The sequence below is a fragment of the Aquabacterium sp. A3 genome (genome assembly GCF_038069945.1).
GTDB lineage: Bacteria > Pseudomonadota > Gammaproteobacteria > Burkholderiales > Burkholderiaceae_C > Aquabacterium.
This window is the reverse complement of record NZ_JBBPEV010000001.1, coordinates 1,535,849-1,649,120: the sequence shown is the minus strand read 5'-3', so window position 1 is coordinate 1,649,120 and position 113,272 is coordinate 1,535,849. Positions and strand designations below refer to the sequence as shown.

Genomic DNA, 113,272 nt, shown 5'->3' with positions numbered 1-113,272 from the left:
GGATGCGTGGGGCCAGGGCGTCGTAGTCCAGCAGCAGGTCCAGCAGCGGGCCTTCGGCGATGTCTTCGCCTTTGCGCGTGATGAAGCCGTGGTGTTCCAGGCGTTTGAGGTTGGTGTCCAGACGGGTTTTTTTGCCCAGTTGCACCCCGAAGTCGGCCAGCAGGGCCCGGTAGGGCACCAAGGGGCTGACGCTGGCGGCCGAGGGCACGGGCTTGTCCTTGCCGAACATGTCGTTTTGCAGTTCGCCCTCGGCCTGCGCGGCACGGGCTTGCTGGCGTTCGCGCTTGGGCAGGATGATCAGCGCCCACAGCACCACCAGCAGGGACACGGCATCGCGCGGCAGGTCGATGTTGTTGTGGCTGTTGAGGCCGGCCTCGCCAAACACGGCGGCTTCGGCCGGACGCAGCAGCGCCACGGCGATGTGGTCGGCGTAGAGGTTGTCGATCAGGCGCAGGCCCACCTGGGCCAGGCGCTCTTGCGTGGCGGCCCACAGGTCGGCATCGATCAGGGCGCGCTTCACGCGAGGGTGTTGCCGGGGCAACCAGCGTCGGGCCAGCAGTTCGGCGGCCAGCAGGGCCGCATCGTCAAGGTGTGCGCTCATGGGGCAGGGGTGTCGTCAACAGGCCGGGGGCTGATCACGCCTTCGCTGATCAGGGCCACGGCCTCGTCGGTGGTGGTCTGGTGGCGGGCTTCAAACGCCCATCGCCAGGGCGCGCGGGCCAGATCGCCGGTCAGGCCTTTGAGGGTCTGGGCCTGGGCGTCGCCCACCAGCGGCATCAATTGCATGCGGTAGGCGGCCTGGGCAAAGCGGCCGCCCAGGATGGCATCGGCCAGGGGGCGCTCTTGCTGGGGCGCCTGGGTGTGCCAGCGGGCCAGCTGGTCGATCAGGCCACCCAGCTCGGCGGGCAGGCTCAGGGTGTCCAAGGCGCCCTCGGCGGCTTGCGTGGCAGGCGGCAGGCCGGTGGCCTGGTTCGGGTTGGGGCGGTCGCGCTCGAACTCGCCCTCGGCCACGTCCACCAGGTCATGCTGGCTGACCAGCACCGGTCGCACCGGCAGGTTCAGGGCCTCGCCCATCAGCTCGTGCAGCGCGGGGTGGCTTTGCAGCCAGGCGCGCACATCTGACGTGGTCAGGCCGGTGGAGCCCAGGGTCAGGCGCTGGCGGTCGGCCTGCTGCAGGGCACGGGTGAACTGGCTGGCCATGGCCAGCAGCCGGGCCTGGGCCTGGCCGATGGCCCGGGCCTCTCGTTCCAGCCGGGTGTCTTCGTGTTCGGCGCGGATGAGGGCCGTCAGCGCCTGCCCGGCGCGGTCCACCAGTTGCAAGGCGCGGTCAAAGCGGGGCTGGGCGGCGCGCAGGCGCGCTTCCGAGCCGCTGGCAATGGCTTCGCCGAATTCGTCGTGCAGTCGCGCCAGCTGCGCGTGCAGGTGCTTGAGCTGGTTGGCATTGACCAGCCCCAGTTGCTGGGCGCCGGCCACCTGGGCCAGCAGGTCGGCCATTTCGTCGGTGGCATCCCCTTGGGGCGGGGTGCTCAGGCTGGCCAGCAGGCCGTGCACCTGCTGCGCCAGGGCAGAGAGGTGGTAGTCCTGTGCCGTGGCGTCCCACACGAGCAAGTCCAGGTCGCGCAGGCGCTTGAGTGCGCTGTCCAGCGAATCCGGCAAGAGCATGTGAAAGAGCCGGTTCACGTCATCGCGTGACAGGCGGCCTTGTGGCTGGCTGGCCAGCTCCAGAAAGCACCACAGGCGCAGCTGCACCCCGGCCTGCGGGCCGCTGAACAGCCCCCGCAGGGCCTCAATCAAGGGCGCACGCTGGCCCAGTGCCCAGGCCAGTGGGTGGGCAGGGGCTTCGCCAGGGTCGCGGAAGTGGCTGTCGAAACTCGCGCTGTCGTTCGAGTCGGGGGTGAGCGCGTCGGTCATGGGGGTGGATTGTGCCGGAGTCATGGAAGGGCCCGGTCTGGGGTGATCCTGTGTGTGCGTGGCGCGGGGCGTCAAACGCCGCTACCATCGCGACTTGTCCTTTTGGCTGTGGTCTGGCCGCAGCTGGTGCCCCTTGTCCATGTCCGATGCCCTCATGCCTGTCTCTTCCCCCCACGTCATCATTGTGGGAGGCGGGCCTGCAGGCCTGATGGCGGCCGAAACCCTTTTGCAAGGTGGCGCCCAGGTCGAGCTGTTCGACGCCATGCCCTCGGTGGGGCGCAAGTTCCTGCTGGCGGGGCGCGGGGGGCTCAACCTCACCCACGCTGAACCCTACGATCGTTTCGTGACGCGCTATGCCGAGCGCGCCGAGCGCGTGCGTCCCTGGCTGGATGGGTTTGGTCCGGAGGCCTTGCGCGAGTGGGTGCACGGCCTGGGCATCAGCACCTTCGTGGGCACCTCGGGCCGGGTGTTTCCCACCGACATGAAGGCCGCCCCCTTGCTGCGGGCGTGGTTGTCGCGCCTGCGTGCCGCGGGCCTGCGGGTGCACACCCGTCATCGCTGGCTGGGCTGGCAAGACGATGGTGGTCTGGTGTTCGATTCATCTGCGGGGCGCAGCACCCGTCGGGCCGACATCGTGGTGCTGGCCCTGGGCGGGGCCAGCTGGGCCCGGCTGGGCTCGGACGGCGCCTGGTGGCCGGTGCTGGCGCAGCGGGGGGTGGGGCTGGCGCCGCTCAAGCCCTCCAACTGTGGTTTCGAGGTGGCCGGTGGCTGGAGCCCCTTCCTGCGTGAGCGTTTTGCGGGGCAGCCGGTGAAGCCCGTGGTGGCCTCCATCAGCCTGCCCCATGGCGCCGCGCTGCGCCAGCAGGGCGAGTTCGTGCTGACCGACACGGGCGTGGAAGGCAGTCTGATCTACGCCCTGTCGGCCCGCCTGCGCGACGCCATCGAACGCGAGGGCCGCGTCACCCTGACGCTGGATCTTTTGCCCAACCACCGCCCCGAGCAGGTGCTGGAGCTGGTGCGTCGCCCCCGCGGCCCGCGCAGCTGGACCACGCACCTCAAGAGCGTGCTGGGTTTGCCGCCCTTGAAGCTGGCGTTGCTGCACGAAGTGCTGGGCCCACACGGGGTGGACGACGCCCTGAGGCTGGCGCTGGCCCTCAAGGCCTTGCCGTTGACGCTGGTGGCCACCCGGCCCGTGGACGAGGCCATCAGCACCGCCGGCGGCGTGCTGCTGGAGGCCATGACCCCTGAGGGCATGCTGCAGGCCCTGCCCGGGGTGTTTTGCTCTGGCGAGATGCTGGATTGGGAAGCCCCCACGGGCGGCTACCTGCTCACGGCCGCCTTGGCCCATGGGCGCTGGGTGGGGCAGGGCGCCCTGCGCTGGTGGGCTCAGGCCCGTGCCACCTCCACGGCACAGTCGTAAAACGTGGGCGCCTGGCCCAGGTCGGTCAGGTGCTGGCTGGTGAGCTCGTTCACATTGGTGCCCTTGGGGCCGTCCTTGCGCCACCAGATGCCCAGGCCATTGACCACGCCAGGGCGTGCGCGCGGGCCCACCACCGCCGTGCAGTGGTACTCGCCCCGGTCGTTGAACACCCGCACCGGGTCGCCATCGTGGATGCCGCGTGGCGCCGCATCGTCGGGGTGGATCTCCAGCACGGGCGTGCGTTCGATGTCGCGCAGGCTTTTCAGGTTGGCAAAGCTCGAATTCAAGAAGTTGCGCGCCGGCGGCGAGATCATGGCCAGGGGATGGCGGCCGCCGGCCTGAGGCGTTTCGTGGTTGGGCAGGAAGTCGGGCAGGCCATCCAGGCCTTGCACGGCCAGCCGCTCGCTGAACAACTCGAAGCGCCCCGACGGCGTCGGAAAGCCGCCTTGCGCAAACGGTGCATCCGGCACGGGCAGGGTCACATGGCCGTGGGCCAGTAACTGCTCGAAGTCGATCGCCCCGCCATAGGCCTGTCGGCACAGGGCCTCGTCGTCATCGGCAAAGCAGGGTTGGTCAAAACCCCAGGCGGGCCCCATGCGCTGCGCCAGGGCCCTGAAGATGGCGGTGTTGGGCCGGGCTTCGCCCACGGGCGCGATGGCTGGGCGGTTCAGCAGCACATCGGTGTGGCCATACGAGGCGTGCACATCCCAATGCTCCAGTTGGGTGGTGGCGGGCAGCACGTAGTCGGCCAGATCGGCCGTGTCGGTCATGAAGTGCTCCAGCACCACGGTGAACAGGTCGTCACGCATCAGGCCGCGCGCCACCTTGGCCGATTCAGGCGCCACCGCCAGCGGGTTGCTGTTGTAGACCACCAGGGCCTCGATGGGGCGCTGGGCGGTGTCGGGCTGCAGGCCCAGCAGCGCATCGCCGATGGTGGACATGTTGATGCTGCGCGGCAGCCGTTCGCCCAACAGATCGGGGCGCCCCAGCGCATCGCGCTGCACCGGGAAGTGGCCTGAAGCGCTCATCAGCAAGCCACCGGCGGCCTCGCGCCAGGCGCCGGTGAGGGCGGGCAGGCAGGCCACGGCCCGCACGGCGTTGCCACCCCCACGCGTGCGCTGCATGCCGTAGTTCAGGCGGATGGCTGCGGGCCGCGTGGTGCCCCAGGCCTGGGCCAGCTCGCGGATCACATCGGCTTCGATGCCGCACACCTGGGCGGCGCGCTCGGGCGTCCACTGCAGGGCGCGTTCGCGCAGCGCGGGCCAGCCCGTGGTGTGCTGGGCGATGTAGTCGTGGTCCAGCCAGTCGTGGGTGATCAGCTCGTGCATCATGGCCAGCGCCAGGGCCGCATCGGTGCCGGGCCGCAGGGCGATGTGCTGGTGGCACTTCTCGGCGGTTTCGGTGCGGCGTGGGTCGATGCACACCAGGCGCGCGCCACGGCGCTTGGCCTCTTGCGCATAGCGCCAGAAGTGCAGGCTGCTGCCCACGGGGTTGCCGCCCCAGATCAGGATGAGGTGGCTGTGCACGAACTGCTCCACCTTCATGCCCACCTTGGCGCCGATGCTGTGCACCAGCCCCATGCCGCCGGCCGAGGCGCAGATGGTGCGCTCCAGCAGCGAGGCGCCCAGTTGATGAAAGAAGCGGCGGTCCATGCTTTCGCCCTGCACCAGGCCCATGGTGCCGGCGTAGCTGTAGGGCAGGATGGCCTCGGGGTCGCGTGCGGCGATGGCGGCCAGCCGCTGGGCGATGTCGTCCAGGGCCTCATCCCAACTGACTTGAACGAACTGCCCCGAGCCCTTGGGGCCCACGCGCTTGAGCGGGTGCAGCACGCGATCAGGGTGGTAGGTGCGCTCGGTGTAGCGCGACACCTTGGTGCACAGCACACCGCCGGTTTGCGCATGGGCGGGGTCGCCCTGCACCTTGATGGCCACGCCGTCTTGCACGGTGGTCAGCAGGGCGCAGGTGTCGGGGCAGTCGTGCGGGCAGGCGCCACGGACGGTGACCGTGTGGGGTGGGGTGGTGGGCGTGCTCATCAGGGTGGCCGGTGGTGATGATCGTGCAGTGACTGTGGCACAGATTGCCGGTGAACGCTGCCATTCGCCGCTACCATGCCGCTGCATGAATGACCTTGACGCCCCCTGTGTGCACGTGACGCTGGACGGCCAGCCCTGCAGTCTGCGCTGGCTCAGCGAAACCGGTGCCCCGCCCCCCAAGACGGTGGTGCTGGCCGACGACACGATCTCGGCCGACCGGGCCTACCGGCTGGCGTGCGAAGGCACGGGCTTGCTGTGGCAGGGCGACTATCAGAATGCCAGGCAGTTGCTGCAGGCCCTGGGGCGCCGGATGGACAAACGCATGGACAAGCGTCCGCAGCGCAAGCCCGCGCCCGCAGTCGGGGCTGCCGATGGCCACGCCGACATCACCCAGGTCTTTCACCTGCACCGCAAGGCGCAGGCCGAGCGTGCGCGCATCTTGTCGCGGGTGTTGATCCCGCTGGAGGCGGACCACGGCATCCTGCTGCGCCGCGCGCCCGATGTGCGCCTGGCTTGCACCGAGGCTTATGGGCCCGCACAGGGCCCGGCGGTGGTGCCCTTGCGCGAGTTGCAAGGGGTGGTGGGAGCGCACGAGTGGCGCAAGAAAGGCGTGCCTGTGGCCGCGTTGGGCGGCGCACACATCCACCCCCACCATGGCGTGTTTTCGCCGGTGCGGGGTGAGTACCTTGACCTGGTGGCCCAGGCCCCTGTGCCTGCGGCCCTCGACCTGGCGGGCCCCGAGGCGGCCGCCTGGGACATTGGCACCGGCACGGGCGTGCTGGCCGCCGTGCTGCTGCGCCGGGGCGTGCCGCAGGTGGTGGCCACCGAGCTGGCGCCTCGCGCCCTGGCCTGCGCCGACGACAACCTGCGCCGCCTGGGCCTGCGTGAGCGCGTGCGCCTGACAGCATGCGACCTGTTTCCTCCGGCCGACGAGGGGTGCTCGGCCCTGATCGTGTGCAACCCGCCGTGGCTGCCTGGCAAGCCCAGCAGCGCGGTCGAGCAGGCAATCTACGACCCCGATCACCGCATGCTGCGTGGCTTTCTGAATGGCGTGGCGGCGCGCCTGCTGCCCGGCGGCGAGGCCTGGCTCATCTTGTCGGACCTGGCCGAGCACCTGGGCCTGCGGCCGCCGGGGCAGTTGCAGCAGTGGATCGAGCAGGCCGGCCTGCAGGTGCTGGGACGGCTGGACACCCGACCACGCCATGGCAAGGCGCAAGACCGCGACGACCCGCTGCACGCGGCGCGCTCGCGGGAGCTGACCTCGCTGTGGCGCCTGGGGGCGCGGCTCAACCCAACTTGAACACCTTGACGGTGTTGGCCAGTTCGCTGGCCTGGCTCTGAAGGTGCCCCGAGGCACTGGCGCTTTGCTGCACCAGGTCGGCGTTTTGCTGGGTGGTCTGGTTCAGCACCTGCAGCGCCTGCCCCACCTGCGAGATGCCCGACTGTTGCTCCACCGAGGCGTTGGTGATGCGGGTGATGAGCGTCGTCACCTGCTGCACCTGGGTGACGATCTCGTCCATCGCCTGGCCGGCGTTCTCCACCAGGGTGGAGCCGTTTTCCACCTTGCTCAGGCTGTTGTGGATGAGGTCCTTGATCTCGCGCGCGGCGTTGGCCGAGCGTTGCGCCAGCCCTCGCACCTCTGAAGCCACCACCGCAAAGCCGCGGCCCTGCTCACCGGCACGGGCGGCTTCCACGGCGGCGTTCAAGGCCAGGATGTTGGTCTGAAACGCGATGCCATCGATCACGCCAATGATGTCGGCGATCTTGCGCGACGATTCATGAATGTCGCGCATGGTTTGCACCACATCGCTGACCACCATCCCGCCCTTGGTGGCCGCTTGCGAGGCCTTGCCGGCCACCAGATTGGCCTGGGTGGCGGTTTCTGCGTTGGTCTCCACCGCCTGGGCCAATTGCTGTGTGGCACTGGCGGTTTGCTGCAGGCTGCTGGCCTGGGCCTCGGTGCGGCGGCTCAGGTCCGTGTTGCCCGAGGCGATCTGCGTGGTGCCCTCGGCCACGTTGCCGGCGGCCGCGCGCACTTGCCCCACCAGTCGGGACAGGTCTTGCTGCATGGCCCCCAGCGAGGCCAGCACACTGCCCTGGCGGGCGTGCCGCGCTTCGGCGATGGGCTGCAAATCGCCTTGCGCCATGCGCATCGTCACGGCCTCCAGTTGGGCAGGTTCGGCGCCCAGCTGGTTGAGCACACTGCGGCTGATGCGCCAGGCGGTGGGGCCGCTGACCAGCAGCGCCAGGGCCACGGTGCCCAGCATCACCATCAGGAAGCTGGAGGCCTGTTGCAGCGCCAGCTGGCCCTGCGCCTGGATTTGCGCCTCCTGGTGGTCGATGAGTCGGTTGATGGCCGCCAGCCACGCCTCGTACTGTGGTTTGGCGTCTTGCCACAGGCGTGCCTGCGCTTCATCGGCACGACCTTCTTCCAGCAGGCGCTGAATGGCCTGGGTGGTGCTCACCGTGCGTTGCTCAATGTCCTGAATGTCGGCGTAGAGCGCCTTGAGGGCCGGGTCGGCATCCGGGGCCTCGATCAAGGCCTCCAGCGGCGTGGCCGACTTGGCGTAGAAGCTGGCCAACTCGTTGATGCGCTCGGCCTCGCGCTGGCGATCGGCCGCATTCTGGGCCAGCACCTCGTCGCGGATGGCGATGGAGCGGTCGTGGGCCGAGCCCCGAAAGTTGATCGCGTAGCGCTGGATTGGCACATTGATCTGGCTGTTTTCTGTCAGGGCATGCCGGATGGAGGACACCTGCCGGGTGGCCACGGTGGTCACGGCCACCATCAGCACGATCAGCAGGCCAAAGCCCAGGTACAGCCGGTTGGCAATCGACATTCTTGCGAGCATGAAAAACTCCTCAGGTGAAGTGACAGCGCGCACGACCTGCTCGCATGGCCTGGCCGGCCCGGGTTCGTGACGCCTGACGCAGTATCGACACGGGTTTGTTCACCTTGATGCCCCATAAACACGGCTTAGACGCACCATTTCGATGCAGGCCTTCAGGCGAGGCTGCTTGTCCAATCCCTGTCAATGACCAGGGTCTGACACCGGCATGACATGGCACCGACACAGCGTTGACACATGGGGCCATCACGCTGTCGCCTGAGCCACCGACCAGGCTTTGGGCGTGGCGATCGTTTTTTGGAGCTCCTGTCATGACCCGCACGTCCACCCTCCGTCACTGGCGCCCCTTGCTGGGGGCCGCCGTCCTGGCCTGCCTGGCCTGGCCCGCATCGGCGCAAACCATCCAGGCCTCAGGCCGCAGCTTCACTGTTCAGGGGCTCGTGGGTGTGGGCACCTTGCCGGCCAACCTGCGCGACGAGCACGGTGAAACCTTTGGTTCGGTCTCGGGCCTCTTTGCCGACGCCAGCACCTGGCAGCGCGTGGGCAACAGCTACAGCGGCACCTTCCTCGTGTCGCCCGATCGCGGCTACAACATCGCCGGCACCATCGACTACGCACCGCGCCTGAACGAGCTGGCCGTGCAGTTCACCCCGGTGTCGACCGGCAGCGCAGGCCATGGGATTGGCCAGATCCAGCTGACCCTGACCCAGGCCACCCGCTTGTATGAAAGCCTGCCGGATGGGGGGCAACGCCTGTTCAGCGGGCTGGACCCGGTGCCCGGTGGCGTGGCTGCGGGCGGTGCACGCCCGGCCACCAGTGCCTGGCCCGAGTTGCCCCAGGCCAGCAACGGCAAGCTGTCGCTGGACGCCGAAGGCGTGGTCATCCTGCGCGATGGCTCGCGCCTGGTCAGCGATGAATACGGGCCGTCCATTTACCGATTCTCGGCGGCAGGCCAGTTCATGGGCGCCTTGCCTGTGGCCAGCTCGGTGCGTCCCATCCGCAATGGGGTGAGCGACTACAGCTCCAACAACCCCGGGCCTGGTCAGTTGGCACCCACACCGGGCAACCCGAGCTTTGGCCGCCAGAACAACCAGGGCTTTGAGGGGCTGTCTCTGTCGCCCGATGGCCAGACTTTGTTCGTCGCGCTGCAAAGCGCCGCCCGCCAGGACGGCGGCACGGGCGGCTCCAGCGCCACGCGCGACCACACGCGGCTCTTCACCTACGACATCAGCAACCTGGACGACGTGCAGATCACCGGTGAGTACGTGGTGCAGTTGCCGTCCTTCCAGCAAGGCAGCGGCACCCGCGTGGCCGCGCAAAGCGAGATCCTGGCGGTGTCCGACACCGAGCTGCTCATCCTGCCCCGTGACAGCAATGGCTTTGCCGTGGGCACCGAGCAGTCGCTGCTGCGCCGGGTGGACGTGATCGACCTCGATGGCGCCACCAACATCCTGGGCTCGGCCGACGAGGCCATCATCGCCCCGGGTGGCGTGCTCAAGGACGGGATCACGCCAGTGCAATACCAGGCCTGGCTGGACATCAACGACGCGGCCGAACTGGCGCGCTTCGGTCTGAGCAATGGCAACCTGCCGGGCCTGCGCAACCTGTCAGAAAAGTGGGAGGGCCTGGCGCTGCTGTCTGCGCAGGACCCGGACCACCCGGACGACTACTTCCTGTTCGTGGCCAACGACAACGACTTCGCCACCACCGATGGCTTTCACGCGGGCGAAGCTTATGCCGATGCCGTGGACATCGACACCATGTTCCTGGCTTACCGCGTGACCATCACCACCCCGGTGCCCGAGCCTCAGGCCTGGGCCCTGCTGCTGGCCGGCTTGGGGGTGGTGGCTGTGGCACGGCGCCGTGCGCGCCAGATCAGCCCCGTCAGTCCCGTGAGGGCCAGCGCCCAGGTGCTGGGTTCGGGCACGGGTGTCAGCACGAAGTTGTCCACGCCGATGCGCTGAGTGTTGCCCAGCTCGAACCGCACGCTGGTCTGATAAACGTCTTGCAGGGTCTGCGCCCATGACACGCTGCCTGCGCCATCGGCCAGGTCGGTCACCCAGCCGTTGGCCAGGGCTTCGGTGTCTGTCCAGTCGGCATCGAAGGTGACGGTGTAGGTGGTCCAGTCGGTGTCCAGCTTGTCGCTCAGCTGGTAACGCCAACCATTGAAGCCCGGGCTGCTGTAGCGCAGACGCAGCCAGGCATCCTGGGTCTTGGCGCCAAAGATGGCCTCCAGCAAGCGTTCTTCGGGCGTCAGCAGGCGACTCAGGTCCACCGACACCGTCCAGGCGCTGCCACTGAAGTCGCCCGTGGCGGCCGGCAGGGTGGTCAGCGCCGAGGTGCCAAACTGCGTGTCCAGGCGACTCACTTCGAGGTAGTCGCCCGGGTTGCTCACGGCGCTGGAGGTGGTGCCCGCGCTCCAGCCGGCCAGGCTGCCGTCGTTCCAGGTTTCGCTGTAGGCTTGCGCGGCCTGAGCGCTGGGCCCCCACGGGCTGGCCACGCCGGCCAGCGCCACGGCGACCGTCAAGGTGAGGGAAGGCAGGGACGTGGGCAGCATGGCGAACTCCTTTGCATGAACATGTGGCGTGCAGTATTCACGCCCGCGCCCGCGCTGCCCATGCCAAAGCTTAGGGATGGACCACCCCCTCATTCAAGGTTTTGTGGCGTCATGGCCGCATTGTTTGGCAGACGCCAAGGGGCCGCTTGTGCGATAGTGAATCCACGGTTTTGATCCATTCGGATCAGACACTGGCGAGAGGAGGTTGCCATGAAGCTGCTCGACGAGATGCTTGTGCTCCAGTTGCTCACGCCCGACCAGCACGCCGAAATCGGCGCGTGGGTGCGTGATGCCCGAACGCCAGAACGCATCCTCCAGATGCCGCCCCACCTGTGGAAGCTGGTGGAAGGCGCCAGTGCCTTGATGGACTGGGAGCCCCGGCAGGCGGCCTTGCACTGAGGGGCCGCACTGAGGCGGTGCCCGCCCGTGCGGGCCGGCTCAGCGCACCGTCTTCACCACCTGCCCCACGGCAGGCTGCCGGTTGGCGCCATACAGGCTGTTGATGAGCCGCAGATGGGCCTCGGCCTGGGGGCTCAGGGGTGATTGCCGTGCCAGTTCGGCAAACCCGCCCTTGGGAAATGCCACCGTGCGCACGCTCCAGGGTTGGGCTGCGCGGCGGTCGGCCGCCGTCATGGCCCTGAAGCTGCCCTCTGCGGCCTGCACCTGGGCCAGCGCGCCTTGCAAGGCCTGCGCGTTGCGCGCCACGTAGCGCAACAGGTAGGTGCGACCACCGGGGCCGCTGACCACGGTCGCGCGGGCCGCCGACTGGGCCCCTTGCGCCGTGCGCACCACACCGTTGAAGTGCGTGGCCTTCAGGCCATTGAGCGTGCGGGTGCTGGTCTGTCCGCTGACCGGCTGCAGCATCTGGCGAATCACGGCGCTGTGGTCGCTGCCGGCCTGCGCGGGCGCCAGCTGCATCACCAGCCCTGCATCGCCGGCGGCGTTCACCAGGGTGACGGCGTCGCTGCCATTGATCACCTTCCACCCCGCCGGGGCGGTCAGTGCCACGTCCAGCTCGGGGTGTAAAAACGCCTGTCCGCGCACCAGCCCTTGCGCCGGGCTGTCGCCAAAGCGCATGCCATTGATCGCATTGAGGTAACGGGTGCGGCCGTCGTCGGTGTACTGTCCCTTGTAAACATCGGCCACCGACAGGATGTGGGCCAGCCGCTGATCGTTGCTGGGGTGCGAGGCCAGCCAGCTTGGGCCACTGGGCGGCTGGCGCCCTTCGGCCCGCGCCAGTTCGGCGGCAAAGCGTTCCTGGTTTTTCAGCAAGGCGATCACGTCCACCATGTTGCGGGGGTCATACTGGGTGCGTGCCAGGTACTCGGCACCCAGTTGATCGGCCTGCAACTCCTGGTCGCGGCTGTACGAGGCGATGAAGCCCGCCGCCGCGGTTTGCGACACCTGGCTGGCCAGGTCGGTGGCGCCCCGCACGCCCTGGCCCTCCAGCACCGCGCCCAGCACGGTGGCCGCCAGCACGCCCAGACCCGCCGTCTGCTGGCGCGTGGCGCGCTGCGCCCCGTGGCGGGCCGTCACGTGGCCGATCTCGTGGCCCAGCACCCCGGCCAGCTCGGCCTCGCTGTCCATGTAGGCCATGATGCCCCGCGTCACGTACACATAGCCCCCTGGCAGGGCAAAGGCATTGATCTCGGGGCTGTCCAGCACCGTGAACGTCCAGCGCAGGTGCGCGCGGTGCGATTGCGCCGCCAGCTTCTGGCCGATGCCGTTCACATAGTTCTGCAGCGCGGCGTTGTCGTAGCGCCCGTACTCTTGCAGCACCTGCTGGTGGGCCTCTTGGCCGGCCTTCACCTCGGCCGCTTCGTCCATCACGGTGCGCTCGGTTTCGCCGGTCACCGGGTTGACCATGGGGGTGCCGCACCCCGCAATCAGGGTGGCACACAACAGGGTGATCAGGCGCAAGCGAGGGGCGAACATGGTCGACTCCGGGATTTTCAGATGAGAGAATCAGAGCCCGAAGGTTAGCGCACCCGCCCCCGTGCGCGGCCACCGGTGTTCACAACACATGCCTCAAGACAAGCGCTCACTCACATTGCGGGGGTGGTTTCGACTCATCGCCATCTGCCTGGTGCTGGCCATCCTGGTGGTGGTGTCGCGCCTCATGCTGCTTGAATGGCGGCAGTTCGATCGCGCAGAACAGGCCCAGCAGGCCGTGTCCCGCCTGCGGCTGGCCTTGCTGGCCTCTGAGATGGTGTCGCGAGAGCGTGGGCCCGCCAACGCCATGCTGGGGGCCGATGAGGCCCGCGGCACGGCCGCCCAGCGCGAGAGCCTGCACATCGCGCGCCTGCGCACCGACGTGGCCTATTCGCAGCTCAACGCCGTGCTGCGAGACACCGCCGTGACGGGCTCGTCGTACCGGGCGCGTCAGCAGGTGGCGGCCTTTCGGCTGGCCTTGACCCAGGCCCGCACCCGGGTCGATGCCCTGGCCGCCAAGCCCCGCGCGCTGCGCGAGCCAGGCGAGATCCGCGCCGCCGTGCAAGGCATGGTGCAACTGGTGCCCATGCTCACGCCCTCGGTCATGCTGTTTGCCGACATGGCCCAGCAGGCTGATCCCATGCTGGCGCCCAGCGTGCTGGGGGCGCGGCTGGCGGCCGAGCTGCGTGAATACGCCGGCCTGCTGGGCTCGCTGTTCACCCCGGCGCTCACCCGTCAAAGCCCCTTTCTGCCCGATGAACTGACGGGCATCCAGCAGGTCAAGGGCCGCATCGCCCAGCTGCACGACCTCTTGCACGTGCGCATGAGTCTGGGCGAGCATTCGCCCGGCGTTCTTCAAGCCCATGCCCGCATGGACCAGGACTACTTCGGGCAGGCCGGCGCCTTGTTGCGCGAGGTGCTGGACGCCGGCCACAGCCATGGCCTGTATCCGGTGGATGCCGGCCAGTTTGCCGCGCGTTATGTTCCGCCCATGGACGCCATCGTCGCCCTGCGCGATGTGCAGCTCACAGAAGCCGATGCCCGCAGCGCTGCGGCCCAGGCCCAGTCGCTGCGCACGATGGTGATGGTGGGCGCCATGACCGCCGTGGGCCTGGTGTTGCTGCTGTGGATGCTGCACATGGCCTACCGCCGTTTCGTCAACCCGCTGTCCCAGGCGGCCCAGGCCTTGCACGCCCTCGGTCGGGGTGACCTGAGCCACCCTCTGCCGGCGGGGCCCTCGTCGGAAGAGTTGGGGCAGATCGTGGTCGGCATCCAGACACTGCGGGTGGCCACCCAGTCGCGCGACGCGCTGGAAAAAGAACGCGATCAGCTGATCGACAGCCTGCGCGCCCAGTCGTCCACCGACTTCCTCACGGGCTTGCCCAACCGCCGCTCGTTTTTCGAGGTGGCCGAGGCCGAACTGGCACGCGCCCGTCGCCACGAGTTCAACGTGGTGGTCATGCTCATCGATGTGGACCACTTCAAGCGCGTCAACGACAGCGTGGGCCATGCCGGTGGCGACCATGCCCTGGTGGCCATTGGCCAGACGCTGCGCAACAGCATGCGCCAGGGTGATGTGGTGGCCCGCCTGGGCGGTGAAGAGTTCGTGGCCCTGCTGAGCTACTGCGAGCCCGAAGACGCCGAGCGGTTTGCCGATCGGCTGCGTGAAGCCGTGGGCAGCCAGTGGGTGGAGGTGGGTGACAACATCCCGCCGGTGCAACTGACGGTGAGCATCGGCCTGGCCGATGCCCGCACCCACGGCCTGGACCTGAACCGCCTGCTGGCCCGCGCCGATGACGCGCTGTACGCGGCCAAGGCCGCTGGCCGCAACGCCACCCGGGTGGCGCGTGTGCGGGCCTGAGGGCGACCATGCCCCTCACCTTGAGCGCGGCGGTTCACAGCGAACTGGTCATCAAGAAAAGCCGCTTCATTGGCTGTGTGCAGGCCGTGCCCGACCGCGCGGCGGCCCAGGCCATCGTGGCGGCGCTGTGGGCCGAACACCCCACCGCCACGCATGTGTGCTGGGCCTTGCTGGCGGGTGGGCAATCGGCGGCCGTGGACGATGGCGAACCCAGCGGCACCGCCGGGCGCCCCATGCTGGAAGTGCTGCGCCGGCAAGACCTGGAAGGCGTGCTGGCCACGGTGGTGCGTTACTACGGGGGCACGCCCTTGGGCGCGGGCGGTCTGGTGCGCGCCTACACCGACACCGTGGCCCAGGCCCTGCTGCAGGCCGAGAAGGTGCCCATCGTGCGCCGACGGGCGCTGGTGTGCGAGGCCCCGTATGCGCTGGAGGGCCTGGTGCGGCGAGAGCTGCAACTGGCCGGGGCCACCTTGACCGAGGTGCGCCATGGCGAGGCCGTGAGCTTTGACTTCGAGGTGGATGAGCCCCTTGCCTCAGGCTTGCAGCAGCGCCTCAATGAGGCGGCGCATGGGCGATTGAGTTGGCTGGATTGAGTGGTCGATAGGTTAAGGGGTTGAGAGCATCAACTGATCAAAGACCAGCCTCAAGCCGTCGCTCGATAGTCGCATTTCGCCCGGTTTGACGTAAGGTCCCGCCATGACGGTGGCGACGTCGGTCCATGCAGGCGCCGTGGCGCGTCTGTCCAGACGCTTGATCTTCGCCATTCCGGAGTTGCCCCAATATATGGCACCGTATATGACATCAGCATCACTGGCTTCGACGTCATAGACAAGGGCGTCGGGCTCGATGGAGAAGTGCGGGATAGTGTATTTGAGGCTTAGGCCGTCAACGCACGTGATGATTGTGCTGCCGGTGGAAGCGCCGCACAGTTCATCGCCCGACAGCACAACGGCCAGATCAGACAGTCCTTGAGTTGACGGCCACTGGATGTAGTCAGAGGCTGTGAGCACATAGACCTCGCCGCTGGCGGTTTTTCTGAAAGCCAGTCTGTGCCCGATCCGAATGCCTGACCACCTGCTCAACAGATGGTAGCCGACGTCTCCGGCGCGGCTGACGGCGTATCGATCGATACCCATCAGGCCATTCATCATGCCTGCCAGACGACCCGTATCCGGTTCCAGGAACATGGTGCCATGGCAGTTGGACTGCACCAAGTAAGCGGTGTTTTCAACACGAACCTGGAGCATGAGCGGGAAACCGTCATATTCGCCAGTGCTGTTGCTGGCATCGAGTCGATTGCATTTGTAGCGGTTGATCAACTCCAAGCGCTCGCCATCGAACACGTGGGTAGTGTATTGCGAGTCATAGACGTAAAGCCGCTGCCCATCGTCCGACGGCAGTACCTGCCAGACTGGGTTGTCAAAGGTCAGTGTGCGTTCTGTCTGGCCTGAGTACACGTTCACTGCCAGCACCTGTTTGTCCTTCGGGACGTACAACCATGGCCTGAGCGGATCGGCCACTCGTTGCATGTAATAAGGTGACGTCTTGCTGGCACCTGTGCCGGAGGCCAGTTCGCTGGCAGGGGTTGCTGTCGAGACGAAGAGCCCGACCTTGACGGGCACAGAAACATTGTCCGGATGCCCCGGCGAGCTCAGCGTGACCGTTGCGTAGTGCATGCCGGTTGACAGCCCCGCGGGCGAGGCGTTCAGTGACAGCACGCCATTCGCTGTGTCCGTGAAGACGTTCAACCAATGGGCGTCCGTTTCTGCGATCCAATCGCCATCAGAGCCTGACGGCGGGGTCACGCTTATGTTGTGCGAAAGACGACTGTGTCCGGGGGCTTGAGTGAAGGCCACCGCGCGCTGAGAGACCGAAAGCGGTGTTGGTGGCGTTTCGCGACGAATGGTGTACTCGACCTGAATTTGCTTGGGACTGCCAGGTACCTGACTCTTGCAAGAGGTGTCGTAGCACGCATAGACCTTGATGGTGTCTTTGTACGTGCCAGGGCTCGGGGAGCGGTTGTAGTTTGCGGCTTTAAGGCCGAACCAAATAAAACCGCTGGTGGTTGTGCGGGCTTGGCGGGCGCCAGCCCACGCGACGGCAGCGTCGTTGTGCTCGACGTAGAACGTGACCGGTGCATTGGCACCCACCACACTTCCCCATACGATTTGAGGGGCTGGTTCCTCTCCCTCTTCCACGGTCACGGCGATGCTGGTGGTTTCCAGGTTGAATCCTGCCGCGGTACTCACCCGGTGGCAAACCACCTGTAATGTGGTCTCCGGAAGGTCTCCAACATGGCCGAGCACTTCACAGGCTTGCCCGACAGGTTGTTGACCAACAACCACGTAGCCGTTGACGCTGCCACCAGCAGAGACGGTGGGCGCGCGTTCAAACGCGAATGACTTGGCCGTAGACGGTACGATGCTGGTTTCCAGCACTTCCCCATCGTTAGATAACAATTGAAGGTGCAGGCCTGAAGCGCTCAATCCAGAGATTGATCCTAAAACGACTGGCAGCGTTGGCAATGCCAGTGGATCGATCTTGAGGTCTTCGCAAACCACCTTGGCTGTGGGCGGCGCGGCGCTGCTGACGACGCCTTCACCCCCCTCTGTGACTCCGCACGTTTGATATCGCGGGTTGCGGCGCACCTCAATGGAATAGCGTTCCCCCTTCTTAACTGATGTGGGGAAGCGGGCGATGCGATCCGCGTTGACCACAATGTCCTGCGAGCCATTGAGGGTCAGGATGAGTGAGGGTTGAGTGAGACCTTCGACGTGGGCGCCCGCAGAGACCCAAATACCTTGTGCGGTCTCTGTTGTCTCCGCAGACGGCCGGGTTGAGTCTCCGCTGTCTGGAGTATCGCCCCCACCACCGCCGCATGCCGTCAATAGGCACGCCAGTGCTGCCAAGCACGCGCGGTGCCACCATCCCCTAAACTTTTTATGCATGATCAGTACTACCCGATTGATGTCAGACGTATTCTGAAACGTTAGGCGTGCGAGTGAGCGCTCGGCTCACCCCGTGTCCGGGGGGGCTGGTGTCGGAGCGCCTCAGGTCGTTTTGTCGACGCGGGCCCCATACGGGCAATACCCCGGCCGAGGCCCCACCTGCGGGTGCTTGCGGCAGGTGTCGGGGCGGCGCTCGTACACCGTGCAGCGCCGTGAGCGGGCGTCCAGGTACTGGCAGTCACCGCTGGCGCGGCGCGCCATCGTGAAGATGCCGTGCTTGATGTTGAAACGGTCGATGGCCCCAATCTTCAGAAGGCGCTTGGCAATCTGCTTGGGCTCTTCATGGTCGGCCTCGAAGGGGTCGACCAGGCCCAGGCGCACCAGGTCGGGCAGCTTCACTTCCAGTGGCATGGTGCAGCAGTTGGCGGCGCAGCGGTCGCACAGGCCAGGGCGGTAGCGCGACCAGGTCTCGACGCGGTCCACGTCGACGATGTGGATGGATGAGCGCATGGTCTGGTTCAGCCAAATCGGTACGAGCCCATGTCCACCGCCAGCGCATGCTCCAGCAGCACGCGCTGCCCGGGGTCGTCACCGGCGGCGCCCGCCACCACCATCAGGGGCAGCAGGTGGTCTTCACGCGGATGGGCCTGGCGGGCGCCGGGCGCTTGTGTCCAGTTCATCAAGGCCTGGTGGCGCGTGGCGGCCGAAGGCATGGTGACGACCTCGTGCAGAAAGTGCTCGAAGGCCTGGGCGACGGGTGTGGACGATGGTTGGCCGAAGCCGCGCATGTTGTGGAAGGTCAGCCCGCTGCCCACGATCAGCACGCCCTCGTCGCGCAGGGGCGCGATGGCCTCGCCGGCCTTCAGGTGGGACGCCACGTCGTAGCCGTGCTTCAAGGACAGCAGCACCACCGGCACATCGGCCTGGGGGAACATGAAGTGCAAGGGCACGAAGGTGCCATGGTCGTAACCCCGGGTGGGGTCGCCCACGCACGACAGGCCATGCGCCTGCATCAGGCTCATCACGCGCGCCGCCAAGGCGGGGTGGCCCGGCGCCGGGTATTGCAGCGCGTAGGTGTGCGGCGGAAAACCGCTGTAGTCGTAGTCCATGGGCGGGTGCTCGCCCGTGGACACGGCAAAGCCGGGGGCTTCCCAGTGACCGGTGATCATCAGCACGGCCTTGGGGCGCTGCGGCAAGGTGCCGGGGATGGCCGAAAACGCCTGCGCCGATCGCGCAAACAGATCACGCATGCCGTCCACCCAGGGCCAGGGGCCACCGCCGTGGGACAAGAAGTAGGTGGGAAGTCGGCTCATGGTGTGCAGCGCATGTTCAGGCGATATTGTCGGCCCAAGCGGCCACTAGAATGACCTGATGCCCCTCATGCCCATTCAACGCATCAAAGCCATGCTGCCCGCCTGGGCCGACCCCTGGTTCGACCTCATCGTGCTGGGCGCGCAGGTGGTGCTGATCGTTCTGGTGGCCCTGTTGGTGCGCCGCTTGCTGCACCGTTTCGTGCTGCGCCTGGCTGACAAATACCGACTGCCGCTGGAGCTGGCGGTGGGCGCTCGCCGGGTCGGGGGCTTCGTCATTTTCGCCAGTGTGGTGCTGCTCATCCTGGACCGCTTTGGCGTCTCTGGCACGGTGCTGTGGACGGCGTTCACGGGCTTTGCCACCGTGGCGGCCGTGGCGTTTTTTGCGGCCTGGAGCGTGCTGTCCAACATCTTTTGTTCGATGCTGCTGTTCACCACCCGGCCATTCCGCCTGCAAGACCACATCGAGTTGCTGGAAGGTGGAGAAAAGCCCGGCGTGGGCGGCGAGGTCATGGACATCAACCTGATCTACACCACCCTGCGTGAGCCCGCCACAGAGGGCGAGGCCCCTGCGGTGCTGCGCGTGCCCAACAGCCTGTTTTTCCAACGCATGGTGCGGGTGCGGGCGGTGCCGCACGACAGCGATCTGTTCTCAGCCGATTGATGGGGCTGCGCGCCAGGTTCATGGTCCAGCAGACCATCGCGGCAGCGTATAGCCCGTCCACAGCGCCGCGATGCGCAACAAGGCGCTGACCAGGCCCCCGGCCAGCATGGCCTGCCAGGGCTCGGCGCCCAACCAGGGCAGGGCCACCACCACCCAGGCCCCCACGAAGGCGCAGACGGCATAAGGCCGATGGTCGCGCAGCAGGGCCGGGATCTCGTTGCACACGATGTCGCGCAGCACACCGCCAAAGGTGGCGGTGATCACGCCCATCAGCACCGCCACCAGGGCGGGCGACCCCGCCTGCAGTGCGATCTGCGTGCCACTGGCCGTGAACAGGCCCAGGCCCAGCGCGTCGGGCCATTGCATGGCGCGCTCGGTGGGGGCCACGTGCTGTGTGCGCATGAAGAGCATCACGGTGGCGCACAGCGCCAGCAAGCCCCACAGCCACACCGCGTTCTCTACCCAGAAAAAGGGGCGCCGGTCCAGCAGCACGTCCCGCAGGGTGCCGCCGCCAAACGCCGCCAGTCCGGCCACCACGCACACGCCCACCGCATCCAGGCGTTTGCGTGCGGCCTCGAACACGCCTGACAGGGCGAAGGCGATCATGGCAGCCACTTCGATGGCCGTGAGCAGGTGGTTCATGGGGCGGTGGTCCTGAGGGGCGCGCGTTCGCCGAGCGCGTTGGCGATCTGAGCCAGATTCTGCACGGTGGGGGTGTTGCAGTGGTGCGGCCAGGCCAGTGCCAGACTGGCCTTGGGGGCCGTGCCGTGGATGCCCAGGTAGCGCACGCCAGGCAGCTGGATCTGTGTCAGCGAATCAGGCACCACCGAGACCCCCATGCCGGCGGCCACCAGGTTGATCACCGACGACAGCTGCAGGGTTTCGGGACCGCGCAGCGGCTCGAAGCCAGCGTCTCGACAGGCCTGCACCACGGCATCGTGCAGGCCCGGGCCCACCGAACGCGGGAACAGCACAAATGGCTCTTTGGCCAGGCGGTGCAGGGCGATGCGGCGTTGCCCGGCCAGGGGGTGGCTGGCGGGCAGCACCACTTTCATGGGCTCGTCCTTGAAGGGTTGCAGCCGCAGTGCGCCGGGCGCCTGGCCGCCGGGGCGCACAAAGGCGGCATCCAGGGTGCCGGACAAGAGCGCCTCACTCAGCCGCGTGGTGTTGCTTTCTTCCAGCAGCACCTGCACCTCGGGCCAGGCCGACCGAAAGGCCTGCAAGGAGCCCGTCACGACGGGGTGGAAGGCGGCCGAGGTGGTGAAGCCCACCCGCAGCGTGCCGGTGTGCCCCTGGGCGGCGCGCAGGGCGGCCTGTCGGGCGTCCTGCGCCGCCTGCAGGCTGCGTTGTGCCTCGGTGCGAAAGGCCATCCCTGCGGCGGTCAGCGTCATGCCCTGCGAGGTGCGTTCGAACAAGGTCACGCCCACCATGCGCTCCAGCTCTTTGATCTGCTGGCTCAAGGGGGGCTGACTGATGTGCAGGCGCTCGGCGGCCCGTGTGACGCTGCCCTCGTCGGCCACCGTCAGAAAGTAGCGCAGGTGTCGAAGCTCCATGGATATACGCAGTACATATGAAAGTATCTCTGACAATATATTGGACGTATTCACGAGGCAAGGCAAGAATGCCGGCACATGAGCCAGTCTTCCATCGGCCAGACCCAGGGCGCCATGTTCCTGGTGGGCTTCGTCACCTTCGCCTTGCTGTACGCCACGCAGCCGCTGCTGCCCACGTTCGCGCAGCAGTTCAGCATCAGTGCGGCCGACAGCGCCCTGGCCTTGTCCCTGTCCACCAGTGCCTTGGCGCTCACCATCTTCTGGGGTGCGGTGCGCACGCCGGCGCTGGACCGGCGGCGCCTGATGTTGGCCGCCCTGAGTCTGGCGGCCGTGTTCAATGTTCTGGCGGCGTTCAGCCAGACGTGGATGCAGGTGCTGGTCTGTCGCACCCTGCTGGGCCTGTGCCTGGGGGCTGTGCCGGCCACGGCCATGGCCTATGTGGCCGATGCCGTGCCGGGGCACAAGATGTCGTCGGCCATGGGCTTGTACGTGGCCGGCACGGCCATGGGCGGCATGTGCGGGCGGGTGGGCGTTGGCGTCAGCGCCGACCTGGTGAGCTGGCCAGTGGCGCTGGTGGTGGTGTCCGCGCTCAGCCTGATCGCCATCGTCCTGGTGGCGCGGGTGTTGCCGGCCCAGTCGGTCTCGCCTGCTGCCTCAGCCTCCGCTGGGGCTTCGGCCTGGGTGGGCTGGCGCACCTGGCACGCCTTGCTGAGCCATCCGCGCCTGCCGCGCTTGTTCGTGTGTGGTGGTCTGGCCTCTGGCCTGTTCGTGGCGGCGTACAACTACGCCAGTTTTCACCTTCAGTCCCCGCCTTTTGATCTGCCGGCCACCCAGGTGGGGCTCATCTTTGCGTGTTACCTGGCCGGCGTGGTGTCGTCGGGCATCAGTGGTCGCCTCACCGCGCGTTGGGGCCTGTACCGTGCCGCCATGCGCATGGCCGCCGTGACGGCCGTGGGGCTGGGTTTGGCGCTGGTGCCGTCCTTGCCCGTGTTCGTGCCAGGCTTGGCGGTGATGACGTTTGGCTTTTTTGCGCTGCACGCGGTGTGCTCGGGCTGGGTGGGCCGCGAGGCGGGCGCCCTGAAAAGCCAGGCCACCGCCTTGTACCTGCTGAGCTATTACGTGGGTGGCAGCCTGCTGGGCTACCTGGGGGGCTGGTTGTGGCAGCACGGGGGCTGGCCGGTGCTCACGATGGGGCTGCTCGCGGCCCTGGGCACCATCGCCTGGCAGTTGTGGCGCCTGCAAGCGGCCCATGCTGCGCGCGAAGCCACGCCAGAAACCGCGTAGCATGCGCGGCATCGATCACCGCCACAGGACACCCCCATGAAAGCCATCTGGAATGGCGTCGTCATCGCCGAGAGCGACGACATCGTCACCCTCGAAGGGAACCACTACTTCCCGCGCCACGCGCTGAAGGATGAATACACCACCTTCAGCAACCACCGCAGCAGCTGCGTGTGGAAGGGGCAGGCGCAGTGGCTGAGCCTGTTCGTCAATGGCGAGATGAAGCCTGACGCCGTGTGGTTCTACCCCGAGCCCACCGAGGCCGCGCAAGAGATCAAGGGGCGCGTCGCCTTCATGCCGGGGGTGGTGATCTCCGACTGATGGCCAGGAGATTGCTGCGCGCCGCGCGGCAATCGGCGACAATGGCGGTGAAAGAGTTGGTCGCGTTCGTGTGTGGCCCTGGAGATTCCCTTGGTCCGCATTGAACTGTCCATCGACCTGCATTACGAGGTCGCGCCCCCGGGTGCCGATTTCGTCTTCAACATCCACGGTGCGCACACGCGTTGTCAGGTGATCCACAGCGAGTGCCTGAACATCAACCAGGCCGTGCTGCCTCAGCTGTTTGCCGACCCGGTCAGCCTGAACCGCTACCTGCGCCTCAGTGCCTGGGCCGGTCCCCTGCGGGTGAACTACCACGCCACGGTGGATCTGCACCACCACCTGTGTGCGCCTGAGTTGATCGCCGAGACCCCGGTGGCCCGCCTGCCCACCGAGGTGCTGAGCTACATCTATCCCAGCCGCTATTGCCAGTCGGACCTGCTGGGCCCTTTGGTGATGGCCGAGTTTGGCGGGCTGCCCCAGGGCTACAGTCGCGTGGTGGCCATCCAGGATTGGGTGCGGCGTCGCGTCAAGTTCGAGGGCAACACCACCACCAGCGCCACCTCGGCCATGGACACGCTCAACGAGGGCCGGGGCGTGTGCCGCGACTTTGCGCACCTGATGATCGCGCTGTGTCGTGCGCTCAACATCCCGGCGCGCTTTGCCACCGGCATCGACTTTGGCGCCGATCCGGCCTTGGGCCCCACCGACTTTCATGCCTATGTGGAGGTCTTTCTGGGTGGGCGGTGGTACATCTTTGACCCCTCGGGCACCGCCATTCCCATGGGCTTTGTGCGTTTTGGCACCGGGCGTGATGCGGCCGATGTGTCGTTTGCCACGATCTTTGGCTCGGTGCAATCGCAGGCGCCACGCATCAGCGTGCGGGCCGTGCAGGATGCGCAAGGCCTGTGCGAAGTGCCCCGGCACCGCAGCGAAGCCATCTCGACCGACGCGCCGGCCCATTGGGGATGATGGGGCTGAATCACATGAACGACGACGTTACTCAAGCCGCACGCAGCGGCCCCTCTTTCGGGCAACTGCCCTTGTCCGAGGTCATGCAGGCCAATCTGCAAACCCTCGGCTACGTGGCGATGACGCCCATCCAGGCGGCCAGCCTGCCGCTGGCCTTGGCCGGCAAAGACCTCATTGCCCAGGCCAAGACCGGCAGCGGCAAGACCGTGGCCTTCGGCCTGCCCTTGCTGGCTCGGCTCAACCCGCGCTTCTTTGGTGTGCAGGCCCTGGTGCTGTGTCCCACGCGCGAGCTGGCTGATCAGGTCACCACCGAAATCCGCCGCCTGGCCCGGGCCGAAGACAACATCAAGGTCGTCACCCTGTGTGGCGGCAGCCCGATCCGGCCGCAACTGGCCAGCCTGGAGCATGGCGCGCACATCATCGTGGGCACGCCGGGCCGGGTGCTCGACCACCTTGCGCGCGAGTCGCTCACGCTCGATGGTTTGCAGACCCTGGTGCTGGACGAAGCCGATCGCATGCTGGACATGGGCTTTGCCGATGACATCGCGCAGGTGGTGGCGCAGGCGCCCAAGCAGCGCCAGACCTTGCTGTTCTCGGCCACCTACCCCGAAGGTGTCGACAAGCTGGCGCGCCGCTTCATGCGCGATCCGCAAGAGGTCAAGCTGGCCGAGAAGCACGACACCTCGCGCATCCGCCAGCGCTTTTATGAGGTGAAAGAGTCCGAGCGCCTGCACGCCGTGGGCCTGCTGCTCGATCACTTCCGCCCCGCCAGCACCATCGCCTTTTGCAACACCAAGCAGCAGTGCCGCGACCTGGTTGATGTGCTGCAGGCCCAGGGCATCGTGGCGCTCGAATTGCACGGCGATCTGGACCAGCGCGACCGCGACCAGGTGCTGGTGCGCTTCGCCAATGGCAGTTGCAGCGTGCTGGTGGCCACCGACGTGGCCGCACGCGGGCTGGACATCGCCAACCTCGAAGCCGTCATCAACGTGGACATCACCCCTGACGTCGAGGTGCACACCCACCGCGTGGGCCGCACCGGCCGTGCGGGCGAATCGGGTTGGGCCTTCAGCCTGGCCAGCATGGACGAGATGGGCCGCGTGGGTCGCATTGATCAGATGCAGGGCCGTGCCAGCGAATGGCACCCCTTGAGCGAGCTCACCCCATCACCTGAGCGCGAGCCGCTGCGCCCACCGCGCGTGACGCTGCAGATCCTGGGCGGCCGCAAAGAGAAGATCCGCCCCGGTGATGTGCTGGGCGCGCTCACCAAAGACTTGGGGCTGGATGGCGCCAAGATCGGCAAGATCAACGTCAACGAGTTTTCGACCTACGTGGCGGTGGACCGTGACATCGCTGCCAAGGCCCTCAAGGGCCTGCAAGGCGGCAAGGTCAAGGGCAAGTCGGTGAAGGTGAGGGCGCTGTGAGCGAGGTACCTTTGAACGCGCTGGGCCTGTTGCCCTCGCTGCAGCAGGCACTGGCCGATGCCGACCTGGTCGACGCGACGCCCGTGCAGGCGGCGGCCATTCCGGCGGCGCTGGCCGGGCGCGATGTTCTGGCCCTGGCGCCCACCGGCTCAGGCAAGACCCTGGCCTATGTGCTGCCCCTGCTGCAGCAGATCGAAATCCGCTTCGAGGCCTCGGGCCGGCGCCTGACGCCTGGCCGCCGACCCACGCAGGCTCTGGTGCTCGTGCCCACGCGCGAGCTGGCCTTGCAGGTGGGCGAAACGCTGCGCGACCTGTCGGCCCACATTCAGGCGCCGCTGCGCTGGGGCTGCGTGTTCGGTGGGGTGTCCATCAACACGCAGATGCTGGGCTTGCGCGGTGGGGCCGACATCGTGGTGGCCACGCCCGGTCGCCTGCTGGACCTGATCGAGCACAACGCCCTGAGCCTGGACGGCGTGCAGACCCTGGTGCTGGACGAGGCCGACCGCCTGCTGGACAAGGGCTTTGAAGATGAGCTGAACCGCGTGCTGGCCTTGTTGCCCGCACGCCGGCAGCACCTGCTGTGTTCGGCCACCTTCGAGCCGGCCATCGAGGCCCTGGCCGCGCGGCTGTTGACCGATCCCGTGCGCATCGACCTGAGTGCGTCCACCGTGTCGGTGCCCGACATCCACCAGCGAGCCATCCAGGTGGACGCGGCCCAGCGCTCGCCGCTGCTGCGCCATCTGATCAAGCACGAAGGCTGGCGCCAGGTGCTGGTGTTCGTGGCCACGCGTCATGCGTGCGACATGGTGGCCGCCAAGCTGGTCAAGCACGGCTTCAGGGCGGCGGCCTTCCATGCCGACGCCAGCCAGGGCGCCCGCCGCGAGGTGCTGCGCGCCTTCAAGGCCGGCGAGTTGCAGGTGGTGGTGGCCACCGACCTGGCCGCCCGCGGCCTGCATGTCGAGGCCTTGCCGGCCGTGGTCAACTTCGACCTGCCGCGCTCACCCGACGACCACATCCACCGCATTGGCCGCACCGCGCGCGCCGGTCACAGCGGCGTGGCGATCAGTTTCGTCAACGCCGATACCGAGGCGCACTTCCGCCTCATCGAAAAACGCCAGGGCCTGCGCGTGCCGCGTGAACAATTGCCGGGCTTCGAGATGACGCAGACCGAGCCCACCCAGCCACCGCCCTTGCGCAACCCGCTGACCGACCCAGACGGCACGGGCGGCATCAAGGGCAAGCGCAAGAGCAAAAAAGACAAACTGAGAGAAGCGGCCTTAAAACCGTGAACATTCCGTGGCCAGTGCTGCGCCCGACTCAGGTCTGACCTGTGGCTGTCGATATGCCGTCAGATAGGCATCCTTGGGACATCGGCCATGCGGTTTTTCCATCACATGAAGATCGGCGCTCGTTTGGCTTGGGGCTTCGGCGCTGTGTTGTCGCTGGTGCTGTTGGTGTCGGCGCTCTCGTGGTTGGGCTTGCGGGTCACGAACACCGAGGTAGACATGGTGCTGCAAGACCGCTACCCCAAGGTCAAACAGGTGCACCAGATCCGGGCTGAGTTGAACCTGCAAGCCCGCATCGTGGGGGATCTGGCGTTTTTGGAAGACCTGCAGATTCGACGCGATGAGTTGGCCGCGCTCGACACCTCCCGGGCCAAGGCGTCTGATCTCTACCAGGCCTTGCACACCACCATCCACAGTGAGCGGGGCAAAACACTGCTCACCCAGGCCGAAGTCGCCAGGCAGGCGTACGCACACGCTCTGGAGGCCTTCATCGCGGTGGCGACCGCGCACGACCAAGATGCCGCCTCCGATCTGTTGATCAGCCAATTGCGCCCCCGCCTGCAGGATTACGAACGCCACCTGGCAGAGCTGACCACCTACCAGGAAGACCTCATGAACCAGAGCGGCGTTGCCGTCGATCACACCCTGGGGCAACTGCAAAGTGGTTTGCTGCTGGTGTGCGTCTGCAGTCTGTTGACGGCCGGTGGTTTGGCCTGGCTGGTGACCCGCTCGGTGACAGCGCCCCTGCTGAACGTGATCGGGGCGGTGGACCGCGTGTCACGCGGGGACTTGACGGTGGCGGTACGCACCGACCGGGCCGATGAACTCGGCGACCTGCAGCAGGCGCTGCTGCGCTTGAAAGACGCGCTGTCCAGCGCCGTGGGCGTGGTGCGCCATCAAGCTGAAGGGGTGGCGGGCGCCAGCTCTGAAATTGCCCAGGGCAACCTGGACCTGAGCCAGCGCACCGAAGAGCAGGCCAGCGCCTTGCAGCAAACCGCAGCCACCATGATCCAATTGAGCGAAACCCTGCGCCTGAACGCAGAAAACGCCTCGCAGGCCGACCAGTTGGCCAAGAGCGCCACCGACGCGGCCACCCAGGGCGGTCAGGTGTTCTCGCAGGTGGTGAACACCATGCGGGGCATCAACGACTCGAGCCGCAAGATCGGCGACATCATCGGCGTCATCGATGGCATTGCCTTTCAGACCAACATCCTGGCGCTCAATGCGGCCGTGGAGGCGGCCCGCGCAGGCGAACAAGGGCGCGGGTTTGCCGTGGTGGCAGGCGAGGTGCGCAGTCTGGCCCAGCGCAGCGCCGAAGCGGCCCGCGAGATCAAGAGCCTGATCACGGGCAGCGTCCAGCAAGTCGAGCAGGGCGGCACCCTGGTGGATGAGGCCGGTCAGCGCATGCAGGACATCCTGGCCGCCATTCGCCGTGTCAATGACATCGTGGGCGAGATCAGTTCAGCCAGCGGCGAACAAAGCCGCGGGGTGTCGCAGGTGACGGACGCCGTCAATCAGATGGACCAGGTCACGCAGCAGAACGCTGCACTGGTGGAACAAAGTGCCGCTGCGGCAGAAAGCCTCAAGCAGCAGGCCGACCGCATGGTGCAGGCCGTGTCGTTCTTCAAGATGGTTTGAGGCTCTGGCGAGCCTGCCAGGCCTTCATGGCCTGACGGTATTCCGCCATGGCCATGTCGTGCAGATCAAAAATGCACGGATCGCAGCCGTTACCGCAACAGGCGTTGAGGTCTGGCGGTTCGGGCTGCTGGGGCATCGGGTCGACCGCAAGGTCAGGATCGGGAGCTGGCGACTGGTCCATGGGTCATGATTGTCGCGCAGCCCCCGAAAACCCGTGTGCCGGGTTGGGCTTGATCAGTAGCCGCGACGGCCACCGCCGTAGCCACCACCGCCATTGCCGCCGCCGTAGCCGCCGCCATTGCCACCACCGAAGCCGCCACGGGGACGGTCTTCACGGGGACGGGCTTCGTTCACCACCAGGGCGCGGCCGTCAAACGACTGACCGTTCATGCCGCGGATGGCGGCTTGAGCTTCCTGGCCCGAACCCATTTCCACGAAGCCGAAGCCCTTGGAGCGGCCGGTGTCGCGATCGGTCATGACCTTGGCAGAGGCCACTTCACCGAACTGGGCGAAGTGCTGTTGCAGGTCGTCGTCGCGCATCGAGTAGGGCAGGTTGCCGACGTAGAGCTTGTTGTCCATGGTTGGACCCTTTCAGAGATTTCAAGAGAGAGATTTGCCGCTGGAATGAGAGGGCCTGCCGCGGCCAGCAGGCCCCAGGTTGAGGTATCACCTTGCGGGGTGAACCCTCGCAACTGGTTCAGAACCGACGACGCGGTGCCTGGGGTGCGCCACCCGAGCGGGGCTCGAGGTGACGGAAAGTGATGCGACCCTTGTTGAGGTCGTAGGGCGACAGTTCGAGCGAGACCTTGTCGCCGGCCAGGATGCGGATGCGGTGTTTGCGCATCTTGCCGCCGGTGTAGGCGATCAGGCTGTGACCGTTTTCAAGGGTGACGCGGAAGCGCGAGTCGGGCAGCACTTCGTCCACCTGTCCGCGCATTTCAATGAGTTCTTCTTTGGCCATGATGAATGGATGTGGGCATGCCGGGCCTGGAATCAGGCGGGCAATGCGGGTTGACGGGTGTAGTGCATGCCCTGGGCCAGCGCGTACTGAACGGCGGCGAGGGATGTGGGGAACAGCGGGATGAACCGGAACACCCGGTCATGACTGGCGGAACCCCGACCACTGCGGATGGACAGCGAGGCGGTGTACTGTCCGTCATCGGTCTGACGTGAGACCGGCGACAGCACATAGCGCCCCACCTGTTGACGGTGAGGAAGGAGATCGTTCAAAGGAAAAGAATGCAAGCGGGCAGCGCCACCCGAAGGTCAGGCCAATGCCCAGGAAAACAGAGAGATCAGGAGCCTGCTTGAACAAGACGCCCGTACCAGACGGGTGAGCAGGACAACGGGATCAGACGACGCTTGCCTGAAGAGAGCAGGAGCCGGAAACAACAAGCCGGTGCTGCGAAGAATGCGGGTGCTGGGCGTCAAAGGACGCGGCCCCACAGGGCGACAGGTGCTGCGGAGGAAAGCGAAACAGCATGCACCTAAACCCACTATAACAGGGAAGCGCGTTGTGTGGGAAATTCATTTCAGCTGGCGGCAGCAGCTCGCCACGACAGGACTCCTGGTGCGCTCCCCCCAGCATGACGTGGTTCAAACAGGTCGCGGTGTGGTCTCGAACAAGGTGGCGGCCCATTCAACAAAAGCCTGCACCCGCGTTGAGAGATGCCGGTTCGATGGGAAAACCACGTGCACGGGCATCACGCCGGCACACCAGTCGGTCAGCACGGGTTTGAGCGCGTTCTCACGGCCTGGTGTACGAAGCACCAACTCAGGTATCTGGCCGATGCCCAGCCCTGCCATGCAGGCATCATGGTAGGCGTTGGAGTCGTTCACGGCGAGGGTCCCTGGTGGGGTGAGCGACAGTGTCTCGCTGCCCCGCTGAAACTCAAAGCTTGCATGCTTGCCTCCTGGCAAGAAGTAATGCACGCACCGGTGCGCGGATTGCATCAGGTCGCTCGGGTGGGTGGGTTCCCCGTGTTGTGCCAGGTACTTGGGTGAGGCCACCGTCACGAAGCGCATGTCGCCCACGCGGCGCGCTACCAGGGTCGGGTCGCGCAACTCGCCCACGCGCAGAACGCAGTCCACGCCCTCATTGACCACGTTGATGAGCCGGTCGGAGCAGCCCAACTCCAGTTCCAGGCCGGGGTAGCGGGCCATGAATCGCGGTATGGCCTCTGGCATCAGGAGGCTGGCCAAGCTGGTGGGCATGTCCACCTTCAGTCGCCCCTCGGGCTGTCCATGTCGCGAAGACACCGCCTCATCGGCCTCGCGCAGGTCGTCCAACACGCGGGCACAGCGCTCGTAGTAGGCCGCGCCTTCGGCCGTCAGGCCCACCCGGCGCGTGGTGCGTTGCAGCAGGCGCACGCCCAACTGGGCCTCCAGATCCTGCACCAGGGTCGACACCGTGGCTTTGGGCATGCCCAGGGCATCGGCTGCCCGGGTGAAGCTCCCCAGGTCCACCACGCGCACAAACACCTCGATGGCTTTGAACTTGTCCATGCTTGATTGTTCACCAATGTGAACAGTCATTTCGTAAAAATGGTATTTATCCAGTCAGGGCGCATCTTTACAGTCTGCAGAACGCCGGTCATGGGGCCGGTGCTGGGTGTACTGCACATGCCTGACGCGTCTGTCCTGTCTCTCGATCCTTCTGCGCCGATCAGCGAACTGGAGTGGCCTGGCCACAGCGGGCCGCTGCGCCTGCGCCTGTACCGCAGCGTGGCCAGCAAGCCGGCGCTGATGGTGTTTTTTGCGCCGGGGGGCTTCGTGGTGCCCGACCTGGACGAAGCCAACAACTGTCTGCGCGTGATGGCTGACGTCTGTGGTGCCAACATCCTGGCGCCCACCTATGCAGTACAGCCTGAGCGCGCGTTTCCCGCACCGGTGGAGGATGCCCACGTGGTGTTGTGCATGGCCTGGCAACACCGCAACCGCCTGGCCAGCCGTGGCGCGCCCCTGTTCGTGGGGGGCTGCGAGGCCGGTGGCAACCTGGCGGCGGTGTCGGCGCTGGTGTGTCGTGATCGCCTGGGGCCCAAGCTGTCCGGACAGGTGCTGGTGATGCCCATGCTGGACGCCAGCATGGGGTGTGGCTCCATGCGCTGCGCGGCCAATGACCCTGATCAACGCGAGCTGGCCCAGGCGGCCGAAGCCGCCTACCGCCTTTACCTGCCCAACCCGGCCGACCGGCTGCACCCCTATGCCAGCCCGCTCAACGCCCGGCGCCTGGGTGGCTTGCCGCCAGCGCTGATCTTTCACACCGAGGGTGATCCGCTGGCCGATGAGGCCAAGGCTTACGCCGCCCAGTTGCGCGAGGCGGGCAACGTGGCCCACGACGTGGCCCTGCCACCGGCCGACCACCTGCGCGATGCCGCAGACCGTTGCGAGCTGACCGCCGACGACCCTTGTGTGCTGGCCATGCGCGATTTCATCGCGCATCCAGACAGCGCGCCTCTCACTTCACCAGAACACCGCAACCTTTGACTCCACTTCAGGGAGTGTCCACATGACCGAACTGTCCACACGAATCGCTTTGACCATGACCTTGGCGCTGGCCGGCCTGCTCGCTGGCTGCGGCCCCGAGCAATCGGCGCAAGCCGCCCCCTCCGAGGGCGGTGCCCCACCCGCCATGCCGGTGAGCGTCGCCGCCGTCATCGCGCGGCCCGTGGCCGATGAGCGCGAGTTCTCGGGCCGCGTTGAAGCCATCGAGCGCGCCGACATCCGTCCCCGCGTGGCCGGCACCATCGAGCGCGTGCACTTCCAGGCGGGCTCGCTGGTGCGCAAGGGCCAGGTGCTGTTCACCATCGACCCACGCGCCTACCGCGCCGAAGTGGCCCGTCTGGAGGCCGCCGCCGCGGGCTCTCGGGCCAAGGCCGACCAAAGCCAGACCGAACTGAACCGCGCGCGCCAACTGCTGGCCGACAACGCGATCGCGCAACGCGATTACGACGAGCGCGCGTCCACCGCCCGGCAGGCCGAGGCTGCGTCGGGTGCCGACCAGGCTTCGCTGGCGGCGGCCCGCCTCAATCTGGAGTGGACCAGCGTGCGCGCGCCGTTTGATGGACGCGTGGGCAAGGCCGAAATCACCGAAGGCAACCTGGTGGATGGCAGCCAGGTGCTGACCACGCTGGTGTCCGCCAACCCGGTGTATGTCAGCTTCAACGGTGATGAGTCCACCTTCCTGCAGCTGGGCAAGCTGGCCCGCAGCAACCCGGGCGCCCTGAAAGTGAGCGTGGGCCTGGCCCATGAAGAGGGCTTCCCGCACGCGGGCAAGCTGGACTTTGTGGACAACCAGATCGACCCGCAAACGGGCAGCCTGCGCTTGCGCGCCGTGGTCAACAACCCGGATGGTGTGCTCACCCCGGGTTTGTTCGCCAAGGTCAAGCTGGGCACTGAGGCCGGCGGTGTGGCCTCGGCCCTGGTGGCCGAGAAGGCCGTGGGCACCGACCAGAACCGCAAGTTCGTTTACGTGGTGGCCGCCAACAACCAGACCGAGTACCGGCCAGTGCAGCTTGGCGCCACCGTGGGCTCGTTGCGGGTCGTCACCGCCGGGTTGAAGCCGGGTGAGCGGGTCATCGTTGATGGCCTGCAGCGTGTGCGCCCCGGTGCACCGGTGGCCCCGCAAGAGGTGCCCATGGAGGGCGCCCCCACAGGTGCTGCCAGTGCTGCCCAGTAAAGAAAGGCCCACCCCATGAACATCTCCACACGCTTTGTGGACAGGCCGATTTTTGCTGCGGTCTTGTCCATCCTCGTCTTCATCGCGGGGGTCATCGCCATCTTCAAGCTGCCCATCTCGGAGTACCCCGAGGTGGTGCCGCCTTCGGTGGTGGTGCGCGCGCAATTCCCGGGCGCCAACCCCAAGGTCATCGCTGAAACCGTCGCTGCGCCCTTGGAGGAGCAGATCAACGGCGTCGAGAACATGCTTTACATGTCCTCGCAGGCCACCACCGATGGCGTGATGACGTTGACGATCACCTTCAAGATCGGCACCAACGTCGAGCAGGCTGAAACCCAGGTGCAAAACCGCGTGCAGCGCGCCTTGCCGCGCCTGCCCGAAGAGGTGCGCCAGATCGGCGTGACCACGGTCAAGAGCTCGCCCAACATCACGATGGTGGTGCACCTGCTCTCGCCCAATGGCACGTACGACGACGTCTACCTGCGCAACTACGCCACGCTGAACGTGAAGGACCGTCTCTCGCGTCTGCCAGGCATGGGTCAGGTCGAGGTGTTCGGCTCGGGCGATTACGCCATGCGCATCTGGCTGGACCCGCAGAAGGTGGCCCAGCGTGGCCTGACCGCTGCCGACGTGGTGGCTGCGATTCGCGAGCAGAACGTGCAGGTGGCCGCGGGCACCGTGGGGGCTCCGCCCGACACCACCGCACCCTTTCAGTTGTCGGTCAACACCCAAGGTCGCCTGGCCACCGAAGAAGAGTTTGGCAACATCATCGTCAACACCAACGCGGCCGGTGGCGTGACCTACCTGCGCGACGTGGCCCGCATCGAGCTGGGCTCGAACCAGTACGCGCTGCGCTCGCTGCTCAACAACAAGCCGGCCATCGGCATGGGCATCTTCGAGGCGCCTAACGCCAATGCGCTGCAGTTGTCTGCAGACGTGCGCGCCGTGATGGACGAGGCCAAGAAGGACTTCCCGCCCGACGTGGACTACGCCATCGTCTACGACCCCACGCAGTTCGTGCGCGATTCGATCAAGGCCGTGATCCACACCCTGATCGAAGCCGTGGCGCTGGTGGTGATCGTGGTCATCGTCTTCCTGCAGACCTGGCGCGCATCGATCATCCCGCTGCTGGCCGTGCCAGTGTCCATCGTGGGCACGTTCGCGGTGCTGCTGGCCTTTGGTTTTTCGATCAACACGCTGTCGCTGTTCGGCCTGGTGCTGGCCATCGGCATCGTGGTGGACGACGCCATCGTGGTGGTCGAGAACGTCGAGCGCAACATCGCACTCGGTCTGTCGCCGCGTGACGCCACCATCCAGGCCATGAAGGAGGTCTCGGGGCCGATCATCGCCATCGCGCTGGTGCTGTGTGCGGTGTTCGTGCCCATTGCCTATGTGTCGGGCCTGACGGGTCAGTTCTACAAGCAGTTCGCGCTGACGATCGCCATCTCGACCGTGATCTCGGCCTTCAACTCGCTGACGCTGTCGCCCGCGCTGGCCGCCGTGCTGCTCAAGCCGCACGACGCGCCCAAGGACAAGCTGGCGCGTGGCATGGACTGGTTGCTCGGTGGTTTCTTCAAGCGCTTCAACCGCGTGTTCGACCGCGCCTCGCACGGCTACCAAGGTGGCGTGCAGGGCACCCTCAAGCACAAGAGCCTGACCATGGGCGCCTACCTGTTGCTGTGCGTGGCCGCGTTCTTCGTGTTCAAGCAGGTGCCGGCCGGTTTCGTGCCCGCGCAGGACAAGCAGTACCTGGTGGGCTTCGCGCAATTGCCCGATGCCGCCTCGCTGGAGCGCACCGACGCGGTCATCCGCCGCATGACGGACATCGCGCAGTCGGTGCCCGGTGTGAAGGAATCGGTGGCCTTCCCCGGCCTGTCGATCAATGGTTTCACCAACGCGCCCAACGCTGGCATCGTGTTCTACACGCTCGATGATTTCGACAAGCGCAACAGTCCTGAGCTCTCGGGTGATGCGATTGCGGCCGAGGTCAACAAGCGCCTGGGTGCGATCCAGGACGCCTTCATCATGGTGTTCCCGCCGCCCGCGGTGAACGGCATGGGTGCCATCGGCGGCTTCAAACTGTTCGTGGAAGACCGCGGTAACGTGGGCCACGACCAGCTGTATCAGGCCGTCATGGCCCTGCAGATGAAGGCCTGGCAGAACCCCGCGCTCGCTGGCGTGTTCAGCAGCTACCAGATCAACGTGCCCCAACTGTTTGCCGACGTGGACCGCACCAAGGCCAAGCAACTGGGCGTGCCGCTGGCATCGATCTACGACACGCTGCAGATCAACCTGGGCTCGCTCTACGTGAACGATTTCAACCGCTTCGGTCGCACCTTCCAGGTCGTGGCCCAGGCCGATGCACCGTTCCGCAACAACGTCGAGGCCATCTCGCAGCTCAAGGTGCGCAGCAACAGTGGCGACATGGTGCCGCTCTCAAGCCTGGTCAAAGTGAGCGACAGCTACGGCCCCGACCGCGTGCAGCGCTACAACGCCTATGTGTCTGCCGACATCAACGGCGGCGCAGCGCCGGGTGTGTCATCGGGTCAGGCCCAGGCCATCATGGAGCAGATCGCCGCCGAGACGCTGCCCAAGGGCGTGAGCTACGAGTGGACCGATCTGACCTACCAGGAGATCCTGGCCGGCAACACCATGGTCTACGTGTTCCCGCTGTGCGTGCTGCTGGTCTTCCTGGTGCTGGCCGCGCAGTACGAGAGCTGGACACTGCCGCTGGCCGTGATCCTGATCGTGCCGATGTCGATGCTGTGCGCCCTGGCAGGCGTGTGGTGGACCGGCGGTGACAACAACATCTTCACGCAGATCGCGCTGTTCGTGCTGGTGGGGCTGTCGGCCAAGAACGCCATCCTGATCGTCGAGTTCGCCCGCGAGCTGGAGCACCATGGCAAGGGCATCGTCGAAGCGGCGCTGGAGGCTTGCAAGCTGCGCTTGCGTCCCATCTTGATGACATCTTTCGCTTTCATCATGGGCGTGGTGCCCCTGGTGTTCTCGACCGGCGCGGGTGCCGAAATGCGCCATGCCATGGGTGTGGCCGTGTTCGCGGGCATGCTGGGCGTGACCCTGTTCGGCCTCTTCCTCACGCCTGTCTTCTATGTGCTGGTGCGCAAGCTGGCCGAACGCATCAGCCCCACCCAGCCCGCCACCACCACAACGACCCCTGTGCTGAGCAGCGAGGTGCAAGCATGATCCGATCCATTCGTTGGTCCATGACCACCCTGGCCACGGCAGCCCTGCTGGCGGCCTGCAACACGGCGCCGGTGGCGCAACAGGCCGCGGTGGACGTGCCGGTGGCCTACAAGGAAGCGGCGGCCGCTCAGAGCCGCTGGAAGAGGGCTGAGCCCGCAGAGGCCCAGCCGCGCGGTGAGTGGTGGCGCGCTTTTGGCGATGAGCAGCTCAATGCCCTGCAAGCACAAGCCGATGCTGGCAACCCGGGACTGGCGGCCGCCGCCGCCCGGGTCAAAGCCGCGCGAGCGCTGTTGGGCAGCGCCGAGGCCGACCGCTCGCTGCAGTTGGGGGCGCAGGCGGGCGCGACCCGCCAGAAGCTCTCGGCCGTGGAGGCCGGCGAGTCCGCTGGAACCCGCGTGCCGGCTGCCACCGCATGGCAGTTGGGCGTGGGCGCCAGCTACGAGGTGGACCTCTTCCAGCGCGTGGCCAATGGCGTGCGCGCCGCTGACGCCGACGCGCAGGCCACCGAGGCCGCCTTGCGCTCGGTGCGTCTGGCCCTGCAAGCCGACGTGGCCCAGGCCTACTACCAAGTGCGTACGCTCGACGCCGTGGCCGATCTCTTGAGCCGCACGCTGTCGCTGCGCGAGCAGACGCTGGATTTGATTTCCAAGCGCTACAAGGCGGGCGATGTATCCGAGTTGGACCTGGCCCGCGCCCAGGCCGATCGCGCCAGCACGCGCGCCGAGCTGCAGGCCGCGCAAGGCGACCGCCGCCGTGCCGAACAGGCCCTGGCGCTGCTGCTGGGCAAGACCCCGTCGGCCTTCAGCCTGGCGGCCCAGCCTTTGCCAGCGGATGTGGCCGTGCCCCAGGTGCCGGCCGGCCTGCCGTCGGCTTTGCTGGAGCGCCGCCCCGACGTGGCCGTGGCCCAGGCCTGCATGGTGGCGGCCAACGCCCGCGTGGGTCAGGCCCGCTCGGCATTGTTCCCAGCCTTGGTGCTGACGGCCCAAGGCGGACAGGCGTCCAGCGAACTGTCGGATCTGTTCACCATGAGCGCGCGCAGCTGGCTGGTCAGCGCCGTGTTCAACCTGCCCATCATTGATGGCGGGCGCAACCGCGCAGCCATCACGCGCTCTGAAGCCGCGCTGGAAGAGTCGGTGGCCGACTATCGCCAGTCGGTGTTGCAGGCCTTTGGCGACGTCGAAGGCCAACTCAGCGGCCTGACCGCCACGCGTGAGCAGGCCGGATCGGTCGATGAGGCCTTGGGCGCCGCCCGCCGCTCGGCCGACCTCGCCGACAAACGCTACCGCGCGGGAGAGGACAGCTACCTCACGTTGATCGACGCTCAGCGCAGCCTGCTGAGCGCCGAGCGCCAGGCGGTGCTGCTGCGTGGTGCCTGGGCGGGGCAGACCGTGGGCTTGGTGCGGGCCTTGGGTGGTGGGTGGTGACGACGCCCGACGGTCAACCGCGTTTGCGCTTGGCCGCCACCAGCAGGCCCAGCGCTCCCATCACGCCCAGGAGGGCCGTGCTGGGTTCTGGCACGGCAGGGATTTGATAGTTCGGGAGTACCGAGGTGTCGCCGGCGACCCAGAGAGAGCCAAAGTCCTGGTAGGCCTGATTGTCCTGGTAAGCGAACAGGAATCCGTAGACAAATGGGTCGTAGGGCAGGTCGTTACCGTCGATGAACGGGCTATTGGGTGCAAACTCCAACGCAAAGAACCAGATGCCCTTTGAGGACAGATTGCGGAAGCCTTCGTTGTAGTAGTAACCAGGAATGGTCACGTAAGGGCTGTCAGGGTCCAGGCCACTGTTGAGCGACACTGTTTTACCCTGATGAGTCATGGTCATGCTGATCCCACCGTCAAGCCACGTCGAGGTGGCGTTGAGGGTAGAGGGCGAGAACGATGAAATTTTGTCGGAGTCGATGGTGATGGTGTGCAGCACATCCAGCGACTTGTCTTGTGAACTTTTAAGCGCGTCGGGATTGGCAAGGAACTGAAACTGGTACAGGTTGGCGGATGCCGCAGTGGTGAACACTGCAATGCCGGCGCTCAGCACAGATTTGACAAAAATGGCAGATGTTTTCATGTGGGGCTCCCTTTGGATTAATTGAGCTGAAAGCTTACTGCAAGCTGAGCAACACTTTGATGACCTCAACCCATCATGACCTCATCCGTTTGGCTGAACGCTGACTTCTCGCTTCGAGTGGTCATCAACTCCGAGACCAAGCCCTGGGTGCCATCGCCCCAGCCCGGCGTGGAGCGCCGCATGCTCGACCGCATCGGCGACGAAAAGGCGCGTGCCACCAGCATCGTGCGCTATGCGCCTGCGGCCAGCTTCCCGGCGCACGAGCACCCGGGTGGCGAAGAAATCCTGGTGTTGTCAGGCACCTTCGCTGAAGGGTCAACGCTGCACTCCGCGGGCACCTACCTGCGCAACCCGCCCGGTTCGGCCCACCAGCCTGGCAGCCCCGCGGGGTGCATCATCTTCGTCAAGCTGTGGCAGATGAACCCGGCCGACCGGGCCACGGTGTGCGTCAACACGCGCGATGCCACCCGTTGGCACCACCTGATCGACCGGGCGGTGTGCCCCTTGTATGAGGGTTTTGGCGAGCGGGTGCAGGTGTTGCGGCTGCAACCTGGTGCCTTGCTGCTGCCCGAGGGCAACGACGCGGGGGCTGAACTGCTGGTGCTGCAGGGCAGCCTGCTGGAGGCAGGCCACACCTTGCCCCAGGGCGCCTGGCTGCGGCTTCCGCCGGGCGACGGGCTGGGGGTGGAGGCGGGCCCGGAAGGGGCCGAGCTGTACCTGAAGGCCGGGCACCTGCGCGAGCTGATCGATTTGCCACCTGCACGATGAGCACTGACCTGTCGGCCCGCGTGGCCATCATCGGCGGCGGGCTCAGCGGCTTGCTGGCGGCCTGGCGCTTGCAGTCACAAGGGGTGCGCGAGGTGCTGGTGCTGGAAGCGCGATCACGCCTGGGTGGGCGTGTGCACACGCTGCAGGGCATGGACCTGGGCGCCACCTGGTGCTGGCCCGAGATGCAAGCCGATCTGCAGGCCCTGCTGGTCGAGTTGGGCGTGCGCACCTTCGTGCAGCCCGATGAGGGCGACATGGTGTGGGAGCGATCGACCGCCCAGCCCCCCATGCGCGTGCCTGGCATGCGCAGCGCGCCGCCATCGATGCGTCTGCATGGTGGCATGGGGCGTCTGGTGGACGCCTTGCACGAGCGTCTGGAGCCCGGTACCGTGCGCCTGGGGTGCACGGTTCAGCAGGTTGCCCGAAGCGAGCACGGCCTGCGGCTGGACATCAAGGTGGATGAGGGGCCTGGCCAGGTGCAATCGCAGGCCTGTGTGGCGCAGCACGTGCTGCTGGCCCTGCCGCCCCGCCTGGCCGCACAGTGCATCGAATGGCAGCCAGCCCTGCCGCCCGAGCTGCATCGGGCCTGGCAGGCCTGCGACACCTGGATGGCGCCGCACGCCAAGTACCTGGCGACGTATGACCAGCCCTTCTGGCGCGATCAGGGCCTGAGCGGCAGCGCACGCAGCGCCGTGGGGCCCATGGTGGAGCTGCATGACGCCTCCATGCCGGGCGGGGCGGCCGCGCTGTTTGGCTTCATCGGCGTACCGGCCGCAACGCGGCAGCGTGTATCGGCCCAGGCCTTGCAAGACCTGGCCCGGGCGCAATTGGTGAGGCTCTTCGGCCCCCAGGCGGCCACGCCGCGCCATGAACACCTGATGGACTGGGCGCAAGAGCCCCTGACCGCCACGGCGGATGATGTGCGCGCAGGTGGTGCCCATCCGGAGCCGGGCCTGCCCACGATGGCCGTCACCGGCCCTTGGGCCGGGTGCGTGGCGGGGGTGGGCAGCGAGTGGTCGGTGAGCTTTCCGGGCTACCTGGCTGGGGCGGTGGAGGCGGCGGAGATGGGGGTGGTGCACTACTTCAAGTGCGCCACCTTGGCTTAAACCGCCGACAACACCTCAAACTGCTGCCGGTGCGGGCCAACCTGTATCGACACCTCATCGCCTTCGCACTTGCCCAGCATGGCCTGGCCCAAGGGTGATTCGTTGCTGATGACTTGAATGCGCTCATCGCCGCTGAGCAAGGTCATGCTGCCGCCGGGCGGGCCCAGAAACAGTTGTTGGCGCTGCTCATCGGCATCCACCAGGCAGACCAGCGCCCCCAGCTGGATGCCCTGGCGGTCGTTGTAAGGGCGGGGACAGAACTGGCGCCAATTCGCCATCGCTTGACGAATGGCCTCCGCACGACGCGCCTGACCCGTGGCCAGGTAAGAGGCCTCCAGCCCCAAGGTGTCGTATTTGTTTTCGGCGATGTTTTCTTCGTGCGTCGCCGTTTCGTGGGCTGCCCGCGCGGCCTGCTCGGTGTGCAGCAGGTCGTCGGCCAGCCGTTGCAACACCTGCTGCTGCAGCGAGGATTTGTCCATGATCAGGGCATTTTGCCTCACTCGATCACGATCTGGCCACCTCCCGGCAGTTGGCTCACCAGGCCGGTGCCCATCAGGCGCGATGGGGTGGTGAACCCCGCCGGCGCATCGTGGGTCAGCAGGTGATTCGTCACGGCCAGCGCCCCAGGCACGGTCAGGCTGTAGCCATTGACCGTTTGCACACGCGCTGTGCGCCGCTCGCCGCGCGCGTTGAGGGCCTCACCCCACACATAGGCGGGCATGCGGGCCCGGGCGGCTTCATCGGGGCCCTTGACGGTCTTGGTCACCAAGGCGGCCAAGAAGCGCTGAACCACTGGCAGCTTCAACAACGGCCCCAAGACGTTGCCCAAGCGCATGCCGACCACGCCCAGGCGAGTGGTGGGCACGAACACCGTCACGTTGGGGATGCCGGTGGAGTGGAACGCGGTGGACACATCGCCCCAGGGCACGGACGCCGCCAGGCGCTCGCCCCGACCAAAGTCGATGCGGCGGACTTCATGTGCCAGCGGCACCCGCTTCAGTTGTCCATCGCGGCGAACCCGGCCACCCTGTGGCGTGCTTTCCAGCGTGGTCTTGAGGGTGCCTGGCGACAGGCTGACGGTGGTGTCGAAGCCCAGGCGCAGCTCCACCGCGTCCGGCAGGGCTTGCTTCAGCGCCGCTGCCACGCAATCGGTCGGGATCACATCGAAGCCCACGCCCGGGCAGAGCACCACGCCGGCCTGGCGCGCCTGGGCATCACAGCAAAACACCTGCTCGAACACATCGATCTCGCCGGTGATGTCCAGGTAATGCGCGCCGGCCTGGATGCAGGCCTGAACCATGGGCTGGCTGGTGGCCGAGAACGGCCCTGCGGCCAACAAGACCACCTTGATGCCCGCCAGTTGGGCTGCGATGCGGCTGGGGGTGTCCAGATCGAAGGCGCGGTGTTCCAGCTTCAGTTCTTGGGCCAGACGCTGAACCTTGTCCTGGTTGCGCCCCGCCAGGATGGGGCTCATGCCCCGTGCTGCGGCCTCACGGGCGATGAGTTCGCCGGTGTAGCCATTGGCGCCGTAGATCATCCATGCCATGGGGTCAGCCGTGTGTCATTTGAAGGGGTTGAAGGTCTTGCCCATCAGGTAGCCCATCCACAAGGGCATGGGCCGCATGATGGCGGCCAGGAACTTGTTGACTGTACCGGGTACGCACACGGGCTTGCCCTTCATCACGGCACGGATCGATTCAGCGACCACATCGTCAGGCTGTTGCCATAAGATGGCTGGCAAGCGGTTGGCCGTGTCTCGCGTGCCCATCACATCATGGAACTCGCTGTGGGTGAAGCCCGGGCACAGCGCCGTCACGTGCACCCCGTGCGGCTTGAACTCCATGTCCAGCGACTGCGACAACACCAGCACGTAGGTCTTGATGGCCGAGTACAGCAGGCTTTCGCCGGGTGGCGAGAGCGCGGCCAGCGACGACACGTTGATGATGCGCCCCCAGCGCCGCTCGATCATGCCGGGCGCGATGCTGTGCGTCAGCTCGGTCAGGGTGGTCATCATCAGCTGGATCTCGCCGCCCAGCGGGGCCCAGGGCGATGCCGCGAACTTGGAGTGCCCCGACAGCCCCGCGTTGTTCACCAGAAAGTCGATGTGCCAGTTCAGGTGCGCCAGGTGGGCCATGACCGTGGCCGTGGCGCCCGGGCTGGCCAGGTCCACCGACAGGACTTCGCACTGCACCTGATGCCGTTGGGACAACTCTTGGGCCAGGTCTTTCAGGCGGTTGCCACGGCGGGCGGCCAGCAGCAGGTCGTAGCCCTGGGCGGCCAACTGCCGGGCGAAGGTGGCGCCAATGCCGGCGGATGCGCCCGTGATGAGGGCTTTGCGACGAGGAGTGTTCACGGTGATCAGCCTTTCTGCCTTGCGGTGTGCCTTAAAGCGGGAATCTCTTGGTGGATGTTGAAGCCTTGCTTGCGACGGCCGATGTGCCCCGCATAAGGGGCGATGGGGCCGCGCAGCACAAAGGGCAGCGGCACCTGGCGTTGTCCGTCGGTGAAGCCCCAAGTGCCAATGCCGAGGTAAAGCCCGGGCGCCACCTGCCGCACCTCATCCACCATGTGGATGGCGCCGCACATGGACGAAAACGCCGCGTAGACCAGGGTGTAGGCCGGACGCCCGTCATAGCGAGAGGGTGCGATCAGCGTCTGCATGGGGTAGCGCCGCACCGTGCGGCCCAGGTGCGCGAAGCTGTTGTAGCCCTGACCGCGATCAGCCGACACCGGCGTGAAGGCCTTGCACAGCCAGCGCCCCGGCATGAGCGGGTTGTTGACCGTCAGGTGGCCGATGACCTGGGCCACGGCATTGGGCTGCGCCAGCAGGCGCGCGGCGAACTCGCCATCCATGTCCTGCAGGGACGGCGCCGGCAGCCGGCCAAACAAGGCCATGAGGTCCTTGAAGCGCATGGCCCGGAGGTCTGATTCGGTCAGGTCAGTGACGGGTTGGCGGACGGCGTGCATGATCTTGAATGGCGTTCAACACGCCGCGACTATAGCACTTGTTGAATGGCATTCAAGATGTCGTTTAAGATGCCGCCCATGGCCCGAAACAAGCGCGATGTCGATGCTGAAGTGAAGCGTGAGCAGATCGAGGAAGCCGCCTGCGCGCTGTTTTTGGCCGACGGCTACGAGGCCACGTCGATGGCGGCGGTGGCGAAGGCTGCTGGCGTGGCGCCCAACACGCTGTACTGGTACTTTGCCAGCAAGGACGACCTGCTGGTGGCCACGCTGGACCGTCTGGTCAACAAGGCCTTGCTGCAAGTGGCAGGCATGCAAGAACAGTCTTTGGGCGTTCAGCTGCGTTGGCTGCTGGGCGAGTTTCAGCAGGCCAGCAAGCTGATCTCGACGGTGCATTCGCGCCTGGATCGCTCAGAGACGGTGCGCGAGTGGCACGACCGCTTTCACGAGATGCTGGACGCGATGCTGGTGCAGCAAATGGTGTCCAAGGGCATGTCGCGCACGAAGGCGTCTGTGATGGCGACGGTGGGCACCTATGTGGTCGAGGGCTTGTTGTCTCACCCGCATACCTCGCAGCAGTTTGACAAGGTGGTGCAGTGGCTGGCGGGCAATGGCAAGTTGTGACGGGCTACACAGCTTCGGTCTGAGCGCCACAGCCCCACCGGGCACCCCACGCCGCTCATGTCCCCCGCGCCCGGCGGGGCTGTGTGGTGACGTATTTTTTCCCAGCGATGTTTTGTGTGTGTTACCCACTCGGGGTGTAGCTGGTCGCGGGCAAGCCGTTCCCAGCAATTGTTACTAAAGCAAGAACTGATTTCGGACGGAAAGGTGGCCTGTCGAAAAGTGGGGGCTTGTATATGAAGCGCACTGTATGCCGAAGATGATTGCGTTGGCGGCAGCCATTGCATTCTCCGTTTTTGACTTATAAGATGCGCTGCATCGCACATACGCCAATTCGAAATTTTAAATTCGCTAATCAAATGCTCAATTTTGGAAGGTGGGTGAGTGATTGGCTAGTTTGCTGTCAATGAGTGCGTCAGGTCAACCTTGCTGATCAGTGTTGATATATTAAAATCGAAGCGATGGAACGCGTGAGGTGGGGTATGTTCCAGCATGCTGAGTAAATCACGTGCGTGAGTTCCGGTGTGGCTTGTGGTGTTGGTTGCGTTTTTTAGTCCTTCAATCGTTCGTGTTCTTCGCTCTTGGTCGCTGTCTCCCTTTATTAAGTAGGCTTCTATTATTAGGCCTAGCCTGCTTTCTCTAAATGACTTCCCCCCTCTTTGATTTTGAACGTACTCCATGGCGCCTCTAGGCTCGATGTGTCCGCTTGCAAGGTCGTTGAACACGTCGATGTTATGGGTTCGCAATATCACTAAGAAGGCGGCGAGGATTGGGTCTAGAAATTGTGTATTGGGGGTTTGGTGGCAGACCAGTGCTATTCTGCTAATTACTCGCTCAAGTGTGCGTAGGGAGATGTTGAATGTGGTCGCGAGTTCCGCTAGGGCGGAGACTAATTGGTCGTCATCATCTCGAGTTTGTTGGGAGTTCTTTCGGCCTTCCAGGTATGTATTTATTTCAAGGGAATTCATCTGCGCCCTAATAAATTGCTTTTGGGGCGCTGGGGGGAGACTGAACTCCATATCGAAGAATCTCCTGAGGTATTCTTGGGAGTCAATTCCTTCTCCATATATTGAGGCAACAGATGATTGCAGTTGTCTTTTGTCGATTGATAGAATGAAGACAAGGTTTCTTGTGTCGAATAGGTGCTTTATTCGCTCCAGGGTTTCTATGGCAAATGATGGGCGGCACCTGTCTAATTCGTCTATAAAAAAGTAAATTGGTTTTCCTTGCTTCTCTGTGCTGCATTCTGATATGGCTTCTGAAAGCTCCTGCCGTAATTTTTCAAGAGATTCATTCTCCTTTTGGAAGGAGTCGACGATATTTTTTGTTACGTCGCCAGTGAAATCCGAAGCGATGCTTTCTAATGGATCTTCTAGATCTAGCATTCCCAAGGTGGCAGCTTTTGCGGCCGCTATGACGCCGTGTTTGGCTACCGAAGTGGTGAGTTTTTTCACCGTGTTCATGTGCCCCCTGAACTTGTCCATGGTATTCGCATCTTTCGGAGCGACTTTGTCAATTGCTGCCACGAGTGCGACAAGTGGATCTGTCACGTAGTCCACCTTCCATGCGTTGAAGTAGATGTTCGTGGCGCCCTCGTTTTTGAGTTTTGCTTGCAGCATCCGAATCAAGGTGGTCTTGCCTGTGCCCCATGGCGCGTCGATAGCAAGTACGAACGGACCATCTAGATCAAGCAAAAAGCTGGAAATGAATTCAACGACCGGCCTTCTTTGCAGCGCATCGTTTTTATAAATGTCGTCATCCGGCACTTCAATTTCGCTACCTCTGTACTTCATCATGACTCCTCGTGGCTTCGTTGATGGTTCTCAGGATATCTTGCCTTACGTCGCAAATAATCTGACGCAAGCTACGAACCTGTAGGCCCACCCCCCGGCCCGCCCGGCGCCGTCGATGGCGCCGAGAAGCGCAGCAGGTCGGTGGGCGCGCGCAGCGCGCTTCGTCCATCAAACTTGCCGAGGATGTTTGAGCGCAGCGGCTGGAGGCCGCGTAGCGAGTTCCTCGGCACCACCGGCCTGAGAGCATCGCCGGGCAGTCCCGCTCACGGAGCGGGACCGGCATCGTCAAGCCGGGCGGGCCGGGGGGTGGGCCTGGGCGCGCGGCACCCAAAAGCGTTCAGAAGAACGCCTGAATCCCCGTCTGCGCCCGCCCCAGGATCAAGGCATGCACGTCATGCGTGCCTTCGTAGGTATTCACCACCTCCAGGTTCACCAGGTGGCGGGCCACGCCAAACTCGTCGCTGATGCCGTTGCCGCCCATCATGTCGCGCGCCAGGCGGGCAATGTCCAGCGCCTTGCCGCAGTTGTTGCGCTTCATGATCGACGTGATCTCCACCGCCGCCTTGCCCTCGTCCTTCAAGCGCCCCAGCCGCAAGCTGCCCTGCAGGCCCAGCGCGATCTCGGTCTGCATGTCGGCCAGCTTCTTCTGCACCAGCTGATTGGCCGCCAGCGGCCGCCCAAACTGATGACGGTCCAGCACATACTGCCGCGCCCTGAACCAGCAATCCTCGGCCGCGCCCATCGCGCCCCAAGAAATCCCATAGCGCGCGCTGTTCAGGCACGTGAACGGCCCCTTCAGCCCCCGCACCGTGGGAAACGCGTTCTCTTCCGGCACAAACACATCGTCCATCACGATCTCGCCCGTGATGCTGGCGCGCAGCCCCACCTTGCCGTGGATGGCCGGTGCGCTCAGGCCCTTCCAGCCCTTCTCCAGCACAAAGCCCCGGATCTGGTCCTTGCCATCTTCCTCGCACTGCGCCCACACCACGAACACATCCGCAATCGGTGAGTTGCTGATCCACATCTTGCTGCCGCGCAGCGTGTAGCCGCCGTCCACCTTGGTGGCGCGCGTCAGCATGCTGGCCGGGTCAGAGCCGTGGTTGGGCTCCGTCAGCCCAAAGCAGCCAATGAACTCGCCCGTGGCCAGCTTGGGCAGGTACTTTTGCCGCGTGGCCTCATTGCCAAACTCGTAGATGGGCAGCATCACCAGCGACGACTGCACGCTCATCATCGAGCGGTAGCCGCTGTCCACGCGCTCCACCTCGCGGGCGATCAGCCCGTAGCTCACGTAGTTCAGCCCCGCACCGCCGTACTCGGCCGGGATGGTGGCGCCCAGCAGGCCCAGCGCGCCCATCTCTCTGAAGATGGCCGGGTCGGTGTGCTCGTGCCTGAAGGCCTGCGTCACGCGGGGCAGCAGTTGGTCTTGCGCGTAGGCTTGCGCCGCGTCGCGCACCTGGCGCTCTTCAGAGCTCAGCTGGTCGTCCAGCAGCAGGGGATCGGCCCAGTGGAAGGTGGCTTTGCTCATGGGTGCCCAGGGTCGTTGGCGAGGCGGCTCAAGGCGATGAACCGCGCCAGGTGGTGGTCTTCATCGCCCAGTTGGTGGTCGATGGCGATCAGGCGTTTGGCGTAGTGGGCCAGGGGCAGCTCCCAGGTCATGCCGATGCCGCCGTGCAGCTGGATGCACTCTTCGGCCACCAGCGTGCCCACGCGGCCCATGGTCATCTTGGCCGCCGACAACGCGCAGTCGCGGGCGATGGGGTCGTCGGCCTCGTCCAGGGCGCAGGCGGCGTTGATCACCGCCGAGCGGGCTTGCTCGATCTCCAGCAACAGCGCGGCCATGCGGTGCTGCAGGGCCTGGAAGCTGCCGATCGGCTTGCCAAACTGCTGACGCGTTTGCAGGTAGGCCACGGTCTGGGCTTTCACGACGTCCATCGCGCCCAGGGCCTCGGCGCACAAGGCCAGCACGCCGCGGCCCACCGCGTGCGCCAGCGCGGGCAGGCCTTCGTGCAGCGGGCCCAGCAGGGCGTGGTCAGGCAGCACGGCGCCGTGCAGGGCCACATCGGCCACGCGGGCGCCATCGGCGGTGGGGTAGGGCCGCACGCGCACGCCAGGGGTGTCCACGGGCAACACGAACAGCGACACCCCATGCGCATCACCAGGCTCGCCAGCGGTGCGGGCCGACACCACCAGCAATTCAGACTGGTGGGCCAGGGGCACCATGGTCTTGCGGCCCTGCAGCACCCAGTGGGCGCCTTCGCGCGTGGCCTGGGTGCGCACCTGCGTCAGGTCGTAATGCGACTGAGGCTCTTCGTGCGCCAGGCTCATGATCAGGGTGCCGTCGGCCACGTTGGCCAGCAAGGCCTGTTGTTCGGCGTTGCCGGCGTGGGCCAGGGCGCTGCCGGCCAGCACGGCAGTGGGCAAGAAGGGCTCCAGCACCAGGCCACGGCCCAGCGCTTCGAACACCACGGCAATGTCTTGCCCTGTGCCGCCCAGGCCGCCGTGGGCCTCGGGCAGCAGGGCGGCGATGGCGCCCAGGTCGGCGAACGATTGCCAGCGGTTGGGGCTGTAGCCCTGCGGGCTTTGAGAGATCTTGTGCCGCGTGTCGATGTCGTACCGGTTGGCGATGAAGCGGCCCAGCGTGTCGCTGAGCATGCGCCGGTTGTCGGTGTGGGTGAAATTCATCGCGTGGTCCTTACAACCCCAGGATCAGCTTGGCAATGATGTTCTTCTGGACTTCGTTGGAGCCCCCGAAGATCGACAGCTTGCGGTTGTTGAAGTATTGCTGGGCAGCGAAGTCTGCTTCAGGTGGCGTGCCGCGCTCCATGGGATTTGCCCCAGGGCGCCCCCCTGTGTCGGGGCCGGATTCCTCGGCGCCGTGCTGCCACAAGGCCATGGCCTGCGGCCCCAGGGCGCGGCGCAGCAGGGCGCTGAGTTCCTGCCTGATTTCGGTGCCCTTGATCTTCAGCATCGAGCTTTCGGCGCCGGGGGCGCCGCCATCGGCCGCCGCCGCGATCACGCGCAGGTTGGTGGTCTGCATGTTGCGCAGATCGATCTCGATGCGGGCCAGGCGGGCGGCAAACAAGGGGTCGTCCAGCAAGGGGCGCCCGCCCTTCATCACGCGGCTGGCCACGGCCTTGACGCGGGCCAGCGCCGCCACCGAGAAGCCCACGCCCGCGATGTTGGTGCGCTCGTACGTGAGCAGGAACTTGGCGCAGGTCCAGCCCTGGTGCTCGGTGCCCACCAGGTTGGCCACCGGCACCTTCACATCGGTGAAGAACACCTCGTTGACCTCGTGGGCGCCATCCAGCGTGATGATGGGGCGCACCTCCACGCCGGGGCTGCGCATGTCGATCAGCAGGAAGCTGATGCCTTCTTGCTTCTTGGCCTCGCGGTTGGTGCGCACCAGGCAGAAGATCATGTTGGCGTGGTGGCCCAGGGTGGTCCAGGTTTTCTGGCCACTGACCACGTAGAACTCGCCCGAGGCGTCCTTGACGGCCGTGGTTTTGACGGCGGCGAGGTCCGAGCCGGCGCCGGGCTCGGAGTAGCCCTGGCACCACCAGTCGTCGCCGTTGAGGATGCGCGGCAGCCAGTGGCGCTTTTGCGCCTCGGTGCCGTACTTGATGAGCACGGGGCCCAGCATGTTCACGCCAAAGGGCACGGTGCGGGGGCAGTAGGCCAGGGCGCATTCGTGGTCGAAGATGAACCGTTGCACGGGCGTCCATCCGGGGCCACCCCATTCGCGCGGCCAGTGGCTGGCCAGCCAGCCGCGCTGGTGCAGCAGCGCATGCCATTGCTCGTGTTCGGCCTTGCTCAGGTGCTGGCCATCGCGCACCTTGGCGCGCAGGGCGGCGGGCACCTCGTGCTGCACAAAGTGCCGCACCTCGTCTTTGAAGGCCTGTTCGTCGGGGGTGAAGCTCAAGTCCATGGCGGGGCCTCGCGGTCAGAAAATCTCGAACAGGCCCGCGGCGCCCATGCCGCCGGCAATGCACATGGTCACCACGGCCCACTTCACCTTGGGGTTCTGCGCCTTGCGTCGGCGGCCTTCCAGCAGCACGGTGCCCACCAGGCGGGCGCCGGTCATGCCAAAGGGGTGGCCGATCGAAATCGCACCGCCGTTCACGTTCAGGCGCTCATCCGGGATGCCCAGCCGCTGCTGGCAGTAGATGCTTTGCGAGGCGAAGGCTTCGTTGAGTTCCCACAGGTCGATGTCGTCCACCGTCAGGCCGTGTCGCGCCAGCAGCTTGGGCACCGCGAACACCGGCCCGATGCCCATTTCATCGGGCTCGCAACCGGCCAGGGCCATGCCCCTGAAGGCGCCCAGCGGCTGCAGGCCCAGGCGCTCGGCCTCGGCACGCTCCATCAGCACGCAGGCCGAGGCGCCGTCGCTCAACTGCGAGGCGTTGCCGGCGGTGATGAACTGGTCAGGCCCGCGCACGGGCGCCAGCTTGGCCAGGGCCTCGTAGGTAGTGCCCGGTCGGTTGCAGGTGTCGTGGTCGATGGTGGCCGTGTGGTGGGTGATCTCTTGGCTGGCCTTGTCCTGCACCGCCATGGTGGTGGTGATGGGGACGATCTCGTCGCGGTAGCGCCCGGCGGCCTGGGCCTCGGCGGTCTTGCGCTGGCTCTCCACCGAGAAGCGGTCTTGGGCCTCGCGGCTGATGCCGTATCGCTGCGCCACGATGTCGGCCGTTTCGATCATGGCCATGTACAGGGCCGGCTTGTGCTCGACGATCCATGGGTCCATGCCGCTGTTGCCGTCTTCGCGCGTGCGGATGCCCGAGATGCTCTCGATGCCGCCGGCGATCATGGCCGGCGCGCCATCCACCACGATGCGGCTGGCCGCCATCGCGATGGCCTGCAGGCCCGAGGCGCAGAAGCGATTGACCGTGGCGCCCGCGATGCTCAGGGGCAGCTCGCTGCGGATGATGCTTTGCCGGGCGATGTTGCGGCCGGTGATGCCCTCAGGGTAGCCACACCCCAGGATGCAGTCTTCAATGCGATCGGGCTCGATGCCGGCGCGTTGCACGGCGGCCTTCACGGCCATCGCGGCCAGCGTGGGCCCGGGGGTGATGTTCAGCTCGCCCCGGTGGGATTTGGTCAGCGGCGTGCGGGCGGTGGCAACGATGACGGCTTGGCGCATGGTGGGTGTTCAGTTTGGGGTGTCAGGCGGCGGTGTGGAGTGAGGCCAGGCTGCGGCCTTCGGCCACCAGGCGTTCCAGCAAGGGGGCCGGGCGCCAGAACAGCGGGTCGCGCGCGCGGTCTTCTTCATGAAAGCGGCGGATGTGGGCCAGCACGGTGTCCAGCCCTTGCGCATCGGCCCAGGCCATGGGGCCGCCCAGGTCTTGGGGGAAGCCATAGCCATGGCACATCACCAGGTCCACGTCCGCAGGGCGTTGGGCGATGCCTTCGTCCACCACACGCACGCCCTCATTGACCATGGCGCACAGGTAGCGCCAGCGCATGTCTTCATCGCTGAAGCGGCGGGGCGTGATGCCCACCCTGCCGCGCTCGGCCTCGATGATGGCCATCACGTCGGGGCAGGGTGTGCCCTGGCGGCTGCCCGGGGCGTAGCGGTACCAGCCGCGCCCGGTTTTCTGGCCGAACCAGCCTTGTTCGCACAGGCGGTCGGCGATGCGCACATAGCGGGCGCGCGGGTCCCGCGTGGCGGCGCGGCGTTTGCGTGTGGCCCAGCCGATGTCGCCCCCGGCCAGGTCGCTCACTTCATACGGTCCCATGGGGTAGCCAAACTCGCGGGCCATGGCATCGATCTCGTAGGGGCTGGCGCCATCTTCGACCATGTGGTCGGCTGCCGTGCGGTAGATGGCCAGGATGCGGTTGCCGATGAAGCCATCGCACACCCCCGCGCACACCGCCACCTTGCCCAGGCGTTGCGCCAGCGCCAGCGCGGTGGCCACCACATCGGGCGCCACGGCCTGGGGTGTCACCACCTCCAGCAGTTTCATCACGTGGGCGGGCGAGAAGAAATGCAGCCCGATCACGTCCGCCGGGCGGGTGATCGCGCCAGCGATCTCGTTGACATCCAGGTACGAAGTGTTGGTGGCCAGGATCGCGCCGGGTTGGCAGTGGCGGTCCATCTCGGCGAACACGGCCAGCTTCACGGCCATGTCTTCAAACACGGCTTCGATGGCCAGGTCCACTGGGGCCAGGTCGCGCATGGCGGTGCTGGGTTGCAGGCGACTGAGGGTGTCGCGAGCGGCCTCGTCGCTGAGACGGCCCTTGGCCACCATGCCGTCGAAGACCTTTTGGATGCGTTGGGTGCCGGCGTGCAGGGCGGTGTCGTTACGCTCGACCAGGGTGACGCGCAAACCGGCTTGCAGCAAGGCCACGGCGATGCCGGCGCCCATGGTGCCGCCGCCGATCACGCCCGCGTGGTGCACGGGGCGAAGTGCTGTGGTGGGTGGTGTGTGAGACATCGAATGGGATTCTTTCCTCTCAGGCGCATCTTGACAATCGTGCTCACCCTTGAAAGACTGTCAAATGAAAGTTGACAAACCAGCCATGCCTGACATCGACCCTGCCGCCCTGAGCCTGCTGGTGGACATCCTGGACGCCGGCAACCTCAGCGAGGCGGCCCGGCGTTTGAACATGAGCCGCGCCAACGTCAGCTACCGGCTCAAGCAGTTCGAACAACAACTGGGCGCCCAACTGGTGCGCCGCACCACCCGCCAGTTGCAGCCCACCGAGATGGGCTTGCGCCTGTACGAGCATGGCCGCCGCATCCGGCAAGAGCTGGCCGCGGCCCACGAGGCCGTCAACACCCTGGGGCAAAGCCTGCAAGGCCGTGTGCGCCTGAGCCTGCCCAGCGGTTATGGGCAGATGGTGATGTCGCCCTGGTTGCTGGATTTCAAGCGCAGCTACCCGGGCATCGTGCTGGACGTGGCCTTTGAGAACCGCGTGACCGACCTGCTGCGCGACGAGGTGGACATCGCCGTGCGCGTGATGAGCAACCCGCCCGACAGCCTGGTGGCCCGCGACATGGGCCCGGTGCATTACGTGGCCTGCGCGCACCGCCGCCATGTGCAGGCGCATGGCCTGCCCCGCACGCTGGACGAACTGGGGCGTGCGCCCATCATCACCTCAGGCGTGGTGGGGCGCCAATTGGTGCTGGCCGCCTACCTGGAGGGCGAGCGCCACGAAGTGGCCCTGCAGCCCACGCTCACATCCGAGAACTTTTTGTTTTTGCGCGAGGCCATCGTGGCCGGCCTGGGCGTGGGCCTGGTGCCTGATTACGTGGTGGCTGATCTGGTGGCGCAGGGCGAGGTGCTGACCACGCTGGACGAATGGAAGCTCAGCATCTTCGGCATGCGCATGATGATGCTGTACATGCCCAACCGCCACCACACGCGGGCCGCGTCCACCTTCATCGACTATGTGCTGGACCAGGCCCGGCGCAGCCAGGCGGCGATGTCGTCGATCTCGTCTTCGCACACGCTGTGATCAATGGGGTACTCGTGCCACTCCACGGGTTGGCCCAACTGCCTGAGCACGGCGTAGGCCTGCTGGCCGCGCACCGTGGGCACCACGCCATCGGCATCGCCATGGCCGATGAACACCGGTGTGCGCACGTTGGCGGGATGGCGCTCAGCCTCGGTGGTCTCGGGCAGGGGCAGGTAGCCTGACAGCCCCACCAGCCCGGCCAAGGTGTGTGGGTAGCGCAGGCCCGCCAGCAGCGTCATGGCGCACCCCTGCGAAAAGCCCATCAGCACGATGCCATCGGCAGGCACGCCACGTGCCACCTCGGTATCCATCAGGGCGTGGATAGCCTGCAGCGAGGCGCGCATCGTGAGCGCGTCTTCACGCTCGGGCCCGGTGGTGGGCCGGATGTCGTACCAGGCCCGCATGCGGTAGCCGCCATTGATGCTGACCGGCATGACCGGGGCGCTGGGCAGCACGAAGCGCAAGGGCCCCAGATCGGCAAGATCACGCGCCAGCATCTGGCACACGGGTTCGAAGTCGCTGCCGTCGGCCCCCAGGCCGTGCAGGATGATCAGGCAGCGCTGGGGCTGCGGGCCGGTTTCGTATTCCAGGGCGTCAAGCATCATGCCTTGATCATGCCAGCCATTCGATGCCGGGCAACTGCGCGCACTGCTGGCGAATGATCTGGGCCATGTCCTGCATGTAGGGGCGCGAGGCCTGGGCCTTGGGGCAGATGGCGTGCAGCTCGCTCCACAGACCTTTGGGGCCGATGCGCACGGCCTGCACATAGTCGTGCTCCAGATAGCTTTGCAGGCCCCAACTGGGCAGGGCCGCCACGCCGCGCCGGCTGGCCACCAACTGCACGATGGCCACCGTCAACTCGGCCGTGCGGCGCGCCGGGTTGACCTTGGCGGGCGCCAGCACCTCGCGCACCAGGTCGATGCGGGCATCGGGCACGGGGTAGGTGATCAGGGTTTCATCGGCCAGATCGCGGGCCGTGACGAAGCGCTTATGGCGCAAGGGGTGGTCGTTGGCCACCACGGCCATCATCTCGAACTTGAACAAAGGCGACACCTGCCAGGCCCGCGCCGACTTGGGCGCCGAGCCGATCACCAGGTCCGCCCGGCCTTCTTTGAGCAAGGCCAAGGGCTCGGCATGGAAGCCCGCCACCAGATCGACCTCGACCTCGGGCCAACGCTGGCGAAAGGCGTGCATCACGGGCATCAGCCAATCGAAGCAGGTGTGGCACTCCAGCGCGATGCGCAGCTCGCCTGTGGTCTCGCCCTTCATGCGCTGCAAGTCGCGCTCGGCCGCGCTGACCTCGCCCAGCACGCTGCGCGCCAGGGTGAGCAAGCGCTCGCCAGCGGGGGTGAACTGCAGACCCTGGCGTGTGCGCTCGAACAGCGCCAGGCCATGGTGGTCTTCCAAAGCGCGGATCTGGTGCGACAGCGCCGATTGGCTCAAGTGCACCCGCTCAGCCGCCGTGGCCAGTTTGCCGGCGTCGGCGATGGCGACCAGGGAGCGGAGGTGGCGGAGTTCTAGCATGAGCTTATTGCAAGCGTTTGTTATAGACTTGCATTCTATTCATGATAGAAAAAACTCGATCACAGCCGAGCCCAATTCGAGTGACGAGCCCGATGCCGCAGGCCATTGCAGGTTCACGATGCTGGCGCTACGGCGTGACTCCGGGCGGATGGGCTCTGCCACAGGCCGACCGACTCTGGGAATGGACACTTGTATGAAGACGCTACATGTCGGCCAGCTACAGCCCTGCGGTGTTCGCTTTTGGTGGGTCTAGAAGCCAGCGGCGCACGAGGTTGGCATTGAGACCATGCGCCAACGCTACCGCGGCCACTGATGCGCCCGGCTGTTGGCAAGCCAAAACGACCTGGCGCTTGAGTTCTGGTCCATGGTTGCGCCAGGCGCGCTTCGTTGGAGCGCTTTGCATAGTGTCCACTTGTCGTCTTGGCGGAAACTATCCTCTCGCTTTAGGCTGAGCCCCTCAAGATACCTTCACCAGACGCTTACTGATCACTAGCGCCTCCGGGGTGTCGGTGGACCTAAAGAGTCAATTGGCTGTCAATCGAGCCCGGTGTTCTCTCATTTGTAGCGCCCATTCCCACGATGTATTGGGCGCCACAGCGTAGCCCGGGGGGAAGTACATATCAGGTTGACGCGCGCGGAGGATGGCTTTGCCTTGACAGGAACCTCGATCGTCAGAATAAGACTGAAGTTCTATGATGGAAGCGTTTGCATAGTTCAGGAATGAAGCCGCATCAGGAATGTAGGAGTCGTCTCCTACGCGCATGGTGGCCTTCAATACTCCGCGACCGACAGCTGGTGCGTACCACAAGTGGGTGATGGTCACGCCCGTCACCGACTTGTTGCCCGCCTCCCATTCGCGGCCGCCATACTTGCTTCCCAAGTCACGCGGAGCTGTCTTAGCCCAATGTGCAATGCGCTGTATGTGGAATGTTCGGAAGCGACCCGCAGCAACATCAATGGTTTCAAGACTCAGGACTGTACTGGTCGAATGCTCTTCGTAGTCATAGACGTAGTGCTCGTATGTGGATTGATACTCACCCACCTCTTTGAATTCGTCTTTCCAACTCGATCCGACTCGTAGCGGAAAAGATAACAAGACCTTAGTTCCGGTACGTGAAGGAACCAACTCTGAGTATGTTGATGCGTACTCCTTGTGGGTGCCGTCTGGTGCGATGGTGTAGCGGTTGACGCCATCTTCTCCGTCGATCAATGTCAGAACGGTTGGCGGCCAAATTTTGTCGGCCACATACTTCCACGTGGATCTGATGGGAAGGGTTGGGGCATCCACAGGGCGGCGATCGTTCCAATTCCATTGCCCACAGTGACTCATTGGTGGTTGTTTGGGCGTATCGGCAGCCTCGGATGCCGATACGCATCCAAGCGCGAAAATGAAGGCGGCCGCCATATTTATGTTTTGCATCTTGCAGTCCTTGAACTTGAGAGTGACTGGAGTGTCCTTCACGCTGTCTTGGTCTTTACACCCTCTCAAGAGGGTGCGAGGTCATATCGCCGACATGGCTTTCTATCTGTTACGTTGTTGCGCCGTCGTGCTGCTTGCGGACTGACCCAAGCCTTGATAATTGGATCAGACGAACATTGGGATGGCGGTTCATGCGCAGACTGAAAATCATCACGGGTGCAATGTCATTGGTGCTGGCCTCAACGGCATGCCAGTCCCATGATCAACCAAGCAAGGCGGGCCCTGTCGATGGCAAGGCTCCGCAAGCGTTTTTGGACAAGATGCGGGGTCAGTTGAAGTTTGTGGAGGGCGGCAGCTTTCAGATGGGCGACTTTGGCCACCTGCATTCCGAAGAGCGCCTGCCCTACAGCACGTCGACAAACAACAAGCCGCTGCACAAGGTGACGCTGGACAGCTTCTCGATGAGCGCCTACAAGATCACCTACGAGGATCACGATGTCTACGCAGAGACGGCGGGCGTGCCCAAGGTCGGAATGGACAAATTCACGATCAAGCGGCGCCACCCCAAGATCGCTGCCAGCTTGATCTGGCAAGAGGCCAGAGACTACTGCCAGTGGTTGGGCAAGCAGTTGAACCTGCCCATGGACTTACCTACAGAAGCACAGTGGGAGTACGCCGCGCGCAACCGAGGCCAGTTCTGGGTGGTGGCTACCGACAACGGCAAGATGGAACTGGGGCGAAATGCGTTTTCGTTTGATGAACGATCTGCCTATGCAAAGCAACATGGGCTGACGCGGCGGGAGCCATCATTGCCTCAAGGCCACTTCCCCCCCAATCCCTTAGGCCTGTACGACATGTTCACCGAGGGGCACGAATGGATGCTCGATTGGTACGCGCCTGATTACTACGCCAAGTCACCAGAAAAGAATCCGATGGGGCCGGCGACTGGGACAGAAAAAGTACTGCGAAGTTCGCGCAGCGCGAACGGTGAACACCTCATCATGGGCGATGGGCTGAGCTTCACCCGTAGCCACAGGCCACCGGAAGGACTCGTCGATGACGAATTGATTCTTCCAGCAGGACGAGGAACCACCAGCCGTTGCGTGGTCAATCAAACAACCCCAGTGGGGCCGTGACACTGGCGTCACTGTTAATCAGACCGTGCTTACGCCGGGATCGCCCGCATAGGCCTCGCCCAGTTCTGCTGTCTGGATGACAGCGAAGCCAGGGTGTTCTCGGCCATCGGCTGGCAGCACCAGATCCAGATGCGGGGTGTCCAGGCGCGACACTTGGTAGCCCTTTGGAAAGTCGTTGCGGACCAAGTTGCGCATCTTCAGGTAGGCATCCAAGTAGGTGTTGCCGGTATTTTTGACTTCTTTGCGCTTATTCACGTCTTGCATCAGCAAGGGCAGGTCTTCAGCCAGCGACAGGCCGTTGTTCAAGAACCGGATCACGTCGCCTTCATTCTTGCCTGCTGGTTTGAGTGATTTCTCTCCGTCCACGGACATGTGCTCCATGACGTTCACCCACTCCTTGGCGGTCTGAACTGTGGCCATGATGTTGTTCACTGCTTCTTTGTGGGCAGGCAAGAAATGAACCTCAGGATCCCAACCTGACAACTGCACGCTCGGTTGGTCGCGCATGTGGCTGGGTGTGCCATGGCGGGTGATTTGGTAGAGCAACATGCCGCGTGTCTCGGGCGTGGCATGAACCAGCCACGGCGACTTGCGATTAATGTTGTGCACCAGTTGGTTGCGAACTTTGGCCTGGTCCATTTTGTTTAGCCACTTTTCGAACCGGTCATCAACAGATGCTGTGAACTGTTCAACCCGCTTGTACGCATCCGTCTTGGCTGCCTCAGCTGCAGACTTTCCATCCAGAACTGCAATCCCCTCTTGAATCAACAGCAGCAGGAGTTGCGACATCAACTGAAATGCGCGTTGTTCAATGAAGAGCAAATGTCGAACACCAGCATTCAACAACAAGTAATGCACCCACTTCACAAACTGGAACAGCTTTTCCGCATTGACAGTGAATTCCAGCGCGCCTTTGGCGCCCACACCCAGGCACAAGCCCGCTGCGATGCGCACGCGGAACTTGCCTTCCGCCAGGAACACAAACACCTTGCCGTTGAACCCGGCGCCGGCCGTGGCGGCAACAGAAGCTGACGCCTCTGCAAAGCTGACAAACTCTTTCTCGGTCGGCGGCAGCCACTGCAACGCCCCACCTGGCGTGATGCCGCCTTCCATACCCGCGAATGCGTCGATCTCAGCCTTCACGCCGTTGAGGTCTGCGGGCATCTTTTCATAGGCGCTGACCGGATCAAACGCAGGCAAGCGCCGTTTCGCGTTCATTTGACCGGCCATTGACTTCGCCTTGGCATCAGGCTTGATGCCCACAACCACCTGCTTCAATCCGTCCAGCGACACCCCTGCAGCGCCGGAGGCGACCAGCTTCGCACCGGCATAGCCATACAACTCGCAACTCACCACAGCTCGGATCGCACCCAAGTCTTCGCCACCGAACTGCATCATCCAGCCCTTGAGCGAGGGGAACGCATAGCGGGCCACCGCCTTGCCCTCACACAACACCACCTTGGCTTGCAGGTTGCCTTGAATCTCTGCCTTCTTGGCCGTCCAGTCGGCGGCGGCACTGGCCCCAGCACCAGCCACGAGGCGCAACCACTGTGCATGCGTCTCCACCTCGTAGCTATCGCTTTTGAGAATGGTGTCACTGAACTGGGTGGCAGCTTCATCGAACAGTGCCAGCACCACCGGATCGGGCTTGGCCAGGTCTTGCTTGACCTTCAATTCGTTCTTGACCTTGGCAAACGACTCTTTCAGTGCTTTCACATCCAAAGTCTTCGGCGAAACGCTCTTGCCCCCCGTTGCCGGACCTCCTGCGAACTTCACCTGAAGCTTGTACTCAGCTTCATTGAGGCGCTTGGCTTTGAGTTGCAGGTAACGATCCTGACTGAGGTAACGCCGACGCAAGCCCATCTGCCTGCCGCCCTGGGCATTCACACCCTTCGCGGTGCTCTCGAAGGTCACCACCTCTTTGAGGTCAGCCAGCTTCGCAAAATTCTTGTTGAGCTCGGTCTTGATCTTGTCTTCGCTGATCTTCAGCGCCTCTTCTGCCGCCTCCACCTCTTTGGCATTCCCAGACTCCAAGGCACGAGACAGATCCAGCTTGGCTCTGTGGCCGTTGGCCATGACTTGCTCCAGCAGACCACTGACCTGCTCGAACTCATCGAAGGCGCTTTGCGGCACGGCGATGATCTCATCATCGGCCGGCGACACAATCAGGGGCAAGCTGAGCTTTCCTGCGAGTTGCTGAACTGCATCTTGCGTCTGAGGTACGGTGCTGGCTGCCACGACCTTGAAAGGCATGTCGTAGCGCACAAGCTTCTGGCCTTTGAGCAAGGGATCCAGCCGCTTGGTCGAAACCTTGACAGACGTGCCCGGAATTTCAAACTTGAAGACCAAAGGCGCAGCGCAGTAGACAACCCCTGTCTCACCCTTGGCGTTGGTGAGGCCAGTGATCGGTGCGCTTCGATCCAGATCTCGGGCCACAGCTTCTTTGCCATTGGCATCGAGTTGGTAAGCGGTGTACTTGGCTCCGCTGATGGGCTTGTTGCCATGCTGCGTGTGAAACCGAACCAGAAAGTAGGGCTTCACACGGACGGACTCCAGCACCGAGCCCTTGTCTGTGGCACCAGCGAGTTTCAATGTCGGGCAAGGTGAGGCACCTACGGCTCCGTCCCGATCAGGTGCCTCATAGTTGCCCGTCATGGCATTCAGCACCTCCAGCGAGCAAGTCGATACCTCATGCGTGGTCTCTACAGGCTTGGTTTCGCCGTGGGCATCCGTGGTGCCAAATGAAAAATATTGCCCGCTCTCTTGGTTGGTGAGTCGGTACTGGACACCAGCAGCCGCATGCTGGGTGTGCTCATGGGTGAAATACAGCCGAAACTTGCCGGTCGCCACGGATCAGCCCTCCTGAATCATTGGTTTTGTGAGAGAACCCGAAAGCCCTGATGCTCGGCGTCTTCGATGTAGACCTGAACCTGTTGCCGGTTCTCCGTGGTGATCAGCTTGGTCTTGCCTGCTGCGTCGGTCTTCCCTGCGTGAGTGGTGCCATCCGGCATGAACATCACGTATGGGCGATTTGCCAAGGGCTTACCTGCAGCATCTACTGCCTGGTATTGAAGGTGATGCCCACCCTCCAGTTTCATCCCAGAGGGTTTAGCCAAGTTCGGGGGTGACGCCGACGCACTCCCACCCCCCGTCAACACCTTCTGCCCCCCCTTGAAGCTGGCCGGCCCGCTGGTGCCCAGCTCGATGTTGCCGCCTTCGATCTTGATGTAGCCGCCACCGCCGTTGAGCACGATTTTGTTGGGGGCGCTGATGACGATGTCGGCGGCGGTGCTTTGCAGGTCGATGGCGTGTTGGGCGGTGAGGGTGAAGGGGCCGCTTTGGGCTTCGGTGCGCACGTTGCCGCTGGCGGCGTGCAGCTTCAGGCCGGTGTCTTGCACGGCGCGTTGGGTGTTTTTGGCTTCGCCCCGGGTGAAGAGGCTGATGCCGTTCTTCACGGCCCAGGCCTGATGGCGTTGGGCCAGCAGGTTCAGATCAGCGGCGGTGGTGAGGGTGGCGTGGCGGCCAGCGCTCAGCACCGTGTGGGCGGGGGTGAGGGTGGTGATGGCAGCCGCAGCGCTGAGCAGCAGATCAGGGCGCTCGGTGGTGGCCACGCGGCCGTGCTCCGATGCTTGCGTGCCTTTGAGGCTTTGCAGCGTGGCCTGCAGGCTCTCGTGCGCAGGCAGTTGGGCGGCGTCGGGCTCTTGGGGCAGGTCGGCGCGGTGGGTTTTGGCGTTGGCGGCCAAGGCGGTGAGCAACCGGGCGTGGGCGCTCAGTTGTTGCTGCGCCTCGCGGCTGTTCATGGGTTGACCCTGGGCGCTGGTGGTGCCGGCGGGGCGGGCGTGGCTGCTGAGGTGCAGGCCGCTGGCGGCGCGCAGCGCAGCCTGGGCCTGGGTGTGCAGCTCCAGGCCGTGGCCACGGTGGGCCAGGCGCAGGTTGTCGGCCTGTTGCAGCAGGTGGCCCATCTGCAGCCAGGTTTGCTGCTGGGTGGTGTGCAGCAGCACGCGGCCTTGGCCGGGGGTGTCGTCCATGACGAGCTGGTTGTGGCCACCGCCACCATGCTGGCTGGCTTCCAGGCTTTGGCTCTTGAAGCCACTCAAGCACGCGGTGTGGGCGTGGCCTTCCAGCTCGCCACGCGTTTCGCTGCCGGGGAACCACGCCGGCGCGTTGCCCGTGGCGCCTGCGGCACCGCCACCGATGCGGTTGCCTTGCGCGTTGGCTTGGCCTTCGCCGTTGTAGGCGGCGCCCAGCACGACGGGGCGGTCGGCATCGCCCTCCATGAAGCCCACCAGCACCTCTTGGCCCACGCGGGGCACGAAGACGGCACCCCAGTTCTGGCCAGCCCAGGATTGGGCCACGCGCACCCAGGTGCCTGAGGCGTCAGAGGCCGGGGCGTTGTCGTCGCCCGTGAGGTGGTTGAGGCGGTGGCTGGCCTGCGCGCCGCGCTGCCAATGAAATTGCACCTTGATGCGGTTGTCGCGGTCGGTGTGCACGGGGGTGTCGGGGCCCAGGCCCACCACCAGGGCGGTTTGCAGGCCGTGCACCTGCGCTTGTGCTCGGCGGTGCCCCTCAGGCGTGCAAGGGGCGCGGTAGGACGCACGGTAGGGCACGTTGAGGCGCTGGGCCTGCAGCCGCCCTTGGTACAAGGGTTCGGCGCTGTCGTTGTGCAGGCCGGGCAGGTGGGCGGGGCCCAGTCGCTGGTCCAGGCCCGCCTGGGCGTCGGCGCTCAGGTTGTTGCGTGCCGTGTGGGTGACGCTCAGCACCACAAAGCGTTCGCCGTCGGCATGGCGCGGGTGGTCGGTCAGCGCCAAGGTGCTGCCCGGGCGCAGGGTGCGCACGGTGCCTTGGCCTTCAAATCGTTTGCGCTGCGATTGCAGGGCCTGCATGTGGACGTCGGCCAGGCGCTGCGCATCCGCAGGGGTGTGGTGGGCATAGGCGCCGGGCTGATCGGTGTGGCGCAGGGCCATGGGCTGGTCGTGGGCCGCGTCGCTCAGGCTGTGGCCGATGTGGTTCTCCACGCTGCGGTGATCCCAGCTGGCGGTGCTCAGTTCGGTGGGCCCCACCTGGCGGTGGGCGTGCCAGCGGTGCAAGCTGTCGCCCTTGAGCACCGCCGACGCCTGGGTGAAGCGCACCGCCTCTGACGCGCCAGGGGCGTGGGGCTGGAAGGCCCCTGGGTGGTCGGCCAGCACCAGGGTGTGGCTGCCCAGGCCGGGCTCGCCTGGTTGGCCCGTGTGTTCAAACCAGGCGTACAGGCCTTCTTCAGCCCACAGGCGGCGCAAGAACGCCAGGTCGGTTTCAGCGTGTTGCACGCACAGCGAGCGCACGGGGTAGGCCTGGCGGTCGGCCAGTTCCCAACGCCATTGCGGCACCAGCGCACCCTGGGCCTGGTGGTCGCGAAAGATGGCCTCGGTCAGGTCCACCACCGACAGGTGCTGAAACACCCAGCTGTCCGTGCGGTGGGCCAGCAGGTCCAGCCAGGTGCCCACCTGCAGGTGGTAGCGGGCCAGGCCGCCGTCGCTGCCCAGCAGGTGCATGGCCAGTACGTGGCCATGGAACGGACGCCAGGCCGAGGTGCTGCCCGCCAAGGCGTGACCGCCCTCGGTGAGCAACTCCAGCAGCACAGGCTGACCGATGAGGTCGTTGGGGTTGAGCTGCGCCTGGGTGCTCACCGCGAGCACGTCCATCGAGAAGGCGTGATCGGCTTCGGGCACCAGGGCCTCGTGCATGCGCACGCGCTCGGCCATCAACACCTGCGGGCCCAGGGGGGTGTGCAGGCGCAGCATCCGGGTGTGCTGGTGGATGCCTGCGCCCAGCAATTGATCGAGCAACGATTGAAGTGCGGCGTCCACAGCGCCGCGCACGGCGTGCTGGATGCCGGATAAGTCGGTCATGCGTCCGTCCCCGTTGGATTTGATGTGTGGCTGAGCCGGCCCGGAAGTTAACGCAAGAAGCCGGCTGTACCCGCCCGTTCCCCTCCTTGTGGGGGGCGGCTGGGCTTGAAAAATTGCAAGCAGATGTGTGCAGCGGGCCTCGCCAATCCGCCGCGAGGCTTGACTTGTAACTGTATTTGGGGCAATGTAAATTTTTACAGCATGAACGTCAGCGCGCAAAGGAGCATGGACATGGGGTTCGAGACGATGTGGTCAAGCATGCAGACATCCCTGGGCAGTCAGGCCCCACACCTGTTGTACGCCCTGGGCGTGTTGCTGGCGGGTTGGGTGGTGGCGCTGGTGGCGCGTGCGGGGGTGGTGCGCGGGCTGGCGGCCCTGGGGGTCAACCGGCGCTTGTCCTCCGCGGCCGATCAGCCCATGGACATCGAAAAAGGCGTGGGGGTTGGGGTGTTCTGGCTGGTGATGCTGGTGGCCCTGGTGGCGGTGTTCAATGCCTTGAACCTGACGATGGTGTCGGGGCCCCTGTCGGGTTTGCTGCAGCAACTGGCTGATTTTGCGCCGCGCTTGCTGGCCGCCGGCGCCTTGGCGTTTGTGGCCTGGGTGGTGGCCTCGGTGCTCAAGCTGTTGGTGGGCAAGCTGCTGGACAAGACCACGCTGGACGAACAATTGGCCGCCCATGCCCGCATGAGCCCCATCAGCACAAGCCTGGCCGACACGGTGTTCTGGGTGGTGATCTTGCTGTTCCTGACGATGATCCTGGACGTGCTGGGGATGCAGAGCCTGGTGGCGCCGCTGTCGCACATGGTCGACAAGGTCTTGTCGATGCTGCCCAATGTGGTGGCGGCGGTGGTGATCGGCGGTGTGGGCTGGCTGGTGGCCACGGTTTTGCGCAACATCGTCAGCAACTTGGCCCAGACCGCAGGCATCGACCGCCTGGCGGGCGACAGCGCCGAGAAGGTGCAGCTCTCGCGCGTGGTGGGGCTGTTCGTGTTCGTGGCGGTGTTCTTGCCCGCCCTGGTGGCCGCCCTGGACGCCCTGCGCATTGAGGCGATCTCGCGTCCGGCCACCGAGATGCTCAACCAGATCATGTCGGCCATCCCGCACATCGTGGCCGCCGCCATGATCCTGGTCGTGACCTGGTTGGTGGCATCGTTTGCCAGCCGACTGCTGGCCGCCTTGCTGGCGGGAGTGGGCTTGGATGGCGTGCCCGCCAAGGTGGGTTTGGGACACGTGTTCGAGCGCGTCAGCGCATCGACGCTGATCGGCCATGTGCTGCGCTTTTTTGCGATGCTGTTTGCTGTGGTGGAAGCCGCGGCGCAACTGGGCTTCATGCAGGTGCGTGACCTGGTGGGCAGCTTCATCGCCTTCGGGGGCGATGTGCTGTTGGGCTCGGTGATCCTGGTGGTGGGCTTCTGGCTGGCCAATCTGGCGCACGACGCGGTGGACCGCGCCAGCGGCCCCAACAGCAAAGGCCTGGCCCGTGTGGCGCGTTATGCCATCCTGGCCTTGGTGGTGGCCATGGGCTTGCGTGCCATGGGCATCGCTGACGACATCGTCAACCTGGCCTTCGGCCTGACCCTGGGCGCCGTGGCCGTCGCCTTTGCCTTGTCGTTCGGCCTGGGCGGCCGTGAGGCGGCTGGGCAGTTGCTGTCGCACTGGGTGGCGCGACTGCGCAAGGACGACTGAGCATCCGTGTTGAAATCTCGGCCGTGTGTCATCCGCAGGAGTGAAGTCGATGAGCCAGATGATTCAATTCGCGCGCCCCGATGGTCAACAGACGCCGGCCTACCTTGTCGAGGGGCCTGCCGGTCGACCCGGCATCGTGCTGATCCAGGAGTGGTGGGGCCTCAATGACCACATCAAGGGGGTGGCCGAGCGGCTGGGCAGCCTGGGCTACACCGTGCTGGCGCCCGATTTGTTCCGTGGGCGCACCACCACCTCGGCCGACGAGGCCAACCACATGATGACGGGGCTGGACTTTGCCGACGCCACGCACCAGGATCTGCAAGGCGCGGTGAACTTCCTGGCCACCCAGGGCCCTTCATCCGGGGCGCCGGTGGGGGTGATGGGCTTTTGCATGGGGGGCGCCCTGACTGTGGCCGCCGCCGTGCATGTGAAGGGGCTGAAGGCGGCGGTGTGCTTTTACGGCATTCCGCCGGCAGAGTTCGCCAACCCGGCGGCCATCCGGATTCCGTTTCAAGGCCATTTTGCACAGCAGGACGACTGGTGCACTCCGGCGGCGGTGGATGCGCTGGTGCAGGCCATGGCCGGCGCACCCACACCGCCAGAGGTGCATCGCTATCCGGCGCAGCACGCGTTTTTCAACCACAGCCGCCCTGAGGTGTACGACGCCGCCTGCGCCGAACAGGCCTGGTCGCGCATGCAGGTCTTCTGGCAGGCGCAGCTGGGCTGACCGCGGCGGATGATCAGGGCACGATGGCCACGCCGCGCAGTGGCTGGCCGTCGGCGATCTGGCCCAGGCGCCGGGTTTGGCCGTTGCCCAGATCGATGAGGTGCAGGCTGGTGCGTCCCGCCGTGCGCAAGGCCCCCAGCGCCGTGTTGTCGGTGTCGGTGATGTCCATGGAGGCGTCTTCCAGCGCCCCCAGCCCCAGCGAGCCCACCGGCCGCAATGTGCCCGTGTTGGGCGACACGGCTGGCACCTGCCCCTCCACCGAGCCCTGCGTCAGCAGGTTGCCATTGGCCAGGTCGATGGCGTAGTTGGTGGTGAGCTTGTCGTTGGTCTGGTTGTAGGTGTAGCCCGCCGCCGCCACGCGTGGGTTGGCCGACTGCCATTGGTAGGTGAGGTAGGGGTCGCGTGCGGCGATGGCGCCCGTGTCCGGGTGCAGCCGCAGGTTCAGCCCCGTGTCGCTGACCACGCGGATGCGATCGGCCGCGGGATTGAAGTCAAAGCCGAAGTGCTCACCCACGAGCGGCACCGGGGTGTTGCCCACCGGGGTGAGCGCCCCGGTGTCGGCGTCCAGCGTGTAGAGCTGCCCCTGGCGCGACAAAGCGTAAAGCACGCCGCGCGCCACGCGGTAGTCGATGCCCACCAAGGCATCGCCCGCTGGCAGCCCGGTGATGGTTGCGCGCGACACGATGCGGCCTGGCTGGCCCGCATTGAAGCGAATCAACTCATGCCCCTCGGTGACGGCCACCATGATTTCCTTGCGCGGCGTGCCCTCATCGCGCGATGGCAGCCACTGGCTCAGGTCGACCTTCGGCAGGCTGCAGGCGCTCAGCAGGGCCACGGCGGTCAGTGAGGCCAGTGAGGCCAAAGAGGTCAGGGCTCGACGGTGAGCAGGCCGAAAGACGATCATGGGTGATGGCTCCGGAGAATGATTGACAAACCTCAAGATTGCGCCGATCACGCCCAGCTTGATCTTGGGGCAAACTCGGAGATCTCCGGCTTATTCAAGGCATTCGATGAGCGCTGATCACTCCCCGCGTCCGGCCCGAGCTGTTTGGGTGCGCCGCCTGGCCTGGGTGGGCCTGTTGCTGGCGCTGATCGCCGCCGGTGCCTGGTGGGCCATGCGCCCCGTCGTGGTGGAGGTGGTTCGGCCCCAGGTGCAAGACCTGAGTCGCACCTTGCAGTTCACCGGGCGGGTTGAGAGCCGAGAGCGCGTTGACCTGGGGGTGACCGTGACCGGGCGTGTCGAGGCGGTGCAGGTTCGCGAGGGCGATCGCGTGCAGGCCGGGCAGGTGCTGATCACACTGGAGCAGGACGAATCGCGCGCCGCACAGGCGCAGGCCGAGGCCACCTTGGCCCAGGCCAACGCCACCCTGCAGGCCGCGCGGGCCGAACTCAAGCGGGTGCGTGAGCTGGTGTCGCAGGGCTTTTTCAGCCAGGCCAACCTGGATGAGGCGCTGCGAGGCGAGCGGGTGGCCCGTGCGCAGCAGGGGGCGGCCCAGGCCGCGCTGACGGTGTCGCGTGCGCGGCAGTCTCAAACCACGGTGCGTGCGCCCGCTGATGGACAGGTGCTGGTGCGGCAGGTCGAGCCTGGGCAGATCGTGCAGGCGGGCAAGGCCCTGCTGACCCTGGCGGTGGACGGCGCGACCGAGTTGGTGGCGTCGGTGGATGAGCGATTCTTGTCTCAGTTGCAGGTGGGGCAGCGCGGCAAGGTGGTGGCCGATGCGTTTCCCACCCAGCCATTTGATGCCGTGGTGGCCCGCCTGGCGCCGTCGGTGAACGCCCAGACCGGCGCGGTGGAGGTGACCATGAGCGTGCCCACCCCTGAGCCCGCGTTTCTGCGTGAGGACATGACCCTGTCGATCGAGGTGCTGACCGGGCAGCGGCAAGGTGCGCTGGTGCTGCCGCTGCAGGCGGTGCGCGAGCGTCAGGCGCGCGACGGGCGCGAGGAAGGCACCGTGATGGTGTTGCGCGACGGACGCGCAGTGCCGGTGCCGGTGGTGCTGGGCTTGAGCAACCTCTCGCAGGTGGAAGTGACTGCTGGGCTGACAGACGACACCACGGTGCTGATGGACCCCACCGTGGCCGAAGGCACCCGCGTGCGAGCCCGGGTGGCGCCATGAGCAGTGCGCTGGGTTTCGAGTGGCAGGTGGCCACCCGCTTCTTGCGAGAAGGACGCTTTCAGAGCCTGCTGATCATCGTGGGCGTGGCCGCCGGTGTGGCGGTGGTGGCCTACATTTCCGCCTTGGTGACCGGCCTGCAGCGCAACACCCTGAACAAGACCCTGGGCGCGCAGGCCCATGTGGTCGTCAGCCCGCTGGACGAGCGCGTCACACCAGCCTGGCCGACCTCGGAGGGGGTGCGCTTCAGCGACACCCAGGCCCGCGCGCAGCGCTTGCGCACCATCGCCAACTGGCCGGCCGTGGCGGAGGCGCTGGCCCGTCGTCCGGGGATCGTGGCGGTGTCGCCCATGGCCGCGGGGGCGGCCCTGGCCCGGCGTGGCGAAGCCACCCGTGCCATTGCGCTCAATGGCGTGCAGATTGATCGCTACGACCGCATCGTGAACCTGCGCGACAAGGTGGTGGCAGGCCGGCTGCAACTGGGCCCGGGCGAGGCCATCGTGGGCAACACCCTGGCCGACGACCTCGGGGTGCAAGTGGGCGATCGCATCCTGATCGTCACCAACGGGCGCAGTGAAACCCTGCGCCTGACCGCCCTGGTGGACCTGGGCGTGAAAGACCTCAACCGCCGGGTGGTGCTGGTGCCCTTGCGCACGGCACAAAGCCTGCTGGACCTGGCCGGTGGCGCCACGCAGATCGATCTGCGCCTGGATGACGTGTGGGCGGCCAAGTCCCTGGCCCAGGCCCTGGCGCGGGAGTTGCCCAATCAGGTCGAAAGCTGGCAGGACACCAACGCGCAACTGGTGTCGGCCCTGAATGCGCAGTCGGTCAGCACCACGCTGATCCGCGTGGTGGTGATGGTGGTCGTGGTGCTGGGCATCGCCAGCGTGCTGGTGGTGTCGGTGGTGCAAAAACAGCGCGAGATCGGCATCCTGCGGGCCATGGGCAGCACACGCGGGCAGATCCTGCGGGTGTTCTTGCTGCAGGGCGCGGTGGTGGGGGCCGTGGGCTCGGTGCTGGGGGTGGTGTTGGCCGCAGGCTTGCTCAAGGGCTTTTCCACCTTCGTGAAAGGGGCCGATGGCCAGCCGCTGTTCGTGGTCAGCCTGCCCCCCGAGATGGCCTTGCAGGTGATCGTGCTGGCCTTTGTGGCCGGCATCCTGGCGGCCGTGGCCCCAGCGCGGCGAGCGGCCCGCATGGACCCGGCTCAGGCCATCCGCATGTGAGCCATGAGCGCCATCACCTCACCCACCCCCCTGGTGCAATTGCGAGGTTTGCGCAAGGGCTACAACCTCGGGATGCCCAACGAGCTTGAGGTGCTGCATGGGCTGAACCTGCGCATCAACCAGGGTGAATTTGCCGCGCTGATCGGCCCATCGGGCTCAGGCAAAAGCACCTTGCTGAATGTGCTGGGCCTGCTGGAGCGGGCCACCTCCGGCGAGTACCTCTTGCGCGGTCAGGCCGTTCAGCACCTGCCCGACGACGAACTCACGCGACTGAGGCGCGATGTGCTGGGCTTCGTGTTTCAGTTTCATCACCTGCTGCCCGCCTTCACCGCGCTGGAGAACGTGAGCCTGCCGGTGCTGATGCGCGATGGGCATGTGGCCAAGCCGCACCTGGCGCGTGCGCGCGAGTTGCTGGACGCCGTGGGCCTCAGCGCTGCGATGGACCGCAAACCGGCGCAACTGTCTGGCGGCATGCAGCAGCGCGTGGCCATCGCGCGGGCCTTGATGCTGCAACCTGCGCTGGTGCTGGCCGATGAGCCCACCGGCAACCTCGACACGGCCTCGTCGGCCGAGGTGTTTGCGCTGATGCGCCGGATTCACCAGGACGTGGGCACCACCTTCCTGATCGTCACCCACGATCCTCGGCTGGCCGCCCGCTGTGATCGGGTCATCGAGCTGGTGGACGGGCAGGTGCACCGCGACGGCGCGACGAACCAGACATGAAATGCATTCATGTCTGATTGAATATTCATCGCTTGATTCATGTGAGTGGGGTGCGCACACTGCGCGCCATTGCACACACGAATGGATCAAGACATGGCACGCACGCACCTCCTGGGCTACCCGCGCATCGGGGCCCAACGCGAACTGAAATGGGCCCTGGAGGCCTACTGGAAAAGCCAACGCACCGACGCCGATGAACAGGCTTTGCGCCAGGTGGGCGCCCGGTTGCGTCAACAGCATTGGCAACGCCAGCGCGACGCCGGCCTGGATTGGGTGACGGTGGGCGACTTCGCCTGGTACGACACCACGCTGAACCTGAGTGCCGCGCTGGGCGCCTTGCCAGAACGTTTTGGTCTCGACCCCGCCACGCTGAGCTTGTCGCAGTACTTCGATCTGGCGCGGGGGCGCGCCGACCAGCCTGCCATGGAGATGACCAAGTGGTTTGACACCAACTACCACTTCATCGTGCCCGAGGTGAATGAGCGCACCTGCTGTGATGGCGGCGTGTCGTGGCTGCTGGAGGAGGTGGCCGAGGCCCAGGCCCTGGGCCACCCGGTGAAGGTGAGCCTGCTGGGCCCGGTGAGCTGGTTGTGGCTGGCCAAGTGCCATGGGGCGGCCCCTGATTTTGACCGGCTCACGCTGTTGCCCCGCGTGGTGGCCGCTTACCGCCGCATCTTGCAGGCGCTGGACCGCCAGGGCGTGGCCTGGGTGCAGGTCGATGAGCCCATCCTCACGCTGGAGCTGCCACCTGCCTGGCAGGCGGCCTTCGAGCCCGCGTACGCGGATCTGGCCGATCTGTCTGCCGGGGACCATGGCCTCAAGCTGATGCTGGCCACCTACTTCGAGTCGGCCGCCGGGCATGCCGCCCTGGCGGCACGCCTGCCGGTGCAGGGCTTTCACATCGACCTGGTGCGCGCACCTCAGCAACTGGCCGCATGGCGGCAGGTGCTGCCGCCCGAGGCCGTGCTGTCGGTGGGCGTGATCGACGGGCGCAACATCTGGCGCACCGACCTGCGCAAAACCCTGCCTGTGCTGCAGGCCCTGCACGACAGCCTGGGCGATCGCCTGTGGGTGGCGCCATCGTGCTCGCTGCTGCATGTGCCTGTGAGCCTGTCTGGCGAGCAACGGCTGGACGCCGAGTTGCGCCCATGGCTGGCCTTTGCCAGCGAGAAGCTCGATGAGTTGCAGACCCTGCGTCGCGCGCTGCATGACGGTGTGGCCGCCGTGCACGATGCCTTGTCCCACAGCGATGCGGCGGTCGCCGCCCGTCGCGCTTCGGGGCGTGTGCGCCATCCGGTGGTGCAGCAGCGATTGCAGCGCATCACGCCCGACATGGCGCAACGCCGCTCGCCGTTCGGGCAGCGCATCGCGGCCCAGCGCGAGGCTTTGAACCTGCCCCTGCTGCCCACCACCACGATCGGCTCTTTCCCGCAAACGACCGAGATCCGGCAGGCCCGCGCCGCCTTCAAGCGGGGCGAGCTCAGTGCCATGGATTACCTGCAGCGCATGCGCACCGAAATCGAGCACGTGGTGCGCCAGCAAGAGGCCTTGGGCCTGGACGTGCTGGTGCACGGTGAGGCCGAACGCAACGACATGGTCGAGTACTTCGGCGAGCAGCTCTGGGGCTATGCCTTCACCGAGCATGGCTGGGTGCAAAGTTATGGTTCACGCTGCGTGAAGCCGCCCATCCTGTATGGCGATGTGTTCCGACCCGAGCCGATGACGGTGGAGACCACCCGCTACGCCCAGTCGCTGACCGACCGGCCCATGAAGGGCATGCTGACCGGGCCCGTGACCATGCTGCAGTGGTCGTTTGTGCGCGATGACCAGCCGCGCGAGACCACCGCACTGCAGTTGGCCCTGGCCATCCGCGACGAGGTGCAGGACCTGGAGAAGGCCGGGATACAGATCATCCAGATCGACGAGCCGGCCTTCCGTGAGGGCCTGCCACTGCGGCGCAGCGACTGGGCCGCTTACCTGGACTGGGCTGTGCAGGCCTTCAAGATCAGCGCCTGTGGCGTGGGCGACGCCACCCAGATCCACACGCACATGTGCTACGCCGAGTTCAACGACATCCTGCCCAGCATCGCCGCCCTGGATGCGGACGTGATCACCATCGAGACCTCACGCTCGGCCATGGAGCTGCTGGATGGTTTCGGTGCCTTCGATTACCCCAATGAGATCGGGCCGGGCGTGTATGACATTCACTCCCCACGGGTGCCGACCGTCGAGGCCATGGTGCGTTTATTGCAACGGGCATGTGAGGTGATCCCGTGCGAGCGCTTGTGGGTCAACCCCGACTGCGGGCTCAAAACCCGCGGCTGGCCAGAAACCGAGGCCGCTTTGAGGCACATGGTGAAGGCCGCCGAGGTGTTGAGGCTGTCGCAAGATGTTCAATTGAAGTTAACTGTTGGTAACGGCGTTTGAGTGTGGCCGCCTGAGGCGGTAGAGTGCCGTGCCTGCTTCAGCCGCCACCCCATGGGATCCACGCCCTACCACCCGCCCGACACGCCCCCACCCCAGCCCATGCCGGTGCATGGCCTGCTGCGCGCGGGGGCGGCTTTGGCGGTGGGCAGCCTCAGTGCCTGCGGCGGTGGCGGCGAGGAAGACCCTTCCGGTGCCGGACGCCTGGCGGCGGCGCAATTCGAGTCGATGGACGAGGCCCGCGCATCCCGCCTGCTGAGCCAGGGCGGCTTGGGCGCCACCCCTGATGAGGTGGCCGCCGTGATGGCCGATGGCCCGCAGGCCTGGTTTGATGCCCAGCTGGCGTTGCCCTTGGGGCCGTCGATGTGGGACTGGGCCAGAGCCCGCGGCTTCGACAACGTCCTCTACGCTCAAAGCGACTACGGTCTGGACCAGACCCTGTGGTGGCGTCTGGCCACGGCGCCAGACGTCTTGCGTCAGCGCGTGGTGCTGGCCCTCAGCCAGATCTTTGTGGTCTCGCCCTTGAACATGGTGGCCTACTGGCGCCAGTTCGGTTGCATCGCCTGGTGGGAGTTGCTGGAGCGGCATTGTTTTGGCAACTTCCGTGAGCTGCTCACCCACGTCACCTTGTCGCCGGCGATGGGCGTGTACCTCAGCATGCGGGGCAGTGCCAAAGCCGATGGCACGGGCCGACAGCCTGACGAGAACTACGCCCGCGAACTGCTGCAGTTGTTCACCATCGGTTTGACGGCGCTGAACACCGACGGCACGCCGTCTGAGCTCGCGCAAGACACCTATGACGCCACCACCATCAGCGAGTTGGCCAAGGTGTTCACCGGTTGGGACGTGAACGGATTCAATCCCTTCAATCCCACGGGGCCGTTCGACTACTGGCGCGCGCCCATGGACTTCAATGCGCCGCGCTTTGATGGCAGCGACAAGCGTGTGCTGGGCACCACCATCTCTGCCAGCCTGTCGGGCCCCGAGGCCCTGGAGGCGGCGCTGGACGTGATCTTCGAGCACCCCAATGTGGGGCCGTTCATGGCGCGACAACTGATTCAACGGCTGGTGACCAGCAACCCCAGTCCGGCGTATGTGTCGCGCGTGGCTCGGGTGTTCAATGGTGAGGGCAGCGGTCAGGGCGTGCGGGGCGATTTGCGCGCCGTGATCAAGGCCGTGCTGGCCGATGAAGAGGCTCGCCCCGAACTGACGCCGGCCGTGCCGGGGGCGCCCAACAGCCTGAGCGACGGCAAGCTGCGCGAGCCTGTGTTGCGCCTGTTGCAGTGGCTGCGCCTGACGCGCGCCAGTTCGGTCACCTGGGATGTACCCGATCTGTCGGGCAGCGACTACCTGGGGCAGGCCCCCTTGCGGGCACCCTCGGTGTTCAATTTTTACCGGCCCGGTTACGTGCCGCCCAACACCGAAGTGGCCGTGCAAGGCCTGGTGGCGCCCGAGTTCCAGATCACCAACGAATCGTCGGTGATGGGCTACCTCAACTTCATGTGGGAGGTCTTGCGCACCGGTGGGCTGGGGGTGGTGACCCCCGACTACAGCGACTTCCTGCCCCTGGCCGACGACGTGCCGGCGCTGGTGGCCCGCCTGAACCTGTACCTGACCGGCCAGGCGCTGTCGGCGGCCACCGTCAGCACCATCGAGCAGGGTGTGCAGAGCATCCTGGGCAGTGCGCCGTCCGAACGCCTCAACCGCGTGCTGGCCGCGATCTACCTGATCATGGCCAGCCCCGAGTACCTGGTGCAGCGATGAGGACCCCCACATGAGCCGTCACCTCACCCCCGGTCAGGCCAGCCGCCGCGCCTTTTTGCAACGGGGTGGCCTGTTGTCCTTGGTGGGGGCCGCTGCGCCGTGGGCCCTCAACCTGGCCAGCATGGCCGAAGCTGCTGCCCAGTCGTCTGGCGCACAAGGCTACAAGGCCCTGGTGTGTGTGTTCCTGCAGGGGGGCAATGACCACGCCAACACCGTGTTGCCCTACGACCCGGCAGAGCACCAGGCCTATGCCCAGGCGCGGGGCAGCATCGCCTTGACGCGCGAATCCCTGGCGGGCACCTTGCTGGGCGGCACACCGGGTGGGCGCCCTCTGGCATGGGCCCCGGCCTTGGCGCCCCTGCACAGCCTGCAAACCGAGGGGCGCCTGGCCACGCTGCTCAACATCGGGCCCTTGGTGCAGCCCACCAGCCTGGCGCAGTACCGGGCCCGCTCGGTGCCGCTGCCGCCCAAGCTGTTTTCGCACAACGATCAGCAATCCGTGTGGCAGTCGTACGGCGCCGAGGGCAGCACCGCCGGTTGGGGCGGGCGCACGGCCGACCTGCTGCTGTCGGGCAATGGCCAGGCCTCGCTCACCTGCATCAACACGGCCGGCAGTGCCGTGTACCTGGCAGGGCAGGACGCCGTGCCGTACATGGTCAACCCCTCGGGCGTGCCCGAGCTGTCGGCCCTGGGCGCACCCTTCGGCATGTTCGGCTCGGCGGCGTGTCGCGATGCCTTGCAGCAGATCATCGGCCAGACCACCCAGGCGCATGTGCTGGCGGCCGAGCATGCCCGCATCACGGCCCGGGCGCTGGACGTCAACGCGCGCCTGCGATCGGCGCTGTCGGCTCAGGCTGCCTTGCCCACGGCGTTTGACGAGGGCAATCCGCTGGCCAAACAACTGCGCATGGTGGCGCAACTGCTGCAGGCCCGAACCACCTTGTCGATGAGCCGGCAGGTGTTTTTCGTGCAGCTGGGCGGCTTTGATCTGCACGACAACCTCAGTGCTCAGCATCCCGTGTTGCTGGGGCGTGTGGCCTCGGCCCTGCTGCAGTTTCAGCAGGCCCTGGATGCCCTGGGCCTGGCGCAGCAGGTGACCACCTTCACCGCCAGTGATTTTGGCCGCACGCTCAACAGCAACGGTGATGGCTCGGACCATGGCTGGGGCGCGCACCACCTGGTATTGGGTGGGGCGGTGCAGGGGGGGGCGGTGTATGGCCAGTGGCCCGACACCGTGCTGGGCGGCGCGCAGGATGTGGGGCAAGGGCGCTTGCTGCCCACCACCAGCGTGCAGCAATTGGCGGTGGCCCTGGCGCGCTGGATGGGGGTGTCTCCGAGCGACTTCGGCTTGGTGGCGCCGGGCCATGGGGCGTTTGATGGTGCGGCGTTGTCGGGTTTGCTGGCCTGATCCGGGCGCTGTTTTGCTCTAGGATGCGGCCCTGTCTCAAACGGAGTGCCGCATGTCCAACCGTCCCAACCAGCTGTCCCGTACCGTGGCCCAATTGCAGGGCATTCCCCTCATCGGGCAGTGGGCCACCAGCTTTGCCCTGGGGCGCGTGGTGCCCTTTGTCGGCACGGCCGGCCTGCGTTATGAGGTGATCAGCACCGAGCGCGTGGTGGTGCGCATCCGCAACCAGCGCAAGGTGCAGAACCACATCAAGGGCGTGCACGCGGCCGCCATGGCCCTGTTGGCCGAAACCGCCACCGGCTTTTGTGTGGGCATGAACCTGCCCGACGACAAGCTGCCGCTGATCAAGACCATGAAGATCGACTACGTGCGTCGTTCACAGGGCGACATGGTGGCCGAGGCCCGCCTGCGCCCCGAGCAGATTCAACAGATCCTGTCGCAAGACAAGGGCGAGGTGACGGTGCCCGTCACCATCACCGACGAGTCCGGCGAGCAGCCCATCCAGGCCGAGATGATCTGGGCCTGGGTGCCCAAGAAGCGGGGCTGAGCGCGGCCGTGGCCCATCAAGCCTGCGGCCTGGCGTGCCGCAGGATGGCGTCGACCAGCAGGGTCATGTCGATGGGCTTGACCACCAGATCGACCATGCCGACGGCCATGCAGCGGGCGTGTTCCTCGGCCAGCGCGTGAGCGGTCAGGCCGATCACGGGCAGGGTGGGGGCACGGTCACACAGGGCCTGGGTGGCCTCATAGCCGTCCATGACGGGCATCTGGATGTCCATCAGCACGAGGTCAAAGGCATCGGCGCCGTGGCGATCCAGTTGCTCCAGCAGCTCGGCGCCGTGAGCACACAGCGTGACACTGGCGCCTTCGAGGGCCAACATCTCTTTGAGCACCAACTGGTTGATGGCGTTGTCCTCGGCGGCCAGCACGCGCAGGCCGGCCAGGCGCGGTGCCACCGGGTGGGGGGTGCCCATCACGCCCGTGCCCACACCCTCGCCCGCGCCCGCGTCCGCGCCTTCGCCCTCCAGCCCCTGCTGCTCATCCGGGGGCTGCAGCCGCACCAAGGGCAGGGTCACCACGAAACGGGTGCCCGCGCCGGGGGTGCTTGAGGTGTCGATGTGTCCGCCCAGCAGCGACACCAGGCGCTGCGTGATGGCCAGCCCCAGGCCGGTGCCACCATGCTGGCGGGTGTTGGAGTCGTCGGCCTGCTCGAAGGGCTGGAACAAGGTCGCCATGTGATCGGCACGGATGCCGATGCCGGTGTCCTGAACGGTGAGCTGCCATTGCTCGCCCCGCGCATGGGCCATGAGCCGCACTTCTCCCCGGTCGGTGAACTTCACGGCATTGGACAAGAGGTTCAGCAGGATCTGCTCCAGCCGCAGGCTGTCACCCAGGCACACCTGCGGCAGGTTCGGGTCCAGCTCCACCAGCAGGCGCAGGCCTTTTTCTATCGCACGGTCACGCACCAGCAGCACCGCGTGGTCCATGACCTCGCGAGGGCGCAGCGGGGCCTGCTGGATCCGCAGTTTGCCCTCTTCGATCTTGGAGAAGTCGAGGATGTCGTTGAGCACGCCCAGCAGCAATCGTCCCGATGCGCTGATCTGCTCGAAGACCTGCTGCGCGGGGCCCTGGTGTTCACGCGCGCCCAGTTGAGCCAGGCCCAGCACGCCATTGAGCGGGGTGCGGATCTCATGGCTCATGTTGGCCAGGAAGCGGCTTTTGATGAGCGCGAGGTTTTCTGCCTCCAGTCGTGCGGCCTCCAACTCGATCGTCCTGGCCTTGACCATGTGTTCCAGCCGCTCGTGGTGCGCCTGCAGGGCCTGACGGGCTTGCTGGACCTCGCTGATGTCCTGGATGGCCCCGTCGATTCGGACCACTTTGCCGTGCTCTCGCACAGGTTCGCCTTGGGTGCGGATCCACTTGCGCCGTCCCGTGGCCGTGGTCAAAGGCACCTCCAGGGCGTAGGACTCTCCCGCGTGCACGGCCCGCTCGAGGGCGCTCAGGATCTGCGTCTGGTGCTCTGGCGCAAACGGCGAAAGGCCTTCTTTGATGCGCAGCGACGCGGGGTCGTCGGGGTCCAGGTCCAGGATGCGTGCGGCGCCGCGTGTGCGTGTGCCTTCGCCGTTGATCAGGTCCAGGCTCCATCCGCCCACCTTGGCCAGGATGCTCATGCGGTCCTGGATGGCTTGTTGCTCACGCAAGGTTCTTTCATGGCGGCGCTGGTCGGTGACGTCGAGCATGAGCCCGACGATCAAGGGGCCTTGATCTGTGCGCACGCTGCGCCCGTGCACTTCCACCTCGACCTTCGAGCCGTCGCGCCGCAGGCCCGTGAAGCCATAGCGCACCTCCTTGCCTGGCGTGTTCAGTCGCTCGGTGATCATGTGGCGCACGCGGTCACGGTCTGCGTCGGCCACCAGATCGGTCACCGGAATGCGCCCCACGATGTCTTGCGGGTTGTCGAACCCCATGATCCGCGCAAACTCGGGGTTCACGTAGGTGAATCGTTCATCTTTGATGGCGTAGATGCCCGCCAGACTTTGCTCCACCAGCGCCTGGAACATGCCGTGTCCCGATCGGCGTTCGGTGCGTTGCACCCATTCGATGCCCAGGCTGATCAGCACGCCCATGGCCACGAACACGCCCATGGCGATCATGGCCGATGGCTGGCGGCTGAGCCATTCGGGGTGGGTGGGGGCAAACACCAGCCAGGTCAGTGCGGCAGAGATGCCCGTGGACGTCAGCCCCGCCAGCCATCCCCCCAGCCACGCGGCCACCAGCACGGCGGGATACCCCAGCAGCCAGGCGAAGGGGCGCAGTTGATCCCAGGCGGTCCACTGCAGCAGGGCGGCCAGGCTGGGCACGGTCATGCCCCACGCCAGTGCCACCCACATATCCGTGCGCCGGTTGGCCTCGGTGAACTGCGATCCGGCGTCGCTGTCTGTCGGCGCGTTCATCAGGGTGAACCACAGGATGGCCGCGGTGGCGAGCACAAAGGCCACGCCTTTGAACGTTCCGTACCGCGCCACGGTTTGCGCATCGCTGAAGTGCATCAGCACGCTGTCAGACAGCAAGATCCAGGCGGTGGCGACGATGGCGTAGGCCGCCGCGGCCTTCAGGCCATACTGCCTGCGACGTGAAACCGGCATCGGTGGGAGGTGCAGAAACGTTGTAACGCGATTATCTGCTCAGACGCCCCTGGCGCACCACCCCGGGATCTACCGGGGCGCGCTGGAGGCTCAGGCCGCGTTGACGCGGGCCGTCACCGCCTTGCCGCTGCGCAATCCCAGCTTGTTCATCAGTGCCTGGTCGGCGTCGAACTCGGGGTTGCCGGTGGTCAGCAGCTTGTCGCCGTAGAAGATGGAGTTGGCACCCGCCAGGAAGCACAGGGCCTGCACGGCTTCGCTCATTTGCTGGCGGCCGGCCGACAGGCGCACGCGGGCCGTGGGCATGGTGATGCGGGCCACGGCGATGGTGCGCACGAACTCCAGCGGGTCGAGCGGGGGTGTGTCGGCCAGCGGCGTGCCGGGCACCCTCACCAGGTCGTTGATGGGCACCGATTCGGGGTAGGTGGGCAGGTTGGCCAACTGGGCGATCAGGCCGGCGCGGCCTTCGCGGGTTTCGCCCATGCCGACGATGCCACCGCTGCACACCTTCAAATTGGCCTTGCGCACGTGTTCGAGCGTGTGCAGGCGGTCTTCGAGGTCGCGCGTGGTGATGATGTCGCCGTACAGCTCAGGGGCGGTGTCGAGGTTGTGGTTGTAGTAGTCCAGGCCAGCGTTTTTCAGCGACTGTGCCTGGGTGTCGGTCAGCATGCCCAGGGTGCAGCAGGCTTCCAGGCCCTCTTGCTTGATGACACCAATCAGCTCGGCGACCTTCTCGATGTCACGGTCTTTCGGGGCGCGCCAGGCCGCACCCATGCAGAAGCGGCTGGCGCCGGCGTCGCGCGCGGCGATCACGGCCTCACGCACTTCGTCGGGTGACATCAGCTTGCTGGCCTCCACGCCCGTGTCGTACGAGGCCGACTGCGGGCAGTAGCCACAGTCTTCAGGGCAGCCGCCGGTCTTGACCGACAGCAGCGTGGCGTGCTCGATCTCGTTGGCATCCCAGTGCTGGCGGTGCACCTGCTGCGCCTGCCACAGCAGATCATTGAACGGCAGGTTGAAGAGCGCCAGCACCTTCGCGCGCGGCCAGCGGCCGTTGTCGAAGTTCGGATCGGTGCAGTCGCCACCACAGCCATGCGCATTGAGCACCGGCTTTTTCACCAGGTGGATGGGCTGGGCAGAAGAAGCAACAGAGGTGGAGCGCTGAGACATGGCGTGGGCACCGCCTGGGGCGGTCAAGGTCGAATCCATCGCAAGTGTAGTCTGCTGGTCAGGTGACTGTGTTGACGTCGGAATCAGCGCATTGACGCAAGTGGTCTTGTGCGTCAAGTTAAGCTCGGGGCCATGCGCTTCGAGCACCTGATTGAAATCAACGCCCCTCAGCCTGCGGCTGACTGGTTGGCGCCCACCTTCACCCGTGATCAACTCTGGCAGGGTCTGATGCTGAAGGTTTTGACGCCGCAGCGGTTTCCGCTGGGGCCCCAGGGCTGTGACTGCACCGAGACGGCCCCGGGGGTGTACGCGCGCGTGCTGCGCTTCGGGCCGCACACCCTGCAAGACGAGGTGCGAGCTCAGGCCTTGCAACGCCTGGTCTTCACGCCGCAGGCGCACGGCGACACCACGCCCATCCGGCTGACGATCACCGTGGAGGAGCCCCACGCCGGTCGCATGGTGCTGCGCTTTGTCTATGAGGCGCTGGGCGAGCAGAGCGCCGAAGAGGCGTATTTCAACGGCTATCGGCACAGCGCCTGGGTAGAGGCCGACCGGGACATGGTGCGCACCCTGCGCGAGTGGCTCGGCCAGGGCGAGCTGGGGGGCGTCAGCCTCAACTGAGCACCGTGCTGTCGGCATCACGCCGCTGCCGTTGAGGCAGGTGCCGCGCGATCACGTCCGCCAGCTCTTCGCTGGTGAATGGCTTGCCCAGCACATCGTCCATGCCGGCTTCTACGCAGGCCATGCGGTCACGGGATTCGGTGCTGGCGGTCAGGGCGATGATGGGCAGTGGGCGCAAGCCCGGGGCTTGTTGCTCACGGGCGCGGATCTGCCGGGTGGCGTCGAGGCCGTTCATCTCGGGCATCAGGCAGTCCATGAGCACGAGGTCGGCGTGGTGACTCGACAGCCAGTCCAGGGCTTCGCGACCGTTCTCGCATCCGCTGACCGTCAGGCCCAGTTGCTCCAGGGTGGCGCGTGCCACGATCGCGTTGATGGGGTTGTCTTCGACCAGCAGCACATGCGCGCCTTCCTGGGGCACTCTGGGGGCATCCTCGGCCGCACCCTTGGCTTGAGCGGTGGCGGCCTGTGAGGTGGTCTGGGCGGGCGCGAGCGCGACGCGCACACTCAGCGTGAAGGTGCTGCCTCGGCCCAGCTGGCTCTTGCAGGCCAGTGTGCCGCCCATGGCCTGGGCAATCCGTTGAGCGATGCTCAGGCCCAGCCCGGTTCCCTGAGGGGCCAGCGCCGGATGGTGAACCTGGTGGAACGGATCGAAGATGCGGGTCAGCTCGGAGGGCGGGATGCCGATGCCGGTGTCGCTCACCGAAAAGGTCAGGGGCACGTCTGCCAGGGCGGCCTGACCGTGGGTGCGCGCCACGGTCACCGACACCTGGCCGCCCGGAGTGAACTTGATGGCATTGCCCACCAGGTTGATCAGCACCTGTCGCAGGCGGTGTGCATCCGTGTCCACCCACTGGGGCACGTCCGGTGCCATGGTGCAACTCAGTGTGGGCGGGGCGCTGGTCTGGTCGGCTTGTGCCTGACCCAGGGCAATGACCTCGCGCACCAGGGCATGCAGATCCACGGGGGCCTTGTGCAGCACCAGCCTGCCGGCCTGACAGCGGGAGAGGTCCAGCACGTCGTTGATCACGCCCAGCAGATGGGTTCCAGCCGATCGGATCAGGGTCAGTTGTTCGTGCGTGGCGGCGTCACGTGAGTCGCGTTGCATCATGCTCGACAGGCCCAGGATGCCGTGCAGCGGGGTGCGCATCTCGTGGCTCATGGTGGCCAGGAACATGTCCTTGGCCTGGCCCAGTTGGCGAGCTTCATCCAGCGCGGCCGCCCGCAGTTGGGCCAGGTGCTCGCTTTCGAAGCGCAGACGCAGCAGTTCGCCGATCCGACGGTGAGATCGTTCGGCCGACATCCAGAACACCCCCATGAACCCGATCACCACCACCAGGCCAAACAGGCCCCGCGCATCCGGGTAGTGGGCGCAATAAAGGGCCAATGACGTGCCGATGGGCAGAAAAAACAGCCGCGCCAGCAGGCGGTCGGCGGTGAACATGAAGGCCCCGCAGGCGGCCACGCCCAATGCCAGGCCCACCAGCGTGGCGCGCAGTTCCAGGTGTTCGCTCACCGGGACCGCCCACACCAGCAAGGACCAGACGAATCCGGTGGCTCCGGTGAAGTACAGCAGCCGTCGCCTCCACGCGGGTGCTTGCCGTCGCCTTGATCGCAGGTACATCACGGCGTGGGCGCCCGCCAGGCACTCCACGGTCAGGGTGCACAGCGCCCAGGCCAGCGACCAGGGGGTCAGGGCGACGGGATGGAGGTGGTGCACATACGCCAGCATGAGCACCGCCAGCGCGCCACCCATGGGCGCAGCGACCGGGACGTGAGAGAACAGCATCCGGGTGCGGGCTGCCTGCACACGGTGCTTCCAGTCGGGGGCGGCGGTCGGCGAAGACATCAGAGAACGTCAGGGCGAAGAGGTGGCGTGATCGGCCAATACAGGGTGTCTAGTTTGGATGTGTTTCGTTAAACGATCGAAGGGGTTATCCCGTGGCTGGGCGGACATTCCGCACAAGCGCCCCGCGTTTAAGGGCCCGTTCAGGCGGGGCACGCATCATCGGTGCCATCTCCTGCCACTGCATGCCATGCGCTGATCCACCATGTCGCCATCTGCCACCTCACGTCCCGCCACCCCGGCGGCCGCCACATCCACCGGTCGCGCGTCGGCGGCCACACCGCGAGGAAGGGATGCGGTGGTGCGTCTCACCCACTGGGTGCTGGCGGTGGCCGCGCTGGGGGCCTGGTTCACGTCCGAAATGGACGGGTGGCGGGGGGTGCACATGACCCTGGGCTATGTGGCCGCTGGCGCATTGATGGTCAGGCTGGTGTGGGCGTTGGTGTCGCCGGGCGCGGGGCTGGCCCGATGGGGTCGCATGGGCATGAGCCTGTGGCGCGGGCTGCAGGGGTTCGTGTCGGGGCGGGTGGGCGCCTCGGCGTGGATGACGCAGGCGCTTGGCCTGACGGTGGTGGCCCTCATGGCCTTGGTGGCGCTGTCGGTCAGCACCGGGGCGGGCATGGACCTGGGTGGCGCCGTGCTCGAAGACACGGTGTGGGAGGAGTGGCTTGAGGAGTTGCATGAGTGGCTGGGCAATGCGCTGTTGCTGGCCGTGCTGGGCCACTTGGGGGTGGTGACGGCACTCAGCGTGGTGCGTCGCCGCATGCTGGCCATGGACCTGGTGCGCGGCGGGACGGCCCGGGGCGTGCGTTTGTGGGTCGAACGCGGCGTGGCGGTGCTGCTGTTGGTGGCGCTGGCGGCGTTCTGGTCGCAGCGCTGGAGCACCCATGGCCCGGGCATGGTGGGAGCGCATGCCCAGGGTGAGCACAGCGAAGGCCACGACCATGATGATGACGATGACGACTGAACGGTGCCCGGCTCACAACACAGGATGCGGCAGCGCGGGAGCGCGCTGAGCGCCCTGAGCGCCATGAGGCTGAAGCCGCAGGGTGCGCAAGGCGGCCAGGCGGGCAGGCAACTCGGTGGGGTCTTGGCCCAGTGCCCTGACCACACACAACGCGGCCGCACCAGCGCCTGACATGTGCTGAAGGTCGGCGGCCGTCAGCAAGCCGCCGATGCCCACCACGGGCACGGGGCTGTGCGCCACCCACCAGCTCAGGTTGTGTCGCCCCTGTGGTTGCCATGGCATGTGTTTGGTGGTGGTGGCCTGCACGGGCCCGCAGGCGATGAGGCTGGGGCCACAGCCCAGTGCACGGGCCAGCTCCCACAGGCTGTGAGAGCTCAGCCCGAGTTGCACGCGATGGCCCTGGCCGCGCAAGAGCGCTTGGTCGTCTGCACTGAGTGCCAGCAGGTCCTCCTGCCCCAGGTGCAGGCCCAGGGCGTACCCGGCTTGCACTGGCGTGGGCACCGGATGGGCCAGGGCCGCGCGCCAGTGGTCGTTGACGATGAGGGTGGCGCCATGTCGGGCAGCGGCGTTCAGGCAACGGGTCAGGTGGGCCTCCAGGCCGTTGCGGGCCTTGTGCCGCAGTTGCACGCAGCGCATGCCGGCCTGCATGGCGGCCTCGGCCATGTCTGCGGTGGCCACGATGCCGTACAAGCCATCATGCGGTGGCGTGAACGGCTGGAACAGGCCGGGTCCATCGTGCAGGGGCGATGCCTGCAGGCGCCAGGGCAGGTCGGCTCCCCAGCCCAGCCAGGGCATGGGCGCGCTCCCCAGCGCCGGGCCAGCGGCAAAACCCGCTCGTGCCTTCACCGGTCCTGCGCCTTGACCGGCGGGGTGGCCGTGCATCAGCGCATGGCGCGTCAGCAGGTTGGCCAACACGATGGCATCGGCCGCCACATGGCCCAGCGCCAGCGCGGCCGCCACCCCGCTGGCCAGCGTGCAGCCCGTGCCGTGGTGGTGTGGGGTGTCCACCCGGGGGGCGCACAGCCAGCCTTGGGCCTGTGGTGTGTCCATCCAATCCAGGCACCAGCCTTCAGCGGCCGTGCAGGGGGTGTCCCCGCCGGTGATCAGCACGGCGCCCACGCCCTGCTGGCGCCAGCCTTGCGCCACGGCCGGCAGGGTGTCTGCACCCGCCAGCACCGCCGCCTCGGCGCGGTTGGGCGTGATCACCGTGGCGCGGGGCAAGAGGTGGGTGCGGTAGGCGGCCACGATCGCCTCGTCGCTGAACGCGGCGCCGCCGGCACTGGCGCTCAGCACGGGATCAACGACCAGGGCCGGCAGGCCGTCTGCGCGGCCCTGGCGTAGGGCGTCCACCCAGCAGGCCACGGTGTGGATGGCCGCTGCGCTGCCCAACAGGCCCGTTTTGATCGCCACCGGCGGCATGTCTTGCGCCAGGGCGAGCAGTTGCGCGTCCAGCATGGTGGTGTCCACGGGCTGCACCATCGACACCCCCCGTGAGTGTTGCGCCGTCAGGCAGGCCGCCACCGGGCAGGCGTGCACGCCCATGGCCTCGGCGGCGCGTTGGTCTGCACTCAGGCCGGCGCCCCCGGCCGTGTCAAGCCCGCCGATGCACCAGATGATGGGCGGGGCCATGGGGTTCACGGCCGCACTCATGACAGGACAAAGGGCTGGCCACCCACCGGGGTGGTGGCGATGGCCACATCACTGCTGGGCATGAGCCCCGCCAGGAAGCCCTCTCTGCCGGCGCGCACCCCGTGGGCGAAGGCTCGGGCCATGCGCACCGGGTCTCCCGCCTGCGAGACCGCCGAGTTCAGGAGCACGGCGTCCATGCCCAGCTCCATGGCGGCCGTGGCGTGCGAGGGGGCGCCCAGTCCGGCGTCCACGATCAGGGTGATGTGGGGCAGTCGCGCACGCAGGGTGCGCAAGGCCCAGGGGTTGAGCAGGCCCAGGCCCGAGCCGATGGGGGCGGCCCAGGGCATGAGGATGCGACAGCCGGCGTCCACCAGCCGATGGGCGCTCACCAGGTCGTCGGTGCAGTACGGCAGCACCTCGAAGCCGTCTTGCACCAGTTGCCTGGCGGCGGTCAGCAGCTCGAACGGGTCGGGCTGCAGGGTTTGTTCATCGCCCACCACCTCGAGCTTGATCCAGCGGGTGTCCAGCAGTTCACGCGCCATGTGGGCCAGGCTGATGGCGTCGCGGGCGCTGCGGCACCCCGCCGTGTTGGGCAGCAGGTGGGCGTTGCACGCCTGTGCGGTGTCGCGGATCACCCGCACGAAGCCGTTGTCCTGGCCTGTGGTGGCCAGCGTGCGTTTGAGCCCCAGGGTGAGTACCTGGCTGCCCGAGGCTTCGATGGCCTGCTGCAGCACGGCCGGCGAAGGGTGGCCGGCCGTGCCCAGCAGGAATCGGCTGTGCAAGGCGGTGTCGCCGATGTGCCAGAGGTCTTGCGTGGCCATGGGTCAACCTCCCGTGATGGGTGCAAAACACAAGACGGTGTCGCCGTCGCGCAGCGCATGGCTGGCGCGCTGGTTGCGCGGCACAAAGTCGCCATTGACGGCGGTGGCCAGGCGCGCGGCCGCTTCGGCCTGCTCGGCCTCATCGCCTGGCAGCAGGCGGCGCAGTGCGTCGGCCAGTGTGGCGCCGGCGGGCAACGCCAAGGGGCCCGCTTCGGTGTGGATGGTCAGTGTGTCGGTCATGCGGTCACGGGGGTGGGGGAGAGGGGGGGCGTGAAGGTGGGCATCAGGTGCCGCAGTCCGTCCTCCACCAGGGCCGGGGCCAGCAACCAGCCGTGGCGGTACAGGCCGTTGATGCGCAGCAGGCCGGGTTCGGCATGCAGCCGTGGGCGGTGGTCGGGCAGGGCGGGGCGCAGGTTGGTGTCGGTCCGCAGGATGCGGGCCTCGGCCAGGGCCGGCAGCACGCTGTGCGCGGCGGCCATCAGCTCGACCGCGCTGCGCAGTGACACGCCCGACCGGTCCTCGCTTTCCAGCTCGCTGGCACCCACCAGCACCACGTCGCCCGGACGCGGCACGATGTACACGCGGTGTCGCGGATGCAGCAGGCGCACCGGGCGCGTCAGGCGCACCCCGGGCGCATGCAGCCAGACCAGTTCGCCGCGCACACCGCGCACGGGCAGGCTGGCGCGCGCGCCTGTGCCGCGCACGTCGATGGCCCAGTCGACGGCCAGGGTGTGGCCGTCATGCAGGTGCAGCGCACCGGGGCTCACGTCCGTCACGGTCTGCCCCCAGTGCCATTCGGCCGTGCAGGCCTGGTCGTGCAGCGCCTGCATCGTGACCACGGTGTCGATGCAGCCTTCATCGGGCAGCAGCCAGGCATGCAGCGGCCCCTGCGCACCGTGCAGCTCGGGCTCGAGTGTGTGCAGTTCGGCGGCCTGCAGCGGCCGGGGGGCCGGCCAGGGCGGTTGGTGGGCTTGCGCCAGCCGCTGCAGCACGCGGTGGGCCGTGCCCAGATCGGGGCCGTGGGCCACCAGCAGGCTGCCGGACTGCCGAAAGCAGGGGGCCAGCGGTCCGGTGTGCGCAAGGGCCGCGGTGATGTCTCGCCAGCGATCCAGCGAGCGCCACCCCAGCGCCGCCACGTCGGGGTCGGCCTGGTCCAGCTCGGCCAGGGGGCTGAGCATCCCGGCGGCGGTGAGGCCGGCAGCCTGGTGCCCATCAAAGCGCGCGGCCGGGCCAGGCGACGGATCAAAGACCGAGACCTGGTGACCGGCCTTGCACAAGGTCCAAGCCAGCAGGCGGCCCAGCAAGCCGGCGCCTGCAATGCCGATGCGCAGGGGCCGGGCGGCGTCCTGTTCTGTGGAGTGCGAGGTCATGGTTCAACCCTTGGGGCTGATGACGGGGTGCACGGGGATGTAGAGCTCACCACCGACCTGCTTGAACTCGTCGGACTTCTGCGCCATGCCGTGGGCGATGGCTTCGCCGTCGCCCACGCCCTGGGCCGCGGCGAACTCGCGCACCTCCTGGGTGATCTTCATCGAGCAGAACTTGGGGCCGCACATCGAGCAAAAGTGCGCCACCTTGGCCGCGTCCTTCGGGAGCGTCTCGTCGTGGAAATCACGCGCGGTTTCGGGGTCCAGGCCCAGGTTGAACTGGTCCTGCCAGCGGAAGTCGAAACGCGCTTGCGAGAGCGCGTCGTCGCGGGCGCGGGCCGCCGGGTGCCCCTTGGCCACATCCGCTGCGTGCGCCGCGATCTTGTAGGCGATCAGGCCCTGCTTGACGTCGTCGCGGTTGGGCAGGCCCAGGTGCTCCTTCGGTGTCACATAGCAGAGCATGGCCGTGCCCATCCAGCCGATCATGGCCGCGCCAATCGCCGAGGCGATGTGGTCGTACCCGGGCGCGATGTCGATGGTCAGCGGGCCCAGCGTGTAGAAGGGTGCCTCGTGGCAGTGTTTCAACTGCTCGTCCATGTTGGCCTGGATCAGGTGCATGGGCACGTGGCCAGGGCCTTCGATGATGGTCTGCACGTCGTGCTTCCACGCGATCTGCGTGAGCTCGCCCAGCGTGCGCAGCTCGGCGAACTGGGCCTCGTCGTTGGCATCGCTCAAGCACCCGGGGCGCAAGCCATCGCCCAGCGAGAAGGTCACGTCGTACGCCTTCATGATCTCGCAGATCTCTTCGAAGTGCGTGTAGAGGAAGTTCTCTTTGTGGTGCGCGATGCACCACTTCGCCAGGATCGAGCCGCCGCGCGAGACGATGCCCGTGCGCCGGTTGGCCGTGAGGTGGATGAAGGGCAGGCGCAGGCCCGCGTGGATGGTGAAGTAGTCCACCCCTTGCTCGGCCTGCTCGATCAGCGTGTCGCGGAAGATGGCCCAGGTCAGGTCTTCGGCCACGCCACCGACCTTTTCGAGTGCCTGGTAGATGGGCACGGTGCCGATGGGCACGGGGCTGTTGCGCACGATCCAGTCGCGCGTGGTGTGGATGTGCTTGCCGGTGGACAGGTCCATCACCGTGTCGGCGCCCCAGCGGATGGACCACACCATCTTCTCGACTTCTTCTTCGATCGACGAGGTGACGGCGCTGTTGCCGATGTTGGCGTTGACCTTGACCAGGAAGTTGCGGCCGATGATCATCGGCTCCAGCTCGGTGTGGTTGATGTTGGCGGGGATCACGGCGCGGCCGCGCGCCACCTCGTCGCGCACGAACTCGGGCGTGATCTCGCGCGGGATGGCGGCACCCATGGGGTTGCCGCGCAGGCGGGCTTCGCGTTCGGCGTTTTGGCCGTACTTCGCGCGCCAATCTTCAGCCAGCTCGATGCGGCGCTGGTTCTCGCGCAGGGCAATGAACGCCATCTCTGGCGTGACGATGCCTTGGCGCGCGTAGTGCATCTGCGTGACGTTGGCGCCTGCACGGGCGCGGCGTGGCGTGCGTTGCAGTCCGCTGGCGGCGGCGCGCAGCGCGGCCATGCGCTCGTCGTGACGTTCGCCTTCTTTCAGCCCGTCGTCCACCGCCAGCACGGCGCGGCCTTCGTAGGCCTCGGTGTCGCCACGCGCCAGGATGGCCGCCTCGCGCACCGCGGGCAAGCCGCGTGTCACGTCGATGTCGACGTTCGGGTCGGTGTAGGGGCCCGAGCAGTCGTACAGCGTGACGGCTTCGCCATGGGTCAGCGAGACCTCGCGCATGGGCACGCGCAAGGGCTCGGGCAACTGGGGGTGGCTGCCTTCGACATAGACCTTGCGGGACGCGGGCAAGGGCTCGCGCGTCAGTCGGGTGCGTTCGTTCAGGGACTCGGCGGCGGCCTGGGCGATCTCGGGTGCGATGTCAGGGGCGTTCACGGTGGGCTCTCCTCGGTGTGGATGCAGGTGCCATGGCCAAAGCCATGGGGCACGTGCTCCGAGGGGCGCCTTCGGGTCGCCGGGAGGATGGGGTGCGCAGGGGGTGGCCCGTCGGGGATGCGGCCAGGAGGCGCAACCGAGCGGGCCGCCTCCATCACGGACCTCTTCCAGAGGCGGCCTGACGGGACAGCTCTTCTTTCGCCGGTATGAACCGGATCAAGTTCAACGGGTTCGGTGTTTCACCATCTCAGCGCCTGCGTGATCGGATCACGTGGCACACCCCGGAGCAAGGGCCAGTGTAGTGCCCTCGGGCCGGGACATCAAGCGCCACCGGGCGCCGGGCGGTGTCAGGCGCGGCTCAGCGACTGGGCTGCCAGCCGGTGGACACCAGGTGGGCGCTCACGCCGGTGTGGGTCATGCTGCGGGGCGTGAGCACCGAGGCGTTCAGCGGGAAGCCCTCTTCAAGGCTGGATGACCGGCGGTCGGCACCGGCCGGGCTGGAGGTGTTGCTGTCGGCCATGAGGGCCGCACTCTGGCCTTGGGGCTCGCCCAACCAGAAGAGCAGGGCCACCAAAGGCACGATCGCGAACAGCGGACGCATGAGGTCTACCTGTGTTTGAAACCAATTTGTCCCAGTGTAGGCAGGGCATGGCATGGCGGTCATCCCCAGTGCGAGGGGGGTGCCCCCTGCGTGTGAGGGGGGTGTTGTGCAGCGCACCACAGTCCCGGTGGGCGGGCGCACTTGCCGGGTCACCGGCCTCGCCCAGGATGGGGAATTTGCTCAAGCACCACTTCCAGTCCCTTGTGCAGGTTGTTGATTATTAAGGACTTTTTTCTTCTGCCGACCCCTTCAAAACGCACGTAAGTATTTGATTTCATTGATTTTTTTTAGCGTTTGACCTTGTTTCGACCCCGGAGCTCGGTTAAAGTGGGATTTAGTGCAAATTCGTGGGGTTTTGTGTGACTCTGGTCTTTCAAGGGGCTTCGGCGCTGTCGATGGACGCCAAGGGACGCTTGGCGGTCCCGGTGCGCCATCGCGATGCCTTGCAGGCCCTTTGTGAGGGGCAGTTGACCATCACCAAAAACCCCGATGGCTGCCTGATGATCTTCCCCCGCCCCGCGTGGGAGGCTTTCCGCGACAAGATCGCGGCCCTGCCCATGTCGGCGGCGGGCTGGAAGCGCATCTTTCTGGGCAACGCCCAGGATGTGGAGATCGACGGCGCGGCGCGTGTGCTGGTGGCGCCCGAGCTGCGGGCGGCTGCCGGGCTCCAGAAAGACGTGATGCTGCTCGGCATGGGCAGCCACTTCGAGTTGTGGGACGCCGAACGCTACGCCGCCCATGAGTCGGCCGTGATGGCCGAGCCCATGCCCCAGGCCTTGCAGGACTTCACCTTCTGACGCCCATGCAGGCCACCCAGCAACCTTGGCAGCACCACACCGTTTTGCTGCACGAGGCCGTTCAGGCCTTGTGGGACGGCGATGTGGGCCCGCGTCCGCAAGGGCGTTACGTGGACGCCACCTTCGGTCGCGGGGGGCATTCGCGCCTGATCCTGTCCCATCTCGGGCCTGAGGCTCGGCTCCTGGCGCTCGACCGTGACCCTGAGGCCATCGCCCACGCCACCCAGGGCGAGGCCGCCATCCACGACGAGCGCTTCGCCATTGCCCACGCCCCCTTTTCGTCCTGGGCCGACGTGGCGCGCGAGCACGGCTGGCCCCAGGTGGATGGCCTGTTGATGGACATCGGCGTGTCGTCGCCGCAGATTGACAACCCCATGCGGGGTTTCAGCTTTCGGTTCGATGCGCCGCTGGACATGCGCATGGACACGACGCAGGGCGAGAGCGCGGCCGATTTCCTGGCCAGCGCCTCGGTGGAAGCAATCTCCCATGTGATCCAGACCTATGGCGAAGAACGGTTTGCTTGGCCCATTGCAAAGGCGCTTGTCGCTCGCCGCGATGAAGGCCAGCCTGTGCGCACCACCGCCGAGCTGGCGGCGCTCGTGGCTCGTTCGGTCAAAACCCGCGAGGCCGGGCAAGACCCTGCCACCCGCACCTTCCAGGCTCTTCGGATTCACGTCAACCGTGAGCTCGGCGAGCTCGAAGATGCGCTGGACGCCGCACTGAGCATGCTGGCGCCAGGCGGGCGCCTGGCCGTGATCAGCTTCCACTCGCTGGAAGACCGCATCGTCAAGACCTTCATCGCTCGCCACAGCCGTGACGAAGTGGATCGCCGGGCGCCATTTGCCGCGCCCAAGCCGCTGATGCTCCAGGCCGTGGCCCGCATCAAGCCCTCTGCGGACGAGGTGGCGGCCAACCCCCGCTCACGCTCGGCGGTCTTGCGTGTGGCCGAGCGCACCGAGGTGCCCTACACACCGCCGGCGTCCGGTCGCGGTGCGGCGCCTGCGCGGGGCAGGAGGTCGCGATGAGCCTGCGCATGAACCTCATCCTGGCGGCTGTGCTGCTCCTGAGCTGCTTCTGGCTGGTGCAGTCCAGCTACGAATCGCGTCGCCTGTTTGTCGAGATGGAGCGAGCCCAGCGCGCCTCGCGCGAACTGCAGATCGACTACGAGCGCCTGCAACTGGAAAAGCGCGTGCAGGCCACGCCCCTGCGCGTGGAGAAGCTGGCGCGTGACAAGCTGCGCATGGCGGCCCCCACGCCCGCCGTGACCCACTATGTGGCCCAATCCGGCTCGTGGGTGGTGCCTGCACCGCCCGTGGCGGCCGCCTCTGGCGCGGTGCCTGCCGGCATGGGGGGGCGTGCGCCATGAGCCGGCTGGGCGATTTCTGGCGCCGCCTGCGAGGGCAGCCCCGACAGCGCAAGCTGGGGGCCATGCCCTCGGTGCGTTATGCGAGCAGCCCTTTGCTGGCGTCGCGCACCCCGCCGTGGCGTGTCAAGTTCATGATCGGTGCCATCGGCCTGGGTTTTGCAGTGCTCATCGGGCGCGCGGCCTGGATTCAGATCATCGAAAACGACTTCTACCTGGAGCAGGGCGCCAGCCGGTACGAACGGCGCATTGCCCTGGAGGCCAACCGTGGCCGCATCCTGGATCGCCACGGCGAGTTGCTGGCCTCCAGCGTGCCGGCGCCCTCGCTGTGGGCCATCCCCAAAGACCTGGATGCCTCTGCGGCGCAAAAGCGTGAACTGGCCAAGCTTCTGGGCATGAGCGTGGGCGAGCTCGACAAGCGCCTGTCTCGCAGCCCCAACTTCGTGTGGTTGCGCCGCAAGGTGGACGACGAGGTGGCCCAGGCCGTGGCAGCCCTGAACATCAAAGGGGTGCACCAGTTGCGCGAGGCCAAGCGGCACTACCCCGAAGGTGAGGCCGTGGCCCACGTGGTGGGCTTCACCAACATCGAAGACAAAGGCCAGGAGGGCATCGAGCTGGCCCACCAATCGCGCCTGGCCGGTCGCGACGGCATGCGTCGCGTCATCAAGGACCGCCTCGGTCGGGTGGTGGAGTCGGTGGGCGACATGGTGCCCGCCGTCGATGGTGAAACGGTGCGCCTGTCGATCGATGCCAAGGTGCAGTTCTACGCCTACCAGCAGATTCGCAATGCGGTGCTGGACAACAAGGCCAAGGCCGGCAGTGTGGTCGTGCTGGACGTGCACACCGGCGAGGTGCTGGCGCTGGCCAACGTGCCCACCTACCGCCCTGATGACCGCCGCAACCTGACCGGCGCGCAGTTGCGCAACCGCGCGCTCACCGACACCTTCGAGCCCGGCTCGACCATGAAGCCCTTCATCGCAGGCTGGGCGCTGGAGACCGGGCGCGTGCGCCCCGACACCATCATCCAGACGGCGCCCGGCCGCATCAGCATCGATGGCTCCACCATCAGTGACGCGCATCCGCACGACGACCTCACCGTGGCCGAGGTCATCCAGAAATCCAGCAACGTGGGCACGGTCAAGCTGGCCATGCAGATGCAGCCCCGCGAAATGTGGGAGCTGTTCTCGGCCGTGGGTTTGGGGCAGAAGCCGCAGATTGACTTTCCTGGTGCCGTGACCGGTCGGCTGCGCCCTTACAAGAGCTGGCGTCGCATCGAGCAGGCCACCATGAGCTATGGCTATGGCCTGTCGGCCAGCCTGTTCCAGATCGCGCAGGCCTACACCGTGTTTGCCACCGATGGTGAGCTGGTGCCCATGACCTTGCTGGCGCGCGAAGGGGTGATGCGCACGGGCGGCCAGGCGCACGAGCAACTGGTGCATGGCCGTCGTGTGTTGTCTCCCGACGTGGCGCGCACGGTGCGGCACATGCTGCAGATGGCCGCCGGCCCCGGCGGCACCGCCCCGCTGGCACAGACCGTGGGCTACAGCGTGGGCGGCAAGTCGGGCACGGCCCGCAAGCAAGAGGGGCGCGGGTACGCCAGCAACAAATACCGGGCCTGGTTCGTGGGCATTGCCCCCATCAGTCAGCCCCGCATCGTGGTGGCCGTGATGGTCGATGAGCCCAACAACGGCAAGTACTACGGCGGTGCGGTGGCCGCGCCGGTGTTCAGTCAGGTGGTTCAGCACACGCTCAACCGCCTGGGCGTGCTGCCGGACATGGCGGTGGAGCCCCACATCGTGGCCTCAGAGCGGCTGGTGCCCGCCGAGGTGGAGAGCTTCTGATGCTGCACCACCTCCATCAACTGACCGACCTGTTGCGCTGGCTTGGCGACCGTGGTGTGCGCGAGCTGGTGGTGGACAGCCGCCGGGTTCGTGCGCAGGCCCACCAGGCGTTTGTGGCCTGGCCGGGTGCCGCCAGCGACGGACGCGCCTACGTGCAACAGGCGCTGGACGCTGGTGCCCTGGCCTGCGTGGTGGAGGCCGAGGGCGTGCAGGCGCACGCTCTGGACGACGCCCGCGTGGTGGCGGTGCCCGACCTCAAGCGCCGCAGTGCCGAGCTGGCCCACGCCTTTTATGGCCAACCCAGTGCCCATCTGGACGTGGTGGCCGTCACGGGCACCAATGGCAAGACGTCGACCTCGTGGTGGACGGCTCAGGCGCTGGACGCGCTGGGGCAAGGCTGCGGCGTGATCGGCACCCTGGGCGTGGGCCGTGCCGGACACCCAGGGGTGGAGTCCACCGGCTTCACGACACCCGACCCCATCACCTTGCAGGCCACCTTCCAGCGGTTTGTGAGCCAGGGCTTGAAGGCGGCGGCCATCGAGGCCTCATCCATCGGCATCGAGGAGCTGAGGCTGCACGCCACGCGCATCGCGGTGGCGCAGTTCACCAACTTCACCCAAGACCATCTGGACTACCACGGCAGCATGCAGGCTTATTGGTGCGCCAAGCAGGCCCTGTTCGAATGGCCAGGCTTGCGTGCGGCGGTGATCAACCTGGACGACCCCCAAGGCGAGGTGCTGCAATCGGTGCTGCGTGCGCAAGGCGTGCCCACCTGGACCTATGGTTGCCGCCCTGATGTGCGCCTGCAAGCCTGTGACGTGCGTCAGCAGGCGCATGGCACCACCTTCACGGTGGTCGAGCGCGACGAGACCTTCAAGGTGATGGCGCAGGCCGAGTTGCGCGCGCCCATCATCGGCCTGTTCAACGTCTCCAACCTGCTGGCGGTGCTGGGTGCCTTGCGTGCCCTGGGTCACAGCCTGGCCGATGCGGTGCGCGCCTGCGCCGGATTGAAGGCCGTGCCGGGACGCATGCAGATCATCGGGCCGGCTCAGGCCGAGCAACCGATGGTGGTGGTGGATTACGCCCACACACCCGATGCGCTCGACAAGGCCTTGCGTACCCTGCAGCCCGTGGCACAGGCCCGTGCGGGCCGCCTGATCTGTGTGCTGGGATGCGGTGGCAACCGCGATGCGTCCAAGCGCCCACTGATGGCCCGCGTGGCCGAACAAGGTGCCGATGTGGTGATGCTCACCAGCGACAACCCACGCCATGAGGCGCCGCAAGCCATCGTCGACCAGATGGTGGCCGGGCTGCACACGCCGCAGGCCGCCCAGGTGGAGCTCGATCGCCGTGCCGCCATCGTCCAGGCGGTGCGCATGGCGCGGCCGCAAGACGTGGTGCTGGTGGCTGGCAAGGGCCACGAAACGTATCAAGAAGTGGCGGGCGTTCGTCTACCGTTTTCTGATGCGGACGAGGCGATGGCCGCGCTGGATGCGCGCTTGAAGGGGGGGGCCGCATGAGCGCTGTGCCGATGATGACCCTGGGCCTGGCCCACGCCCTGCTGCCTGGCTCGGTGTTGCATGGCGATCCTGCCACGCCCATCATGCGGGTGCACACCGACACGCGCACCTTGCAGGCCGGTGACCTCTTCGTGGCCTTGCGCGGTGAGCGTTTCGATGCCCATGACTTTCTGCCGCAGGCGGCGCAAGCCGGGGCGGTGGCCGTGATCGGGCAGCGTGGCGTGGCCACCTGCGGCTTGCCGGGCCTGATGGTGGCCGACACGCGCGCGGCCCTGGCCTGGCTGGCCTCGGGGTGGCGTGCCCGTTTTGATCTGCCGCTGATCGCCGTGACCGGCAGCAACGGCAAGACCACGGTCACCCAGATGATCGCCACCGTCCTGCGCACCTGGATGACCGAGCAAGGGTCGCCGGAGGCGGCCCTGGCCACGGCCGGCAACTTCAACAACGACATCGGTGTGCCCCTGACCCTCTTGCGCTTGCGCGAGGGTGTGCACCGCTGCGCGGTGGTCGAGTTGGGCATGAACCACCCTGGCGAAATTGCGCAGCTGGCGGCCATCGCGGCGCCCACCGTGGGTCTCGTCAACAACGCCCAGCGCGAACACCAGGAGTTCATGCACACGGTCGAGGCGGTGGCCCGCGAGAACGGAGCCGTGCTGCAGGCGCTCAGCCGCAGTGGCGTGGCGGTGTTTCCCGCCGATGACGAGTACACCGCCGTGTGGCGCGAACTGGCCAATGGCTACGAGCGCATGGAGTTTGGTGACGATGCCGCCGCTGCCGTGCAAGGGCAGGCTGTCTGGCTGGCCGAGCCCCGTCCACACTGGCAGATCACCCTGCAAGCCCGCGGTGCGCAGGCCGAGGTGGCCTTGAACATGGCCGGGCGGCACAACGTGCGCAACGCGCTGGCGGCCACGGCGGCTGCCCTGGGGGCCGGCGTGCCCCTGGCGGTGATCGCGCGTGGCCTGTCCGCCTTCGAGCCCGTCAAAGGCCGATCGCAATTGCACACCCTGCACCAGGGCGGTCGGGCCCTCACGCTGGTGGACGACAGCTACAACGCCAACCCCGATTCCGTGCGTGCGGCCATTGACATGCTGGCCGACCTGCCGGGGCCCCGCTGGATGGTGCTGGGTGACATGGGTGAGGTGGGCTCACAAGGCCCCGCCTTTCATGCCGAAGTGGGCGCCTACGCGAAAGACCGTGGCATCGAGCACTTCTGGGTGGCCGGTGACTTGTGTGTGCACGCCGCCCAGGCCTATGGCGACCACGCCCGCGTTTTCACCTCATCGGCCGAGATCGTCTCGGCCTTGTCCATGGTTCAAGCCGGCGCGCCCCAGGTGGCGTCCGTGCTGGTCAAAGGTTCTCGATTCATGAAGATGGAACTTGTCGTGGCAGCTCTGCAAGGAGGTGCCCATGCTGCTTAGTCTGGCCATGTGGTTGCAGTCGCTGGACCCCAGCCTGGGTTTCCTGCGTGTGTTCCAGTACCTCACCTTCCGGGCGGTGATGGCCGCCATGACGGCGGTGCTCATCGGCCTCATCCTGGGGCCCATCGTCATCCGCAAGCTCACCGAACTCAAGATCGGTCAGCCCATCCGCGAGTACGGGGTGCAAGAGCACCTGGCCAAGCGGGGCACCCCCACCATGGGCGGCGCGCTGATCTTGCTGGCCATCGGCCTGTCCACCTTCCTGTGGTTCGACTGGTCCAACCGGTTCGTGTGGGTGGTGATGATCGTCACCCTGGGCTTCGGGGCCATCGGCTGGGTGGACGACTGGCGCAAGGTGGTGCTCAAAGACCCCGAAGGCATGCGCTCGCGTGAAAAGTACTTCTGGCAATCGCTGATCGGGTTGATTTCGGCGTTCTTTCTGGCGTTTGCGGTCTCCGGCAACAGCAACGAACAGGTGATGGAGCTGTTCTTTGATTGGGTGGCGTCGGGCTTCACCAACGACCTGCCGCCCGCCGCCGACCTGATCGTGCCCTTCTTCAAGAGCGTGAGCTACCCGCTGGGTGTGTGGGGCTTCATCGCACTGACCTACGTGGTCATCGTGGGCTCCAGCAACGCGGTCAACCTCACCGACGGGCTGGACGGCCTGGCCATCATGCCGGTGGTGATGGTGGGCGCCGCGCTGGGCATCTTTGCCTATGTGACCGGCAACGCCGTGTTCTCTCGCTACCTGCTGCTGCCCTACATCCCGGGCGCGGGTGAGTTGCTGGTGTTCTGTGCGGCGATGTCGGGTGCGGGGCTGGCCTTCTTGTGGTTCAACGCCTACCCGGCGCAGGTGTTCATGGGCGATGTCGGGGCGCTGGCCCTGGGGGGTGCTCTGGGCACCATCGCCGTCATCGTGCGCCAGGAGGTGGTGCTCGCCGTCATGGGTGGCATCTTCGTGCTGGAGGCCCTGTCGGTCATGGTGCAGGTGAGCTACTTCAAGTACACGAAGAAGAAATATGGCGAAGGCCGGCGCATCTTGCTGATGGCGCCGCTGCACCACCACTTCGAGAAGTCTGGCTGGAAGGAAACGCAGGTCGTGGTCCGCTTCTGGATCATCACCATGCTGCTGTGCCTGGTCGGTCTGTCCACCCTGAAACTGCGCTGAACCTCTGCTTCACATGCACCACCTACGCAACCTCACCGTGCTGATCCTGGGTCTGGGCGACTCAGGGCTGGCCATGGCGCGCTGGTGCGCCCGGTGTGGCGCGACCGTGCGCGTGACCGACACGCGCAGTGCCCCGCCGCAGGCGGCCACCCTGGCAAGCGACGTGCCGCAGGCCGTGCTGCTTCAAGGGCTGGATGTGGGGCTGCTGCAGGGCGTGAACCTGGTGCTCAAGAGCCCGGGGCTGGCGCCCAACGCGCCCGACATGGCGGCCTTGCTGGCCGCCGCCGATGCCCAGGGCATCCCGGTGCGGGGCGAGTTGTCGCTGTTTGCGTCGGCCTTGGCCGACCTGAAATCCGAGCGGGGCTATGCGCCCAAGGTGGTGGCCATCACGGGCACCAACGGCAAGACCACGACCACCTCGCTGACGGCGCAGCTCATCGAGCGTGCGGGCCTGCGCGTGGGCCTGGCGGGCAACATCGGGCCCACGCTGCTGGACACCCTGCGCACGGCGCTGGACGCAGAGCCGGAAAAAGACAATGCCGAACGGTCAGCGTCGCTGCAGCCCGCCGAGCCCACCGATCTGGTCGAGCCCACCGAACCCACAGCGCAGGCCGATGATGCCGGGCCTGTCGAGGACGTGGATGACGCTGATGCGGCGCCGGTCGTGCTGACGCCACCCCAGCCTGCCGCACCGGTCTTTGAGGTCTTGCCCCAAGCCTGGGTGCTGGAACTCTCCAGCTTCCAACTCGATGGTGTGAGCAACTTCGAGCCGGACGCGGCGGTGGTGCTCAACATCAGCCAGGATCATCTGGATTGGCACGGCAGCATGGCGGCGTACGCCGAGGCCAAGTCGCGCATTTATGGCCGCCGCGACACCGTCATGGTCATCAATCGAGATGACCCGGCGGTGGAGGCCATGGTGCCGCCGCCTGAAGTGATCAAGTCGGGTGTGCGCGGGCGTCCCGCACGCACGGTGCATCGCCGTGTGGTGCGCTTTGGTCTGGATGCGCCTCAGCATCCCGGCGACTTCGGCCTGGTGACGCAGGCTGGCATGGCCTGGCTGGTGCGCGCGCAGGAAGCCGATCCCACGATCAAGCTGGCCAAGGGTGAGCAGCACGAGATCGTGCTGCAGCGCCTGATGCCGGCCGACGCCTTGCGCATCCGTGGGCGACACAACGCCTCGAATGCGCTGGCCGCGCTGGCGCTGGCCACCGCCATCGGTTGCGCCCTGGCCCCCATGCTGCACGGCCTGCGTGAGTACCGTGGCGAGCCCCATCGTGTGGAGTTGGTGGCCACCGTGGGCGGTGTGGATGCCATTGACGACAGCAAAGGCACCAATGTGGGCGCCACCGTGGCGGCCCTGACCGGCCTGGGCGCAGACTTGTCGCCCGGCAAACTGGCGGTGATCCTGGGGGGCGATGGCAAGGGCCAGGACTTTGCACCCCTGGCACCCCCCCTGTCTCGCCATGCGCGTGCCATCGCGCTCATCGGCCGTGATGCTCCGGCCTTGGCCGAGGTGTTGCAGGGACTGAGCCGTCCGGGGGGCGAGGCCATCGAGATCACCCGACACGACACCCTGGAAGAGGCCACGCGCTGGTGCTTTGCCCAGGCCCAGCCTGGTGATGCCGTGCTGCTCAGCCCGGCCTGCGCCAGCCTGGACATGTTCCGCAACTACGCCCACAGGGCCGAGGTGTTCGTGCAGACCGTGCACGACATCGCGCACGATCGCGGAGAGGTGGCATGAGCGACACCACCAACCTGGGCCGTTGGTCTCCCGCCGTGTGGTGGGGCGCCTTGAAAGACCGCGTCGGCGCTCGCGACGATGGTGTGGGTTCGCTGCCGGTGCGCGACCGCATCAACCTGAGTGCGGCGCAGCCCACGCGCATCATGGGCTTTGACCAGACGCTGGTGTGGGTGGTGCTGGGCCTCATCGCCATGGGCCTGGTGATGGTGTATTCCGCCACCATCGCGCTGCCAGACAACCCCCGATTCGCCCGCTACGAGCCCACGCACTTCGTGATGCGACACGCCATGGCCATCGTCATCGCGCTGGTGTTTGCGGCCGTGACGGCCCAGGTGCCCATGGCCGCCTGGGAGCGCCTGGCCAAGTGGATCTTCCTGTTCTCCATCGTCTTGCTGGTGCTGGTGCTGGTGCCCATGATCGGCAAAGAGGTGTACGGCGCGCGCCGCTGGATTCCCCTGGGCTTCATGAACTTTCAGCCCTCCGAGCTGGCCAAGCTGGGCATCGTGCTGTACGCCTCTGACTACATGGTGCGCAAGATGGAGGTCAAGGAGCGCTTCTTCCGTGCCGTGGCGCCCATGGCCATCGCTGTGGGCCTGGTGGGGGTCTTGCTGCTGGCCGAGCCCGACATGGGCGCCTTCATGGTGATCGCGGTCATCGCCATGTCCATCCTGTTCCTGGGTGGCGTCAATGGCCGCATGTTCTTCCTGATCACGGCCGTGCTGCTGGGGGCGTTCATCAGCATGATCACGGCCAGCCCGTGGCGGCGTGAGCGCATCTTTGCCTACCTTGACCCCTGGAGCGAGCAAAACGCGCTGGGCAAGGCCTACCAGCTCACCCATTCGCTGATCGCCTTTGGCCGAGGCGAGATTTTTGGTGAAGGCCTGGGCGCCAGTGTCGAAAAGCTCCACTACCTGCCCGAGGCCCACACCGACTTCCTGCTGGCCGTGATCGGCGAAGAGCTGGGCTTCATCGGGGTGTCCTGCGTGGTGCTGGCCTTCTTCTGGGTGGTGGTGCGCCTGTTCAACATCGGCCGCCAGGCCATTGCGCTGGACCGGGTCTTCTCGGGCCTGGTGGCCCAGGGCGTGGCCGTGTGGATGGCCGGTCAGGCCTTCATCAACATGGGCGTGAACCTGGGCGTGTTGCCCACCAAGGGCCTCACCTTGCCGTTGATGAGCTTTGGTGGCTCGGGCATCTTGATGAACTGCATTGCCCTGGCGATCTGCCTGCGGGTGGACATCGAGAACCGGCAACTCATGCGCGGAGGTCGCACATGAGCCACCACCTCGTCATCATGGCGGCCGGTACGGGTGGGCACATCATGCCGGGCCTGGCCGTGGCCGATGAAATGAAACGCCGTGGCTGGGGCGTGAGCTGGCTGGGCACGGCCACCGGCATGGAAAACCGACTGGTGCCGCCCACGGGCATCCCCATGGACACCATCGCGTTCAACGGCCTGCGCGGCAAGGGGCTGAAAGACACGGTGTTCGGTGGCGTGCGCCTGCTCAAGGCCTTTGCCGACTGCTACGGCATCCTCAAGCGCCGTCAGGCCGATGCCGTCCTGGGCATGGGCGGGTATGTGTGTTTCCCTGGGGGTGTGATGAGCGCGGCTCGCACCTTGCCGTTGGTGATGGTGAACGCTGACGCCGCCATGCTGTTGAGTAACCGCGCCCTGTTGCCCATCACCGATGTGCTGGCCTGTGGCTTCGATGGCCCAGCCGCACAGCACAAGGTGGCCCGCGTGACGGGCAACCCGGTGCGTGCCGACATCGAGGCGATCGCTGCGCCCGCAGAGCGGTTTGCCGGGCGTCAAGGCCCCTTGAACGTGCTGGTGGTGGGCGGCAGCCTCGGTGCCCGTGCGCTCAACGAGTTGATTCCTCAGGCACTGGCCCGCATACCGCAAGACCAGCGGCCTCGCATCACCCACCAGACGGGCATGGCCAATCTGGAGGCCGTCAAGGCCGACTACGTCAAGGCCGGGCTGAACCCCGCCAGCGATGTCGAGCTGCTGCCTTTCATCAACAACATGGCTCAGCGCCTGGCCGACTGCGATGTGATCCTGTGTCGCGCAGGGGCCATCACGGTGAGTGAACTGTGCGCCGCCGGGGTGGCCAGCATGCTGGTGCCGCTGGTGGTGTCCACCACGGCCCATCAGCGTGACAACGCGGTCTACATGGCCGAGCGTGGCGCAGCCTTGCACCTGCCTCAGACGGCGCTGTCGGCCGACAGCCTGGCTGACACGTTGCAGGGACTGCGTCGCGATCAGCTGCTGCAGATGGCGACCCAGGCCCGAGGCCTGGCCCGGCGGCAATCTGCTGCGGCCGTGGCCGACGCCATCGAACAACTCGTCAACCTCCAGAAAAAGAAGAGGGCGTCCACATGAAGCACGCCGTCAAGCACATCCATTTCGTGGGCATCGGTGGCGCCGGCATGAGCGGCATCGCCGAGATCCTGCACAACCTGGGCTACACCGTCTCGGGCTCTGACCAGTCCGACAGCAAGACGGCCCGCCGCCTGGCGTCCTTGGGCATCACGGTCTACATCGGGCACGATGCCGCGCACATCGCTGGCGCCGAAGCGGTGGTCACCTCCACCGCCGTGAAGGGCGACAACCCCGAAGTCATCGCCGCGCGGGCCGCCCGTGTGCCCGTGGTGCCGCGCGCCGTGATGCTGGCCGAGCTGATGCGCCTGCGTCGGGGCATTGCCATCGCTGGCACGCATGGCAAGACCACGACCACCTCGCTGACCACGGCCATCCTGGCCGAGGCGGGGGTCGACCCGACCTTCGTCATCGGTGGCAAGCTCAACAGCGCGGGCGCCAACTCGGCCCTGGGCAAGGGCGAGTACATCGTGGTGGAGGCCGACGAGTCGGACGCCTCGTTCCTGAACCTCTTGCCCGTCCTGTCGGTGGTCACGAACATCGATGCCGACCACATGGACACCTACGGGCACGACTTCGCCAAGCTCAAGCAGGCGTTTGTCGACTTTCTGCACCGCATGCCGTTTTATGGCTCGGCCATCCTCTGCGTTGAAGACCCGGGGGTGCGCAGCATCATCCCCTTGATCTCTCGCCCGGTCATCACCTACGGCTTTGGCGAAGACGCCCAGGTGCGTGCCGTGGACGTCGAGGCCTTGCCGGGCGGGCAGATGCGCTTCACGGTGCAGCGCCGCAATGGCATGACCATGCCCGATCTGCAGGTGACCTTGAACCTGCCAGGCCAGCACAACGTGCTCAACGCCTTGGCCGCCATCGCCGTGGCCACCGAAATCGAGCTCGACGACGAGGCCATGGCCCGTGCGCTGGCCAGCTTTGCCGGCGTCGGCCGCCGCTTCCAGCGCTACGGCGAGCACCGCGCCGCCGATGGCGGTCGCTTCACGCTGATCGACGACTACGGCCATCACCCGGTCGAGATGGCGGCCGTGCTGAGTGCTGCCCGTGGCGCCTTCCCCGGCCAGCGCCTTGTGCTGGCCTTCCAGCCGCACCGCTACACCCGCACCCGCGACTGTTTTGAAGACTTCGTCAAGGTGATGGGCACCGCCGATGCGGTGCTGCTCACCGAGGTGTACGCCGCGGGCGAGGCCCCCATCGTGGCCGCCGATGGCCGTGCGCTGACCCGCGCGCTGCGGGTGCAAGGCAAGCTGGAGCCGGTGTTTGTGGATGACGTTCAAGACCTGCCGCAGGCGATTGCCGACAACACGCGCGATGGCGATGTGGTGATCTGCATGGGGGCAGGGTCGATCGGCGCCATCGCCGCTCGCACGGTGGAGCTGCTGAAAGGAGACCCGGCATGAGCGCCTCAACCCTGATGGCCCCGACCGTTCAGCCGCAGGCCTTGGGCAAGGTGGCCGTGCTGTTTGGCGGCTCGTCGGCCGAGCGAGAAGTCTCGTTGATGTCGGGCAGCGGCGTGCTCCAGGCCTTGCAGTCGCAAGGTGTGCGGGCCTTTGCCTTCGACCCGGCCGAGCGTCCTTTGCAGGAGCTGCTGGCCGAGGGCGTGGACCGCTGCTTCATCGCCCTGCATGGCCGTGGTGGCGAAGACGGCACGGTGCAAGGGGCCCTGGAGTTGCTGAAGATCCCCTACACCGGGTCGGGTGTGATGGCCTCCAGCATCGCCATGGACAAGGTCATGACCAAGCGCATCTGGCGTTTTGAGGGCCTGCCCACGCCCGACTGGCGCCTGGTCGACAGTGCCGAAGCCTGCGAGCAGGCGCTGGTGGCCCTGGGGGCGCCGATGATCGTCAAGCCGGCACGCGAGGGCTCGTCCATCGGCCTGACCAAGGTGATGGACGCCTCGCAGTGCGCCCAGGCGTACGCCGCCGCCGCGCAGCATGATCCGGAGGTGTTGTGCGAGCAGTTCATCGAGGGTGAAGAAACCACCTGCCCGGTGCTGGTGGTCGATGGTCGGGCGCAGGCGCTGCCGGTGATCCGCATCCAGGCGCCCGATGGCAAGTACGACTACCAGAACAAGTACTTCACCGACGAGGTGCGCTACCTGTGCCCGAGCGGCCTGGAGGCTGACGAAGAGGCCGAGATCCAGCGCCTGGTGGTGCGTGCCTTCAAGACCTTGGGCTGCCGGGGCTGGGCGCGTGCTGACGTGATGATTCGCCACAGCGACCGTCAACCCTTCCTGCTGGAAATCAACACCGCGCCGGGCATGACTGGGCACTCTTTGGTGCCCATGTCGGCCAAGGCGACCGGGCTGAGCTACGAACAACTGTGCGTTCAGCTGCTGGCGTCGGCCAGCCTGGACACCTTGCAACGCTGAACACTGACCGTCAAGCACACCGCCATGCTGGCCGCCAACGCCCTTCACCCCCGCACCGAGCACACCGTGCCGCAGGACATCCGCTGGATGAACCTGGGCTCGGCCGTGCTGGCCGGTCTGGGGCTGGCCATGGTGCTGGTCTGGGGCGTGATCAGCGTGGCGCGCTTGCCCTGGTTCGATGTGCAGCACATCGTCATCGATGGTGATCTGAACCGGCACAACCTGCTGACGGTGAGGGCCAACACCGTGTCTCGCCTCCAGGGCGGCTACTTCAGCATCGACCTGGCCGACACCCGCGAGGTGTTCGAGTCCTTGCCCTGGGTGCGACGGGCGGTGGTGCGGCGCGTGTGGCCCAACGAGGTGCGTGTGCACCTGGAAGAGCACCAGGCGGCGGCTTACTGGCACCACGATGGCCGGGAAGAAGAGCTGGTCAACCGCTTTGGCGAGGTGTTTGAAGCCAACCTGGGTGACGTCGAGGATGAGGGCCTGCCGGTGTTGCGCGGCCCCACCGAGGCCACGCCGGAACAGGCCGCCGAGATGCTGGCCATGCTGCACCAACTGCAGCCGGTGCTGGCGCCTTTGGGCGAGGTGCACAGCCTGCGCCTCAATGAGCGCGGTGGCTGGACCGTCTGGATGGACAACGAGGCGCGCATCGAGCTGGGCCGCGGCCGGTCTGAAGACGTGTTGCTGCGCACCGAGCGTTTTGTGCGCAGTTACCCCGCGCTGGCGCAGACCTATGGCGCCCCACTGGTTTATGCCGATCTTCGATATGCCCAGGGCTATGCCATCAAGCTGCAAGGCCTGAGCACCTTCAACCCTCAACTTTCATCAACCCGTTAACCCACCCAATACACCATGGCCAAGGAATACAAGGATCTGGTCGTCGGCCTGGACATCGGCACCGCCAAGGTGATGGCGGTGGTGGCCGAGGTTCTGCCCGGTGGTGAGCTGCGGCTGGCCGGCATGGGCGTGGCGCCCAGCCATGGGCTCAAGCGCGGCGTGGTCGTCAACATCGACGCCACGGTGCAGTCCATCCAGCAGGCGCTCAAAGAAGCCGAGCTGATGGCCGATTGCAAGATCAGCCGCGTGTGGACCGGCATCACCGGCAGCCACATCCGAGGACAGAACAGCACGGGCATGGTCATCGTGCGGGACAAGGAAGTCTCGCCCGTGGATGTGACGCGTGTGGTGGAAACCGCCAAAGCGATCAACATTCCCAATGACCAACGCCTCTTGCTGGTCGAGCCGCAAGAGTTCATCATTGATGGCCATGAGGTCAAAGAGCCGATTGGCATGAGCGGTGGTCGTCTGGAAGTCAAGGTGCACATCGTGACCGGCGCCCAGAGTGCCGCCGAGAACATCGTCAAGTGCGTGCGGCGTTGCGGCCTCGAGGTCGAGCAACTGATCCTCAACCCCAGCGCCTCGAGCGCGGCGGTGCTCACCGACGACGAGAAGTCGCTGGGCGTGGCCCTGGTCGACATTGGTGCCGGCACCACCGACGTGTCCATCTTCACCGATGGCTCGGTGCGCCACACGGCGGTCATCCCCATCGCGGGCGACCTCATCACCAGCGACATCGCCATGGCGCTGCGCACCCCCACCAAAGACGCCGAAGACATCAAGGTGGACCACGGCGTGGCCAAGCAGTTGCTGGCCGATCCCAATGAACACGTGGAGGTGCCCGGTCTGGGTGACCGCGCGCCGCGCATGCTCTCGCGCCAGGCCTTGGCCGGCGTGATCGAGCCGCGTGTGGAAGAGATCTTCTCGCTGGTTCATCAGGTGATCCGCGAATCAGGTTACGAGGAACTGCTGTCGTCCGGCATCGTGCTGACCGGCGGCTCGGCCGTGATGCCGGGCATGGTCGAGCTGGCCGAAGACATCTTCCTCAAGCCGGTGCGCAAGGGCACGCCCTTGTACTCCGGCGCGCTGTACGACATGGTGGCCAGCCCGCGCTCGGCCACCGTCATGGGCTTGCTCGAAGAGGCAAGACTCGCGCGAACGCGCGGGATGAAGGCGGCACAACAGGCCGGGTCCGTTCAAACGCTGTTTGGTCGGGTGCGTGACTGGTTTGTGGGCAATTTCTGAAATCGCAACACGTTTTTGACTGGCAACTGCTTGAGAAAAGAGAGGCACGACATGGCAATCGAAATGATCGAGAACTTCGACATGGGCACGCAGATCAAGGTGATCGGCGTGGGCGGCGGCGGCGGCAATGCCGTCGAACACATGATCCAGGAGGGGGTGCAAGGCGTGCAGTTCATCTGCGCCAACACCGACCAGCAGGCCCTGAACCGCTCCAGCGCCGAGATGCAGCTGCAGCTGGGCAACTCCGGCCTGGGCGCTGGCGCCAAGCCCGAGGCCGGTCGCGCCGCGGCCGAAGAGGCTGTGGATCAGATCCGTAATGCGCTGGACGGCTCGCACATGGTGTTCATCACCGCCGGCATGGGCGGTGGCACGGGCACGGGCGCTGCGCCGGTGATCGCCCGCGTGGCCAAGGAAATGGGCATCCTGACCGTGGGTGTGGTGACCAAGCCGTTTGAGTTCGAGGGTGGCCGCCGCATGAAGCAGGCCGACGCCGGCCTGGCCGAGCTGGAAGCCAATGTCGACTCGCTGATCGTCGTGCTCAACGAAAAGCTGCTGGAAGTGCTGGGCGATGACATCACCCAGGAAGAGGCCTTCTGCAAGGCCAACGACGTGCTGAAGAACGCCGTGGGCGGCATCAGCGACATCATCCACATCCCCGGTCTGGTGAACGTTGACTTTGAAGACGTCAAGACCGTGATGAGCGAGCCGGGCAAGGCCATGATGGGCACCGCCACGGCCACCGGTCCGGACCGCGCCACCAAGGCCGCTGAAGCCGCGGTGGCCTGCCCGCTGCTGGAAGGCATCGACCTGTCGGGCGCGCGCGGCGTGCTGGTGCTGATCGCGGCCGGCAAGGCCAACTTCAAGCTGAGCGAATCGCGCAACGCGATGAACACCATCCGCCGTTACGCGGCCGAAGACGCGCACGTGATCTACGGTACCGCCTACGACGAAAGCCTGGGCGACGCCCTGCGCGTGACCGTGATCGCCACCGGCCTGAGCGGCGCCCGTCGCCAGCAGGCCCCGATGACGGTGGTGCACAGCGCCCCGCAGGCCTTTGCCCGCACCGGCACCGACAACATCCCCGTGCTGACCGATCCGGTGGGCCACGTCGCGCCCGCCAGCATGGGCCGCGCCGCTGTGGGTGGCAACGACTTCAGCGGGCTGAACACGCCCAGCGTCTGGCGCTCGGGCCGCACGCAGGCTTCGGCCCGCGTGGATGCGCTGGCCAGCAATGGCATGGACGAGATCGAGATCCCGGCCTTCCTGCGCAAGCAAGCCGACTGAACGGTCGGTCCTCTCTCTGATTGTTGCCTCTTTGATCCCCCCGCCTTGCCAGGGCGGGGGGCTTTTGGCTTGAATTTTGGCTTGAATAACCCTGTTCACCAACGGTTGACAGGAGCTTCCTTCATGACAGACCCGCCGCACTGGGGTACGGTGCAGGCATGAAGTCTGTCGTTGCTTCCCCCGCTCGGGTGGCCGTGCTGGCCGTGGTGCTGTTGCTGTCGGCGTGCAGCGTGTTGCAGATGGTGTATTCGCAGGCCCCGCGCTATGTGCAGTGGCGCAGCAACGTGGCCCACCATTTCAATGCGGAACAGTACAGCCTCGTCAAGGCGGTGGTGCATCGCTGGTTTGCCTGGCATCGCCAGGATCAGATGCCACGGGTGGCCGCCTTGCTGGCCCTGGCGGCCGACGATGTGCGCGGGCCGGTGAGCCCGGCGCTGGCGTGTGAGCGGCGACAAGCCTATCTGGGGCTGGCCAAACAAGGTCTGGCGCGTGCGGCGCCGCTGGCGGCGGCGGTCATGGTGCGCCTGGGCCCTGAGCAACTGGCGCGGGTGCGGACCTTCTACACCGACATCAACAACGACTTCCGTGACGACTACCTCGCCGATGACCCGCGGGAGCAGGCCGAGCTGGCCGCTGACTTCATGCTCAAGTGGGGTTCATGGGTGTACGGTGATTTCAGCGATGGGCAGCGCCAGCGTCTGGTCGCCGAGGTGATGGCCTTGCCGTTCAGTGCGCGCACCGTGCTCGACGAGTTCCAGCGCTTTCAGCGGCAGTATGTGCAACTGCTGCGCGACATCCAGACGCAGGGGGTGACGGCCGAGCAGGCGTCTCAGCGCCTGCAGGCCATGGTGCTGGATGGCATCGACCCGCAAGAGCCAGTGCGCAAGGTGCAGATGCAGCGCTGGGTGCAGGCAGGCTGTGCGTTTGCATCGTGGTTTCAGGGGCAGACCACCGACGAGCAACGTGCCCATGCGGCGCGCACCCTGAGCGGTTGGCAGGCGGATGTGGTAGAGATCGCCAGCAGCCCGTGAGTGTGCGGACGCATCACCGCAGTTGATCTCGTGCGCGTTGCAGCGCTTTCCAGAACGCCGCGTCTTGCGAGGTGGCCATGTTGATGCGCATGAGCGTGGAGGGCTGACGCTGCGCGAGAAACAAGGTGCCGGGCGCGATCAGCCAGCCTGCGTCCAGCATGGGGTGGGTGAGCCGTTCGGTGTCCACCCCCACGTCCACCCAGCCGAACAGGCCTTGAGGCGGGGTGATGAACTGGCAGCCAGCGTGTCGCGCCAGTTGCATGCACCGGGCCCGAGCCGCGTCCAGTTGACTCACCACCCGTTCGCAGTGGCGTCGCAACTGGCCCTGCTCCATGCAGTGGGCCAGGGCCTGCTCAAGCACGGGCGGCGTGGTGAGTGTGGACAGCAGCTTGGTGTTGGTGAACCGATCAACCAAGGAGGGCGGGGCAGCGATGTAGCCGACCCGCCAGCCTGGGGCCAGCACCTTGGAGAAACTGCTGATGTGGATGGTGCGACGCAGTTCGTCGAGCACGCTCAGGCGGGTGGCGTGTCGCGGGGCCAGGAAGGCGTAGATGTCGTCCTCCAGGATGTGGAAGTCGTGCTCTTCGGCCAGGCGCAACACCTGGTGGGCATGGCCTGGCGACAGCATTGCACTGGTGGGGTTGTGCAGCACCGACACCGTGACATACAGCTTGGGTTGATGGGCGCGCGCCAGTTGCGCCAGCACGTTCAGATCGGGGCCGTCCACCCCTCGTGGCACGGGCAGGATGCGCATGCCCATGAGTTGCAGGCGCGCGAACTCGGCCGCCCAGCCGGGCTCGTCCACCAGCACCGCGTCACCGGCGCGCAGCAAGGTGCGCGACACGGTGTCCAGCGCATGGGCGCCACCCACGGTGGTGATGAGTTGGCCGGGGTCCACCTTCAGGCCGATTTCGTCGAGCCGATGGGTGAGCGCATGGCGCAGGCGCAGATCGCCTGCCGGGTCGCCGTAGTTCAGGCTCAGGGCTTCCAGGCCATTGCCCTGCGTCACTCGGCGCAAGGCAGCACCCAGCATGCCGGCGTCCAGCCAGCTGGGTGGCAGGGTGCCCAGGGCCGGCATGGCGCGTTGGCCCGGCGCATGGAACATGCCTCGTATCAGGGCGGTGGCGTCGATGGGCTGGGTGGGCTCGAACGGTGATCGCCGGGGCGGTGGGCTGGTGCGCGGCCGTTCGCTGTTCAGGGTGCGCACGTAAAAGCCGCGCTGGCTTCGGGCCTCCACCAGGCCCCTGGCCTGCAACTGATCGTAGGCGGCCACGACTGTGTAAGGGCTGACCTGGTGGGTGCGAGCGCATTCGCGCACCGAGGGCAGGCGCGTGCCTGGCGGCAGCAGGTGGTGTTCAATGCGGTGGGCAAAGCGCTGCACCAATTGCTCGGTCAGGCTTTGATCGCTGTGCCGGTTGAGGGCTTCTGTCATGGTCGAATCTGATGGGCTGTATTGGCGCTAATACCAATACAGGTTGATCACATGTTCTTTCATCTGTACTGGTTTTGTATTGGTAGTGAGCCCTACATTGCCACAGATGCACAGCACACATCAAGTCCCCTTGACCGGGGCGCCGGCCACGTCCTGCGCACCCATCCCGCCCGCCACACCATGGCGCCCCGTGGTGCTGGGCTTGCTGGCCGTGGCCATGTTCGCCATGACCATCCCCATGACGCGGGTGGCCACGGGCTCGCCTGAGGCGCCGCAGTTGCCACCCTTGCTGGTGGCGCTGGGCCGTGGGGCTTTGGCAGCGCTGCCGGCGGCCCTCTACCTCGGGTGGGTGCGTTCACGCCGGCCGTCCCGCGCAGAGTGGCCCTGGCTGATGGGGGTGGTGCTGGGTGGGGTCATGGTCTTCCCGGCGTGCATGGGTTGGGCGGTCCGGCAGGTGCCGGCCTGGCATGCCTCGGTCATCACGGGGGTGCTGCCCCTGTTGACGGCCGTGCTGGCCAGCGGGTGGCTGGGCCAACGGCCATCCCCAGGGTTTTGGTGGTTTGGTGGCCTGGGCATGGCGTTGGTGCTGGGCTTTGCCCTGAGCACGTCTTCCAGCCTGGCGGTGGGGTGGTCGGGGTGGCCCGATGTCAGCCTGCTGATCGGCATGGTGGGCGCGGCGGTGGCCTATGTATCGGGCGCGCGCGCGGCCCAGCGGCGACCGGCACCCGAGGTGATGTCTTGGGCGCTGGTGCTGGCCTTGCCAGTGACGGCGCCCGGCTTGTGGTGGCAGTGGTCGCTCACGACCACGGGATGGGCGGCGACCGTGCAGCCCCAGGCCTGGTGGGCGCTGGCTTACGTGGCCTTGTGTTCCAGCTGGCTGGGTTTTTTTGCCTGGTACGCGGCCCTGGCACAGGACGCCATGCGGGTGAGTCAGTTGCAGTTGCTGCAGCCATTCGGGGCGATGGCGCTGTCGGCCTGGCTGCTGGGCGAACACGTCAGTGCCTGGGCACCGCTGTGCGCGGTGGGGGTGGCCTGGTGCGTGTGGCGCGGGCAGTCCCATCTGCGGCGCGGTGCGCCATCGGCGAGGTGAGGCCCGCATGAGCATGCCCCAAGCCTGGCGATTGGCGGCCCGCACCGCGGCCATGAGGCCATCGGCCGTGCGCGACATCCTCAAGGTCACGCAGCAGTCTCGGGTGTTGTCGCTGGCTGGGGGGCTGCCCTCGCCCGACAGTTTTCCAATCGAGGCCCTGGCCGAAGCCAGTCGCCGACTGTGGCTGGAGCGTGGCGCGTCGGCCTTGCAGTACGCAGCCAGCGAGGGCTGGCCCGCCTTGCGCCAGTGGGTGGCGCAGCGCCTGTCGGCCCATGGCGTGCCCGTGGCCCCCGAGCAGGTGCTGATCACCTCGGGCTCTCAGCAGGGGCTGGACCTCTTGGGCAAGGTGCTGATCGAGCCAGGGCAGCCCGTGCTGGTGGAGCAACCCAGTTACCTGGGCGCCTTGCAGAGTTTCGCGCCTTACCAGCCTGCATGGCACACCTGGGCCACCGACGCGGAGGGGCCTCTCCCCGACGGCCTGAGGGCGGGGCACCGATTGGCCTACCTCGTGCCCAGTTACCAGAATCCATCGGCGCGTTGCGTGTCGAGTCAGCGGCGTCGCGCCTTGGCGCTGAGGGCCGCCGCCGTGGGGGTGCCCGTGGTGGAGGACGACCCTTATGGTGAGCTCTGGTACGAGCAGGCACCGCCACCGCCTTTGTTCACGCACGCCCCTGACGACGTGGTGCTGCTGGGCTCGTGGTCGAAGGTGCTGGCGCCGGGTTTGAGGCTGGGCCATCTGGTGTGCCCTGCCTCGCGGCTGGACGATGTGGGCGCACGCCTGCTGCAGGCCCGCCAAGGCGCCGACCTGCACAGCAGCAGCCTGGGGCAGGCCTTGGTGTGCAGCTTGCTGGAGCAAGGCTTTGACCTGGACGCCCACCTGGCGGGTGTACGACAGCGGTACCGGGCCCAGCGCGACGCCCTGCACCAGGCCCTGTTGAGGCACTTGCCACCGGGATGGCAGTGGCAGGTGCCTGCGGGCGGCATGTTTTTCTGGCTGCAAGGGCCCGCGACGCTGGACGCTGCGGCCTTGTTGCCTCAGGCCTTGAACGCCGGGGTGGCGTTCGTGCCGGGAGAGGCCTTTGGGGTGCCGGGTCAGGTCGCCTCGGCGCTGCGGTCTTGCATGCGCCTGTCGTTCGTCACCTTGTCGCCAGACCAGCTGGACGAGGCCGTGCGCCGGCTGGCTTCGTGCCTGCCGGGCGCGGCCTGAGCCCAGGACGTTACTTCAGCTCGGCCGACGACTTGCCCAGCAGGCGCCGCGCGATGATCAGCAACTGGATCTGCTGCGTGCCCTCGAAGATGTCGAGGATCTTGGCGTCGCGGGCCCACTTCTCCAGCAACGAGACCTCGCTGTAGCCCACGGCGCCGGCCAGCTCCACGCACTTGAGCGCGATGTCCACGCAGGTGCGGCCCGCCTTGGCCTTGGCCATCGAGGCTTCCAGCGAGTTGGGCCGGCCGTTGTCGGCCATCCAGGCGGCCTGCAGGGTCAGCAGGCGTGCGGCTTCGTAATCCGCGCGCAGGCGCACCAGTTCGGCCACGGCGTGGGGCTGGCGGTGCAGGGGGCGGTCGGCGTCCAGTGTCAGGCCAGCCTCGGCCATCAGCGGCGTGATCTCGTCCAGGCAGGCCTTGGCCAGGCCCACGGCCATCGCGGCCACCAGCGGGCGGGTGTTGTCGAAGGTCTGCATGACCCCGGCAAAGCTCTTCTCGGCCTGGATCTCGGGGTCGCCCAGCAGGTTGGCCTTGGGCACGCGGCAGTCTTTCAGGATGAAGGCGGCCGTGTCGCTGGCGCGGATGCCCAGCTTGTGCTCCAGCCGGGCCAGCTCGAAGCCGGGCGTGCCTTTCTCCACGACGAAAGACTTGATGGCCGCACGGCCCAGGCTCTTGTCCAGCGTGGCCCAGACCACGACCAGGTCGGCGCGGTCGCCGGAGGTGACGTAGATTTTTTCGCCGTTGAGCACGTAGTGATCGCCGTCCAGGCGGGCGGTGGTGCGGATGGCGGCCGAGTCGGAGCCGCAGCCCGGTTCGGTGATGGCCATGGCGGCCCAGCGGCCTTTGAAGCGCGCCAGTTGCTCTTCGTTGGCCACCGAGGCGATGGCCGCGTTGCCCAGGCCCTGGCCAGGCATGCCCAGCAGCAGGCCCACGTCGCCCCAGCACAGCTCCATGATGCTCAGGCAGGTGGAGAGGTTGGTGCCGTTGGCGTTTTCGTCGGGGTTGCGGGGCGCGGTGCGGCGCACGCCGGTGGCGCCTGCGCCCATTTCGCCCATGGCGTCGTTCATGCCGTTGATGGCGGCGGCCAGCATGTCCAGTTCAACCGGGCGGTCGTGTTCGGCGCGGTCGTATTGGCGAGAGATGGGGCGCAGCACCTGGCGGGCCACTTCACGGGCCTGGTTCACCAGCGGGGCAAAGCGCTTGGGGGTGTCGAGATGGATCATGGTCGGGTGTCCTGAAGGATGTGGTGAGCGTGGTGAAGCCGTGGCTGCAGATCACAGCAGCATCCCGCCCTCCATCACGGCCAGGGCACGCAGGTCGCGGTACCAGCGCTCGGCCGGGTGCTCTTTCACGAAGCCATGCCCACCCAGCAGTTGCACGCCATCGCTGCCAATGGCCATGCCCTTGTCGATGCACTGGCGGCGCGCCAGGGTGATGGCCTCGGCCACGGCGGGGTCGTCCGCGCCCAGGGTGTCGGCCAGTTCGGCGGCGCGCCAGGTCAGCAAGCGCATGCCTTGCAGTTCGATGGCGATGTTGGACACGGCAAACGCCACCGATTGGCGGTGGCTGATGGGCTCGCCAAAGGCCACGCGCTCGTTCACGTAAGGAATGAGGTAATCGAGCACGGCTTGCGCGCAGCCGATGCTGAGTGCGCACCAGCCCAGGCGGGCCAGCTGGATGCATTCGCGGTAGGCGCCGGGTTGGTCGGCCCCCAGCAGGGCGTGGGCTGGCACGGCCACGCCGTCCAGCTTGAGGCGGCCGGTGG

94 protein-coding genes, 2 pseudogenes and 1 riboswitch (2 of these 97 cut by a window edge) are annotated in these 113,272 nt (G+C 66.4%); of the genes and pseudogenes, 51 read left to right on the top strand and 45 right to left on the bottom strand.

What is annotated here, in order from left to right; all coding sequences use genetic code 11:
* Together WNB94_RS07295 and WNB94_RS07290 are read right to left on the bottom strand one after the other, a co-directional pair.
* Positions 1 to 601, bottom strand: the 5' portion of a protein-coding gene (locus WNB94_RS07295) for a hypothetical protein (protein WP_341389362.1). Its footprint begins 134 nt before the window's first position; the window shows 601 of its 735 coding nt (coding positions 1–601); its start codon is at positions 599 to 601; its stop codon lies beyond the left edge, outside the window.
* Positions 598 to 1,935: a hypothetical protein gene (locus WNB94_RS07290; protein ID WP_445819031.1), complete on the bottom strand. Its 1,338-nt coding sequence runs from the start codon at positions 1,933 to 1,935 to the stop codon at positions 598 to 600. Before WNB94_RS07290 ends, WNB94_RS07295 begins: the two co-directional genes overlap by 4 nt.
* 130 nt (positions 1,936 to 2,065) lie before the next feature.
* Between WNB94_RS07290 and WNB94_RS07285 the strand changes: the two genes are divergently transcribed.
* The gene (locus WNB94_RS07285; protein ID WP_341389360.1) at positions 2,066 to 3,331 is read left to right on the top strand and encodes a TIGR03862 family flavoprotein; all 1,266 of its coding nucleotides are present in this window, start codon (positions 2,066 to 2,068) and stop codon (positions 3,329 to 3,331) included.
* Here WNB94_RS07285 and WNB94_RS07280 read toward each other — a convergent pair.
* Entirely contained in the window at positions 3,298 to 5,364 is a 2,067-nt protein-coding gene (locus tag WNB94_RS07280; RefSeq protein WP_341389358.1) for a molybdopterin-containing oxidoreductase family protein, read from the bottom strand. The genes WNB94_RS07285 and WNB94_RS07280 overlap by 34 nt on opposite strands.
* A gap of 85 nt (positions 5,365 to 5,449) precedes the next feature.
* Between WNB94_RS07280 and WNB94_RS07275 the strand changes: the two genes are divergently transcribed.
* Positions 5,450 to 6,664, top strand: coding sequence for a methyltransferase (locus tag WNB94_RS07275; RefSeq protein WP_341389356.1), 1,215 nt, complete (start codon positions 5,450 to 5,452; stop codon positions 6,662 to 6,664).
* On the opposite strand, the gene WNB94_RS07270 is transcribed toward WNB94_RS07275, so the two are convergent.
* Positions 6,651 to 8,213 carry a methyl-accepting chemotaxis protein gene (locus WNB94_RS07270; RefSeq protein WP_341389354.1) on the bottom strand — a complete coding sequence of 521 codons (1,563 nt, stop codon included), beginning with the start codon at positions 8,211 to 8,213 and terminating at the stop codon, positions 6,651 to 6,653. The genes WNB94_RS07275 and WNB94_RS07270 overlap by 14 nt on opposite strands.
* 308 nt (positions 8,214 to 8,521) lie before the next feature.
* Here WNB94_RS07270 and WNB94_RS07265 point away from each other — a divergent pair.
* Positions 8,522 to 10,045, top strand: a pseudogene (locus tag WNB94_RS07265) (esterase-like activity of phytase family protein); the annotation flags it as partial.
* On the opposite strand, the gene WNB94_RS07260 reads toward WNB94_RS07265, so the two are convergent.
* Positions 10,018 to 10,767, bottom strand: coding sequence for a PEP-CTERM sorting domain-containing protein (locus WNB94_RS07260; protein WP_341389352.1), 750 nt, complete (start codon positions 10,765 to 10,767; stop codon positions 10,018 to 10,020). The pseudogene WNB94_RS07265 and the gene WNB94_RS07260 sit on opposite strands and share 28 nt — an antisense overlap.
* A gap of 210 nt (positions 10,768 to 10,977) precedes the next feature.
* Between WNB94_RS07260 and WNB94_RS07255 the strand changes: the two genes are divergently transcribed.
* Positions 10,978 to 11,166, top strand: coding sequence for a hypothetical protein (locus tag WNB94_RS07255; protein ID WP_341389350.1), 189 nt, complete (start codon positions 10,978 to 10,980; stop codon positions 11,164 to 11,166).
* 39 nt (positions 11,167 to 11,205) lie between these two features.
* Here the strand turns inward: WNB94_RS07255 and WNB94_RS07250 are convergent, their stop codons facing one another.
* Positions 11,206 to 12,702: a M48 family metalloprotease gene (locus WNB94_RS07250; protein WP_341389348.1), complete on the bottom strand. Its 1,497-nt coding sequence runs from the start codon at positions 12,700 to 12,702 to the stop codon at positions 11,206 to 11,208.
* An 88-nt stretch (positions 12,703 to 12,790) separates the two neighbouring features.
* Here WNB94_RS07250 and WNB94_RS07245 point away from each other — a divergent pair, with 88 nt between their 5' ends.
* Together WNB94_RS07245 and WNB94_RS07240 are read left to right on the top strand one after the other, a co-directional pair.
* Entirely contained in the window at positions 12,791 to 14,560 is a 1,770-nt protein-coding gene (locus tag WNB94_RS07245; protein ID WP_341389347.1) for a GGDEF domain-containing protein, read from the top strand.
* Positions 14,561 to 14,568: 8 nt separating this feature from the next.
* On the top strand, positions 14,569 to 15,153 hold the full coding sequence (locus WNB94_RS07240) for an IMPACT family protein (protein WP_341389346.1): 585 nt from the start codon (positions 14,569 to 14,571) through the stop codon (positions 15,151 to 15,153).
* Between the two features lie 12 nt (positions 15,154 to 15,165).
* Here WNB94_RS07240 and WNB94_RS07235 read toward each other — a convergent pair whose 3' ends face one another.
* From WNB94_RS07235 to WNB94_RS07225, 3 genes are all read right to left on the bottom strand, one after another.
* Entirely contained in the window at positions 15,166 to 17,277 is a 2,112-nt protein-coding gene (locus tag WNB94_RS07235) for a hypothetical protein (RefSeq protein WP_341389344.1), read from the bottom strand.
* Positions 17,278 to 17,610: 333 nt separating this feature from the next.
* Entirely contained in the window at positions 17,611 to 18,018 is a 408-nt protein-coding gene (locus WNB94_RS07230) for a YkgJ family cysteine cluster protein (RefSeq protein ID WP_341389343.1), read from the bottom strand.
* An 8-nt stretch (positions 18,019 to 18,026) separates the two neighbouring features.
* Positions 18,027 to 18,821: a DODA-type extradiol aromatic ring-opening family dioxygenase gene (locus WNB94_RS07225; RefSeq protein ID WP_341389342.1), complete on the bottom strand. Its 795-nt coding sequence runs from the start codon at positions 18,819 to 18,821 to the stop codon at positions 18,027 to 18,029.
* Positions 18,822 to 18,888: 67 nt separating this feature from the next.
* On the opposite strand from WNB94_RS07225, the gene WNB94_RS07220 reads away from it, so the two are divergent.
* Positions 18,889 to 19,482 carry a mechanosensitive ion channel domain-containing protein gene (locus WNB94_RS07220; protein WP_341389341.1) on the top strand — a complete coding sequence of 198 codons (594 nt, stop codon included), beginning with the start codon at positions 18,889 to 18,891 and terminating at the stop codon, positions 19,480 to 19,482.
* Positions 19,483 to 19,500: 18 nt separating this feature from the next.
* Here WNB94_RS07220 and WNB94_RS07215 read toward each other — a convergent pair whose 3' ends face one another.
* Together WNB94_RS07215 and WNB94_RS07210 are read right to left on the bottom strand one after the other, a co-directional pair.
* Entirely contained in the window at positions 19,501 to 20,124 is a 624-nt protein-coding gene (locus tag WNB94_RS07215; protein ID WP_341389340.1) for a trimeric intracellular cation channel family protein, read from the bottom strand.
* Complete coding sequence (locus WNB94_RS07210; RefSeq protein WP_341389339.1) at positions 20,121 to 21,035, bottom strand: LysR family transcriptional regulator; 915 nt, start codon at positions 21,033 to 21,035, stop codon at positions 20,121 to 20,123. The genes WNB94_RS07215 and WNB94_RS07210 overlap by 4 nt, the downstream gene beginning before the upstream one ends.
* 78 nt (positions 21,036 to 21,113) lie before the next feature.
* On the opposite strand from WNB94_RS07210, the gene WNB94_RS07205 reads away from it, so the two are divergent.
* The 6 genes from WNB94_RS07205 (at position 21,114) to WNB94_RS07180 (ending at position 27,954) form a co-directional block, all read left to right on the top strand.
* Positions 21,114 to 22,319 carry an MFS transporter gene (locus WNB94_RS07205; protein ID WP_341389337.1) on the top strand — a complete coding sequence of 402 codons (1,206 nt, stop codon included), beginning with the start codon at positions 21,114 to 21,116 and terminating at the stop codon, positions 22,317 to 22,319.
* A 36-nt stretch (positions 22,320 to 22,355) separates the two neighbouring features.
* Positions 22,356 to 22,637 (top strand): DUF427 domain-containing protein, encoded by a 282-nt coding sequence (locus WNB94_RS07200; RefSeq protein WP_341389336.1) that lies wholly within the window; start codon positions 22,356 to 22,358, stop codon positions 22,635 to 22,637.
* A gap of 90 nt (positions 22,638 to 22,727) precedes the next feature.
* Positions 22,728 to 23,606 carry a transglutaminase-like domain-containing protein gene (locus WNB94_RS07195; protein WP_341389335.1) on the top strand — a complete coding sequence of 293 codons (879 nt, stop codon included), beginning with the start codon at positions 22,728 to 22,730 and terminating at the stop codon, positions 23,604 to 23,606.
* Between the two features lie 14 nt (positions 23,607 to 23,620).
* Positions 23,621 to 25,030, top strand: coding sequence for an ATP-dependent RNA helicase DbpA (dbpA, locus tag WNB94_RS07190; protein WP_445819030.1), 1,410 nt, complete (start codon positions 23,621 to 23,623; stop codon positions 25,028 to 25,030).
* Positions 25,027 to 26,319, top strand: a complete 1,293-nt coding sequence (locus WNB94_RS07185) for a DEAD/DEAH box helicase (protein ID WP_341389334.1) — start codon at positions 25,027 to 25,029, stop codon at positions 26,317 to 26,319. Before dbpA ends, WNB94_RS07185 begins: the two co-directional genes overlap by 4 nt.
* Before the next feature lie 87 nt (positions 26,320 to 26,406).
* Positions 26,407 to 27,954: a methyl-accepting chemotaxis protein gene (locus tag WNB94_RS07180; RefSeq protein WP_341389333.1), complete on the top strand. Its 1,548-nt coding sequence runs from the start codon at positions 26,407 to 26,409 to the stop codon at positions 27,952 to 27,954.
* On the opposite strand, the gene WNB94_RS07175 is transcribed toward WNB94_RS07180, so the two are convergent.
* The 5 genes from WNB94_RS07175 to WNB94_RS07155 form a co-directional block, all read right to left on the bottom strand.
* Positions 27,941 to 28,135: an oxidoreductase-like domain-containing protein gene (locus WNB94_RS07175; RefSeq protein ID WP_341389332.1), complete on the bottom strand. Its 195-nt coding sequence runs from the start codon at positions 28,133 to 28,135 to the stop codon at positions 27,941 to 27,943. The genes WNB94_RS07180 and WNB94_RS07175 overlap by 14 nt on opposite strands.
* A gap of 53 nt (positions 28,136 to 28,188) precedes the next feature.
* Positions 28,189 to 28,533: an RNA-binding regulator gene (gene rbp / locus WNB94_RS07170; protein WP_341389331.1), complete on the bottom strand. Its 345-nt coding sequence runs from the start codon at positions 28,531 to 28,533 to the stop codon at positions 28,189 to 28,191.
* Positions 28,534 to 28,651: 118 nt separating this feature from the next.
* Positions 28,652 to 28,915, bottom strand: a complete 264-nt coding sequence (gene infA / locus WNB94_RS07165) for a translation initiation factor IF-1 (RefSeq protein WP_445819029.1) — start codon at positions 28,913 to 28,915, stop codon at positions 28,652 to 28,654.
* A gap of 32 nt (positions 28,916 to 28,947) precedes the next feature.
* Complete coding sequence (locus WNB94_RS07160) at positions 28,948 to 29,184, bottom strand: hypothetical protein (protein ID WP_341389329.1); 237 nt, start codon at positions 29,182 to 29,184, stop codon at positions 28,948 to 28,950.
* Positions 29,185 to 29,550: 366 nt separating this feature from the next.
* Positions 29,551 to 30,459 (bottom strand): LysR family transcriptional regulator, encoded by a 909-nt coding sequence (locus WNB94_RS07155; RefSeq protein WP_341389328.1) that lies wholly within the window; start codon positions 30,457 to 30,459, stop codon positions 29,551 to 29,553.
* Positions 30,460 to 30,576: 117 nt separating this feature from the next.
* Between WNB94_RS07155 and WNB94_RS07150 the strand changes: the two genes are divergently transcribed.
* The 4 genes from WNB94_RS07150 to WNB94_RS07135 are packed head-to-tail and all read left to right on the top strand — an operon-like array spanning position 30,577 to position 37,260.
* On the top strand, positions 30,577 to 31,440 hold the full coding sequence (locus WNB94_RS07150; protein ID WP_341389326.1) for an alpha/beta hydrolase: 864 nt from the start codon (positions 30,577 to 30,579) through the stop codon (positions 31,438 to 31,440).
* 22 nt (positions 31,441 to 31,462) lie between these two features.
* The gene (locus WNB94_RS07145; RefSeq protein WP_341389324.1) at positions 31,463 to 32,632 is read left to right on the top strand and encodes an efflux RND transporter periplasmic adaptor subunit; all 1,170 of its coding nucleotides are present in this window, start codon (positions 31,463 to 31,465) and stop codon (positions 32,630 to 32,632) included.
* Positions 32,633 to 32,647: 15 nt separating this feature from the next.
* Complete coding sequence (locus WNB94_RS07140; RefSeq protein ID WP_341389323.1) at positions 32,648 to 35,836, top strand: efflux RND transporter permease subunit; 3,189 nt, start codon at positions 32,648 to 32,650, stop codon at positions 35,834 to 35,836.
* Positions 35,833 to 37,260 (top strand): efflux transporter outer membrane subunit, encoded by a 1,428-nt coding sequence (locus WNB94_RS07135; protein ID WP_341389322.1) that lies wholly within the window; start codon positions 35,833 to 35,835, stop codon positions 37,258 to 37,260. The genes WNB94_RS07140 and WNB94_RS07135 overlap by 4 nt, the downstream gene beginning before the upstream one ends.
* Before the next feature lie 13 nt (positions 37,261 to 37,273).
* Here the strand turns inward: WNB94_RS07135 and WNB94_RS07130 are convergent, their stop codons facing one another.
* Positions 37,274 to 37,900: a PEP-CTERM sorting domain-containing protein gene (locus tag WNB94_RS07130; protein WP_341389321.1), complete on the bottom strand. Its 627-nt coding sequence runs from the start codon at positions 37,898 to 37,900 to the stop codon at positions 37,274 to 37,276.
* Positions 37,901 to 37,975: 75 nt separating this feature from the next.
* On the opposite strand from WNB94_RS07130, the gene WNB94_RS07125 reads away from it, so the two are divergent.
* Positions 37,976 to 38,668: a cupin domain-containing protein gene (locus WNB94_RS07125; protein ID WP_341389320.1), complete on the top strand. Its 693-nt coding sequence runs from the start codon at positions 37,976 to 37,978 to the stop codon at positions 38,666 to 38,668.
* Positions 38,665 to 39,774 (top strand): flavin monoamine oxidase family protein, encoded by a 1,110-nt coding sequence (locus tag WNB94_RS07120; RefSeq protein WP_341389319.1) that lies wholly within the window; start codon positions 38,665 to 38,667, stop codon positions 39,772 to 39,774. Before WNB94_RS07125 ends, WNB94_RS07120 begins: the two co-directional genes overlap by 4 nt.
* Here WNB94_RS07120 and WNB94_RS07115 read toward each other — a convergent pair.
* Genes WNB94_RS07115 through WNB94_RS07100 form a run of 4 tightly spaced genes read right to left on the bottom strand, consistent with a single transcriptional unit; the run spans position 39,771 to position 42,741 of the window.
* On the bottom strand, positions 39,771 to 40,253 hold the full coding sequence (locus tag WNB94_RS07115; protein WP_341389318.1) for a GreA/GreB family elongation factor: 483 nt from the start codon (positions 40,251 to 40,253) through the stop codon (positions 39,771 to 39,773). The two genes, WNB94_RS07120 and WNB94_RS07115, sit on opposite strands and share 4 nt — an antisense overlap.
* Positions 40,254 to 40,270: 17 nt before the next feature.
* Complete coding sequence (locus WNB94_RS07110) at positions 40,271 to 41,320, bottom strand: saccharopine dehydrogenase family protein (RefSeq protein WP_341389317.1); 1,050 nt, start codon at positions 41,318 to 41,320, stop codon at positions 40,271 to 40,273.
* Positions 41,321 to 41,335: 15 nt separating this feature from the next.
* Entirely contained in the window at positions 41,336 to 42,127 is a 792-nt protein-coding gene (locus tag WNB94_RS07105; protein ID WP_341389316.1) for an SDR family NAD(P)-dependent oxidoreductase, read from the bottom strand.
* 5 nt (positions 42,128 to 42,132) lie between these two features.
* Positions 42,133 to 42,741: a hypothetical protein gene (locus WNB94_RS07100; protein ID WP_341389315.1), complete on the bottom strand. Its 609-nt coding sequence runs from the start codon at positions 42,739 to 42,741 to the stop codon at positions 42,133 to 42,135.
* 78 nt (positions 42,742 to 42,819) lie between these two features.
* Between WNB94_RS07100 and WNB94_RS07095 the strand changes: the two genes are divergently transcribed.
* Positions 42,820 to 43,362, top strand: coding sequence for a TetR/AcrR family transcriptional regulator (locus tag WNB94_RS07095; RefSeq protein WP_341389314.1), 543 nt, complete (start codon positions 42,820 to 42,822; stop codon positions 43,360 to 43,362).
* A gap of 389 nt (positions 43,363 to 43,751) precedes the next feature.
* Here WNB94_RS07095 and WNB94_RS07090 read toward each other — a convergent pair whose 3' ends face one another.
* The 6 genes and pseudogenes from WNB94_RS07090 to WNB94_RS07065 all read right to left on the bottom strand — a co-directional run.
* Positions 43,752 to 45,155: a KAP family P-loop NTPase fold protein gene (locus tag WNB94_RS07090; RefSeq protein WP_341389313.1), complete on the bottom strand. Its 1,404-nt coding sequence runs from the start codon at positions 45,153 to 45,155 to the stop codon at positions 43,752 to 43,754.
* A gap of 334 nt (positions 45,156 to 45,489) precedes the next feature.
* On the bottom strand, positions 45,490 to 46,677 hold the full coding sequence (locus WNB94_RS07085; RefSeq protein WP_341389312.1) for an acyl-CoA dehydrogenase: 1,188 nt from the start codon (positions 46,675 to 46,677) through the stop codon (positions 45,490 to 45,492).
* Positions 46,674 to 47,834, bottom strand: a complete 1,161-nt coding sequence (locus WNB94_RS07080; protein WP_341389311.1) for an acyl-CoA dehydrogenase family protein — start codon at positions 47,832 to 47,834, stop codon at positions 46,674 to 46,676. The genes WNB94_RS07085 and WNB94_RS07080 overlap by 4 nt, the downstream gene beginning before the upstream one ends.
* 10 nt (positions 47,835 to 47,844) lie before the next feature.
* A complete protein-coding gene (locus WNB94_RS07075; protein ID WP_341389310.1) occupies positions 47,845 to 49,077 on the bottom strand; it encodes an acyl-CoA dehydrogenase family protein in 1,233 nt (410 codons plus the stop codon).
* Positions 49,078 to 49,092: 15 nt separating this feature from the next.
* Positions 49,093 to 50,289, bottom strand: coding sequence for an acetyl-CoA C-acyltransferase (locus WNB94_RS07070; protein WP_341389309.1), 1,197 nt, complete (start codon positions 50,287 to 50,289; stop codon positions 49,093 to 49,095).
* A 22-nt stretch (positions 50,290 to 50,311) separates the two neighbouring features.
* Positions 50,312 to 51,622, bottom strand: a pseudogene (locus tag WNB94_RS07065) (3-hydroxyacyl-CoA dehydrogenase); the annotation flags it as partial.
* Between the two features lie 55 nt (positions 51,623 to 51,677).
* Between WNB94_RS07065 and WNB94_RS07060 the strand changes: the two are divergent.
* A complete protein-coding gene (locus tag WNB94_RS07060) occupies positions 51,678 to 52,607 on the top strand; it encodes a LysR family transcriptional regulator (protein WP_341389975.1) in 930 nt (309 codons plus the stop codon).
* On the opposite strand, the gene WNB94_RS07055 is transcribed toward WNB94_RS07060, so the two are convergent.
* The 3 genes from WNB94_RS07055 to WNB94_RS07045 form a co-directional block, all read right to left on the bottom strand.
* A complete protein-coding gene (locus tag WNB94_RS07055; protein WP_341389307.1) occupies positions 52,538 to 53,212 on the bottom strand; it encodes an alpha/beta hydrolase in 675 nt (224 codons plus the stop codon). The genes WNB94_RS07060 and WNB94_RS07055 overlap by 70 nt on opposite strands.
* Before the next feature lie 7 nt (positions 53,213 to 53,219).
* A complete protein-coding gene (locus tag WNB94_RS07050) occupies positions 53,220 to 54,131 on the bottom strand; it encodes a LysR family transcriptional regulator (RefSeq protein WP_341389306.1) in 912 nt (303 codons plus the stop codon).
* Between the two features lie 523 nt (positions 54,132 to 54,654).
* On the bottom strand, positions 54,655 to 55,593 hold the full coding sequence (locus tag WNB94_RS07045) for a hypothetical protein (RefSeq protein ID WP_341389305.1): 939 nt from the start codon (positions 55,591 to 55,593) through the stop codon (positions 54,655 to 54,657).
* Between the two features lie 149 nt (positions 55,594 to 55,742).
* Between WNB94_RS07045 and WNB94_RS07040 the strand changes: the two genes are divergently transcribed.
* On the top strand, positions 55,743 to 56,687 hold the full coding sequence (locus WNB94_RS07040) for a formylglycine-generating enzyme family protein (protein WP_341389304.1): 945 nt from the start codon (positions 55,743 to 55,745) through the stop codon (positions 56,685 to 56,687).
* An 18-nt stretch (positions 56,688 to 56,705) separates the two neighbouring features.
* Here the strand turns inward: WNB94_RS07040 and WNB94_RS07035 are convergent, their stop codons facing one another.
* Both WNB94_RS07035 and WNB94_RS07030 read right to left on the bottom strand, forming a co-directional pair.
* Positions 56,706 to 59,537 (bottom strand): hypothetical protein, encoded by a 2,832-nt coding sequence (locus WNB94_RS07035; protein ID WP_341389303.1) that lies wholly within the window; start codon positions 59,535 to 59,537, stop codon positions 56,706 to 56,708.
* Between the two features lie 17 nt (positions 59,538 to 59,554).
* Complete coding sequence (locus WNB94_RS07030; protein WP_341389301.1) at positions 59,555 to 62,575, bottom strand: type VI secretion system Vgr family protein; 3,021 nt, start codon at positions 62,573 to 62,575, stop codon at positions 59,555 to 59,557.
* 231 nt (positions 62,576 to 62,806) lie between these two features.
* Between WNB94_RS07030 and WNB94_RS07025 the strand changes: the two genes are divergently transcribed.
* Positions 62,807 to 64,261 carry a mechanosensitive ion channel gene (locus WNB94_RS07025; protein ID WP_445819028.1) on the top strand — a complete coding sequence of 485 codons (1,455 nt, stop codon included), beginning with the start codon at positions 62,807 to 62,809 and terminating at the stop codon, positions 64,259 to 64,261.
* A gap of 49 nt (positions 64,262 to 64,310) precedes the next feature.
* Complete coding sequence (locus tag WNB94_RS07020; protein ID WP_341389298.1) at positions 64,311 to 64,988, top strand: dienelactone hydrolase family protein; 678 nt, start codon at positions 64,311 to 64,313, stop codon at positions 64,986 to 64,988.
* A 13-nt stretch (positions 64,989 to 65,001) separates the two neighbouring features.
* On the opposite strand, the gene WNB94_RS07015 is transcribed toward WNB94_RS07020, so the two are convergent.
* Complete coding sequence (locus WNB94_RS07015) at positions 65,002 to 65,892, bottom strand: DUF4394 domain-containing protein (protein ID WP_341389297.1); 891 nt, start codon at positions 65,890 to 65,892, stop codon at positions 65,002 to 65,004.
* Between the two features lie 106 nt (positions 65,893 to 65,998).
* Here WNB94_RS07015 and WNB94_RS07010 point away from each other — a divergent pair, with 106 nt between their 5' ends.
* The 7 genes from WNB94_RS07010 (at position 65,999) to WNB94_RS06980 (ending at position 75,191) form a co-directional block, all read left to right on the top strand.
* Positions 65,999 to 67,105, top strand: coding sequence for an efflux RND transporter periplasmic adaptor subunit (locus WNB94_RS07010; protein WP_341389296.1), 1,107 nt, complete (start codon positions 65,999 to 66,001; stop codon positions 67,103 to 67,105).
* Positions 67,102 to 68,325 (top strand): ABC transporter permease, encoded by a 1,224-nt coding sequence (locus WNB94_RS07005; protein ID WP_341389295.1) that lies wholly within the window; start codon positions 67,102 to 67,104, stop codon positions 68,323 to 68,325. Before WNB94_RS07010 ends, WNB94_RS07005 begins: the two co-directional genes overlap by 4 nt.
* Positions 68,326 to 68,328: 3 nt before the next feature.
* Positions 68,329 to 69,048 (top strand): ABC transporter ATP-binding protein, encoded by a 720-nt coding sequence (locus tag WNB94_RS07000; RefSeq protein WP_341389294.1) that lies wholly within the window; start codon positions 68,329 to 68,331, stop codon positions 69,046 to 69,048.
* A 93-nt stretch (positions 69,049 to 69,141) separates the two neighbouring features.
* Positions 69,142 to 71,475 (top strand): 5-methyltetrahydropteroyltriglutamate--homocysteine S-methyltransferase, encoded by a 2,334-nt coding sequence (gene metE / locus WNB94_RS06995; RefSeq protein WP_341389293.1) that lies wholly within the window; start codon positions 69,142 to 69,144, stop codon positions 71,473 to 71,475.
* 51 nt (positions 71,476 to 71,526) lie between these two features.
* On the top strand, positions 71,527 to 73,236 hold the full coding sequence (locus WNB94_RS06990; protein WP_341389292.1) for a DUF1800 domain-containing protein: 1,710 nt from the start codon (positions 71,527 to 71,529) through the stop codon (positions 73,234 to 73,236).
* Between the two features lie 10 nt (positions 73,237 to 73,246).
* Positions 73,247 to 74,644: a DUF1501 domain-containing protein gene (locus WNB94_RS06985; RefSeq protein ID WP_341389291.1), complete on the top strand. Its 1,398-nt coding sequence runs from the start codon at positions 73,247 to 73,249 to the stop codon at positions 74,642 to 74,644.
* A 52-nt stretch (positions 74,645 to 74,696) separates the two neighbouring features.
* Positions 74,697 to 75,191 carry a DUF4442 domain-containing protein gene (locus WNB94_RS06980; RefSeq protein WP_341389290.1) on the top strand — a complete coding sequence of 165 codons (495 nt, stop codon included), beginning with the start codon at positions 74,697 to 74,699 and terminating at the stop codon, positions 75,189 to 75,191.
* Between the two features lie 16 nt (positions 75,192 to 75,207).
* On the opposite strand, the gene WNB94_RS06975 is transcribed toward WNB94_RS06980, so the two are convergent.
* Entirely contained in the window at positions 75,208 to 77,790 is a 2,583-nt protein-coding gene (locus tag WNB94_RS06975; RefSeq protein WP_341389289.1) for an ATP-binding protein, read from the bottom strand.
* 90 nt (positions 77,791 to 77,880) lie between these two features.
* The gene (gene bioB / locus WNB94_RS06970; RefSeq protein WP_445819027.1) at positions 77,881 to 78,996 is read right to left on the bottom strand and encodes a biotin synthase BioB; all 1,116 of its coding nucleotides are present in this window, start codon (positions 78,994 to 78,996) and stop codon (positions 77,881 to 77,883) included.
* Positions 78,997 to 79,089: 93 nt separating this feature from the next.
* On the opposite strand from bioB, the gene WNB94_RS06965 reads away from it, so the two are divergent.
* A complete protein-coding gene (locus WNB94_RS06965; protein WP_341389288.1) occupies positions 79,090 to 79,578 on the top strand; it encodes an AtaL-like protein in 489 nt (162 codons plus the stop codon).
* On the opposite strand, the gene WNB94_RS06960 is transcribed toward WNB94_RS06965, so the two are convergent.
* Entirely contained in the window at positions 79,571 to 81,424 is a 1,854-nt protein-coding gene (locus WNB94_RS06960) for an ATP-binding protein (RefSeq protein ID WP_341389287.1), read from the bottom strand. The two genes, WNB94_RS06965 and WNB94_RS06960, sit on opposite strands and share 8 nt — an antisense overlap.
* Before the next feature lie 202 nt (positions 81,425 to 81,626).
* Here WNB94_RS06960 and WNB94_RS06955 point away from each other — a divergent pair, with 202 nt between their 5' ends.
* Positions 81,627 to 82,388 carry a cytochrome b/b6 domain-containing protein gene (locus WNB94_RS06955; protein ID WP_341389286.1) on the top strand — a complete coding sequence of 254 codons (762 nt, stop codon included), beginning with the start codon at positions 81,627 to 81,629 and terminating at the stop codon, positions 82,386 to 82,388.
* Positions 82,389 to 82,400: 12 nt separating this feature from the next.
* On the opposite strand, the gene WNB94_RS06950 is transcribed toward WNB94_RS06955, so the two are convergent.
* From WNB94_RS06950 to WNB94_RS06925, 6 genes are all read right to left on the bottom strand, one after another.
* The gene (locus WNB94_RS06950) at positions 82,401 to 84,017 is read right to left on the bottom strand and encodes a bifunctional hydroxymethylpyrimidine kinase/phosphomethylpyrimidine kinase (protein WP_341389972.1); all 1,617 of its coding nucleotides are present in this window, start codon (positions 84,015 to 84,017) and stop codon (positions 82,401 to 82,403) included.
* A 17-nt stretch (positions 84,018 to 84,034) separates the two neighbouring features.
* Entirely contained in the window at positions 84,035 to 84,838 is an 804-nt protein-coding gene (locus tag WNB94_RS06945; protein ID WP_341389285.1) for a thiazole synthase, read from the bottom strand.
* Positions 84,839 to 84,841: 3 nt separating this feature from the next.
* Entirely contained in the window at positions 84,842 to 85,078 is a 237-nt protein-coding gene (gene thiS / locus WNB94_RS06940; RefSeq protein ID WP_341389284.1) for a sulfur carrier protein ThiS, read from the bottom strand.
* Complete coding sequence (locus WNB94_RS06935; protein ID WP_341389283.1) at positions 85,075 to 86,208, bottom strand: FAD-dependent oxidoreductase; 1,134 nt, start codon at positions 86,206 to 86,208, stop codon at positions 85,075 to 85,077. Before WNB94_RS06935 ends, thiS begins: the two co-directional genes overlap by 4 nt.
* Positions 86,209 to 86,211: 3 nt before the next feature.
* On the bottom strand, positions 86,212 to 88,116 hold the full coding sequence (gene thiC, locus WNB94_RS06930) for a phosphomethylpyrimidine synthase ThiC (protein WP_445819045.1): 1,905 nt from the start codon (positions 88,114 to 88,116) through the stop codon (positions 86,212 to 86,214).
* 227 nt (positions 88,117 to 88,343) lie between these two features.
* Positions 88,344 to 88,461: riboswitch (TPP riboswitch) on the bottom strand.
* Positions 88,462 to 88,525: 64 nt separating this feature from the next.
* Positions 88,526 to 88,768, bottom strand: a complete 243-nt coding sequence (locus WNB94_RS06925; protein WP_341389282.1) for a hypothetical protein — start codon at positions 88,766 to 88,768, stop codon at positions 88,526 to 88,528.
* Between the two features lie 365 nt (positions 88,769 to 89,133).
* Between WNB94_RS06925 and mraZ the strand changes: the two genes are divergently transcribed.
* The 16 genes from mraZ (at position 89,134) to WNB94_RS06845 (ending at position 107,779) form a co-directional block, all read left to right on the top strand.
* Positions 89,134 to 89,565, top strand: a complete 432-nt coding sequence (gene mraZ / locus WNB94_RS06920) for a division/cell wall cluster transcriptional repressor MraZ (RefSeq protein ID WP_341389969.1) — start codon at positions 89,134 to 89,136, stop codon at positions 89,563 to 89,565.
* A gap of 5 nt (positions 89,566 to 89,570) precedes the next feature.
* On the top strand, positions 89,571 to 90,590 hold the full coding sequence (rsmH, locus tag WNB94_RS06915; protein ID WP_341389281.1) for a 16S rRNA (cytosine(1402)-N(4))-methyltransferase RsmH: 1,020 nt from the start codon (positions 89,571 to 89,573) through the stop codon (positions 90,588 to 90,590).
* Positions 90,587 to 90,931: a cell division protein FtsL gene (gene ftsL / locus WNB94_RS06910; protein ID WP_341389280.1), complete on the top strand. Its 345-nt coding sequence runs from the start codon at positions 90,587 to 90,589 to the stop codon at positions 90,929 to 90,931. The genes rsmH and ftsL overlap by 4 nt, the downstream gene beginning before the upstream one ends.
* On the top strand, positions 90,928 to 92,769 hold the full coding sequence (locus WNB94_RS06905) for a peptidoglycan D,D-transpeptidase FtsI family protein (RefSeq protein WP_445819026.1): 1,842 nt from the start codon (positions 90,928 to 90,930) through the stop codon (positions 92,767 to 92,769). The genes ftsL and WNB94_RS06905 overlap by 4 nt, the downstream gene beginning before the upstream one ends.
* Complete coding sequence (locus WNB94_RS06900; protein ID WP_341389279.1) at positions 92,769 to 94,289, top strand: UDP-N-acetylmuramoyl-L-alanyl-D-glutamate--2,6-diaminopimelate ligase; 1,521 nt, start codon at positions 92,769 to 92,771, stop codon at positions 94,287 to 94,289. The genes WNB94_RS06905 and WNB94_RS06900 overlap by 1 nt, the downstream gene beginning before the upstream one ends.
* Positions 94,286 to 95,707 (top strand): UDP-N-acetylmuramoyl-tripeptide--D-alanyl-D-alanine ligase, encoded by a 1,422-nt coding sequence (locus WNB94_RS06895; RefSeq protein ID WP_341389278.1) that lies wholly within the window; start codon positions 94,286 to 94,288, stop codon positions 95,705 to 95,707. The genes WNB94_RS06900 and WNB94_RS06895 overlap by 4 nt, the downstream gene beginning before the upstream one ends.
* The gene (gene mraY, locus WNB94_RS06890; protein ID WP_341389276.1) at positions 95,697 to 96,875 is read left to right on the top strand and encodes a phospho-N-acetylmuramoyl-pentapeptide-transferase; all 1,179 of its coding nucleotides are present in this window, start codon (positions 95,697 to 95,699) and stop codon (positions 96,873 to 96,875) included. Before WNB94_RS06895 ends, mraY begins: the two co-directional genes overlap by 11 nt.
* Positions 96,876 to 96,888: 13 nt before the next feature.
* Complete coding sequence (gene murD / locus WNB94_RS06885; RefSeq protein ID WP_341389275.1) at positions 96,889 to 98,619, top strand: UDP-N-acetylmuramoyl-L-alanine--D-glutamate ligase; 1,731 nt, start codon at positions 96,889 to 96,891, stop codon at positions 98,617 to 98,619.
* Positions 98,616 to 99,893 carry a putative lipid II flippase FtsW gene (ftsW, locus tag WNB94_RS06880; protein ID WP_341389274.1) on the top strand — a complete coding sequence of 426 codons (1,278 nt, stop codon included), beginning with the start codon at positions 98,616 to 98,618 and terminating at the stop codon, positions 99,891 to 99,893. Before murD ends, ftsW begins: the two co-directional genes overlap by 4 nt.
* The gene (gene murG / locus WNB94_RS06875) at positions 99,890 to 100,999 is read left to right on the top strand and encodes an undecaprenyldiphospho-muramoylpentapeptide beta-N-acetylglucosaminyltransferase (protein WP_341389273.1); all 1,110 of its coding nucleotides are present in this window, start codon (positions 99,890 to 99,892) and stop codon (positions 100,997 to 100,999) included. Before ftsW ends, murG begins: the two co-directional genes overlap by 4 nt.
* Positions 100,996 to 102,408 carry a UDP-N-acetylmuramate--L-alanine ligase gene (gene murC / locus WNB94_RS06870; RefSeq protein ID WP_341389271.1) on the top strand — a complete coding sequence of 471 codons (1,413 nt, stop codon included), beginning with the start codon at positions 100,996 to 100,998 and terminating at the stop codon, positions 102,406 to 102,408. Before murG ends, murC begins: the two co-directional genes overlap by 4 nt.
* Positions 102,405 to 103,379, top strand: a complete 975-nt coding sequence (locus WNB94_RS06865) for a D-alanine--D-alanine ligase (RefSeq protein WP_341389269.1) — start codon at positions 102,405 to 102,407, stop codon at positions 103,377 to 103,379. The genes murC and WNB94_RS06865 overlap by 4 nt, the downstream gene beginning before the upstream one ends.
* 24 nt (positions 103,380 to 103,403) lie before the next feature.
* Complete coding sequence (locus tag WNB94_RS06860; RefSeq protein ID WP_341389267.1) at positions 103,404 to 104,219, top strand: cell division protein FtsQ/DivIB; 816 nt, start codon at positions 103,404 to 103,406, stop codon at positions 104,217 to 104,219.
* A gap of 15 nt (positions 104,220 to 104,234) precedes the next feature.
* Positions 104,235 to 105,464, top strand: coding sequence for a cell division protein FtsA (ftsA, locus tag WNB94_RS06855; RefSeq protein WP_341389266.1), 1,230 nt, complete (start codon positions 104,235 to 104,237; stop codon positions 105,462 to 105,464).
* Between the two features lie 51 nt (positions 105,465 to 105,515).
* Positions 105,516 to 106,748 carry a cell division protein FtsZ gene (gene ftsZ, locus WNB94_RS06850; protein WP_341389265.1) on the top strand — a complete coding sequence of 411 codons (1,233 nt, stop codon included), beginning with the start codon at positions 105,516 to 105,518 and terminating at the stop codon, positions 106,746 to 106,748.
* Between the two features lie 158 nt (positions 106,749 to 106,906).
* Positions 106,907 to 107,779, top strand: coding sequence for a DUF6279 family lipoprotein (locus tag WNB94_RS06845; protein ID WP_341389264.1), 873 nt, complete (start codon positions 106,907 to 106,909; stop codon positions 107,777 to 107,779).
* A gap of 13 nt (positions 107,780 to 107,792) precedes the next feature.
* Here WNB94_RS06845 and WNB94_RS06840 read toward each other — a convergent pair whose 3' ends face one another.
* Positions 107,793 to 109,211 carry an aminotransferase-like domain-containing protein gene (locus WNB94_RS06840; RefSeq protein ID WP_341389263.1) on the bottom strand — a complete coding sequence of 473 codons (1,419 nt, stop codon included), beginning with the start codon at positions 109,209 to 109,211 and terminating at the stop codon, positions 107,793 to 107,795.
* A gap of 106 nt (positions 109,212 to 109,317) precedes the next feature.
* Here WNB94_RS06840 and WNB94_RS06835 point away from each other — a divergent pair, with 106 nt between their 5' ends.
* Together WNB94_RS06835 and WNB94_RS06830 are read left to right on the top strand one after the other, a co-directional pair.
* On the top strand, positions 109,318 to 110,301 hold the full coding sequence (locus WNB94_RS06835; protein ID WP_341389261.1) for a DMT family transporter: 984 nt from the start codon (positions 109,318 to 109,320) through the stop codon (positions 110,299 to 110,301).
* A gap of 7 nt (positions 110,302 to 110,308) precedes the next feature.
* Positions 110,309 to 111,508 (top strand): aminotransferase-like domain-containing protein, encoded by a 1,200-nt coding sequence (locus WNB94_RS06830; RefSeq protein WP_341389260.1) that lies wholly within the window; start codon positions 110,309 to 110,311, stop codon positions 111,506 to 111,508.
* Between the two features lie 10 nt (positions 111,509 to 111,518).
* Here the strand turns inward: WNB94_RS06830 and WNB94_RS06825 are convergent, their stop codons facing one another.
* Together WNB94_RS06825 and WNB94_RS06820 are read right to left on the bottom strand one after the other, a co-directional pair.
* Positions 111,519 to 112,730 (bottom strand): acyl-CoA dehydrogenase family protein, encoded by a 1,212-nt coding sequence (locus WNB94_RS06825; protein WP_341389259.1) that lies wholly within the window; start codon positions 112,728 to 112,730, stop codon positions 111,519 to 111,521.
* Positions 112,731 to 112,781: 51 nt separating this feature from the next.
* Positions 112,782 to 113,272, bottom strand: the final stretch of a protein-coding gene (locus WNB94_RS06820) for an acyl-CoA dehydrogenase family protein (protein WP_341389258.1). It continues 832 nt past the right edge of the window; only the last 491 of its 1,323 coding nucleotides appear in the window; its start codon lies beyond the right edge, outside the window — the gene reads right to left on this strand; it ends in the stop codon at positions 112,782 to 112,784.

Excerpts from the sequence above, each read along its gene's own strand:
- WNB94_RS07290 (WP_445819031.1), bottom strand. The coding sequence starts at position 1,935 with ATGACTCCGGCACAATCCACCCCCATGACCGACGCGCTCACCCCCGAC.
- WNB94_RS07285 (WP_341389360.1), top strand. The coding sequence starts at position 2,066 with ATGCCTGTCTCTTCCCCCCACGTCATCATTGTGGGAGGCGGGCCTGCA.
- WNB94_RS07280 (WP_341389358.1), bottom strand. The coding sequence starts at position 5,364 with ATGAGCACGCCCACCACCCCACCCCACACGGTCACCGTCCGTGGCGCC.
- WNB94_RS07275 (WP_341389356.1), top strand. The coding sequence starts at position 5,450 with ATGAATGACCTTGACGCCCCCTGTGTGCACGTGACGCTGGACGGCCAG.
- WNB94_RS07270 (WP_341389354.1), bottom strand. The coding sequence starts at position 8,213 with ATGCTCGCAAGAATGTCGATTGCCAACCGGCTGTACCTGGGCTTTGGC.
- WNB94_RS07260 (WP_341389352.1), bottom strand. The coding sequence starts at position 10,767 with ATGCTGCCCACGTCCCTGCCTTCCCTCACCTTGACGGTCGCCGTGGCG.
- WNB94_RS07255 (WP_341389350.1), top strand. The coding sequence starts at position 10,978 with ATGAAGCTGCTCGACGAGATGCTTGTGCTCCAGTTGCTCACGCCCGAC.
- WNB94_RS07250 (WP_341389348.1), bottom strand. The coding sequence starts at position 12,702 with ATGTTCGCCCCTCGCTTGCGCCTGATCACCCTGTTGTGTGCCACCCTG.
- WNB94_RS07245 (WP_341389347.1), top strand. The coding sequence starts at position 12,791 with ATGCCTCAAGACAAGCGCTCACTCACATTGCGGGGGTGGTTTCGACTC.
- WNB94_RS07240 (WP_341389346.1), top strand. The coding sequence starts at position 14,569 with ATGCCCCTCACCTTGAGCGCGGCGGTTCACAGCGAACTGGTCATCAAG.
- WNB94_RS07230 (WP_341389343.1), bottom strand. The coding sequence starts at position 18,018 with ATGCGCTCATCCATCCACATCGTCGACGTGGACCGCGTCGAGACCTGG.
- WNB94_RS07225 (WP_341389342.1), bottom strand. The coding sequence starts at position 18,821 with ATGAGCCGACTTCCCACCTACTTCTTGTCCCACGGCGGTGGCCCCTGG.
- WNB94_RS07220 (WP_341389341.1), top strand. The coding sequence starts at position 18,889 with ATGCCCATTCAACGCATCAAAGCCATGCTGCCCGCCTGGGCCGACCCC.
- WNB94_RS07215 (WP_341389340.1), bottom strand. The coding sequence starts at position 20,124 with ATGAACCACCTGCTCACGGCCATCGAAGTGGCTGCCATGATCGCCTTC.
- WNB94_RS07210 (WP_341389339.1), bottom strand. The coding sequence starts at position 21,035 with ATGGAGCTTCGACACCTGCGCTACTTTCTGACGGTGGCCGACGAGGGC.
- WNB94_RS07205 (WP_341389337.1), top strand. The coding sequence starts at position 21,114 with ATGAGCCAGTCTTCCATCGGCCAGACCCAGGGCGCCATGTTCCTGGTG.
- WNB94_RS07200 (WP_341389336.1), top strand. The coding sequence starts at position 22,356 with ATGAAAGCCATCTGGAATGGCGTCGTCATCGCCGAGAGCGACGACATC.
- dbpA (WP_445819030.1), top strand. The coding sequence starts at position 23,621 with ATGAACGACGACGTTACTCAAGCCGCACGCAGCGGCCCCTCTTTCGGG.
- WNB94_RS07180 (WP_341389333.1), top strand. The coding sequence starts at position 26,407 with ATGCGGTTTTTCCATCACATGAAGATCGGCGCTCGTTTGGCTTGGGGC.
- WNB94_RS07175 (WP_341389332.1), bottom strand. The coding sequence starts at position 28,135 with ATGGACCAGTCGCCAGCTCCCGATCCTGACCTTGCGGTCGACCCGATG.
- rbp (WP_341389331.1), bottom strand. The coding sequence starts at position 28,533 with ATGGACAACAAGCTCTACGTCGGCAACCTGCCCTACTCGATGCGCGAC.
- infA (WP_445819029.1), bottom strand. The coding sequence starts at position 28,915 with ATGGCCAAAGAAGAACTCATTGAAATGCGCGGACAGGTGGACGAAGTG.
- WNB94_RS07155 (WP_341389328.1), bottom strand. The coding sequence starts at position 30,459 with ATGGACAAGTTCAAAGCCATCGAGGTGTTTGTGCGCGTGGTGGACCTG.
- WNB94_RS07150 (WP_341389326.1), top strand. The coding sequence starts at position 30,577 with ATGCCTGACGCGTCTGTCCTGTCTCTCGATCCTTCTGCGCCGATCAGC.
- WNB94_RS07145 (WP_341389324.1), top strand. The coding sequence starts at position 31,463 with ATGACCGAACTGTCCACACGAATCGCTTTGACCATGACCTTGGCGCTG.
- WNB94_RS07140 (WP_341389323.1), top strand. The coding sequence starts at position 32,648 with ATGAACATCTCCACACGCTTTGTGGACAGGCCGATTTTTGCTGCGGTC.
- WNB94_RS07135 (WP_341389322.1), top strand. The coding sequence starts at position 35,833 with ATGATCCGATCCATTCGTTGGTCCATGACCACCCTGGCCACGGCAGCC.
- WNB94_RS07130 (WP_341389321.1), bottom strand. The coding sequence starts at position 37,900 with ATGAAAACATCTGCCATTTTTGTCAAATCTGTGCTGAGCGCCGGCATT.
- WNB94_RS07125 (WP_341389320.1), top strand. The coding sequence starts at position 37,976 with ATGACCTCATCCGTTTGGCTGAACGCTGACTTCTCGCTTCGAGTGGTC.
- WNB94_RS07120 (WP_341389319.1), top strand. The coding sequence starts at position 38,665 with ATGAGCACTGACCTGTCGGCCCGCGTGGCCATCATCGGCGGCGGGCTC.
- WNB94_RS07115 (WP_341389318.1), bottom strand. The coding sequence starts at position 40,253 with ATGGACAAATCCTCGCTGCAGCAGCAGGTGTTGCAACGGCTGGCCGAC.
- WNB94_RS07110 (WP_341389317.1), bottom strand. The coding sequence starts at position 41,320 with ATGGCATGGATGATCTACGGCGCCAATGGCTACACCGGCGAACTCATC.
- WNB94_RS07100 (WP_341389315.1), bottom strand. The coding sequence starts at position 42,741 with ATGCACGCCGTCCGCCAACCCGTCACTGACCTGACCGAATCAGACCTC.
- WNB94_RS07095 (WP_341389314.1), top strand. The coding sequence starts at position 42,820 with ATGGCCCGAAACAAGCGCGATGTCGATGCTGAAGTGAAGCGTGAGCAG.
- WNB94_RS07090 (WP_341389313.1), bottom strand. The coding sequence starts at position 45,155 with ATGATGAAGTACAGAGGTAGCGAAATTGAAGTGCCGGATGACGACATT.
- WNB94_RS07085 (WP_341389312.1), bottom strand. The coding sequence starts at position 46,677 with ATGAGCAAAGCCACCTTCCACTGGGCCGATCCCCTGCTGCTGGACGAC.
- WNB94_RS07080 (WP_341389311.1), bottom strand. The coding sequence starts at position 47,834 with ATGAATTTCACCCACACCGACAACCGGCGCATGCTCAGCGACACGCTG.
- WNB94_RS07075 (WP_341389310.1), bottom strand. The coding sequence starts at position 49,077 with ATGGACTTGAGCTTCACCCCCGACGAACAGGCCTTCAAAGACGAGGTG.
- WNB94_RS07070 (WP_341389309.1), bottom strand. The coding sequence starts at position 50,289 with ATGCGCCAAGCCGTCATCGTTGCCACCGCCCGCACGCCGCTGACCAAA.
- WNB94_RS07055 (WP_341389307.1), bottom strand. The coding sequence starts at position 53,212 with ATGATGCTTGACGCCCTGGAATACGAAACCGGCCCGCAGCCCCAGCGC.
- WNB94_RS07050 (WP_341389306.1), bottom strand. The coding sequence starts at position 54,131 with ATGCTAGAACTCCGCCACCTCCGCTCCCTGGTCGCCATCGCCGACGCC.
- WNB94_RS07040 (WP_341389304.1), top strand. The coding sequence starts at position 55,743 with ATGCGCAGACTGAAAATCATCACGGGTGCAATGTCATTGGTGCTGGCC.
- WNB94_RS07030 (WP_341389301.1), bottom strand. The coding sequence starts at position 62,575 with ATGACCGACTTATCCGGCATCCAGCACGCCGTGCGCGGCGCTGTGGAC.
- WNB94_RS07025 (WP_445819028.1), top strand. The coding sequence starts at position 62,807 with ATGGGGTTCGAGACGATGTGGTCAAGCATGCAGACATCCCTGGGCAGT.
- WNB94_RS07020 (WP_341389298.1), top strand. The coding sequence starts at position 64,311 with ATGAGCCAGATGATTCAATTCGCGCGCCCCGATGGTCAACAGACGCCG.
- WNB94_RS07015 (WP_341389297.1), bottom strand. The coding sequence starts at position 65,892 with ATGATCGTCTTTCGGCCTGCTCACCGTCGAGCCCTGACCTCTTTGGCC.
- WNB94_RS07010 (WP_341389296.1), top strand. The coding sequence starts at position 65,999 with ATGAGCGCTGATCACTCCCCGCGTCCGGCCCGAGCTGTTTGGGTGCGC.
- WNB94_RS07005 (WP_341389295.1), top strand. The coding sequence starts at position 67,102 with ATGAGCAGTGCGCTGGGTTTCGAGTGGCAGGTGGCCACCCGCTTCTTG.
- WNB94_RS07000 (WP_341389294.1), top strand. The coding sequence starts at position 68,329 with ATGAGCGCCATCACCTCACCCACCCCCCTGGTGCAATTGCGAGGTTTG.
- metE (WP_341389293.1), top strand. The coding sequence starts at position 69,142 with ATGGCACGCACGCACCTCCTGGGCTACCCGCGCATCGGGGCCCAACGC.
- WNB94_RS06990 (WP_341389292.1), top strand. The coding sequence starts at position 71,527 with ATGGGATCCACGCCCTACCACCCGCCCGACACGCCCCCACCCCAGCCC.
- WNB94_RS06985 (WP_341389291.1), top strand. The coding sequence starts at position 73,247 with ATGAGCCGTCACCTCACCCCCGGTCAGGCCAGCCGCCGCGCCTTTTTG.
- WNB94_RS06980 (WP_341389290.1), top strand. The coding sequence starts at position 74,697 with ATGTCCAACCGTCCCAACCAGCTGTCCCGTACCGTGGCCCAATTGCAG.
- WNB94_RS06975 (WP_341389289.1), bottom strand. The coding sequence starts at position 77,790 with ATGCCGGTTTCACGTCGCAGGCAGTATGGCCTGAAGGCCGCGGCGGCC.
- bioB (WP_445819027.1), bottom strand. The coding sequence starts at position 78,996 with ATGGATTCGACCTTGACCGCCCCAGGCGGTGCCCACGCCATGTCTCAG.
- WNB94_RS06965 (WP_341389288.1), top strand. The coding sequence starts at position 79,090 with ATGCGCTTCGAGCACCTGATTGAAATCAACGCCCCTCAGCCTGCGGCT.
- WNB94_RS06960 (WP_341389287.1), bottom strand. The coding sequence starts at position 81,424 with ATGTCTTCGCCGACCGCCGCCCCCGACTGGAAGCACCGTGTGCAGGCA.
- WNB94_RS06955 (WP_341389286.1), top strand. The coding sequence starts at position 81,627 with ATGTCGCCATCTGCCACCTCACGTCCCGCCACCCCGGCGGCCGCCACA.
- WNB94_RS06950 (WP_341389972.1), bottom strand. The coding sequence starts at position 84,017 with ATGGCCCCGCCCATCATCTGGTGCATCGGCGGGCTTGACACGGCCGGG.
- WNB94_RS06945 (WP_341389285.1), bottom strand. The coding sequence starts at position 84,838 with ATGGCCACGCAAGACCTCTGGCACATCGGCGACACCGCCTTGCACAGC.
- thiS (WP_341389284.1), bottom strand. The coding sequence starts at position 85,078 with ATGACCGACACACTGACCATCCACACCGAAGCGGGCCCCTTGGCGTTG.
- WNB94_RS06935 (WP_341389283.1), bottom strand. The coding sequence starts at position 86,208 with ATGACCTCGCACTCCACAGAACAGGACGCCGCCCGGCCCCTGCGCATC.
- WNB94_RS06925 (WP_341389282.1), bottom strand. The coding sequence starts at position 88,768 with ATGCGTCCGCTGTTCGCGATCGTGCCTTTGGTGGCCCTGCTCTTCTGG.
- rsmH (WP_341389281.1), top strand. The coding sequence starts at position 89,571 with ATGCAGGCCACCCAGCAACCTTGGCAGCACCACACCGTTTTGCTGCAC.
- ftsL (WP_341389280.1), top strand. The coding sequence starts at position 90,587 with ATGAGCCTGCGCATGAACCTCATCCTGGCGGCTGTGCTGCTCCTGAGC.
- WNB94_RS06905 (WP_445819026.1), top strand. The coding sequence starts at position 90,928 with ATGAGCCGGCTGGGCGATTTCTGGCGCCGCCTGCGAGGGCAGCCCCGA.
- WNB94_RS06900 (WP_341389279.1), top strand. The coding sequence starts at position 92,769 with ATGCTGCACCACCTCCATCAACTGACCGACCTGTTGCGCTGGCTTGGC.
- WNB94_RS06895 (WP_341389278.1), top strand. The coding sequence starts at position 94,286 with ATGAGCGCTGTGCCGATGATGACCCTGGGCCTGGCCCACGCCCTGCTG.
- mraY (WP_341389276.1), top strand. The coding sequence starts at position 95,697 with ATGCTGCTTAGTCTGGCCATGTGGTTGCAGTCGCTGGACCCCAGCCTG.
- murD (WP_341389275.1), top strand. The coding sequence starts at position 96,889 with ATGCACCACCTACGCAACCTCACCGTGCTGATCCTGGGTCTGGGCGAC.
- ftsW (WP_341389274.1), top strand. The coding sequence starts at position 98,616 with ATGAGCGACACCACCAACCTGGGCCGTTGGTCTCCCGCCGTGTGGTGG.
- murG (WP_341389273.1), top strand. The coding sequence starts at position 99,890 with ATGAGCCACCACCTCGTCATCATGGCGGCCGGTACGGGTGGGCACATC.
- murC (WP_341389271.1), top strand. The coding sequence starts at position 100,996 with ATGAAGCACGCCGTCAAGCACATCCATTTCGTGGGCATCGGTGGCGCC.
- WNB94_RS06865 (WP_341389269.1), top strand. The coding sequence starts at position 102,405 with ATGAGCGCCTCAACCCTGATGGCCCCGACCGTTCAGCCGCAGGCCTTG.
- WNB94_RS06860 (WP_341389267.1), top strand. The coding sequence starts at position 103,404 with ATGCTGGCCGCCAACGCCCTTCACCCCCGCACCGAGCACACCGTGCCG.
- ftsA (WP_341389266.1), top strand. The coding sequence starts at position 104,235 with ATGGCCAAGGAATACAAGGATCTGGTCGTCGGCCTGGACATCGGCACC.
- ftsZ (WP_341389265.1), top strand. The coding sequence starts at position 105,516 with ATGGCAATCGAAATGATCGAGAACTTCGACATGGGCACGCAGATCAAG.
- WNB94_RS06845 (WP_341389264.1), top strand. The coding sequence starts at position 106,907 with ATGAAGTCTGTCGTTGCTTCCCCCGCTCGGGTGGCCGTGCTGGCCGTG.
- WNB94_RS06840 (WP_341389263.1), bottom strand. The coding sequence starts at position 109,211 with ATGACAGAAGCCCTCAACCGGCACAGCGATCAAAGCCTGACCGAGCAA.
- WNB94_RS06835 (WP_341389261.1), top strand. The coding sequence starts at position 109,318 with ATGCACAGCACACATCAAGTCCCCTTGACCGGGGCGCCGGCCACGTCC.
- WNB94_RS06830 (WP_341389260.1), top strand. The coding sequence starts at position 110,309 with ATGAGCATGCCCCAAGCCTGGCGATTGGCGGCCCGCACCGCGGCCATG.
- WNB94_RS06825 (WP_341389259.1), bottom strand. The coding sequence starts at position 112,730 with ATGATCCATCTCGACACCCCCAAGCGCTTTGCCCCGCTGGTGAACCAG.